Annotated in this window: 77 protein-coding genes and 1 pseudogene (1 of these 78 running past the window's edge); 39 read left to right on the top strand and 39 right to left on the bottom strand. The window is 60.5% G+C overall.

Going from position 1 to position 115343, the window contains the following annotated elements; translation table 11 throughout:
• Positions 1 to 3513 carry the 3' portion of a mechanosensitive ion channel family protein gene (locus HCK86_RS11545; protein WP_176084627.1) on the top strand. It extends 198 nt beyond the left edge of the window, so only the last 3513 of its 3711 coding nucleotides appear in the window; its start codon lies beyond the left edge, outside the window; it ends in the stop codon at positions 3511 to 3513.
• 190 nt (positions 3514 to 3703) lie between these two features.
• Here the strand turns inward: HCK86_RS11545 and HCK86_RS11540 are convergent, their stop codons facing one another.
• The gene (locus tag HCK86_RS11540; RefSeq protein WP_176084626.1) at positions 3704 to 4825 is read right to left on the bottom strand and encodes an ROK family transcriptional regulator; all 1122 of its coding nucleotides are present in this window, start codon (positions 4823 to 4825) and stop codon (positions 3704 to 3706) included.
• Between the two features lie 153 nt (positions 4826 to 4978).
• On the opposite strand from HCK86_RS11540, the gene HCK86_RS11535 reads away from it, so the two are divergent.
• The 8 genes from HCK86_RS11535 (at position 4979) to HCK86_RS11500 (ending at position 12428) form a co-directional block, all read left to right on the top strand.
• Positions 4979 to 6022 carry an ABC transporter ATP-binding protein gene (locus tag HCK86_RS11535; RefSeq protein ID WP_176084625.1) on the top strand — a complete coding sequence of 348 codons (1044 nt, stop codon included), beginning with the start codon at positions 4979 to 4981 and terminating at the stop codon, positions 6020 to 6022.
• Positions 6019 to 6873, top strand: a complete 855-nt coding sequence (locus HCK86_RS11530; protein ID WP_246739560.1) for an ABC transporter permease — start codon at positions 6019 to 6021, stop codon at positions 6871 to 6873. Before HCK86_RS11535 ends, HCK86_RS11530 begins: the two co-directional genes overlap by 4 nt.
• Complete coding sequence (locus HCK86_RS11525) at positions 6870 to 7697, top strand: ABC transporter permease (RefSeq protein WP_176084624.1); 828 nt, start codon at positions 6870 to 6872, stop codon at positions 7695 to 7697. Before HCK86_RS11530 ends, HCK86_RS11525 begins: the two co-directional genes overlap by 4 nt.
• Positions 7698 to 7735: 38 nt before the next feature.
• Complete coding sequence (locus HCK86_RS11520) at positions 7736 to 8839, top strand: extracellular solute-binding protein (protein WP_176084623.1); 1104 nt, start codon at positions 7736 to 7738, stop codon at positions 8837 to 8839.
• Positions 8840 to 9032: 193 nt separating this feature from the next.
• Complete coding sequence (locus HCK86_RS11515; RefSeq protein ID WP_176084622.1) at positions 9033 to 10673, top strand: Na/Pi symporter; 1641 nt, start codon at positions 9033 to 9035, stop codon at positions 10671 to 10673.
• A gap of 119 nt (positions 10674 to 10792) precedes the next feature.
• Positions 10793 to 11599, top strand: a complete 807-nt coding sequence (locus tag HCK86_RS11510; protein WP_176084621.1) for a DUF1868 domain-containing protein — start codon at positions 10793 to 10795, stop codon at positions 11597 to 11599.
• Positions 11600 to 11763: 164 nt separating this feature from the next.
• Positions 11764 to 12027 carry an AbrB/MazE/SpoVT family DNA-binding domain-containing protein gene (locus HCK86_RS11505; protein WP_176084620.1) on the top strand — a complete coding sequence of 88 codons (264 nt, stop codon included), beginning with the start codon at positions 11764 to 11766 and terminating at the stop codon, positions 12025 to 12027.
• Positions 12024 to 12428, top strand: coding sequence for a type II toxin-antitoxin system VapC family toxin (locus tag HCK86_RS11500; RefSeq protein WP_176084619.1), 405 nt, complete (start codon positions 12024 to 12026; stop codon positions 12426 to 12428). The genes HCK86_RS11505 and HCK86_RS11500 overlap by 4 nt, the downstream gene beginning before the upstream one ends.
• 121 nt (positions 12429 to 12549) lie before the next feature.
• Here HCK86_RS11500 and HCK86_RS11495 read toward each other — a convergent pair whose 3' ends face one another.
• Positions 12550 to 12774 carry a hypothetical protein gene (locus HCK86_RS11495; RefSeq protein WP_176084618.1) on the bottom strand — a complete coding sequence of 75 codons (225 nt, stop codon included), beginning with the start codon at positions 12772 to 12774 and terminating at the stop codon, positions 12550 to 12552.
• Here HCK86_RS11495 and HCK86_RS11490 point away from each other — a divergent pair.
• The 6 genes from HCK86_RS11490 (at position 12746) to HCK86_RS11465 (ending at position 19241) form a co-directional block, all read left to right on the top strand.
• Positions 12746 to 13645: a LysR substrate-binding domain-containing protein gene (locus HCK86_RS11490; protein WP_176084617.1), complete on the top strand. Its 900-nt coding sequence runs from the start codon at positions 12746 to 12748 to the stop codon at positions 13643 to 13645. The two genes, HCK86_RS11495 and HCK86_RS11490, sit on opposite strands and share 29 nt — an antisense overlap.
• Before the next feature lie 122 nt (positions 13646 to 13767).
• A complete protein-coding gene (locus HCK86_RS24215; protein ID WP_210259895.1) occupies positions 13768 to 14223 on the top strand; it encodes a DUF202 domain-containing protein in 456 nt (151 codons plus the stop codon).
• An 18-nt stretch (positions 14224 to 14241) separates the two neighbouring features.
• Positions 14242 to 14568, top strand: a complete 327-nt coding sequence (locus HCK86_RS11480) for a DUF202 domain-containing protein (RefSeq protein WP_176084616.1) — start codon at positions 14242 to 14244, stop codon at positions 14566 to 14568.
• A gap of 60 nt (positions 14569 to 14628) precedes the next feature.
• Entirely contained in the window at positions 14629 to 17568 is a 2940-nt protein-coding gene (locus tag HCK86_RS11475; RefSeq protein ID WP_176084615.1) for a molybdopterin oxidoreductase family protein, read from the top strand.
• Positions 17565 to 18299 (top strand): 4Fe-4S dicluster domain-containing protein, encoded by a 735-nt coding sequence (locus tag HCK86_RS11470; RefSeq protein WP_176084614.1) that lies wholly within the window; start codon positions 17565 to 17567, stop codon positions 18297 to 18299. The genes HCK86_RS11475 and HCK86_RS11470 overlap by 4 nt, the downstream gene beginning before the upstream one ends.
• Before the next feature lie 6 nt (positions 18300 to 18305).
• On the top strand, positions 18306 to 19241 hold the full coding sequence (locus HCK86_RS11465; RefSeq protein ID WP_176084613.1) for a DmsC/YnfH family molybdoenzyme membrane anchor subunit: 936 nt from the start codon (positions 18306 to 18308) through the stop codon (positions 19239 to 19241).
• A gap of 113 nt (positions 19242 to 19354) precedes the next feature.
• Here HCK86_RS11465 and HCK86_RS11460 read toward each other — a convergent pair whose 3' ends face one another.
• Both HCK86_RS11460 and HCK86_RS11455 read right to left on the bottom strand, forming a co-directional pair.
• Positions 19355 to 20416, bottom strand: coding sequence for a dienelactone hydrolase family protein (locus HCK86_RS11460; protein ID WP_176084824.1), 1062 nt, complete (start codon positions 20414 to 20416; stop codon positions 19355 to 19357).
• 346 nt (positions 20417 to 20762) lie between these two features.
• Complete coding sequence (locus HCK86_RS11455) at positions 20763 to 33209, bottom strand: autotransporter-associated beta strand repeat-containing protein (RefSeq protein ID WP_176084612.1); 12447 nt, start codon at positions 33207 to 33209, stop codon at positions 20763 to 20765.
• Positions 33210 to 33713: 504 nt separating this feature from the next.
• On the opposite strand from HCK86_RS11455, the gene HCK86_RS11450 reads away from it, so the two are divergent.
• Positions 33714 to 39698, top strand: a complete 5985-nt coding sequence (locus HCK86_RS11450; protein ID WP_176084611.1) for an autotransporter outer membrane beta-barrel domain-containing protein — start codon at positions 33714 to 33716, stop codon at positions 39696 to 39698.
• A gap of 518 nt (positions 39699 to 40216) precedes the next feature.
• Positions 40217 to 45310: an autotransporter domain-containing protein gene (locus tag HCK86_RS11445; protein ID WP_176084610.1), complete on the top strand. Its 5094-nt coding sequence runs from the start codon at positions 40217 to 40219 to the stop codon at positions 45308 to 45310.
• A 73-nt stretch (positions 45311 to 45383) separates the two neighbouring features.
• On the opposite strand, the gene HCK86_RS11440 is transcribed toward HCK86_RS11445, so the two are convergent.
• Positions 45384 to 45863: a hypothetical protein gene (locus tag HCK86_RS11440; RefSeq protein ID WP_176084609.1), complete on the bottom strand. Its 480-nt coding sequence runs from the start codon at positions 45861 to 45863 to the stop codon at positions 45384 to 45386.
• 53 nt (positions 45864 to 45916) lie between these two features.
• On the opposite strand from HCK86_RS11440, the gene HCK86_RS11435 reads away from it, so the two are divergent.
• The 5 genes from HCK86_RS11435 to HCK86_RS11415 all read left to right on the top strand — a co-directional run bounded on the left by HCK86_RS11435 (position 45917) and on the right by HCK86_RS11415 (position 51607).
• Entirely contained in the window at positions 45917 to 46243 is a 327-nt protein-coding gene (locus HCK86_RS11435) for a hypothetical protein (RefSeq protein WP_176084608.1), read from the top strand.
• A 110-nt stretch (positions 46244 to 46353) separates the two neighbouring features.
• The gene (locus HCK86_RS11430; RefSeq protein WP_176084607.1) at positions 46354 to 46704 is read left to right on the top strand and encodes a hypothetical protein; all 351 of its coding nucleotides are present in this window, start codon (positions 46354 to 46356) and stop codon (positions 46702 to 46704) included.
• A gap of 12 nt (positions 46705 to 46716) precedes the next feature.
• Positions 46717 to 47145 carry a hypothetical protein gene (locus HCK86_RS11425; protein WP_176084606.1) on the top strand — a complete coding sequence of 143 codons (429 nt, stop codon included), beginning with the start codon at positions 46717 to 46719 and terminating at the stop codon, positions 47143 to 47145.
• Positions 47146 to 47565: 420 nt separating this feature from the next.
• Complete coding sequence (locus HCK86_RS11420) at positions 47566 to 51054, top strand: S8 family serine peptidase (protein WP_348641069.1); 3489 nt, start codon at positions 47566 to 47568, stop codon at positions 51052 to 51054.
• 82 nt (positions 51055 to 51136) lie between these two features.
• Positions 51137 to 51607, top strand: a complete 471-nt coding sequence (locus HCK86_RS11415; protein ID WP_176084605.1) for a hypothetical protein — start codon at positions 51137 to 51139, stop codon at positions 51605 to 51607.
• Between the two features lie 77 nt (positions 51608 to 51684).
• On the opposite strand, the gene HCK86_RS11410 is transcribed toward HCK86_RS11415, so the two are convergent.
• The 8 genes from HCK86_RS11410 to HCK86_RS11375 all read right to left on the bottom strand — a co-directional run bounded on the left by HCK86_RS11410 (position 51685) and on the right by HCK86_RS11375 (position 60783).
• Positions 51685 to 53184, bottom strand: a complete 1500-nt coding sequence (locus HCK86_RS11410; RefSeq protein WP_176084604.1) for a helix-turn-helix domain-containing protein — start codon at positions 53182 to 53184, stop codon at positions 51685 to 51687.
• A gap of 277 nt (positions 53185 to 53461) precedes the next feature.
• The gene (locus HCK86_RS11405) at positions 53462 to 53935 is read right to left on the bottom strand and encodes a RidA family protein (RefSeq protein ID WP_176084603.1); all 474 of its coding nucleotides are present in this window, start codon (positions 53933 to 53935) and stop codon (positions 53462 to 53464) included.
• A 49-nt stretch (positions 53936 to 53984) separates the two neighbouring features.
• Complete coding sequence (locus tag HCK86_RS11400) at positions 53985 to 55160, bottom strand: amidase (protein WP_176084602.1); 1176 nt, start codon at positions 55158 to 55160, stop codon at positions 53985 to 53987.
• A 29-nt stretch (positions 55161 to 55189) separates the two neighbouring features.
• Complete coding sequence (locus HCK86_RS11395; protein ID WP_176084601.1) at positions 55190 to 56170, bottom strand: ABC transporter ATP-binding protein; 981 nt, start codon at positions 56168 to 56170, stop codon at positions 55190 to 55192.
• A complete protein-coding gene (locus tag HCK86_RS11390) occupies positions 56167 to 57213 on the bottom strand; it encodes an oligopeptide/dipeptide ABC transporter ATP-binding protein (protein WP_176084600.1) in 1047 nt (348 codons plus the stop codon). Before HCK86_RS11390 ends, HCK86_RS11395 begins: the two co-directional genes overlap by 4 nt.
• Positions 57200 to 58084, bottom strand: coding sequence for an ABC transporter permease (locus HCK86_RS11385; protein ID WP_176084599.1), 885 nt, complete (start codon positions 58082 to 58084; stop codon positions 57200 to 57202). Before HCK86_RS11385 ends, HCK86_RS11390 begins: the two co-directional genes overlap by 14 nt.
• 3 nt (positions 58085 to 58087) lie before the next feature.
• The gene (locus HCK86_RS11380) at positions 58088 to 59032 is read right to left on the bottom strand and encodes an ABC transporter permease (protein ID WP_176084598.1); all 945 of its coding nucleotides are present in this window, start codon (positions 59030 to 59032) and stop codon (positions 58088 to 58090) included.
• Positions 59033 to 59169: 137 nt separating this feature from the next.
• Positions 59170 to 60783 carry an ABC transporter substrate-binding protein gene (locus HCK86_RS11375; RefSeq protein WP_176084597.1) on the bottom strand — a complete coding sequence of 538 codons (1614 nt, stop codon included), beginning with the start codon at positions 60781 to 60783 and terminating at the stop codon, positions 59170 to 59172.
• 412 nt (positions 60784 to 61195) lie between these two features.
• Between HCK86_RS11375 and HCK86_RS11370 the strand changes: the two genes are divergently transcribed.
• Positions 61196 to 61903 (top strand): FadR/GntR family transcriptional regulator, encoded by a 708-nt coding sequence (locus tag HCK86_RS11370; protein WP_176084596.1) that lies wholly within the window; start codon positions 61196 to 61198, stop codon positions 61901 to 61903.
• Positions 61904 to 62017: 114 nt separating this feature from the next.
• On the opposite strand, the gene HCK86_RS11365 is transcribed toward HCK86_RS11370, so the two are convergent.
• Both HCK86_RS11365 and HCK86_RS11360 read right to left on the bottom strand, forming a co-directional pair.
• Positions 62018 to 62413, bottom strand: coding sequence for a cupin domain-containing protein (locus HCK86_RS11365; RefSeq protein ID WP_176084595.1), 396 nt, complete (start codon positions 62411 to 62413; stop codon positions 62018 to 62020).
• Between the two features lie 303 nt (positions 62414 to 62716).
• A complete protein-coding gene (locus HCK86_RS11360) occupies positions 62717 to 63634 on the bottom strand; it encodes a LysR family transcriptional regulator (protein WP_246739559.1) in 918 nt (305 codons plus the stop codon).
• A gap of 375 nt (positions 63635 to 64009) precedes the next feature.
• Between HCK86_RS11360 and HCK86_RS11355 the strand changes: the two genes are divergently transcribed.
• Positions 64010 to 64873 (top strand): aldo/keto reductase, encoded by an 864-nt coding sequence (locus HCK86_RS11355; protein ID WP_176084594.1) that lies wholly within the window; start codon positions 64010 to 64012, stop codon positions 64871 to 64873.
• 142 nt (positions 64874 to 65015) lie between these two features.
• Here the strand turns inward: HCK86_RS11355 and HCK86_RS11350 are convergent, their stop codons facing one another.
• Entirely contained in the window at positions 65016 to 67835 is a 2820-nt protein-coding gene (locus HCK86_RS11350) for a pitrilysin family protein (RefSeq protein WP_176084593.1), read from the bottom strand.
• Between the two features lie 592 nt (positions 67836 to 68427).
• On the opposite strand from HCK86_RS11350, the gene HCK86_RS11345 reads away from it, so the two are divergent.
• A complete protein-coding gene (locus HCK86_RS11345) occupies positions 68428 to 69186 on the top strand; it encodes a SapC family protein (RefSeq protein WP_176084592.1) in 759 nt (252 codons plus the stop codon).
• Between the two features lie 129 nt (positions 69187 to 69315).
• Positions 69316 to 69930, top strand: a complete 615-nt coding sequence (locus HCK86_RS11340; protein WP_176084591.1) for an invasion associated locus B family protein — start codon at positions 69316 to 69318, stop codon at positions 69928 to 69930.
• 102 nt (positions 69931 to 70032) lie between these two features.
• Here the strand turns inward: HCK86_RS11340 and HCK86_RS11335 are convergent, their stop codons facing one another.
• The 10 genes from HCK86_RS11335 to HCK86_RS11290 form a co-directional block, all read right to left on the bottom strand.
• Entirely contained in the window at positions 70033 to 70416 is a 384-nt protein-coding gene (locus HCK86_RS11335; RefSeq protein WP_176084590.1) for a hypothetical protein, read from the bottom strand.
• Positions 70417 to 70548: 132 nt separating this feature from the next.
• A complete protein-coding gene (locus tag HCK86_RS11330; RefSeq protein WP_176084589.1) occupies positions 70549 to 71157 on the bottom strand; it encodes a TetR/AcrR family transcriptional regulator in 609 nt (202 codons plus the stop codon).
• Positions 71158 to 71287: 130 nt separating this feature from the next.
• The gene (locus HCK86_RS11325) at positions 71288 to 72019 is read right to left on the bottom strand and encodes a sulfite exporter TauE/SafE family protein (RefSeq protein WP_176084588.1); all 732 of its coding nucleotides are present in this window, start codon (positions 72017 to 72019) and stop codon (positions 71288 to 71290) included.
• 13 nt (positions 72020 to 72032) lie between these two features.
• Complete coding sequence (locus tag HCK86_RS11320; protein WP_176084587.1) at positions 72033 to 73310, bottom strand: MFS transporter; 1278 nt, start codon at positions 73308 to 73310, stop codon at positions 72033 to 72035.
• A gap of 23 nt (positions 73311 to 73333) precedes the next feature.
• The gene (locus HCK86_RS11315) at positions 73334 to 75547 is read right to left on the bottom strand and encodes a glycoside hydrolase family 3 C-terminal domain-containing protein (protein WP_210259894.1); all 2214 of its coding nucleotides are present in this window, start codon (positions 75545 to 75547) and stop codon (positions 73334 to 73336) included.
• A gap of 637 nt (positions 75548 to 76184) precedes the next feature.
• Positions 76185 to 76955, bottom strand: coding sequence for a DUF1868 domain-containing protein (locus HCK86_RS11310; protein ID WP_176084586.1), 771 nt, complete (start codon positions 76953 to 76955; stop codon positions 76185 to 76187).
• A gap of 128 nt (positions 76956 to 77083) precedes the next feature.
• Entirely contained in the window at positions 77084 to 78190 is a 1107-nt protein-coding gene (locus tag HCK86_RS11305) for an extracellular solute-binding protein (RefSeq protein ID WP_176084585.1), read from the bottom strand.
• 42 nt (positions 78191 to 78232) lie between these two features.
• A complete protein-coding gene (locus tag HCK86_RS11300; protein WP_176084584.1) occupies positions 78233 to 79060 on the bottom strand; it encodes an ABC transporter permease subunit in 828 nt (275 codons plus the stop codon).
• Complete coding sequence (locus tag HCK86_RS11295) at positions 79057 to 79911, bottom strand: ABC transporter permease (protein ID WP_176084583.1); 855 nt, start codon at positions 79909 to 79911, stop codon at positions 79057 to 79059. Before HCK86_RS11295 ends, HCK86_RS11300 begins: the two co-directional genes overlap by 4 nt.
• Positions 79908 to 80960 (bottom strand): ABC transporter ATP-binding protein, encoded by a 1053-nt coding sequence (locus tag HCK86_RS11290; protein WP_176084582.1) that lies wholly within the window; start codon positions 80958 to 80960, stop codon positions 79908 to 79910. The genes HCK86_RS11295 and HCK86_RS11290 overlap by 4 nt, the downstream gene beginning before the upstream one ends.
• A gap of 95 nt (positions 80961 to 81055) precedes the next feature.
• Between HCK86_RS11290 and HCK86_RS11285 the strand changes: the two genes are divergently transcribed.
• From HCK86_RS11285 to HCK86_RS11255, 7 genes are all read left to right on the top strand, one after another.
• The gene (locus HCK86_RS11285) at positions 81056 to 82231 is read left to right on the top strand and encodes an ROK family transcriptional regulator (protein ID WP_176084581.1); all 1176 of its coding nucleotides are present in this window, start codon (positions 81056 to 81058) and stop codon (positions 82229 to 82231) included.
• A gap of 181 nt (positions 82232 to 82412) precedes the next feature.
• The gene (locus HCK86_RS11280) at positions 82413 to 83501 is read left to right on the top strand and encodes an ABC transporter ATP-binding protein (protein ID WP_176084580.1); all 1089 of its coding nucleotides are present in this window, start codon (positions 82413 to 82415) and stop codon (positions 83499 to 83501) included.
• A 24-nt stretch (positions 83502 to 83525) separates the two neighbouring features.
• Positions 83526 to 84500: an ABC transporter substrate-binding protein gene (locus tag HCK86_RS11275; RefSeq protein ID WP_246739558.1), complete on the top strand. Its 975-nt coding sequence runs from the start codon at positions 83526 to 83528 to the stop codon at positions 84498 to 84500.
• Between the two features lie 5 nt (positions 84501 to 84505).
• Positions 84506 to 86248 carry an iron ABC transporter permease gene (locus HCK86_RS24080; protein WP_176084579.1) on the top strand — a complete coding sequence of 581 codons (1743 nt, stop codon included), beginning with the start codon at positions 84506 to 84508 and terminating at the stop codon, positions 86246 to 86248.
• Entirely contained in the window at positions 86236 to 87261 is a 1026-nt protein-coding gene (locus HCK86_RS24075; protein WP_176084578.1) for an MBL fold metallo-hydrolase, read from the top strand. Before HCK86_RS24080 ends, HCK86_RS24075 begins: the two co-directional genes overlap by 13 nt.
• Before the next feature lie 3 nt (positions 87262 to 87264).
• Positions 87265 to 87882, top strand: a complete 618-nt coding sequence (locus tag HCK86_RS11260; RefSeq protein WP_176084577.1) for a dual specificity protein phosphatase — start codon at positions 87265 to 87267, stop codon at positions 87880 to 87882.
• Positions 87872 to 88879 carry a substrate-binding domain-containing protein gene (locus HCK86_RS11255; protein WP_176084576.1) on the top strand — a complete coding sequence of 336 codons (1008 nt, stop codon included), beginning with the start codon at positions 87872 to 87874 and terminating at the stop codon, positions 88877 to 88879. The genes HCK86_RS11260 and HCK86_RS11255 overlap by 11 nt, the downstream gene beginning before the upstream one ends.
• A 22-nt stretch (positions 88880 to 88901) precedes the next feature.
• Here HCK86_RS11255 and HCK86_RS11250 read toward each other — a convergent pair whose 3' ends face one another.
• The 13 genes from HCK86_RS11250 to HCK86_RS11190 form a co-directional block, all read right to left on the bottom strand.
• On the bottom strand, positions 88902 to 90980 hold the full coding sequence (locus HCK86_RS11250) for an FAD-binding protein (protein ID WP_176084575.1): 2079 nt from the start codon (positions 90978 to 90980) through the stop codon (positions 88902 to 88904).
• Between the two features lie 39 nt (positions 90981 to 91019).
• Positions 91020 to 92183, bottom strand: coding sequence for a Gfo/Idh/MocA family oxidoreductase (locus HCK86_RS11245; protein WP_176084574.1), 1164 nt, complete (start codon positions 92181 to 92183; stop codon positions 91020 to 91022).
• A 53-nt stretch (positions 92184 to 92236) separates the two neighbouring features.
• Positions 92237 to 93250, bottom strand: a complete 1014-nt coding sequence (locus HCK86_RS11240; RefSeq protein ID WP_176084573.1) for a LacI family DNA-binding transcriptional regulator — start codon at positions 93248 to 93250, stop codon at positions 92237 to 92239.
• A gap of 54 nt (positions 93251 to 93304) precedes the next feature.
• The gene (locus HCK86_RS11235) at positions 93305 to 94891 is read right to left on the bottom strand and encodes a GMC family oxidoreductase N-terminal domain-containing protein (protein ID WP_176084572.1); all 1587 of its coding nucleotides are present in this window, start codon (positions 94889 to 94891) and stop codon (positions 93305 to 93307) included.
• Between the two features lie 17 nt (positions 94892 to 94908).
• The gene (locus HCK86_RS11230) at positions 94909 to 96411 is read right to left on the bottom strand and encodes a GMC family oxidoreductase (protein WP_246739557.1); all 1503 of its coding nucleotides are present in this window, start codon (positions 96409 to 96411) and stop codon (positions 94909 to 94911) included.
• A complete protein-coding gene (gene ugpC / locus HCK86_RS11225) occupies positions 96408 to 97520 on the bottom strand; it encodes a sn-glycerol-3-phosphate ABC transporter ATP-binding protein UgpC (RefSeq protein WP_176084571.1) in 1113 nt (370 codons plus the stop codon). The genes HCK86_RS11230 and ugpC overlap by 4 nt, the downstream gene beginning before the upstream one ends.
• Positions 97521 to 97524: 4 nt before the next feature.
• A complete protein-coding gene (locus tag HCK86_RS11220) occupies positions 97525 to 98403 on the bottom strand; it encodes a carbohydrate ABC transporter permease (protein ID WP_176084570.1) in 879 nt (292 codons plus the stop codon).
• Positions 98403 to 99299, bottom strand: coding sequence for a sugar ABC transporter permease (locus HCK86_RS11215; protein WP_176084569.1), 897 nt, complete (start codon positions 99297 to 99299; stop codon positions 98403 to 98405). Before HCK86_RS11215 ends, HCK86_RS11220 begins: the two co-directional genes overlap by 1 nt.
• 111 nt (positions 99300 to 99410) lie before the next feature.
• Positions 99411 to 100667, bottom strand: coding sequence for an ABC transporter substrate-binding protein (locus HCK86_RS11210; RefSeq protein WP_176084568.1), 1257 nt, complete (start codon positions 100665 to 100667; stop codon positions 99411 to 99413).
• 149 nt (positions 100668 to 100816) lie between these two features.
• Positions 100817 to 102343, bottom strand: a complete 1527-nt coding sequence (locus HCK86_RS11205) for an aldehyde dehydrogenase family protein (protein WP_176084567.1) — start codon at positions 102341 to 102343, stop codon at positions 100817 to 100819.
• A 5-nt stretch (positions 102344 to 102348) separates the two neighbouring features.
• Entirely contained in the window at positions 102349 to 103116 is a 768-nt protein-coding gene (locus HCK86_RS11200; RefSeq protein WP_176084566.1) for an enoyl-CoA hydratase/isomerase family protein, read from the bottom strand.
• The gene (locus tag HCK86_RS11195) at positions 103113 to 104684 is read right to left on the bottom strand and encodes a CoA-transferase (RefSeq protein ID WP_176084565.1); all 1572 of its coding nucleotides are present in this window, start codon (positions 104682 to 104684) and stop codon (positions 103113 to 103115) included. The genes HCK86_RS11200 and HCK86_RS11195 overlap by 4 nt, the downstream gene beginning before the upstream one ends.
• Before the next feature lie 275 nt (positions 104685 to 104959).
• Complete coding sequence (locus HCK86_RS11190) at positions 104960 to 106081, bottom strand: alanine racemase (protein ID WP_176084564.1); 1122 nt, start codon at positions 106079 to 106081, stop codon at positions 104960 to 104962.
• Between the two features lie 597 nt (positions 106082 to 106678).
• Here HCK86_RS11190 and repA point away from each other — a divergent pair.
• The 6 genes and pseudogenes from repA to HCK86_RS11160 form a co-directional block, all read left to right on the top strand.
• A complete protein-coding gene (repA, locus tag HCK86_RS11185; RefSeq protein WP_176084563.1) occupies positions 106679 to 107884 on the top strand; it encodes a plasmid partitioning protein RepA in 1206 nt (401 codons plus the stop codon).
• A 72-nt stretch (positions 107885 to 107956) separates the two neighbouring features.
• Entirely contained in the window at positions 107957 to 108976 is a 1020-nt protein-coding gene (repB, locus tag HCK86_RS11180) for a plasmid partitioning protein RepB (protein WP_176084562.1), read from the top strand.
• A 155-nt stretch (positions 108977 to 109131) separates the two neighbouring features.
• On the top strand, positions 109132 to 110430 hold the full coding sequence (gene repC / locus HCK86_RS11175; protein ID WP_176084561.1) for a plasmid replication protein RepC: 1299 nt from the start codon (positions 109132 to 109134) through the stop codon (positions 110428 to 110430).
• Positions 110431 to 110943: 513 nt separating this feature from the next.
• Entirely contained in the window at positions 110944 to 112167 is a 1224-nt protein-coding gene (locus HCK86_RS11170; protein ID WP_176084560.1) for an efflux RND transporter periplasmic adaptor subunit, read from the top strand.
• A 4-nt stretch (positions 112168 to 112171) separates the two neighbouring features.
• On the top strand, positions 112172 to 114124 hold the full coding sequence (locus HCK86_RS11165; RefSeq protein WP_176084559.1) for a MacB family efflux pump subunit: 1953 nt from the start codon (positions 112172 to 112174) through the stop codon (positions 114122 to 114124).
• A gap of 448 nt (positions 114125 to 114572) precedes the next feature.
• Positions 114573 to 115245, top strand: a pseudogene (locus HCK86_RS11160) (IS6 family transposase); the annotation flags it as partial.
• Positions 115246 to 115343 lie beyond the last annotated feature (98 nt).

Below are 115343 nucleotides of genomic sequence, written 5' to 3'. Positions count from 1 at the left end.
ATCAGTGCGGATATGTTGCAGCACGACGATGCCGCAGCACTTTACAAGCGCCGGCTTGAGCGCCTGTCTGAGCGCCAACGCCTGATTGACATGACAACACTGCTGATTCATGCCGCCGACAAAGCGCAGGAGACCGCCCTTCTGCTTGAGCACGAAATCATGCTGCATGACTTCTGGGTCGAACGGAACATGGCGCTGTCCCGTCTTGTCGAAGACCGGCTGGGCGCCCGCGAACTGACAGCCGAAAACCTACCCCCGGCCTTTGCTTTCGGGCCACTCGATCCGCCTGAGCAAGGAAGCATCTGGGGCGCCAGGGCAGCGCGGGCAGCACTCGTGGCCGAGGCCGCGCGGAAAGAACGGGCTGCGCTCGAAGCCCATCTCGCCGATCATCAGAAGGCGCTCGAAGCCGCCGAATTTCAGCTTGCCGATGTCACGACCCGCGAACGGCTGAAAAATGCATTTGCAGGGCGGGCACCGGCGGATCTGCGCCTGACGCTGGACGAACTGACGGCGCGCATCGACGCGCAATCGGACCAGGAGCAGCACGCAGCCGCGGCGCTGGCCGCGACAGTGGCGTCAGAGCGGCAGGCGGCAGCCGCGCTCCAGGCGATGATGAAGAATGGCCCTTCCGATGCTGCCGACGGCGGCGAACGCAATGACGACGACACGGAGACGGCAAGCGCCAGCCTGCGCGAAGCTCAGATGACGGCCAGTCTGGCCCGGCGGCGGCTTGCCCTTGAGATAGCCCTTCACACGCGTCTGGACGATGTCGTGGCCGCTGCGGAGCAATCCGAAGAAAGTCTCGCGCTCTACCGCCCCCTGCTTGAGGAACTGGTCTCCAATCTTCAGCAGGGCGCCGTTCTTGTCGAACTGGCCGGTCTGGAGCAGAGCTCCGATCTGCGGCAAAGGCTCGCGGAAAAGCGGCAAGCCTTAGCCGATCTGAAGGCCGTTGATGCCGAAACCGCTGAGCTACTGTCGTCGAATGTGGATGCCCTCGATACCAGTCAGGCCGCTGTTGAAAAGGCCACGCGCGCGCTCGAGGAGGCCGAGACCAATCTGGAGCGCGAACGCTATTGGGCAGCCTTTTTCGACACCGCCGCCGGCAAAGATACGTCGGAGCTTGTCGCTGCACTGCAGCCATCGCGCGATGCGGCGGCGCTGGCGGCGGCTGCACAATCGCAAGCCGAGGCCGCGCTCGCTGCCGATGCGGCTCTTGGCGCACTTGACGCGCTGGCTCAGGCGCGTGACCGGCTCCGCAATCCGATCAGCCTGTCGGCCGCGTCGGATATGAACGCCTTCCTCAAATGGCGCGCCTCGATCGCTCTGGCGCCGGAAGGGCCGGCAAATATTGCCGCAGCGCCGGCAGGAAGACCTGTAACCGGCAACGCGGTCGACCCGAACAGTGCCGACAGCGCGGCACAGCCCTATATCAATGCGCTTTTTGATGTGCGCCAGCGACGGGATATCATTTCCGAACGGTTGAAATATTTCGAGGATCTGGCCGCAGCCGACGCCGCTTTCGACGCCGGGCTGGACAAGGCCATTCTGGCCCAAACGCAGCTGGTCGCTGAAATCGATGCCAATCTCGCAAGGACCAGAGAGCGGTGGGGCGCGGCTTCTGTCCTGCTGCAGCGTGCAGAAAGCGGGACGCTCAATCCGGATGACCTGCCGGGTGATATCGGCGCGCTGGCCGACCGCACGGCGGTCATTGAAAGCGAGCAACGCCGCAATGATGCCGCAGCCGTGCTGACAGAGCTTCAGGAGCGCAGTGCCACTGGCAAGGGCAGCTCTGTCGCACCGCAGATGAGCGAGACGCTGAACACGCTTTCAACGATTTATGGCCAGCAGATCGAAGCGCTTGTCAGCCTTATCCGTTTCACGGAGCAATTCGCCAGTCTCGAGAACATTGATAATCTCGACGACATCACCAAGCACCGGCTGCTCCGCGAGGTCCGTGAGCGTTTCGATGATGCCAAGGGCAATTACCGCTATCTCGACCTGATCTTCGGTGGCGACGAACTTGTCGACGTCGACAAGCTGATGAACCGGTATTTCGAAGTTCTGATCCTGCTCGAGCGGCGCAGATCGGTGCTGGACGATCAGGAGGCCCAGCTCAAGCTGGCTCAGGATGCCGCAGCCGCTTTGCGGCCCGCCATCGCAACCCTGTCGGATCTGACGGATGCCGAACAACGGCTGTCGCGGGCACGACTGGACCTGAAGGCAACGGCCGTGCGTGCAGCGCTCGATCCGCCGCAGGCGGCGGCGATGATCGCCGCTGCGGAAGAACGGACAGGTCTTAACCTCGAGATCGACGACCTGCCGGTCATCGATGTGCAGGACGGTGCGACCGACCGGGCAGAAGCGCTGCTGATTGCCCGCGAACAGCTTGCCAGCGGACTTTTGACGGACTGGGCCCTGGCGGAAGGATATGCGCAATGGTCGGCAGAGCTTGACGACATGCTCGCCCCCTTCGGCGGGCTTGACCGGCTCACCCGGGAACTCAACACATTGGAGCTTCAGATCGTCGATCAGCGGCGCGAGATCAATCAGCGGATCCAGCGGCTGACCGGATTCGCGTTCAGCGACGACCCCGAAGCCGAGGGCGAAGAGACACGCCGCTTCATTGCTGGTGAAATCGGCATGCTGAATGCCAATCGTGAATCGCTCATCCGGCAGAAGCTGTTAACCACGACATCGGCAATACTGGTCATTCCGGTGATTGCGCTGATCGTCTATCTGGCCGGCCGGCGGCTGGGCCATCACATCTTCTTCAGGCAGACGAAGGAGACGGAAAGCCAAAGGGAAAGTGCCGAGAGGATGCGACGCGGCGAAACACTCAACGACATATTCCAGCCGACATGGGGCGTGCTGGTCTGCACGCTGGCGGGCATCTATCTGCTGAAGGCCTTCGAGGTTGACATCACGCCGATTGTCGCATCGCTCGGCATATTCGGTCTTGCAGTCGCCTTCGGTGCCCAGGCGCTCATACGCGATATCTTCTCCGGCTTCTTCCTGCTGGTCGAGAACCAGTTCAGCAAGGGCGATGCGGTCAGGATCGGCGAAATTCACGGCCGTGTCGAAGAGGTCGGCCTGCGAATTACAACGGTCCGAGACTTCGACACCGACGAGCTTTACTACCTGCGTAATGGCATGATCTCCGGTGTCGCGAACGGACGTGGCTTCCGCAAAATCCCGGTGGATATTCATCTTGCCTATAACGCCGACCTCGAGCAGGCCACCGCCGTCATCAAGGCGCAAATGGAGGCCATTCGCAACGATCCGGTCTATGGGCCGCAGATCGACGACTGCAGGCTCGTTCCCGGCTTTGCCGGGCTCGACTATGATCATGCGATGATCGTTCTGCGGGTCTATTTCCTGATTGCTGGTCCCGACTGGCCGACAAGCAAGTTCCGCGAGAATGTGGCCCGGAAACTGCTCGAGGCAGGCATAGGTCCGGCCATTCCGACCTCGAAATCCTATGAAATTCACAGCAATGGGGTCGCCCCAACCTGAGGAAGACGCAAGCCATGGGACGGCCGCCGCCAGAGCCGGTTCGGCCATCGAACCGTTCTCCACGCCGCATGTGGCCCGCGGCGGAACCGCAGCGGAGAGGGCTGGCGCCATGGCATCAAATCATCTGTCGCGGCCGATGCGTCGATTCAATAAGACAGAGCGCCGTGCGTCCAAAAGGATGCACGGCGCTCTAGAATACCAGCTGGTGCAATGGCAGCAATCCGGCGCCGAGATGGGCAGGATCGCCATCGAGTTCGCTCATCACCAAGGTCGGGCGCGGCAGCCGGCGGTCCCGGAATGCACCTTTCGCCGCCGCGAGCAGCTTCGTTCGCAAGGCTGCGGGTGCCTCACCGCCAAAGACGATCATGGTCGGGTCGACGATTGCCTGAAGCGCGCGCAATGCCAGATGCAGCTGCGGGCGCACGGCGTCGAGCCAGGCAGTCATGCCGGGCCAGTCCGGATCGAAACGGGCGGTGAGTTCAGTGACCGAGCGCAGTTCGACGCCATGGCGCCCAAGCATCTCGATCAGACCGGAAAGCGCCGGCCGCAGATCGAGTTCGTCGGCCGTGAAAATGGCGCCGATTTCGCCGGCATTGCCGTGACCGCCGCGAAACGGGCTGTTGACCGAATAGATCCCGGCTCCGAAACCGTGGTTGAAAGACAGATAGACCAGACAATCCGTTGTCTCTGCATCTGTGCCGCCGCCGCCGAGATAGAACTCGGCCAGCGCACTTGCCGTCGCGTTGTTTTCCGCAAAGGACGGCAGGCCGGTCGCATCGTTCAGCAGCGCCTCAAGCGCCCGCCCCTGCCAGTCGGCCAGCCGGTCGGGCGGCTGAAAGCGATCGCCCGGACCGGTTCTGAAACCCTGCATGGAAATGCCTGCCCCGATGATGCCGCGCCCGGCCGCCACGTTCTTTCGCCATCCATCAAGACGGCCTTGCAGGATCGTCATCGCCTCTTCTGGCGTCGACGCCTCCAGCTCGCTGACGTCCTGAACAATTGGCTTTCCGGTGAGATCCAGCAGGCAGAAGCGGATGTTTTCCGTGCTGACAGAAAGACCGACCGTCGCATAATGCTCCGGATCGACCGAGACCATGGGACTGGGCTTGCCCCGCCCTGAAATCCGCACATCGCCGAAACGCAGATAGCCGCGCCGCTCGAGGTTGTCGATGATGCGGTGGACCGATTGCTGGGCAAGCGATGTCTTTCGCGCAATATCAGAGCGCGCGACAGATCCGGCATGAAGCACGATGCGGAGGATTTCCCGCTCGCTCGCCGCGAGATGGCAGTCTGTATCGATCTCTTTGTCCAAGCTTACATTCTCGCTTCGGGCCACCCCATTTCCAATTCCGGTTCATTGTCGCCGTGGCTGTGTCTCAATTCAAGTCAAAATATCACTTGACATGAGTAATAATAATATCACATTTTGTGAGTAATAAAAACATGTCGGCCTGGGAGGAGCGATATGATCGCGATCAGCATCCAGAACCTTTCGAAGAAATTCGGGACCTTCACCGCCCTGTCTGAACTCTCGCTCGAGGTCAGGACGGGTGAATTCGTAACCCTTCTTGGCCCGTCGGGATGTGGCAAGACAACCCTTCTGAAACTGATATCGGGATTTCTCGAACCGACATCCGGTACGATCAGCATTGACGGCAAGGATGTGACCCAGACACCGCCAGAGGCGCGTGACACGGCACTGTGTTTCCAGTCCTACGCCCTGTTCCCGCACCTCACGGTGAGAGACAACCTCGAATTCGGCCTGCGCCAGAAGCGGCTTCCGGCGGCCGATCGCCGCGCCCGTGTCGGCGATGTCGCTGCCAAGCTCGGCCTTGAGGCGCAGATGGACAAGTTGCCCAACCAGCTCTCGGGGGGCCAGCAGCAGCGCGTCTCGCTCGGCCGGGCGCTGGTGATGCGGCCAAGTGTCATTCTGTTCGACGAGCCGCTTTCCAACCTTGATGCCAAGCTGCGTGATCAGGTGCGGGTCGAGATCCGGCGGATCCAGAAGGAATACGGACTGACGGCAATCTACGTCACCCATGACCAGGCCGAAGCGCTGGCCATGTCGGATCGTGTCGTGGTGCTCAAATCGGGCCGGGTCGAGCAGATCGACACGCCCGAACATCTCTACGCCGCGCCGCGAACAGGCTTCGTCGCCGACTTCATCGGCAGTGCCAATGTCTTCTCCGGGCATGCGACCGGCCGCACCATCGATGGCAGGCTGCAGGTTTCGACCCCGGTCGGCACAGTCGAGGTCATCGCGCCGGCGACGGCACCCGGCGCGCAGGTTTCGCTGTGCTGGCGGCCGGAACGCGTTGTTCCCGGCAGCGGAGAGCTGACCGGAACAGTGCTCAATCGCGCCTTTCAGGGCCATTTCACCGACCTGACCATCGACAGCAATGGCTGCATTCACCGCATTCAGCTCGCCGAAAGCGATGCACGGGAAGGCGACGAAATCCGGTTTTCGATCGCGCCGGAACACATCATCTTGCTGGGGGCAGACCATTGACCGCGCGCCGCTGGCTTTTTGTCATCCTGCTGCTGCTGCCGGGGCTGGGACTGATCCTGGCGCTCATCGGCATGGTGATCTACATCGCGCTCGCCCAGTCCTTCGGGCTTTATGCGCTGAACGGCGACAGCCATTTCACCACCGGTTTCTGGAGTGAGTTGATCGGCAGAAAGATCTACAGCCGGTCTGTCCGCTATTCGATCTATATCGGCGTGTTGAGCGCGTTGTTTTCGGTTGCCCTCGCCTATCCGCTGGCCATCTGGCTCAGAAAGCCGTTCAGGGGTTCGATGACAATCGGCGCGATCCTCAAGGCACCGCTTCTCGTCAACGGTCTGGTCGCCGCCTTTCTATTCATCAATCTGATTGCCTATCACGGACTTCTCAACCAGTTGCTGATGTGGATCGGCATTTTCGACGAGCCGCACCGGATGCAGAACGACCGCCATGCGATCGGCGTGCTGATACTGCAGACATGGAAGCAGATGCCCTTTGCCTTGCTGCTGCTGACCGGCGCTGTTCAGGGCATTTCCGATGACATTCTTGATGCCGCCCGCGACATGGGGGCTGGTGCATGGGACCGATTCCGCAAGGTGATCGCGCCGCTCACCGTTTCGGGCATGCAGGCGGCGCTGGTGATCATCTTCATCGGAGCGCTTGCCGATTTCAGTTTCCAGACCATTGCCGGCCCGACCAATCGCCAGTCGCTGTCACAGCTCATGGTTTCCTACAAGGGGCGTGGCGACTGGAATTCCGCTGCTGTTGTCGGCGTGTCGATGATTGTCATTGCCATGGTCGGGTCCGCCATACTGGCGGCCGCCGCCCGGCTCATGATGAAGGGGCGCGCACGATGAGCTCTTCCCGCCTGAACAATATCCTGATGGGCCTTGTCGTGACGGTCGCCATCCTCTGGCTGGTCATTCCCTTCACCATGGCGGCGCTGTGGTCGCTCGTCGATCCATCCGAGCCGTGGACGGCAGGAACCATCCTGCCTCCCGCCATGTCTTTCTATCGCTGGGTCGACATGTGGCAGAACTCGTCGCTCAAATCAGCACTGGCGACCTCCTACACACTCGCACCGTCAACGGCGATCCTGGCTCTGCTGCTGTCCCTGCCGACGTCCTTCGCCCTGGGCCGGATTGCCTTTCCCGGCCGCGAACTGGCAAAGATGCTCTGCCTGCTGCCACTGATCGTGCCGCCCTTCATCACCGCCGTCTTCTTCTCGTCCATCCTGTTCCAGCTCGGCCTCGCCGGCTGGCGCATGGGCGCGATCATCTTTGCCCATTCGGTGGTGTTCCTGCCCTATGCGATCCGCATCATGACCATCAGTTTCGAACAGGTGCGTCAGGACCATATCGACGCTGCGCGCGATCTCGGCGCCAGTCACTGGGCCCGTTTTCGCGTCGCCTATCTGCCGGCGCTCAAGCCCGGCATTTTCGCGGCACTGCTGATTGTCTTCATTCAGTCGATCGAGGAATTCGCCATCGCCTTCATCGTCGGCTCGCCCGATGTCGTGACGATCCCGACGCTGCTCTACGCAGCGCTCGGACAGGACTTCGTCCGGCCGAACGCCGCCGTTCTCTCACTCATTCTGGTCGTTCCCAATGTGATCCTGATGCTGATCCTCGAACGGCTTCTCAAATCCGCCAATCCGACGCTTTCCTCCGGGAAAGGCTGAGCCGGTTAATGAGCATAATTCAACAGAGGAGATGATCCATGCTCAAGAAACTCATGATATCCGCCCTGGCGATGGCCGCCTCGGCGCATGTTGCCGCCGCTGCGGACCTGTCGACGATGTCCTGGGAGGAGATTGTCGCTCAGGCCAAGCAGGAGGGCGAAGTCACCTGGTATGTCTGGTATTTCCAGGACGATTTCCGCCGTGCCGTACAATCCTTCGAGGATGAATATGGCATCAAGGTCGATGTGCCGGTGACCACGCTTGATGGCAACACCCAGAAACTCATGGCCGAAAAGGCGCGCCCGACCGGCGATATCGACGTCTTTGCCTGGGACTGGAACCTGCTGCCGACCATCGACAAGGCTTCGACCTTCATGCCCCTGACCATGCTGCCCAAGGATGAAGGGCGGGTTTCGAACATGGTTGGCGTTGATGGCGGCGACTATGCCCTGGCGTTCTGGGGCAACCAGACCGGCATTGCCTACGACCCGACCAAGATCGACGCGGCCGACCTGCCGCAGACAACCGCGGACTTTGCCGCCTTCTGGCAGGCCCATCCCGGCAAGTTCGGCTTCAACTACGAGAATGGCGGCGCTGGCCCCTCGTTTTACGAGAATGTTCTGCGGGCCGTTTCCGGCGCCGACTTTTCCGATGGCTCGGACAGTCAGGAGCATCTCGACCAGCTGCAGCCGGGTATCGACTTCTTCAACAGCTATGCCGATGACTATGTGATTACCGCTTCGAATGCCGATTCCATCACGCGCGTCTCCGATGGCGAGTTGTGGCTCGCTCCGGCCTGGGAAGACCATCTGGCCGGGCTGCAGAAGCGCGGCGAGGTTCGCGACGATCTCAAATTCTACATCCCGGAAATGGGCATGAGCGGCGGCGGCAACGCCGTGGCTATTCCGTTGAACGCGCCGCACCCGGCGGCGGCGGCAGTCTTCATCAACTGGCTGACCTCGCCCGAGACGCAAACCATGCTCAACCGTGATTTCGGCAGCGCGCCCAAAAATGCCGCAGCCGATGATTCCAACGCTCTCGTGCCCAATGCCGAACGCAAGTTCAGCACGGCCTGGGGTGCCCAGCCCTTCCGCAGCGCGGTCGAAACCCTCTTCATCGAAGATGTGGTTCAGGAACGCTGAGCCTGACGAAAGCGTCCATCTACAGCATCGGCCCGCAAATCGGAATCGATTTTCGAAAAGCACGATGCGTAGTTTCAATACGTTAGAGCGTCCTTGGTGCATCCGAATGGATGCAGGGCGCTCTAGGAGCCGGGTCTGCGCCCGGCTCTCAAGATTGCCATCCCCTTCAATCCAACCCAGACGAGGCCCGGAATTGTCGATCCTGAACTTCCTTGTCCAGCTCATGAGCGGTGCCATGCTGCTGCTTTTTTCCGTTCGCTTCATGCGCATCGGCATCGAGCGGCTCTGGAGCGCCAGGATCAGGGAAAGCCTGAATGCGCAGTCGTCGACACTGGGTAATGTCCTCAAGGGGGCTGGCCTCGGCTTCGTGATGCAGGGGGCAACCGTCGTCATGCTGATTGCGGCGGGTCTCGCCGGAACCGGAGCCATCCCGGCAGTCAGTGCCGCAGTGGTCGCGCTCGGGGCCGATATGGGCTCGGCGCTGGCGGTCCAGTTTCTGCACCTGCCTGTCTCTGCCCTTGGTCCGCTTGCAATCCTGGCCGGTGCAACGCTCTATCTGCGCGCGGCGAGCCCGCGCTATCGCAATTTCGGCCGCACCATTCTCGGCCTCGGACTGATCTTCCTGTCGCTGTCGATTATCCGTGCAAGCGTCGCCCCGCTTGGCACCATGCCGGGTACGGCGGCGGCAGTCGGCTATCTCAATGGCGATCCCGTGACCGCCGCCCTTGCCGGCATGGTCCTGACCCTGATCATGCATTCCAGTGTGGCGGCGCTTTTGACGGCAGTGGCCTTTTCCAGCCATGCTGGCCTTGGCACACTCGCCGGTCTGGCCTTCATGCTGGGCTGCAATCTTGGCAGCGCCCTGCTGCCGCTCTGGCTCCTGAAACATGAAAACGAACTGACGAAAACCGTGGCGACGGCTGTCGCCGTGCTGCGCAGCCTGATGGCGGTGCTGCTGATCGTGATCGTGGCAGCGGCTGGCGGCGCGCTCGAAAATCTTGACGTCAACAACACCGGGCAGGTCATCCTGACCGGGCATATCGCCTTCAACTTCGTGCTGCTGCTGCTGGCACCCTTTGTTGGACGGCTGACCCTCTATCTGCAGAGAACAGGAAACAACAAGACGAAGACCCCCGACCTGGCGGTAGCGATCGAGAATGGCAGCGAGGACGATCTGCCGCTTGTTGTGCTGAAACGCAGGCTGAGCGGCATGCTCGATATCGCCGCAGCCCAGCTCGATGAAGCCGCCTGCGACGATCCGGACAAGACGGCCGCCCAGGCGCTGGAGAGCCGGATGAATGCCCATCTGGCCGATATCCGCGTCCTTTATGCCAGACTGCCGACCGATGCCGGACTGGATCTCGATATGGCGCAGCAGATCTTCGACTATGCCATCCGGGTCGAACGTGCCGGTGATCTGCTGTCGGGGCGCTATCTGCAGCTGCGACTGGAGCAATTGCAAGGTGCCTGCCGCTTCTCCGACGAGGGGCAGGCCGAAATCGATGGCCTGACGGCTGCCGTTCGCCGTGCCGTGCTTCTGTCGCAGGAGGCCGTTTGGACGGGCAATATCGCCATTGCCCGCAAGCTTGTCATGCACAAACAGCATGTGGCGGATCTGGAGCGCCAGAGCCGCGAGGCCCATCTTGCCCGGCTTAGACGCGGCAATCTGACCAGCCTCGCCTCGAGCAACCAGCATCTGGAAGCCATTGCCGACCTCAAGGAGGTCAACAGCAAGCTGGCCACCATCGGCTATGCCGTTCTCGAGCAGCACGGACAACTGAAGAAAACGCGGCTGAAGGCCGTTCCGCAAACCGCCTCGCCACGCCAGATCTGAACCAAAACGCGCCCGGCCGGAGTTGCGGGCAGGCCCGCCGCGCGTCGATCCACCACCGCTCGTCTGTCGCCGTGATCCCGACAGCACAGACCGGACCGCCCGAAAGCTGGAGTAATACAATGCAGCCCATGCGCTGGACATTCGACAAGGTCAAACGGCAATCCGTCATCAACCGGCTAACCCCGGGCCCCGATGCAGGCCCCCTGCCCCGGGAAATCGTTCAGACCGAAGGCAATGGCAAATTCACCGCCGAAGGCAAGGTCCTGCCCTTTCCCGGCAACACCTTCATCTGCCATATTGACCGCCAATCGGAATTCTTCGACCGGCTGTGCCGCTTCCAGGACGCTTTCAAGCGGCTTCCGCTTGCCGATCGCTTCTCCTTTCTCCCCCGGGAAAGCTTTCACATGACGATCTTCTGCGGTGTCAGCGGCAATCCTCTCGGCATTGACGGCTGGCCGGATGACCTGCCGCGTGACGCCGGTCTCGAGGCTGTCAACGCAGCTTTTGTGGACAAACTCGGCAAGGCCAGCGGCGAAGACGGGTTCAGCGTCAGGGCGAGCGGCCTCGAACTGCCGGCAACCATTGCCATGGAGCCGGACACGCGCCTCGACGAGCTGAAACTCAGATGCATACGCGCCAAGTTGCAGGAACTGACCGGGATCGTGCGCGGGGACATTTTTGATTATGCCTTCCATGTCAGCATGGCCTATCCGATCCGCTGGCTCACCCGCGCCGAGGCCGAACTGATCATGTCTGAAGCCGAAGCCCTGTTTGCCGAGCATCTGTCCGAACTCGGGCCGATCGCGCTCGGCCCGCCGGAATTCTGCGCCTTCAACACCATGTACCGCTTCGATACGATCGGGCAGCTTGCCGCCGGTGGCTATCGCCGCTTTTCCGGCGAGCCTGGGCGTTACGGCGACAGCTGACACCTGGCGCGGCATGATCTCGAGCCATTGCGCCGGTCCGGGGGTCATCCATCCATGTCCGGTTCTGGCACGGTCAAGCGTGCGTCGCCGCGCATGACACTTGAAATGTCCGGGCGGGTTTAGTATATGCATTTGCATATGCACTTATACCGCAGGAGGTTATCATGGCCCAGCCCCGCGAATCTGAAGCGCCACGCGAAGCCAAGTTGTTTCGCAACAATAAAAGTCAGGCGGTTCGCATCCCGGCTGACTTCGAATTGCCGGGTGACCGGGTGATGATCCATCGCGAGGGCAACCGCCTCGTCATTGAACCGGCGCCGAACAAGAATCTTCTCGATATTCTGGCACGCCTGAAGCCGCTTGGCCCGCAGGACCAGTTTCCCGACGTGGATGAAACCCTGTTGCCCGCAAAGGCCATCGACCTTTGAGCGGCCTCTACATGCTCGACACGAATATCGTATCCGATCTCGCGCGCAATCCTTCCGGTGCTGTTGTCGGCCATATTGTTGATGTCGGCGCCGATGCAATCTGTGTGAGCATCATCACTGCGGCCGAATTGCGGTATGGGTGCGCCCGCAAGGGGTCGGCGAAACTGACGGCTCAGATCGAGGCCATCCTTGGCGGGCTGCAGATACTTCCATTCGATACGCCAGCCGATGTCCGCTATGGCCGCATAAGGGCGGATCTTGAAGCTGAGGGCACACCGATCGGGCCGAATGATCTTCTGATCGCCGCCCATGCCCAGGCCGTTGGTGCCGTTCTGGTGACGGCCAATACCCGCGAATTCATTCGGGTGTCCGGTCTTGCGGTCGAAAACTGGCTGGACTGACGGCGCTTTTGCTGGCGCCGTCCGCCGTCGAGGTGACAGGGCCGGTGCATTTTCCCTTGATGATACCGATCTGATCATCGATCTGCCATCTTAACGGTTATTGTGCATCCCTCATGTCTGTCTATCGCGACACGCTGCTTTTGCTCGGATCGGTCATGACGGAGAGGAAACGACCGCAGAAATCGGGGTATGCAACCGCACCGCTGATGGCGCTGCGGAAAGCCGGTGCGCCATCCATCAAGCGGTTCAGCATCTCTTTGGCGCCGGTCAGGACTGTCCACGGGGGATGACGCTTTTTGACCGGACGGGAGCCAGCCATGACCTTGGAGCAATTGCGGATTTTCATTGAAGTCGCCGAGCGCCAGCACGTCACGCAGGCCGCCCAGGCGCTCAATATCGCACAGTCTGCCGCCAGTCACGCCATTGCAGCGCTTGAGGCCAGCTATGACACGCAGCTCTTTCACCGGGTCGGGCGGCGGATCGAACTGTCCGAAGCGGGACAGGCCCTGCTGCTCGAGGCGCGTGCGATACTCGGTCAGGTCGAGCATGCCGCGCTGGCGATGAGCGAATTCAACACGCTTCTGCGCGGCACGCTGCGCGTCGCGGCGAGCCAGACAATCGCGAGCTACTGGCTGCCGGCGCGGCTTGTCACATTTCGCCGGGCCCATCCCGGCATTGCGTTGCGCATGACGATCGAAAACACACAGCAGGTGGCCGAGGCCGTGCTGACGGGCGCCGCAGAGCTGGGCTTTGTCGAAGACGAGATCGCTCATCCGCAGCTTGTCTGCCACCCCGTTGCCGCTGACAGGCTGATCGTCGTGGTCGCGCCCGATCATCCCTGGTGCGGGCTGACCCGGCTCGATCCCGCCCGGCTGTCCGAAAGCGACTGGGTGCGACGCGAGCCGGGATCGGGCACGCGTTCGGCATTCGAACATGCCGTCCTGTCGCTGGGCGTCGATGTGGAAAGTCTCCCGGTCGCCATGGAACTCCCGTCGAACGAGGCTGTTCGCGCGGCGGTTGAAGCAGGGCTCGGGGCGGCGGCGATGTCGGCTTCGGTTGCTGCACCCAGCCTTGAAGCGGGATTGCTGCACCATGTCCCGTTCGAACTGCCCGAGCGGCCGTTCCTCGCCTTGCGTCTCGCCGACGCCCGTCCCAGCCGTGCCGTTGACGCCTTTCTGAGCCAGCTCGGGATCGGCAAGGCCGGCCACGGCGGCTAGCCGCCATCGGCCGCGGCCCGGCGATCAATCGCGACCGAAGATTGGTTGCATCTATATCGCGTATTGGATTTTAATACGACCTATGCGATAGTTTGGGCATGTATCGGACAAGGAGTATGACGATGCATGAACCAAGCCATGAGAGCATGACGGCCACCATCGAGCAGCTGACGGCCAGCCAGATACCGCTCACCACTGCCAACACGTCGAAACGGCCGGATCTGCCCGAAAGCGCAGATGAACACGAGCCCGATTACCGCTTCACGCTCGCCAATGAACGGACGTTCCTGGCCTGGATGCGCACGGCGCTGGCGCTGCTGGCAGGCGCGGTCGGGCTGATGCATTTTGCCAAACCGTTGACGGGGATCGACCCAGACAAGCTTTTCGGCATCGTGCTGGCCGGCGCCGCTCTGGTGGCGATCCTCTACGCGACCTGGCGGTGGCACAGCATTCAGCGGGCCATGTGCAAGGATGCGCCGCTGCCGAATGGCACGGTGATCTGGTTCCTTTCCGGCCTGCTTATCCTCACCGGCAGCCTTGCCGGGCTCACCGCACTTCTGAGCGGGGGCTCGCTTTGATCTGGAAAGGACCGGCCCATGCCCGAACGTCTCATTCCAGGGCGTCCCGGATTACAGCCCGAACGGACGGATCTGTCATGGGTGCGCACCGCCCTGGTCGTGGCGATCAACGGAGGCCTCCTGCTTCTGCGCGAAGGTGGAAAGCTGGACCTGCTTTCGATCCTTGGCAGCAGTTTCGCTATGGCTCTTGCCATCATGATGGTGCTGATCGGCATGAGACGCACCCGGCTTCTGGCCCGGCGGCCATTGCCGGAGCACCTGGCACCCCGGCAGGAGGTGCTGGTCTCCGGCATCTGCATCACGGCGCTGGCGGTGCTGATGCTGCTGATCATCGCCACGCTCTGAGCCCGACGATGCGAAATCCGGTTTCCGTTCCGTTCGATTTCCTGCCCAAAGGACACACTGATGGCCAGACATGATCGCGGCGCAAATTCTGCGCCCTCGCAACAAGCCCTGTTTGACAGCCCGGCGCCGAACGAAGGCGACGGTGTCGAAACCTCACCAAGGATCGGGGATCATGTCGCGAAGACCACCTGCTATATGTGCGCCTGCCGCTGCGGCATCGATGTGCATATCCGCGACGGCAAGGTTCGCTATATCAACGGCAACAAGGACCATCCGGTCAATCGCGGTGTCCTGTGCGGCAAGGGCAGTGCCGGCATCATGCAGCATTACAGCCCGGCGCGGCTGCGCAAGCCGCTCTTGCGCACCGGCCCGCGCGGCAAGGGCGAATATCGCGAGATCGAGTGGGACGAAGCGCTTGATATCGCCGCCACCCGCATGGCCCATATTCGGGCGACCGATCCGAAAAAACTCGCCTTCTTCACCGGCCGCGATCAGGCGCAATCGCTGACCGGCTGGTGGGCGACGCAGTTCGGCACGCCGAACTATGCGGCCCATGGCGGTTTCTGTTCGGTCAACATGGCCGCAGCGGGCCTTTATTCCATCGGCGGCGCGTTCTGGGAATTCGGCGAGCCCGACTGGGAGCGGTCGAAATATTTCATGCTGTTCGGTGTCGCCGAGGATCACGATTCCAATCCGATCAAGATCGGCCTCGGCAAGCTGAAGGCGCATGGGGCCAAGGTGGTGGGGGTCAATCCCTGCCGCACGGGCTACAACGCAATCGCCGACGAATGGGTCGGCATCCGTCCGGGCACGGACGGGCTTTTCGTGCTGGCGCTGGTGCATGAACTGCTGCGCGCGGGCAAGGTCGATCTCGATTACCTGATCCGCTACACCAATCTGCACCAGCTGGTCATCCGCGAAGACGGTGCGGCCGATAATGGCCTGTTCCTGCGCGACGGCGACGGCAACATCCTGAGCTTTGACCGGGAAAAACGTAACGCCGTCCGCTCGAGCGACCCAGAAATCGCCCCGGCGATGAGCGGCACGTTCGAGGCGCTTGGCCGCACGGTCAGCCCGGCCTTCCATATTCTCGCCGAACGTTACCTGTCGAAAGACTACGCGCCGGAAACGGTGGCGGAAGCCTGCGGGGTGCCCGCTGAAACCATCCGCCGGATTGCAGCCGAGCTGGCGCATGTGGCTTTCGAGGAGGAAATCGAACTACCGATCGCCTGGACCGACTGGGCGGGACGCAAACACGAGACGATGAAGGGCCGGCCCGTCTCCATGCATGCGATGCGCGGCATTTCGGCCCATTCCAACGGTTTTCACACCTGTCGCGCCATTCACCTGCTTCAGGTTCTGCTCGGAACCGTCGATGTGCCCGGCGGATTTCGCTACAAGCCGCCCTATCCCAAGCCCGTTCCGCCGCCAAACAAGCCAGCGGGCAAGGATGGCGGCAGGCCGGACACGCCGCTTTCCGGCGGGCCGCTGGGCTTTGTCACCGATCCGTCGGATCTCCTTGTCGACACGGACGGCACGCCGATCCGCATCGACAAGGCCTATTCCTGGCAGGCGCCGTTCGCCGCCCATGGCCTGATGCACATGATCATCCGCAATGCCCATGACGGCGATCCCTATCCGATCGACACACTGTTTCTCTTCATGTCGAATCTGGCATGGAACTCGTCGATGAACACGTCCGAGACGACGCGGATGCTGACTGCCAAGGACGAGAACGGCGATTACAGGATACCGTTCATCATCTATGCGGATGCCTATCATTCCGAGACGGTGTCCTATGCCGATCTGATCCTGCCGGACACGACCTATCTGGAACGCCACGACTGCATCAGCCTGCTCGACCGGCCGATCAGCCATGCCGATGGTCCGGGCGATGCGATCCGCCATCCCGTCGTCGAACCCGACCGCGATGTGCGCGGCTTCCAGTCGGTGCTGATCGATCTCGGGGCACGGCTTGGCCTGCCCGGCTTCGTCAACGAGGACGGAAGCGCTAGATACCGCGATTTCGCGGACTACATCGTCCACCATGAACGCAGCCCCGGCATTGGTCCGCTTGCCGGCTGGCGCGGCGAGAATGGCGATCTGGAAGGCCGTGGCGCCCCGAACGAAAACCAGCTCGAGCGCTATATCGAACATGGCGGCTTCTGGCATCACGAATTCAAACCGGAAGAGCGCTTCTACAAGATGGCCAACAGAACCTATCTGGAGACCGCCGTTCATTTCGGCTTCCTGGCGAAAGCCGAGCCGATCATCTTCCAGATCTATTGCGAACCGCTGCAGCGCTTCCGCCTTGCAGCTCAGGGTCACGGACCCGTCCAGCCGCCCGAGGACGAACGCGAACGGGTCGCCACCCATTTCGATCCGCTGCCATTCTGGTCCGAGCCGCTGGAAGAGACGGTGATCGCGAAGGATGACTATCCCATTCACGCGCTGACGCAGCGGCCGATGTTCATGTACCATTCCTGGGGCTCGCAGAATGCCTGGCTCAGGCAGGTCATGAACCAGAACAAGCTGTTCGTGCATCGCGATCTCGCCGCCAGCCTGAACCTTGTCGATGATGACTGGGTCTGGATCGAAAGCCCGCATGGGCAGGTGCGTGGCCAGATCACGCTGGTCGACGGGGTGAACCCGCAGACGGTCTGGACCTGGAATGCCATCGGCAAGCGCCGCCGGACCTGGGGTCTGCATGCCGATGCGGGGGAATCGAACCGCGGCTTTCTGCTCAACCATGCCATCACCGAATTGCTGCCGCCGGATGCAAGGGGCCGCCGCTTCTCCAATTCCGACCCGGTGACCGGACAGGCCGCCTGGTTCGATCTCAGGGTGCGGCTGCGCAAATGCACGCCCGAGGAAGCTGGCACGACCGCGCCGATGGAACCGCCGGTCGGATTGCCGCCCGGCCTTGCCGATGGTCCCGACAAGCTCACCTACGGCGCGGAGTTCAAGCCGGGCCACAAAACAAGGGGGCGCAAAACATGACCTGTCTTCCCGAAAAGACCGAGCGTCAGCTTGGGCTTGCCATCGACCTTGATACCTGTGTCGGCTGCAATGCCTGCGTCACCTCCTGCAAGGAGTGGAACACGGGCGGGCATATGGCGCCGCTCACCGATCTGAAACCCTATACCGACAAGGTGGACGGGGTTTTCTTCAACCGGGTCCACACCTATGAGCAGGACACGCCGACGGGCGGCGCAACGATCCATTTTCCCCGCTCATGCCTGCATTGCGAAACGCCAGCCTGCGTGACCGTCTGTCCGACCGGGGCCTCATACAAGCGGGCCTCGGATGGTATCGTGCTGGTCAATGAGGACAAGTGCATCGGCTGCAAGCTCTGTTCCTGGGCCTGTCCCTATGGCGCGCGGGAGTTCGATGTCGATGTCGGCGTGATGAAGAAGTGCACGCTCTGCGTCGACCGGATCTACAACGAAAATCTCGCCGAGGAAGACCGCGTTCCCGCCTGTGTCGCCGCCTGTCCCACCGGGGCGCGCCATTTCGGCGATTTCAGCGATCCGGAATCGCCGATCTCGAAGCTTTTGGAAGAACGCGGCGGCGTCGCCCTGATGCCGGAGCTTGGCTACAAGCCCTCCAACCGCTACCTGCCGCCGCGCCCGCGCCGCGATGGAACAACGGCCAACGATGTTGCCCCGCTTGAAGATGCCGCGCCCGAAGGCGGCTTTCTCGGCTGGGTCGACCGCATGCTTTCGAGGTAGACGCCAATGCATCCCGCCTTTTCCGTCATCTTCTTCACCACCGCATCGGGTGCGGGCTACGGCCTGCTGTTCGCGCTTGGCCTTGCTGCGGCCTTCGGCCTGTTGCCGCCGGACCCCTGGCTCGGCTTTTTCGGTTTCGGCCTCTCGCTCGGCCTGATTTCCGCGGGGCTCTTGTCCTCAAGCGCCCATCTTGGCCATCCCGAACGGGCCTGGCGTGCCTTCAGCCAGTGGCGATCCTCCTGGCTCTCGCGCGAAGGGGTTTCCTCGGTTGTCACCTATGTCCCGGCTCTTGCACTGGCCTTCTGCTGGGTCATTTTACAACAAGACGGCGGGTTGACCGCGCTTGCAGGCGGGCTGGCGGCCCTTGGCGCCGTCGTCACGGTATGCATGACGGCCATGATCTATGGCTCGCTCAAGCCGATCGCCGAATGGCATGGCCCCTGGACCATGCCCTCCTATCTCGTCTTTGCGGCGATGACCGGGGTGACGCTCCTGAATGCGCTGCTTTATGTCTTCGGCCCGCAAAGCCGGCTGGTCACCGTGCTGGCGGTGATCCTGGCGCTTGCGGGATGGGGGATCAAGCGCGGCTTCTGGGCTTACCGCGACAGCGGCAGGGGGCGCCCCACCGCCAGCCAGGCGCTCGGCCTTGGCGCGGGAAATATCCGTCAGGTGCAGGCGCCGCACAGCGAAGAGAACTATCTGCTGAAGGAAATGGGCTACCGCGTCGCCCGCAAGCATTCCGTCAGGCTGCGTTGGATCGCCCAGCTTCTGGCTTTCGCCGTGCCTGCGGTTCTGCTTCTCCTGTCACTGTTGCTGCCCGGACTGCCGGCGATGACTTTTGCAGTCGCTGCCGTTCCCCTTCAGCTTGCCGGCATGCTGGTTGAACGCTGGCTGTTCTTCGCCGAGGCAAGGCACACAGTGACGCTCTATTACGGCTTCTGACGCTCCTGCCGCGGCTTGAGAGGCGGCGGCCTGGTACCGGCCGCCCCGCGCGGCCGGCCGGCCATTGCCCGATGACCTTGCGCGCGACTGCCTCCGTTCTTCCTGCCAGTCCATCACGGCCCGGGCTTCAGCGCCCGATCAAATGCCGTGCGGGCCATTGCTGTGAGCTGGCGATGGATGTCGACGCGCGACAGCGCCCCGCCGTCCGAGCAGATGGGCTCGTCGATTTCTTCGGCAGCCGCGCGTTCTGCCGCATCCGGTTTGCACACACCAAACATGCTGTAGTGGGTCGCATCCTCTATCGTTGCATAGGTGGCGTCCGGTATGGCTTTGGCGATGCCGGAGGCCAGCGCGGTCCGGGGAATTGTCGCTGGTTTGCCGAGGTTCACGATGTCGACGGGGATTGTGATCGTTGAAAAGCTGTCCATCTGAAACACATCCACCGGCACTGGATCAATCGCCATCGCGAATTTGATCCGCCCGTCGCGGTTGCTGCGGCCCGCCAGATGCATGTCCATGGCGTGAAGATCAAGGCCGCTCAGCCTGACCCATTCACAAAGGGAAGGATTGCGTGCGTCGGTGTCACAATAACCAGCCAGTCGGGCTGGATCGATGCGCGCGCCGGCCAGTTCCAGAACTGTGCTGCCGCCCATCGACAGGCCGAGAGCGCCGACCTTCCCGGGGTCGAGGTGGCGGGCGAAAAGCGCCGATTGCTTCAGGGCATCCAGCGTGGCACTGATATCTGCAGGCCGCAGCCAGAGTTTCATCGTTTCTGCTGCTGATCTGTTCGCTCCGGTGTTTCCGGGATGAGTGGGGGCAGCCACGATAAAGCCGTGCTGCGCCAATGGCGTGGCAATCCAGCTCATGGCTTGCGGGGTTCCGCCCAGCCCGGCACCATGCGATAGCAGGATCAGTGGATATTTTCCGGGGGAGACCGGAGCATCGAGCATGGCATCTGTGCCCATGAAAAATGCATTTTCACCCGGTGTGACGGGCGTGCCGCCCGGATCCGCCGGATACCAGACGGTCACGGCGAGATCGCTGTCGCGTTCTTTCGAAAAGGCCGTGATCTGCCGCATGCCGGCCAAATCGCTGGCGGAGGCAGCGTGAAGCCCGGTCAGAATCAAACTGATCGCGGCGAGAAGGATCGCTGCGGTTTTCGTTCTCGGTGTCATGGCAGTTCCTCTTGGCTGTGGAGTGACCAAGAAGTTGCCCGACGCTGACCGGCGCGCGCCCCGGAACGCGATCCTGAACGTCTCAAATCGCGATTCAGGTCGTATTACATGATAAGGAGGACGAGGGATTTCGCGGCCTTTGGATAGCTGAAGGGCGCAGCCGATCTGTCGTGACGCCCCCGTGGCCCGGCGGCGGCGCGCCATCGCAAACCCGCCGGGACCCGCGATCATGCCGATATCCGCCATGAGCCTGCCGCAGAAACGGCGTCAACCCAAAGCCATTGGCGGCATGGCTGACCGAAATGCCGGTCAGCCGCCGCGATTTGCAACCCGGCCCCGCATCAACTCAGAAGCGCAGATTGAGCTTCGCCCCGACATTCTGACTCTGATAGCCCCCGCCGAACAGGCCGGTATAATTCAGCCCGATGCTGAGATTATCTTTTAGTTCGGAGGCAATGCCGAGGCTGACAACGGCTTGGTCCTTTGCCAGTGGCGTGCCGTAGATGCTGAACACATCGCCGCCCGAGAAATAGACCTCCTTGGCTGCATTGATGTCACCATAGGCATGCCGCCATCCCAGTTCGCCAGTCAGTTCAACCGCCTTTGCCCCCAACGCGACGGCATGGGCCGTGCGGATGCCGAGCGTCGTGAAACCGGTCTGATCATCCGTGCCACGATGCGACAGCGCGGCAATGCCGCCGGTCTCGGTGAAGCCATCCGTCTGCTGATAGACATAGGCCGCATTGACGAAGGGCTCGATCCGATAGGCATCACTGATCGCGATTGAATAGCCGACATCGCCGTAAATCTGGAACGTGCCAGCACGATAGCTGCCCGCCAGATCCTCCGACAGGCCGGTGAAACTGACATGCCGCTTGGCGGAGACATCGTGCCATGTATAGGCCATGCCGAAGTCGACTCCGATCGCACCCCACTCACCACCGCCATAGGCACCGAGGGTGAAGTCATCGCTGCCGCCGGAGGCATTGCGGTCATCGACACTGAAATTCGCACTGCCATAACCAGCCAGCGCGCCGAAGCGCATCCTGTCGAAGGCGGCGAAATCAGAACCGATGAAGAAACCGCCAACAGAGCTTGTCATGCTTGCTGCACCGTTGCTGCCCTTCATATCCGACCAGGAGCCATAGCCGTCAAGCCAGACGGCAATGCCGCTGTTTTCCTCGCCAAACTGGCTGAAGGGGGCGGCGACTTCGGGCGCTGCAGCATAATTGCTCACGGTGGTGGCGTCCTCGCCGGTGGTAATGCCGCCGAAAGCGTTGCGAACCCGCTTGCTGATCGCATCGCGCACATAATAGCTGTTGGCGATCATGGCATTGCCGATCGACGTGTAGGTATCGCCCGAAAGCTGTGCCAGTGCGTCATCGACCTCGTCCGCCGGGAGCGACTGGACGATCTGATAGAGCGGATTATCCTCTCCCAGGCTGTAGATCCCCCTGGCGGTTGCGCGATTATTGGGCGACATGCCGGGAAGGTCGAAGCCCGTGTCTTCCTGCAGGTTCAGCGTCAGGATGACGCTGGTCGCGGTGTAGTCGAGCGTTGCCTGAAGATAGGCAAGATCTGACGTGACCGCGTCGAAACCGGCATTGCCGTCATTATTGCCGTCTTCTGTTGTCACTGCATCCGTGGTGCTGATGATGGTAAACTGCTGGCCGTTGGTAAATGTGCTTCCGGTTGCGCTCATGACGACGCTACCGCCCGAAATCGTCACGGCGCCGCTGGCCGACAGCAGATCGGAACTGCCGGAGCTGTCGAGGTTGACGACGTAGCTCGCCCCGTCGGAGAAGCTCAGACTGGCCATCGACAGAGTCGCCATATCCGATGTCGTGCCGGCCGTGATCGAGCCGCCGGACAGAACGCCGACATTGCCGAGTATGCCATAGCCCTGCAGCAGGCCACCGACGGCGTAGATATTGCCGCCAAGTGCAGCGTTCGCGGCGATTTCAAGACTGCCGGCCAGAACCCGGCTGGTGCCGGAAAAGCCGGTATTATCAGCCGTCATCCGGGTCGTGCCGCTGCCGGCCTGGGCCAGACGGCCAGTGCCGGAAAGCCCGTTGTCAAAATCGAAGCTGTCGGAACGCATCAGCGAAAGCGTGCCGTCGCTTTCAAGGACGATCGCACCGGAAACGGAGCCAGCTGTGCTGCCATCGCCGATCTGCAGCGTGCCGCTCGAAACCGTTGTGCCACCGCTATAGCTGTTGTCGGCCGTCACCACCAGCGTGCCGAGGCCGGTTTTGGTGAGCGCCCCGCTGCCGGCGATCTGTCCTTTCATCGTCACCGTGTCGGTATCGCCGACCACGGCGATCGTACCGCCAAGCGTGCCGAGCGTCACGCCGCGTGTGGTTGCAAACGTCCCGGAAATCTGAAGCGTAGCGCTCGAGATGCTGATGCCGCCAGCCGATGCGCCGAGATTGGAATCGCTGGAAATGGAAAGCGTGCCGGCCGAGATCTGCGTTCCGCCGCTATAGGAATTGGCGGCGGACAGAACCAGCGTTCCCGCCCCGGATTTGGCAAGGCCCGATGTACCCGAAAGGGTGATATCGAGCGTTGCCGTGTCGGTTGCCTGGGTCACTTCCACGGTCACGAAGGAAGACCCCGCCGGAGCGGAAAGTGTCAGTTTGTCACTGCTCGTATTGCCCGTCACGGCATAGCCGTCAACGGCGAATTTGAAGCCGCCGACAAGGATGGCATAGGTGCTGTCGACCGTGATCACCGGTGATGGTGTGGTGGACGGCATTGTCGAGAAGATTGCCGTCGCGCCATCGCTCCAGGCGAGATTGGACGCACCGGCACTGTCGGTCCAGTTGGTGCGGGCGTCACCGGTCCAGACGCCGTCGCCGCCGACAATGCCCGTGCCAGCCGTCTGCGTGCCGTTCCAGTAGAGCATGTCGGTGCTGGTGACCACCTGCAGCACAAGGTCGGAGCCGACAAGACTGAGTTGGGCGACCGTGCCGGAGGCCAGCGGTGCCAGGGAAGCGAGCAGAACATCGCTGAGCGCGCCAGCAGTGAGGTTCGTATAGGCGATCAGCTTATAGTTTCCGGCGTCGAGCGTCTGCATGCTCGTCGGCTCGATTGTGCCGTATAGCGAGAGATCCGTGGTGGTCACCGGCGCAGGATCGCTGGTGGTGTTCAGCTCTGCGATATAGGTCGATCCCGGCGTTGATCCAGTCCTGGCGCTCAAGACCAGATTGCCGAATGTCATCGGCGCGGCGTAGCTGGCGGAAAGCGTGCCGCCATCTGCCACCGAGACCGTGCCGCCGGCACTGCCACCCGTCGTTCCGTTTTGCAATGTGGCGCCGGAACGCACGCTGATGTCGCCGGCGAGCGTGCCGCTCAGCTTCAGCATGCCGGCTGCAATGGTGGTTGCACCGGAGAATGTGTTTGAGGAGCCGGAAATCAGCAATGTGCCGTCGCCGCTCTTTGTCAGCACGCCGGCTGTCGCCGTGCTATCGGTAAGAAGGCCAGCCAACGCCAAGGTCGTGCCGGTATTTACAGAGATGCTGCCGCCCGTGCTGTCGATGTCGACATCGCGACTGCTGCTGAAGCTTGCCGTTGTCTGCAGCACGCCGCCGGACAGGCTGACCTTGCCGGAGGGTGCGCCGAGACTGGCGTCCGCTCCGACGGCGAGAATACCGCCCTCGATCCTGGTGCCGCCGGCATAGCTGTTCGATGCCGAAGACAGGGTCAGCGTGCCATCGCCAGTCTTGTGCAGCAGGGACGAGCCGCTGATGGTTCCGCCCAACAGGACGCTGGTCGACGCCGCGACGCTGATCGTCGCATCCGTGCCACCAAGGATGATGGCGCGCGTCGCATTGAACGATCCGGTGGTGACAAGCGTCGCCTGATCATAAAGAGACAATGCGCCGCTCGCATTGCCGAGATTTTCATCTTGCGCGATCGAAACGACGGTACCGGCATTGACGATGGTGCCGCCGGTATATGTGTTGGTATTGGTCAGCATGAAGGTCAGGCCGGTGCTTTCGAGCGTCAGTGCGCCTGAACCGTGGATCGCCCCGTTAAGGGTAATCGTACCGCCGGATAGCGCGGTTTCAATCTTGCCATTGCCGGCGCCCAGCGTTGTGTCGCGGCTGATCGCGCCCGCCGAATTCACCTCCAGCGTCGCATTGTCGAGGGTCAGGTGCGCGGTTGCACCCAGCACGGCGTCATCGGCGATCGCGAGCACGGCGCCGCCGCTGACGATCGTGTCGCCGGTATAGCTATTGGCGTTGTTCGTCAGCACCAGCCTGCCGGCGCCGGTCAGGTTGAGATCGCCGGAACCGGAGAAGACCCCGTTTGCCGTCAGTGTGTCGGAGCTATTGGCAATGCTGATCGTGGCGCTGGCATCGGCAAGTTTGATATTGCGTGCCGACATGAAGCTGGATGTGATATCTAGCGTTGCCGCGCCGAGATTGATCGCGTTGGCGAGATTGCCGAAATTGTCGTCGGCGCTCACCGAAAGCGTGCCGGCGGCGATGGAAACCGTACCGGTGAACAGGTTCGAGCCGCTGAGAACCAGCCTTCCCGGCCCGGTTTTCTTGAAGTTGGATGTACCGTCGAGCACAACATCAAGGGTTGCGGTAAAGGATGTGTCCGTGACTTCGGCAACAAAGCCGCTTGCCCCGACAAGCGTCAGCGTGTCGGACGGGGTGCTGCCCTTGAGCGTGTAGCCGCCGATTGCAAATTGCAGGCCGGCCGCGGTGACGGCGCCGGACGAATTGTCGATCGAGACCGTCGGCGCCGGATCCCCCCCCGGCGTTGCCGAGAACACCGCCGTTTCGCCGTTCGACCATGCGACAGCCGTATTGGTCGGGCTGGTCGCCATCCAGTTGGTCTTCGCTGCGTCATTCGACCATGTGCCCGTGCCGCCATCGATCGCAGTGCCGGTGACGGTCGAGCCGTTCCAGGTCAGGAGCGTAGTCGAAACCGCCAGCTCCAGCACAAGCGTGCTGGTGGAGCCCGACGTGGTAACCGCCAAAGTCGGCGTCAGGGCGGCGGAATGATTGATGGTACCATAGGTCATCATGTCGTACGACCCAGCGGCAAGCGTGGTATAGGTCAGGAGATTATAGCTGCCCGCGCCGAGGGTGCCGGTGCCCGTTGGCCCGGTCTTCACCACAACCTCACCTTCGAGCGTGACGGTGCTGGCCACGACCACGGCGGCGGCCGCCGGGCCGGAGACATTGGCCGAAAACACCGAACCGGTCGTACCCGGTGTCAGGACCAGCGTATCGACGGTCAGCACGGCCGAGTGATCGGCGGCAAGCGTCGCGCCATCGGCGATCGTTATCGTCCCCGATGCTATGCCGCCGCTTGTCTTGCTGATGAAACTGGCACCGTTATTGACATTGACGTCGCCGGCCCAGTTGCCGCTCAGCTGGAAATCGCCGGCATTGATCGAAAGCGTGCCGGAATAGCTATTGGCCGCAGACAGGATCAGGGTGCCGGTATTGGACTTGGTCAGCTGACCGTCGCCTGAGATTGTCTGAGCGAAGGTCAGGGCGGCCTTGTTGTTGAAATTGACGGTCGCGCTGCCGCTCACATCGATCGCTCCGCCGACATCGCCGTCATTGGTGCCGTCTCCGAATCGCAGCAGGCCAGCCGCGACGCTGATCTTGCCGGTATAGCTTGCCGAATTGTCCGCTGTGATCTGAAGCGTACCCGCACCGGTCAGGTCCAGATCATTGCTGCCGGTGATAGTGCCGGAAAGGGTGAGCTTGTCTGACGCTGAGACAAGCGCAATCTGGCTGCCCGTAGCGTTGACGGCAAAGCTGCGCGCGCTCGACACTGTACCGGTCACGGCAAGCGCGCCACCGGCAAGGGTGACAGAGCCATTGTTTGCACCCAGCACCCCGTCGCTCGCGATCGAAAGCTGCCCGTCCTCTATCGTGGTGCCGCCGCTATAGCTGTTGCCTGTATTCGACAGAACGAAAATGCCACCGCCGGTCTTTGTCAGACTGCCCGTGGCCGAGATTTCCGAAACCATCCCGCTGAGCGCAAATGTCTGGTTCGCATCCACCTCGATGATCGCATCCGCTCCTGCCAGCGTCACGCCGCGCGCACTGGTGACCGCGCCGGTGATATGCAACACGGTATTGCCACTCTGATAGATCGTGATGCCGCCGGAGGGATCACCGAGGTTCGTGTCATCCGAGATGGCGAGCGTGCCTTCCTTGAGCAGCGTTCCGCCGCCATAGCTGTTGTCGCCGCTGAGCGCGATGGCGCCGCCGGCGCTGTCGACTGTCAGGCTGCCGCTTCCGGTAATCATGCTGCTGACCGTGACATCGGCTGTGGCAATTTCAGTGCCGAGCTCGCCTCCGCTGGCCGTCAGACGGATATCGTGGGTGAAAGATGTCAGCCCGTCGAACAGCAATCCCGTGCCGTCAAGCGTCACGCTGTTTCCGGTAGCACCCAGATTGCCGTCTGCACTGATATGCAATGTCACCAGTCCGCTGACAGTTACATCGCCGACAAAACTGTTGCCGGCATTGCCGAGCACAAAATCGCTGGATCCGGTGAAGGCGATGTCTGAATTGCCATCCAGCTGCACGTCGATCGTCGTCGCATTGGCGCTGAGGAAATTGTTGTTGAACTGAACCGAACCTGTGGTGCCCAGCGACAGCAGTGTCAGCTTGTCGCCTGACATGCCGGTCAGCGTATAGCCGTCGACATCGAATTCGAGACCACTGACCACGACCGTGCCGGAGACGCTGACAGTCGCCATGGCTGTCGGAGAAACGGAGAAGATCGCAACATCGCCATCGACCCATGCGGCCGGCGTGTTGGCGGCTGAATCCATCCAGTTGCTGCCCCCACCCGTTTCCCACGTGCCGGAACCGCCATTGATGATCGTTCCGGTCTCGGTTGTGCCATTCCAGTAGAGCGTGGTGGCAACCCTGATGACATCGAGATAGATCTGGTTACCGGACTGCCCCAGGCTTGCCGAGAGACCCGAGTCGAGGGTGGGTATCGCGAGCAGATTCAGGCTCAAATAGCTGCCGTTATCAAGCGTCGTATAGGAGATCAGGTTGTACTGGCCAGCTGCGAGCGATGACGCGGGGCTGACTTTGACTGTGCCGTAAAGCGTGAGGTTGTTGACCGTCAGCAGCGAAGCGGCGTTGGCGGTGGCGACATCGAGGTTCAGGGTCGAGCCGGGCGCACCTGCGGTCAGGACCAGTGTGTCGATATCAAGCACGGCGGTGGAATCGGCGTTCAGCTGGCCGCCGTCAGCGATCGTGACAGTTGAATTGATCGTTGCATTGGTGCCGGAGCTTGCCAAGATCGCGCCATTGGCGACGGTGATGTCGCTTGCCGTGACTGTGCCGGCAAGCTGCAATATGCCGGCACTGACCGTGGTCGCGCCGCCATAGGAAAAGCCCGTGCCGGAAAGATAGAGCACACCAGAGCCTGTCTTTGTCAGCGGGCCGGCGCCGCTCCAGTTGCCGGTGGCCGTCAGCGTGGAGATAGCTGCAGTCACCTCGATCGTCGCACCGCCGGCGCCGAAGGTGAAATCGCGCCCCGTCGAAAAACTCGCCGATGCGGCAAGCGCGCCGCCGTCGAGGGTGATGCCGCCGCTGGTCTCGCCGAGGCTCGTGTCGGCGCCGACCGAAACCGTGCCCCCGCTGACGGTCGTGCCGCCGCTATAGCTGTTGGATGCATTGGCAAGCACAAGCGTGCCGCCATCGACCTTCACCAGAGCACCCGCAGTATGGGCAACAGCGTCATCGACAAGGTCTGAAAGCGTCAGGGTAAAGGTCGGATCGACGTCGATCGTCCCCGAACCGGCACCCAGATGCAGCGGTCGGGCAATGGTGATGGTGTTGGTGGCTTCAAGCGTTCCGCCGTCCAGCGTGACCGCGGTTGCCGCAGCGCCAAGATTGCCATCGCCCGATACCGAGACGATGCCGGCCGTAACAAACGTGCCGCCGGTATAATCATTGGCGGTGCTGCCGAGCACCAGTTTTCCTGCGCCGATCTTGCTCAAGCCCGTCGCGCCGGAAAGCTGCACATCAATTGTCGCCGTCTGACCGGCATTGACGACCTCGATCTGAGAGGAACCGCCGCCAGTCGGCTCAAGTGTCAGGACATTGCCCGCATTGCCATTGTCGGCAATGATATAGCCGTCGACCCTGAAATGCATGCCGGCAACCTCGACGTCGCCCGCAGTGGAATCGACCGAGACGGTACCTGCCGTGCCGTCAAAAATCGCAATGTCATTGCTCGACCAGGCATAGGGTGTTGCTGCGGAATCCGCCCAGTCCTGCGTCGTGGCGCTGGCCGTCCAGAGATCCGAACCGCCACCGCCGGTCCCGCCACTGACGGTTCCGTTGGCGTTCCAGTACAGCGTTGCCACGGTCGGGGATGCGGCGACAACCAGATCGATATAGCCGGCATTGACGACGATCGAGGGCGTCAGGCCATTGGCGACGTGAATTTGAGAGGTGGAGATATCGGATGATCCGCCTGTCAGCTTGCCGTCCGTGTAGCTGATCAGGTGGTAAGTCCCGGCGGCCAAACCGTTGGGGTTTACATAAAGCGTGCTACCTTGCAGCACGAGCGTATCGGTGGCGATTTGTGCGGGATCGTTGGCAGCGGGGATGTTGACGTTGATGTACGAGCCGGCTTGCAGAGTCAGCGTATCGGCGACATTGATCGTCGCCGGGTTGCTCGAGCTGATTTCGCCGCCGCTCTGAATTGTCACGCTTCCCGTCAGATAGGCCACCCCGGATGCAGGCCCCGCCAGATCACCGGCGACAGTCACCGAACCGCCAAGCTTGGCGCCGGGATTGAGGAGCAGCAAATGGCCTGAAACGGTCGTGGTACCTGTGAAACTGCTGTAATCCTGGCTGATATAGGTGCGGCCCCCCTCTATGGAAAGATTCGCGTCCGCACCGCCGGTGAGTGCGAATGTCATGGTGAAGCCCGTGGCGAGCTGGTCGATCGCCAGGGTGCCCGTATTGATCGTGATGCTGCCTGGCAGGCTGGCATTGCTGCCGGAAGCGGCAAGACGCAGCGTGCCACCGCCATCGATCGTGGTCGTGCCGGTATAGCTGCTTGTGTTACTCGTCACCTTGACCACGCCGGCGCCGGTTACCGTCAGTGAACCAGGCGTAGCCGTGACTGCGTCAGAAATGGTGCCGTCAATTTCCAGCGTCGCGCCGCTATCTGCATTGAGTGTGCCGTTCGATGCCGTGAGCTTGATGTCGCGCGCAGTGACCACTGTCTGAGAGGCAACGACCGAAAGCGTGCCACCATCGAGTGTCACGCTGCCGCTCGTATCGCCAAGATTGTCGTCGCTCGAAATCGCAAGTGTGCCGGCGGAAATCGTCACGCCCTTGAAGGTGTTGGTACCACCGAGCTGAAGCTTGCCGTCGCCGGTCTTGGAAATACTGGCGGTCGCTCCCTTCAAGGGCACATCGACCACGGCAGTCAGACCGGCGGCGACATCGAAGACGACCGTGCTGCCCGCAAGGCTGAGCGCGTCGTTCGCGCCGCTGGCAACGATTGCATAATCATGATCACGGAAGGTCATGCCGGCGAAGCTGACCGGGCCGCTGGTGCTGTCGACCGTTACCGTACCGGCATTCTGACTGAAGATCGCCACTGTTCCCGCATTCGCCCAGGGCTCAAGCGTGTTGCCGGACGAATCCGGAGACCAGTCGCTTGTCGTTCTGTCCCAGATGCCGGAGCCGCCAACAATCGCACCCGTTCCGCCAGCGGCGCCATTCCAGTATTGCTGCGCCACCGCCGTGAGGACATTGAGGTATATCTCACCGGTCGCGGCGTTCTCTGCGATTGTCGCATGCAGACCGGCGCCGAGAACAATACTCGAATCGATAGAAAGACTGCTGGCATCACCGGTCAGCGCGCCGCTATACTGGATCAACGTATATTGGCCTGCCGTAAGTGCATTGCCGCCGCTGGCGACCTTGATCACACCGCCATTCAGCGTCAGCGCGCCAGTCGCGAAGATCGCAGCAGCGTTGGCACTCGTGTTGAGTGTCACGTAAAGCGTCGCGCCGCTGTTGAACGTCATATCGGCGCCGACTGACACTGTACCGTAAGCTACACTGCCTTCCAGCGTACCCTGACTGTCGACCAGCACCGAGCCTGCGAGGCTGCCGCCCGAGACATTGAGCGTTCCACCGCTATGGATTTTGGTCTGGCCTGTGAAGGTGCTGCCATCGGCCTGATAGATGATCGGGTTTGAGGTGACTTCAAAGGTTGCCGTTGAATCCGTGCTGACCAGCTTGCCGTTCAGTTCGGTGGCATGGTTGCTGTTCGTTGCGTTGACCGAAAGAAGTCTGGCGCCAGACTGAACCGTATAGTCAGCGCCGTAGATTGTGGTTGCGTAATTTCCATCACCCAGTTGCAAGGTGCCGGAAACGACCGTGAAATCGAACGGCGTGAAATTGAGCGTTTGTGGTGCTGCCAATATGACATAGCCGCTGGTCGACAGCATCGCCGTGGCGGTTGTGCCACTGTTTAGCGCCGCTTTAACGGTCAACCCGCCAGTGAGGTCGTCACCAGCCAGCATGCCATCGGTAATGAACAGTTCAAAATCGGTAGATTCGAGCGTGAGCTGCGTCGTGGCTTCCAGTGTGCCCCCAATCAGGTTGATATGACGTTCCGCGTATCCGACAATCGATCCGAGGTTTGCCTCGGCCGCGATGGACAGCGTGCCCTCGACAATGTTGATCGATCCTGAGAACGTGTTGGTTGCCGAAAGCGCCAGCGTGCCCTGGCCGGTTTTCGAGATCGATGTCGATGTCGTCCCGTTCGCCAGGATCGCGCCGATTGTCGCGGTCGTTCCGGCCGCCACGTCAAAGGGCGTGGTTCCCTGGATTGCCGCCGGACCATTCGGCGCGGTCTCGAGGGAAAGCGTGCTGTTTCCCGTGCCGTCGTCGGCAATCGTGTAGCCGAGCGAGAAACTGGCGCCGGTGAGCGCGACCGCTGCGGCGCTGTCGAGTGTCACCGTGCCGGCGGTTGTGCCCTCAAAATAGGCGTAACCATTCGAATTGCTCCAGCTGGCGAGCGCGCCAACGCCGGTCTCATCTGCCGACCAGGCAGAAATGCCGGTCGACCAGGTGCCATCACCGCCCGCAAGCGCGCCGCTGCCCGTTGCATTCCAGTATTGCTTGTCGAGCACGGAATAGGTAACGGCCTCGACCACCTGGGCCGCATTGTCGATCTGCGCCCTGGCGGTGACGCCATAAACGGCATTGGTCAGGGTGAAGACCGTGAAGTCGTTCTCGTCACCGGTCAGTGCTCCGGTATAGTGGAGAAGCTTGTAGGTGAGGCCCTCGTCAAGCGTGGTCGCGCCGCTGTCAAGGGTGATGGCGGCGCCGGATTCGATCGTCAGACCGACGGAGCGCAACGGCGCCGTTGCATTGCCTGTGGCGCCAGCCTTGATGCCGAGTGAACCGCCCGCCTGCAGATGAAGCTCGGATCCTGCCGCCGTCCCGAGATCGGCGACACTATTGCCCGGATCGCCCATGACCGTGCCGGACGAGGCAATGGTCACCGAGCCCGCAAATGCACTTGACGACCCCATTGCCAGCATACCCTGGACTGACGCCGTACCGCCGAGCAAGGTCGAAGCGCCCATGGTCAGCGTTATGCTGGGATTGACATGCGTGTCGCCGGAAAAGCCGCTGCCTGTTCCCAGAAAACTGACGTCGCTCCAGATCTCGAAGCTGTTGCTGCTGCCGTCATCCGTCAATACGCCCTTGAATGACGTGACTGTGTTGCCGGTCTGGTTGATCACCAGCACGGAATTGTTTTTGAGAATGACATTGTTGGACATGCCGCCGCCAAGCTCGTTCAGACGGACGACACTGCCGTAGCCCGTAGACGTATTTTTGTCGAGCGTGAGATCGCCCGTGAGCGTGAACGGACCAATGTCGACCCAGCCCGCATTTGGGCCAGACCCGTTGCCGCCCACCGTCACCAGCAGATTGCCTGAACCGGAAAGGCCACTGCTGAGTTTGATCGACGAAGCGGCCGGCGTCTTTCCTTCCAAGGTGACATCGCCGCTGTCGATGACAAGCTCTGCCGCAAGTGCATTGGCATTGCCAAATTTGATGATCGTGCCGTCCATCATCGTCAGCTTGGTCGAAGCGCTCAAGGCATCGTCGCTGTCAAGCTGCAATGTTCCGCTGCTGACGGTGCTGTCGCCCGACAGCGTGTTATGGCCGCCGAGCACCAGTTCTCCGCCACCGGTCAGATTGAAGCCCAGCCCCGCACCGCCATCACCGAGATTGGCGGAAATATTCAGCACCGCGCCATTGGCGACGTCGATCCCGACCGGACCGCCACCGCCGCTGACAAATGTCAGCGTCGTCGCGGCATTGGTCGCGGCGCCCGGATCCGCAATGATGTCATACGTCACCGTACCGTCGACAGACAGGCCGCCGACAGTGATTGCCGCGGCCGAACTGTCGACCGTCACCGTCCCCCCGCTGCCGGAAAAATACGCGGTATCGCCATTGGTCCAGCCGATATTGGGCAGGAGATAGGAGGGCGCGGTTGTCCACTCCGCCCCGGTTGTCGTCCAGGTGCCGTCACCGCCCGCGAGGACACCGGACGTCGTCGCGCCGGCATTCCAGTAGAGATCCTGGGCACGGGCCGGGCCGTTTCCAAGGCCATTCATGCCCAGCAACAGCGCGCTTGCACAGGCCGTGCCTGAGAGCAATCGCGACAGGGTTCGTCGCGCGTTGGGGTGATTGCGAAGATCAGTCTCGGCGCCGCCACGGCGCTTGATATCTATAGAAATCATCCTGCCACCAATGATGAATCTCGAATATAATTTCATTATTCATTATAACTATACACGCCTAATCTCAAGTTCTATTTCATGTCTGTAATATTTACACGTATTGTCACGGCTTTTTAAGTTTACCAGTGGAAAAATAGACAGTAAACATCTCGATATCCTGACGTGTTATTGTCGCGCCGTCCGGCCTCCGTCCGCTTTTCGCCGCCGGCTCGCGGTACGCTGCCGCCGGGTTCGCCCAGTCGTGGCAACGTTCTTTGAAGAAAGAATAGCCTCTGCAACTCAGTACAACTTCAGTAATACGATGCATATTTGCCACTAAATTCTATAAAATAAAATTAAATATTCTTAATTCCAATATTATTTTGTATAGATGTCGTCATCATGCACAGGTGTATTACATCTAGTACAAATGATACAATAATATACTTGTGATTTCGCCATCGTGTCTATTTGCTTTGTCTTAGCGCCTCGCTCAGCCGGCGCCATTTCGCAGGGGGAATTGAAATGTCGGGAATAGATCGAAAACTGAACCGCCAACAGTCGAAAACAACGCGCAGTGCAATAGAATATGCAGCGCCGTCACTGAGAAGTGGCCGCTCCTCCCGACGGAGAGGATTACCGGGCCTGCTCACCAGCACCGCGTTGACCAGCATGCTTCTGGCGGGCATCGCAGCGTCCGAGGCCCGCGCCGATGACCTGACAGACTATTGGTGGTGGGGGGTTGGCGATGCAAATTCCGACGGGATCTGGACAACCGATACCGATTATACATCAGGCCAGGCGTGGCTAGGAGAAAAGCCCACAAGCGCGACAACGCAGGCCGACTTATTTTGGAAAAATCAGCCGGGCATGGTTGCGAACTTCTCGGTCGAAACGAGCACTTTAAATGGAGGATCGTTTAGTGGTGTCGTTACTGTATATGTTTCCGGCGCAGTTACATTTGACACCATAAACTTCGATCTCGGCGACCTAAATTATCAATCCCAGCCCTTCGTTATCAAATACTATGTTTCAGACGATACCAGTACAAAGCTGGTCATTTCTCCGGCAGATGCTAAGACATTTTCAACAATATATTATGGCAATACCCAAAAGGTAACGGCCGCACTTGGTGTTCCGATTTATGTCCCCATTATAGACGGAGAAAATGGAGACGGGGTCAAAGCAACGGATATCGCGATCACCGGCACTTCCGGAATCTTCTATGAAACAAAAATGCCCTACACAGGAACGACATCCATTGCTGCCGGAGCGCTGTTATATCTTGGCGAAGGCACCAGTAACGCTGGCAAATTCAACGGATCGGTTACCGGCGCGATCGCAATCGCATCCGGGGGCACATTAACCATCAAAAACTACGGGGAAACGACCCTCAGCACGGCCAATCAAATCTCGGATCTAGTCACTGGCGCGGGCGGTGGCATTTTGATGATTCAAGGCGGAGATGCCGAAAGAGAGATCGTCACTCTTAACTCAGACTCGAGCGGCTTCACCGGAACGACCACGGTTGCAAGCGGTGCGCAGCTCACGGGTAGCGGCAAAATCTATGGCACCGTCAATTTTAACCGTGGCAGCATACTTTCCGGAACGGGCGGCACGACGCTGACGCTTGGCAATAGCGCTCTGAACTTCAATACCGGAACTTCAACCGATCTCCCAGCCGTAGACATCAATGCCAAGCTCGACGCGAGCTACAAGGCGCAACCGCTCTTCATCACAAAAGATCTTTCTCTCTATGGTGTTGATCTCGACATCACGTTCAGCTCGAATGCCGATGCCGGAATTTACGCTATTATTAGTTACAGTGGAACTTTATCGAACGGCTCAATCATTTCAACTCTGCCTTCAAATGTGAAGGGTTATGTCCTGACGAACCAGAACCTGGTACGCCTTGTCGTTCTGGGCGAAAGCGATTTGGCAGGGCAGTACTGGGATGGCGATCCCGTCAGCACCCACGAGGATAACGGCGTTATCGATGGCGGCAGTGGCAGCTGGACAAGCAGTGCCCAAAACTGGACGGACTCGACTGGCAGCACGAACACCGTATGGTCGAATTCGCTGGCGATCTTTGAAGGTAAAGAGGGCGGAACTGTCACCGTTGTCGGCACACAATCCTTTGCCGGGTTGCAGTTCAGTGCGACGGATAACGGCACATTCTATACGCTTGCGGCTGCGTCCTCCGGCACCAATGAACTTTCGCTTGCGCCATATTCCGACGTCGCGGGCACAATAGAGGTCGATTCCGGTGTAACCGCAACCATCAGTGTCGGCATTGTCAATGGCACAGCAGTCAGCACCGGCAACACGGCAAGCGCCCTCACCAAGACCGGGTCAGGAACTCTGATCTTCAATTCGAAAAACAGCACCTATAGCGGCACCACGACAGTGTCCGAGGGGATCCTGCAGCTCGGAGACGGGAGCACGGCCGGCGCGCTGAACGCTTCATCCACGGTCTCCATCAACAACGGCGCAACCTTTACCATTAACCCGTCAGCGACAACGCAGACATTCAGCAATGTCCTATCAGGGACCGGCAGCTTCAAAGTCACCGGATCGTCGTCAACGAGTTACATGGTCACTCTGACAAGTAGCAGCGGTTCCTTCACCGGCGCGACGACCGTATCCGGCGCCACGCTTGCCCTCCAGTCTGCGAAGCTGGGCGGCAATGTCTCGGTCGAAAGTTCCGGCTCACTTTCAGGTTCCGGAACAATTGGCGGCAACGTCACGATTGATGCAAGCTCGAAGATTGCCGGAAGCACAGCGACTGCGCCGCTTTACATCACCGGCACGATAACCCTGGCCAGCAACTCGACCTTCGATGCCACTCTCGGTTCAACGCCGAATGCTAGCGCATCCGCAGCGCTTATCATCGTCACCGGGTTGGCCACCATTGCCGACACGACCGTTATTGATCTCGGCAGCGCAACGCTAGGTGATGGCACCTATTATCTCATGACATTCGCCAGCGGCAGTTCGGTTAACGCCTCCGCGCTTTACGCCAATAAGAAATACACTGGCTCCAGCACGTTTAGCTTTTATACAAATTCGACCTCTCTGTATCTGACCGTCACCTCGTCCGGACAAGACTACTACTGGAACCCAGATCAGGGTAACTCGGCCGCCACGCTGGGCGGTACATCCACCTGGTACGGAACTTCTTATACCACAAAGAAGGACTGGTCGGATTCGGACGGCAGCGATCAGAAATATTGGGTTAATGACAATACCGCGATATTTGCCGGCACTGCGGGTACCGTCACGGTCGACAGCTCGACCTATGGCAGCATAACCGTTGCGGGCATGGAATTCTCCACGGCCGGATATGTGCTGACGAGCGCGAATGCGAGCTCGACGATCATGCTGAAGAAAGAAGGCGGCAACGACGTTGAAATCTCGGTCGTGACCGGTACTGCAACCATCAATACTGTACTTTCCGGTACGGACGGTTTCACCAAGTCAGGCGACGGCGATCTGGCGCTAGGCGCTGCCAATACGGTAACAGGAACGGTAAAAATTAGTGACGGTACTCTGCGCCTGGTGAAGAGCAGCACGACGAGTGGCTCGCTGAGCGGCGCGATTTCGGTTGGTTCGGGTACCTTCGCCACCTATAACACCTCAGGCACCACAGCGACAGGTAGTGCCATCACCCTTGGTTCATCAAATATACTGAGCGGCGCGGGCCAGTTTAACGTTGAAACCGGTCTGACCGCACTTAACTCAGATAGCTCGGGCTATACGGGCAAGACAAACGTCGAAGATAACGGCATCCTGACCGGGACAGGAAAACTCGGTGGTCAGATTACGATCGAGGACGGCGGCACGCTCTACGGCGAAGCCGGTTCGCAACTGACCATGACGGACAGCCTCACCTTCAAAGACAATTCGATTCTGGAAGTCAAATTGGGCAGTGCAAGTTCGAGCAGCCTTATTGTAACAAAGACGCTGGCCCTGGACACAAACGAAACGCTGACGATCGACACAAGTACCCAGCTGGCAGACGGCGAATACAAGCTCATTCAATATACGTCTCTCACCGGAGACGCGACGGGCTTCGACACCTCAACCTACAACAAAAAATATGCCGTTTTCAGCCGGACCGAAGCAAGGAGCGATGGCATCGGAAGCTATATCGTCCTGCTGACGGGAGCCGAATATGCCGGCCTGTATTGGGACGCAGACGGCCAAGGTCCGAGTTCTCCACAAGGCAATGGTGGCACCGGAACCTGGACTGCCACCTCCAAGACCTGGACAGACAAGAACGGCGAACAGCAGACGGTTGACAATAGCTGGTATGACGGTGGCTATGGCTATTTCTCTGGTAACGCAGGTACCGTCACCGTCGACTTCAAGGACGGCGAAATCTCTGCCGCCCGCCTTTACTTTCTGCAGGATTACACCCTCGAATCAGCGGATGACAAAAGCACACTCAACCTTAACGGCGCGAAATCAAGCGACAGTAAAGCCTATATTAGCGTTGCAAGCGACAAAACCGTCACATTTGACGCGCAACTGGATATCAAATCAAATCTGGTCGTCACGGGTGGTGGCACTTTGACCCTCGATCCGCAGTATGCACAAAACACCGGAACGTTTGATCTTCAAATTACTGGCAGTTCGACCCTTAAACTGGCGGGCACTAGCGCTAATACGCCGTTGCCTGGATCGACGAACATTCAGATCGACAGCGGTTCCACGTTGCAAACGGCGATGTCCAACCGTTCGACGTTTGAATTCTCTGGCATACTTTCCGGCGAAGGCACCATGTTGCTCGGCGGTAACAACACGACGATCACGATTAGTGGAAGTTCCAACACCTTCACCGGTAAAACAACTTTCTCGGGCGGCAATCTGACGATGAAGGCCGGTTCGAAGCTTCTTGGAGACCTCACCGTCACTACAAACAAGGGTGACATCTCAACCATGTATCTTTCCGATAATGTGACGGCGGGAAATGTAACTATTTCAGGCAGCGCCAAGCTCGATTTTCAAAAAAACGCGAGCGCTACTGCCAGGGCTACGTTCACGTCGCTATCTCTCGAATCAACAGAGGCCGTTTTTAGAGCCGATTCCTCAACAGGGGATTCAGCGCTTATTAACGTGACGGACGCGACTTTCGATAACGCAACCATTCGAGTCCAATTCGACGGTGTCCCAGAAGCAGGTGGCATCTTTACCTTCATAAGCTCGGCAAATGTTATCGATTATAAAAACGATTTATCCTTCCAACCGCAGCAATTCGGCAACCAATTAAGTTTGGTTTGGGTAAAAACAGATGTAGAACATGAAGTTCAAGCACAGGTTGTCGCAAATACGGATTATCTGGCAACGGAGGCCTATTCATACAAAGGCAATGCCAGGCGCGTGGCTAGCTCCCTGCTTTCCCTCGACCCAACGCACGAACTCTTGTTTTCCTTCGCTCTAACCGATTCTCTTGAAAAAGAAAGGGCGGCGGAATTAATCTCTGGCGACATCTACGCATCGACGGCTTCGGCGATGGTCGCAAACAGCCGTTATGTGCGGGATGTGACCGGCCAGCATATCCGGGATATCTCAGGCGGGATTTCGACTGGCCAGGCGATCTCGACGGTCTCAAATTATGCTGCCCAGCCGACCGCAACAAGCCCGGCCTTCGACGGCTTCATGGAAGCCAATAGCGGCATCGACCTCTGGGCCACCGGCTATGGCGCGTGGTCAAGCTTTGACGGCGACAGCGATGCCGGAATTGCCGGCGCATCCAACAATGTCGGCGGTTTCATATTCGGCGCTGATGCTGCAGCCTTCGGCAATCTCCGCCTCGGCGCCCTCGGCGCCTATGGCCAGTCGGCCTTCAAGGCCGACGACCATTATAGCAGTGGCAACAGCAATGATGTCACGTTCGGCATGTATGGTGGTGGCAACTGGGGTGCCATCGGAGCCAATTTCGGCGCGGCCTATACCTGGCACGATATCACCACAAGCCGTACCATCAACCTCAGCTACTTCGATGATGATCTCGAAGGTGATTACAGCGCCGGAACCTTCCAGGTTTTTGGCGGTTTGGGTTATACCTTCGATTTCGGCAGTGGCCTTCAGCTCGAGCCCTATGCCGACGCCGCCTATGTGCATTATCAGTCTGATGACATGGGAGAGGCGGGCGGACTTCTGGCTCTGAACATGCTGGGGAGCGATATGAATACCGGCTATTCGACCATCGGCCTTCGGGGTGGCTGGGATGTCAATATCGGCGCCACGCAGAACAAGCTGAGCGGTGCCATCGGCTGGCGCCATGCCTATGGCGATATCGAACCCTTTGCCAATATCGGCTTTGTCGCCGGAGGCGACATGCAGATGATAGAGGGAACGCCGCTGGCACAAGACCAGGCCGTGCTGAACCTTGGCTGGGAGACCCAGTTCAGCAGCACAGTGTCTTTCGGGGTGAATTATACCGGTCTGTTCGGCGGCGGATCTGACAGCCAGACCGTATCGGGCAAGCTCAGCATCCGCTTCTGAGCGGGCGACGAGAACAACAGGCCGGGGCGTGGACAGCGTCCCGGCCTGACAGGTTCATAGCTGCAGCCGATGCAGCCAGCCCTCTCTTTCTGGGCCCGACGGCCATGACAACGAATGCCGACCAGACGGCCTCACTTGCCGTCTGGAGCCGGCGATTCGCTTTAGCGCGCCGTGCGTCCTTTTGCATGCACGGCGCGCTATCTTTTTGAATCTACGCATCCTTCTCTTCGAAAAGAACGATGCGCTAGCGAAAGCAGCGCAACCGAGTCTGCTCGGCGAAACGGTCCAGGCGGCATGGGGCAGCATTCCGGCTATCGCAAAGCAATGAAACCGCACCGCAATCCTCTATTTTCTGGCTGCGATCGAGGGCGACGCCCCGACAAATTACTTGCAATACTTCAAGTAAAAAAGACATAATTAATTTAATTGACAATAAAACGACATGTTTATAAATATTAAACAGTCTTTTTGGCAATAATGGCGAGAATCAGTCTATTATTGTAACGCAGGGGGTGAAATTGAGCGTTTTATCAAATAGGAATACTGTTTCTAGGTCTGTCATTACTTGTGGTAAGGCACGTCAACAGCTGCGAACTGGAAAACGCCTGTCAGGGAGGCTGGTCTCCGGGACATTGCTGTCGTTGATTTCTCTGATCGAAATCTATTCAGCCAAGCCATCTTTTGCCGATACACTCTATTGGTTTGGCTCACTTAACGACAGCATTTCGGACGGTGGCTGGAGCGTGAGCGCGACCGATAACAACTGGACAAAAACTCCATACACCGGCACGCCCCCAAATGACTTTTACTATTGGTCAAACACGACTGGAATGACGGCCGTTTTTTCAAATAAAAATACCTCCGGAATTAATGTCACGGTCCTCGACGTGATCCAATTCGAAAAGATCCATATCGATCAGGATCTCAGCAATCAAACGAGTGATCACGCATACAATTTTTTGGGCGGGCATCTTTCCATTTCCCCTGACACCGGAACGACCGCTGTTATTGAAGGTGATGCGGTCCCGGATCCAGTAAACTTTTTCAGCGGGCTTGAAACCACCGTAATCAAAGACGGGCAAAACTCAGCTGGAGAGCTGGCAAATAACTTAAGCATAGCTGGCGGCATTGCCTTCTTTATGCACGCCGATCAGGAATATACCGGCACGACATACATCCTTGATGGAAGTCGTCTTATCATTGGTTCGACAAATGGTCCCGCCAAGCTTGTCGGCGGGACTGTTCTGGATTCAGGAAGTACGTTCAGTGTCGATCTTAGGGGCGGCGGCAGCAACTTTAGCGCCGGCAACATCATTTCGAGCAAGGATTCAACCGATACCGACGCACTTGTGGAAATCTACGCACTCAGCGGCGGGGTGACACAAACATTCACGATGGACTCGATCAGCGACGACTATGTTGGCCAGACCGAAGTCAATAATAGTGTGAATCTAACAGGAACAGGCAGCATCGGTGGCGATGTCTCCTTCTACCAGGGAACCAAGATCACCGGCATTTCGGGGTCAACCCTGGGGCTCGGCACATCGCTGACGCTGAACAAGACGGGCAACGGCTCGACAAACTTTCAGCTCATCGCGCCTCTGGATCAGACAAATTCCTACATTCCTTTGATCAGCACCGGCAGCCTCACCATCGGCGGCGCGATAACCATAACTGCCACGGGTGCACCAGGCATATACAATATCATTCAATATGAAAGCGGCAGTCTCAGTGGGTCATTCGATGAGACGGATACGGCGATCACGATTAATGGATCAACATCAGAGCCGTATCGTCTTCTGACCGATGGCGGCATGGTGCGGCTCGTGGTCCTTGACCCCGCGACCGGACAGCTCGCGCAATACTGGAATGGCAGCACGGATCCCATCGACGGCGGCGTGCTGCTCGGTGGCAGCGGCACCTGGGACAGCCATACCGCCAACTGGACGGATAGTTCGGCCAGCACCGACTCCAACCGTGTCTGGTCTCAGTCCGTCGGTATCTTCGGTGGATCAGGCGCCGGTACTGTGACGGTCAGCGATGACCTGAATTTCGACGCGCTGCAGTTTCTCGAAACACCGGCGACGCCAGAAGGCTATAAGCTGACGGGCAGCGGCAGTCTCGCCTTTCAGCCTTATTCGGCCAGCGTTGCGACCATCGATGTTGCCGATGGGGCGAATGCCACCATCGGGGTGGATCTCGTCGATGGCAGTCTGGTCAATATTCTGGAGAAGACGGGCACCGGCACGCTCGTGCTAACCGGCCTGAAGTCCTTTACCGGCGAAACGAAACTCACATCGGGCACGCTTTATCTCGGTGACAGCAGCGAAGGCGGCGGACTCGTTTCGAACGTGGTCATGGCAACAGGCACCACCTTCGGCGGCTGGGGTAGCGTCGGCGGCAATGTCACGGTCGTTGATGGGGCCACCCTCGTGAGCTCGTCAAACCAGGAGACACTGACAATTTCCGGCACATTGACGCTAGAGGAAGGGGCGGAGATTATCGCGACACTCGATGCTTCCGCTCCCAGCTCCAATGCCCTGTTTGCGGTTCAGGATCTCGTCCTTGGCGGCAACGGTTCCTCCGGCTTGACTTTGACCGTTGACAGCGACGGGCTGCCACTGGCGCAAGGCAACTATCTGCTGATAACCTATTCCGGCGATCTCACGGGCGCGCTCGAAAACATCGTTCCATTTGTCACTGTCGCCAGCGTCAGCGAGGTCTCCATTATCGATGTGCCGACGGGGCATGTCTACCTCAGTGTTTCCGGACCGGGCATGCTCTATTGGAATGCCGATAATCGTGGCTCGACGCTGGTCGGCGGCGACGGCACCTGGAATCTATCGAACGACAACTGGACCGAAGACCCTCCGGGAAACTACTCGTCATGGGCATCGGGTGCGGTCGCTGTCTTTGCCGGCACAACCGCGGGAACCGTGCAGATTGACACAGATGACGGCGCCAGCCCGGTTTCAGTCAGCGGCCTTCACTTTGCGACCGATGGCTATGTCATAACGGGCGATAGCCTCGCCCTGACGGCTCAGTCCGGGGCCAGCTATGTTGAAATTGCGGTTGATCAGCCCAATGCGACGGCTGGCTCGATTTCAGCAACAATCAGCAGCGTTCTCACCGGCACGGCCGGTCTCTACAAGACGGGTTCCGGAACACTCACGCTGACGGCGCAGAACGAGTATAGCGGCGGAACCGTCGTTTCTGCCGGCATCCTCGCCGTTGCGCAGGACGCCAATCTCGGCAAGGCGGACGGCGACGTGACCCTGAACGGCGGCACACTGCAGGTTTCAACGGGCTTTTCAACCGAACGCGATGTTTTGCTTGGCGGAGCCGGCGGCACCATCGACGTTCTCAGCGGAACCCTGGTTCTGACCGGTTCCGTCGACGATGCTTCGACGGCAGCGGGCGCCTTGGTGAAGGCGGGGGACGGTGCGCTGCAGCTCACCCAGGACAATGGCTATTCAGGAGGAACGTCTGTTCTTGGTGGCCGCCTGCTGGTTTCCAGTGATGCCAATCTCGGCGCGTCCAATGGCGAGGTGACCTTGAACGGGGGAACGCTGGCGATTGCTGAGGGTTTCAGCTCGTCACGTCCATTTGCACTTGGCGATGATGGCGGCACCATCGAAGTGGGGGCTGGTGAACAGGTTCTGTCCGGCGTTCTGTCCGATGTCACATCTGAAAGCGGCAGCCTGACGAAGACCGGGTCCGGCGCGCTGGTGCTGGCGGCAGCCAACAGCTATTCGGGCGGAACAACGATTGCCGCGGGCACGCTTCAGCTCGGAGATGGCGTTCAGGACGGCACAATTTCTGGTGATGTCGACATCAAGTCCGGCGCGGCGTTCAAGATTCTGGATCTGGAAGCCTTCGATTATGCAGGCCAGCTTTCCGGGAAGGGTGCTTTCAATCTGAATGGCTCTGGAACCACAACACTGACCGGCAACAGTTCTGCTTTCGCCGGTGTGACCACGGTGACCGCTGGACAGTTGAATGTGTCCGGCAGTCTTGGGGGATCGATCTTTGTATCTTCCGGCATTCTTGGAGGCTCCGGCGCGCTCGGTGATGTGAGCGTCGGCAGTGACGGCTCAATCATTGTCGGCACCACGAGCGATGCGACCACGATGTCGACTGGCGCACTCGATTTCGCCTCCGGGTCTGCTCTTTACGTCAACTGGAATACCGATGGTACCCATGATGAGATTCTGGCGAGTGACGCCGTTTCGATTGCCGGTGGCACGGTATATCTGACAATCGACGGCAAAGGATTTAGCGATGGCGAGCAGATCACGATCATTTCTTCGTCCGCCTCGGTCACCACAACGGATGGGGATGGCGATGGGACTGCTGGTTTTGACAGTCAGGCGAAGCTGGATTCAGCCTATCTGACCGCAAGTGTGACCTATACAGGCTCGACGGTGCAGCTCTATATTTCTGAGGTCGATTCCAGCACATTCTGCCTTGATGGCATGACGGAAAACCAGTGCAATACCGGCGATGGCGTTCACGGCCTTGGATCCGGAAACCCGCTCTATGGCACTATTCAGGGACTGCCGAGTGACGAGGCCGGACCGGCGCTCGACCAGCTTTCCGGTGAAGTCTACGCGTCCATTGATGCCGCCATAATCAATAATTCACGCTATGTGCGTGAAGCGACCTCAAAACGCATTTACCAGGCGCAGCGCGATGCCGCGGTTTCGAGCCGCTCGAACGTCAGCAATTATGCCGATGAACCGGACTATCCGGCCGCCTTCGGACAGCCGGCCTACGATTCTGACCCCGGCAACATGTTCTGGGCGACGGGTTATGGTTCATGGAACAGACTTAAATCGGATGGCAATTCGGCGACGATGGTCAATCCGGTCGGTGGCATCTTTGTGGGCGGCGACATTCCGATGTTCGATTCAATGCGGTTCGGCGTTGTCGCGGGCTATGGCCGTTCGAGCTATAAGGTCGATGGCCGGAATTCGTCGGCCTCAAGCAATGACTATACCATCGGTCTTTATGGCGGCGGAAAATGGGATGCGATCGGCGCCTCCTTTGGCACCGCCTATAGCTGGTCGAATGTGTCGGCCGAACGGCAGATAAGCTTTTCGGGATTGGACGAACAGGATGGGGCGGACTATACCGTCGGCCTCCTCCAGATCTATGGTGATGTCGGATATCGGGTTGATGTCGCACAGGATCTGTTTGTCGAGCCCTATCTCGGGGCTGCCTATATCTACCAGAACAGCGGTGCCTTTACCGAGAGTGGCGGAATTGCCGCGCTGTCGCGGGGGAGCTCTGACATCAGCGTCGGGCTGACCAATATCGGTGTCCGAACGGCATATGAACTGGGCAGCAATCTCGGGAATAGCCAGGTCTCCGCTTCGGTCGGCTGGCGTCACGCTTATGGTAATCTCGATCAGGCGTCGCATATGCAGTTCGTCGGAGGAAGTCCGTTCGGTGTTGTCGGTCTTCCGCTTGCATCCGATCAGGCGACATTCACGCTGGGTCTTATCTCCAAGCTGAATGCGAATACAGACGTCGAAATCGGCTATTCCGGGCTGTTTGGCGATGGATTTTCCAGTCAGAACATCACGGGGAGGTTGAGCCTCCGGTTCTAGCGCATCGGCTCGAAAATCGGAATCGGTTTTCGAAAAGAACGATGCGTAGAGTCAATAAGGTAGAGCGCCGCTCTCATCTTCCGAAAGGACGTTCCACCGGCGGCGTGACAGCGAAAAGTGAAACCGCTGTCGCGCCGCCGGGTTGTCGACCGGGCTGTGCCTGCCGGTGGGCGGGCCTGATGATTGCGGGCAATACGAGGTCCTGCTGAACAGACACCGGGCAAGCGCGACGTGTCTTGCCTGTCCTGGCTACGACACCGAAACGATCCGTCAAGCCGCCGCCAGAAATTCGTGCCGATTGCTGTGACTGCGCCCGGCCTTTCTTGAAGACCTGTCCGGAAACTTGCGCGCGCGGCACACGGGGACCGAGCAGCTGATAGATGTTTCGCCGCCGCATTGCTTTCAGTCGCGGCACGATCATGCTTCGAACCTCTTCACTAAAAAGTGTTGTTTGGGCAAACCCGCTGGAAACAAGGGCATTTGCCGGGTCACGAATGCGCGGTGCTTCGAGACGATGATCCTGGTCAATTCCTCCGCGCTGCAGAGGAGCCATGATCAGATCACGACGATCATACGGATCGAAGGCTGTTTTCGAACGACGAAATCATGTTGGAACGACTGCGCATCATCACTGTCGCCTTCATTTTCCTGCTCGGGCTTTTCGCCTCTGCCGGTACGGCATTCAGTGGACAGGCGGGGGCCCTTTCGTCCTGTACCATTGAACGGACGTCGCTCCACGGCTCCGCCGATTGCGGCAAGGCAATGGTTCACGAGTCATGCCTTTATCACGCCGCGTGTGGCCTGTTCCTGCTGTCCGACTTCGCCCCGCATGCGTCCAGCGCAGACGCCTCCGCAAAGGGCACGGTGTCACGCCATGTTCTGGTCGGCCTGCAATCCGCTCCCGAAATCCGTCCCCCCATCTTGGCACTCTGAAATCACCGCAATCCTTACCGGCGCCTGATCTTTTCCGCCGTGCAGCGACAGCTGTGCGCTGCCGATGCTCAGGACCGATTTTCAGACAATGCTCACAACGGAGATGTTCCATGAGCAAGATTTCTTCTGCTTTCACCCTCACCCTTGCGATTGCGCTTGGCAGCGGCATCGCCAACGCCAACCCGGCCCACCATCCCGCCGCTGATGCGGCCACGGACAGCGTCGCCGCGATGCAGTCCGGCATGATGAACGGATCGATGATGGCGAGCATGATGAGCCCCGACATGATGGTCATCATGCTCGACAGCGACGGCGATGGTAGCCTCTCGTCGTCCGAATTCGTCGCCGTGCATCAGCGCATGTTCGCCCACCTGGACCAAAATGGCGACGGACAGCTCGATTCCGCCGAGCTGGAGCCCCATCACGCCGGCATGATGCCGGGCGATGCGGACAGCGAATAGGAGGACACGCAGATGCTGAAACAGCGCCCTCCACATGCCGCAACGGCAATTGCCACGCTTGGCCTGATCGCCACCCTCGCCGCTGCGCCGGCAGCGATGAGCGCCGAACAACCGGACATTCCGGCAGGCCAGCCGATCACATCCTGGGTGGAAAACGGCCAGAACGGCCGCTACCTGCTGCAACGGGAAGATGGCGAATTGCCTGAAGGCACGGCAGAGATGACCGGCGTCGTCCTGTCTGATTCCAACTGTGCCCCCGATTCTGACAATATCAACCATTGCCGCAACGAGATCCGGCTTGAGAATGGCCGTGTCATCACCGGGATCGATAATCACCGCATGAGCGTGAACCGTTGCCTCAGGCAGGGCGAAACCGTCACGGTATCGGCTCTGAATGATGCCTGGTTTGTCGTTCTGACCAAAGCGGCCATGGCAAACTGATCGCCAGAACGTTGAGGCTGTGGGGCTGCATCATCATGCAGCCCCACACTATATTGCCCTTGCCGGTGTCGGACGCTGCTTTTCTGCAAAGCCAGATACGGGCGGCATATCCCCAACTGCGCCCGTCGATCGCCGAAATAATCCGGCACGTGCAAGATCACCTTATGCTCTTGTAACAACAATCATATTTGCAACTGCATGAAATTCCGGCGCCGGATATTCGGCATTATTTGCGCGGCTTCTCCGCGAAGATTAGCGGAATCAAATATTCAGCCAATAATCATGTGACATTCTGGGCAGCACTACATGTCTTGCTCGGCGCGAGGTCCGTTTCCGCGGCGCCTTCCATCTGGTCGCGGCAGCGCGATCTGTCGAAGACATATCCGGATTTCTGCCTGCTGCCTATGATTGGGAATATTTGTGAACAGCATCAAGCCAAACCCGAAAACGCCGCAAGAACAGCCTGCCTGCCGTTGGATCTTCTACACGCTTCTGGCCGCAACACTCCTGACCCTGCCGGGACAGTCTCTGGCGCGCGACACTGGTGCTGACGCCGAGGATGCTGGCCTGAAGGCTTTGCCGCCAGCCCAGGATGCCGTTGGCCGGGCATTGCGGAAGGCGCTTTCCTATGGCGAGATGTCGTTTCTCGCCAGTCTCGTCGAAAATACCCGGCTGACGCCGGATCGCGCCGATCTGATTTCGTCCGAGGCGGTGGCGTTGCGTCCCGACATGGCGGCAGCGATCGCGCGCGCCGTTGGGTCTGGCGCCCATCTGGCAGCCCTCTATCCGTCATCATCCATCACCCATGTCCTTTCCTCACCCACCGTCTCCGGCAGCACGCAGCTGCCCTATCCCGGTGGCGTTGCAAACGCCGATGAAAGCGCGCTCACCGAGTTTGAACGCAATTATTCCCTTTCGGCCATGGGCGCCGCAACCGCACGCGAGATGGGCTATACCGGCGCGGGCGTTGTCGTAGGCGTGATCGACAGCGGCATTGATATGAGCCCTGACGGGACCGTCCATCCTGAGTTCACCGGACGGATCGACTCCCGCTCGACCAGTTTCCTCAACTGGGTTGATATCGGGATGCAGGGCGAGACCCTCAGCGCGGCCGAGGTTGCTGCCGGCCTCCAGCAGGGACCGACGGACACGCAGGCTGTCGACGACCATGGCACCCATGTCTCCGGCATCATAGCCGCCGGAGACAATGGTTTCGGCATGGAGGGCGTGGCGCCGGATGCGACGATCCTGTCTGTTCAGGCCGTTCCCGGTGCGGAGGGCTGGCTATACCTCGACAGCGACCCCGATGAAGAGATTGATCTTGCCGATCTGCAGACATGCGGCCTTGAAGCTCTGGACGGTACTGGCTGCGCGATCGCGCAATATTTCGCGCCGATCATCAGCGCCGAACGCTATCTCGCCCAGTTTTCCGATGTCAGCGTGATTAATATGAGCTACGGGGCGAATGTCGATGACGATGCAACGAGCTGGGATATCCCAACCACGGTCCAGCCCTATTATCAGGCGGACGCGGAAGCCCTGAGAGCCAATCTGGATGCTGGCCAGATCCTCGTAACATCCGCCAGCAATGACGGCGTGGATGCGCCTGTCGTTGCTGAAAATCCGCTGGGTATCGGACTTTATCCCTTTATCAGCCCGGCGAACGAAGATGCGACCAATTCAAGCGGAAACCTGATCTATAACGATTATGGCACCGGGCTCGATTTCAGCTTTCTCTCCGCCGATGCCCTGGCGGAGGCAGAAGCGGCCGATGGCATTGCCCGCGGGCGGATCATCGTTGTCGTGGCGCTGGATGCCTATAATGTGATTGCCGATTATTCCAATCATTGCGGCGTCGCCAAATACTGGTGCGTGGCAGCGTCCGGAACGAATGTCTATTCGTCCATTCCGGTCAGCATGGGCTCTTACGCGCAGGAAAGCGGCACCTCCATGGCCGCGCCGAATGTCTCCGGCGCCATTGCTGTCCTCACCGAAGCCTATCCGACCTTCACCCCGGCCGAGATCGTCAAGATCCTGTTCATGACGGCGGAAGATCTGGGCGCGGCCGGTGTCGATGATGTCTATGGCTGGGGCATGATCCGGCTTGACCGCGCGCTTTCCGTCGGTCCCGTCGGCATGCCGGAAGACGGCGTCTATACGGTTGGCACCGACGGTTCGGACACGACCTGGATCATCGCCTTCGACAGCGATGCCAGTCTGGTAAAGGCCGGCGACGGGACGCTGGCCATTTCCAGCACGGCAAGCTTCGATGCCGGAACCACCGTTTCGGGCGGTCTTCTGGCCATCGATGGCGCCCTGATAACACCGACACTGCTGGTCGAGCAGGACGGAACCCTGGGCGGCAGCGGGCTCATCACCGGCAATGTCGATGTCGCCGGAACGCTGTCGCCCGGCGATTCGCCCGGCACGCTGACGGTTGCCGGCAATGTCACCCTGTCATCTTCAGCGACGATGGTGGTGGATATTGACGGCACGGGCACGCAGAACGGTGCGGGCAATTATGACCGCCTCGTTCTGACCGGAACCGGGGCGACATTCACCGCAAACGGCACGCTGAGCCCGTCACTGCGCGGTATTTCAGGGGCGGCCAGCAATGATTTCTCGCCAAAGCCGGGGGAATTGTTCACCTTTGTCGAGGCGGCGGATGGTGCGGTTACGGGCAGCTTCACCGGGCTGACCCAGCCCGTGACCGGGCTCGTCGACGGGACGAGGCTCGATGTTCTCTACTGGCCGGACGCGCTGTCGCTGGCGGCAACGCCTGAAACCTATGCCGATCTCTCGGCCTTCGGCCTGTCGCTTTCCGGCAACGAGACAGCCCTCGGAACGGCCATTGATGCGGCCCGGCCGGCCGCCGGTGTGCGGCCTGTATCGGCGGAAAATGATGCCTTCAACGTGCTTTATTCGGCGAGCACCGATCAGCTGGGCGCCGGATTGCCGAGCCTGACCGGACAGATCCATGCCGAGATGGGCACGACCGCCGTCAGGGCGGTCGGCCGGTTTGCCGATACGATCGGACAACGGCAGTTCGGCCTCTCCGACGGCTGGCTTTCGGTCGGCGGCACGCCCTATGGCACGGGCCTTGCCTGGGCCAGCGGCACAGCCGCCTCCACCCAGGTCGGCATGGCTGGCGGCGTGGAAGGCTATGACGCCAGAACCAATGACGGCACTTTCGGCATCGACTGGCGTTTCGGGCGCAATGCCTTCGGCCTGGCCGCATCCTATGAATATGCCGATGTCTCCTCGGATACCAACGGCTCGGGCAGCATCAACAGCTATCAGGGGGCAGTCTACGGCACATTCGACATGAATGTTCTGGCGCTCGCTCTGCGCGGCGGGCTCAGCTATGGCGAACTGACCAGCAGCCGGCTGACGGCACTGGGTGATTATGCAGCACGGGCAACGGCCAGCGGCCATGGCATGGGCGGCTTCATCGAGGCCAGTGCCTTCAAGGCATTCGCGGCTGACAGCATCACGCTGACACCGTCTGCCACGTTCGGCTATCGCGGTTTTCGCCGGGACGCTATGAGCGAAGACGGCAGCGTTTTCGCGCTCTCTCTGCCTGCCGATACGTTTGAGGAAACCCAGACAACGCTGGCGATTGCCGTTTCGAAGCGCTTCACCTTCGACAATGATCTTCAGTTCGAACCGGTGCTGAGTGCCGGGTGGCGCCATGATTTCGGCGATATCAGCCGGTCGACAACGCTTGGGATTTTCGGGGAAAATTTCACCGTTTCCGGCGCCGATGTCGGCGCCAACGCCTTCGTCGGCAAGCTGTCGCTGACGGCGATCGCATCGAAACGCTTCACCTTCGGCGCGTCCTATCAGGCGGAAATCCGCGACAATCTCACCAGCAATATCTTCTCCGCCGAAGCCAGCCTCAGATTCTGAGGCGGATTTGGGCCAACGACAGATGACCTGCCGGATCTCATCCGGCTGGGTCGCAACCATGCCATATCAGGAGACAAGATTCATGAGGCTTGAACGACGTCTGGCGAAAGCCACTTTCGCACTGGCAGCGACCTGCCTGCTTCTGCTTGGCCTTGCCGGCTGTACCGAGACGAGCGGTTCGGTGCCATCAACCAGCAGCTACAAGCCGCCGCCGGTAAAGAAGGAGCTGCCCGATTCCATTGTCGCCAAATGGGAGGTCTTTCCTGTTGTCGGAACCAGCACCCGCGGCTGCAGCATGACCTTCATTGCAAGCGCATTTGATCCGCATAAGGGGCGTGTCAGCCTGTTCTATTGCCATCGGATCGAAGGACTGGGCGGAATCAGAGGTTTGAGCCGCGTTTTCAACTGGAAGCGGAGAGGCACCACGATCATCCTGCTCGACATCATGGGCAAAAATATCGGCTCGATCGAAATGCCCGTGAACGCCTTCCCCACCCGCGCCTTCGGCTTTGTCGAGGATGACATCAACTTTGTCATGACCCGCAAGTCGTGAATGGCGCGCGCAACCGGCCTGATGCCGTGATCGGGCCGGTTGCTTCTCCCGCCGCGGCTTGATGGCGCCAGCTGGCATTACGCGCTTTTGGCAGACGGTCTTCGGTCCAGTTCGGGGAACAGTCTTTGCAGCATGTCCGGAACGGCCTCACCGCCCAGCCGACGCGTAAGATGTGTTACAGGTCCGCGAAGGATATGGAGCTGATGACTGCGTGCGCTGAATTGCCGGACACTGACATTATAGAGCAGCCGCAGCAGCATGTTGGACTGATGAACCGTGATGACATCCAGCACAGGCAGCAGATCCGGCGTGACGGTTTTCGCGCCGGGTGAGAGAAACATCAGGCCAAGTTTGAGCCTTGCCCGCGGATCAAGCAAATAGAGCTCGGCGGTCAGCTCTTCCACGGCGCGCCGCTGATTGCCTGCCATCAGCGCAACGGCCTTGTTGATCAGCAGGTAGATGTGGAACTGGGAACCGCGGTCGGCCAGCTCGATCGCCTGATCGTAAAGCATAATGCCGTCCTGGAGATTGCCTTCGGTTGCCAGAAATTGGCCGCGGATGGCAAAGGCGGCCGCAAAGGCGGTGGTCTGCATGAAGGCCTGTTCTGCCAGTTTTGTGGCGAGATCGCGATGGCCGCGATCGATGAAATGCAGAAGTTTTGCCAGGCCCAGCAGAATGGAAGGATCATTCTCGATCCGCGGCAAGGCTTCAAAGATAAGGGTCTCAATCTCGTCTTCAAGCTCACCCCATAGGGGCGCGGAGATATCATTGTCCTGAAGCATCCGTGCATAGACGTTGAATGCGAGCAGAACAGCGATTGTCGGATCGTCCGGCTTGCGCAGCCGTGCCTTCTCAAGTCGCTGTGCGTTCTCGGACCAGCTCTCGATATTGCCCGAGATCAGCGCACCGGCATCATGAAGTCTGAGATAGGCCGGTGGCGCGCTCGGTTCTGAAAGCGCCTCGCGCGGCAAGGCAATATATTCCCATATCCGGTCGGTCAGCCGCACGGCAAAATCATCGAGTTCGCGCAGGAAACCGCGCCGGGCCGGCAGCGTCAGGCGAAAGGCTTCAACGGTCTTCTGGCTGGCCAGTTCACTCAGCACAAGCGCCAGATGCAGCGTTCCCTTCTCTTCGTGAACACTGACGGCAAGGCCGAAATCGACCTGGTGGTGTTCTGCCGCCGGGTCGAAATCCGGCCGGTAAACAACCCCGCGCTGATGCCCGAGACAGCGTCGGAACGCGCGGCTCAGCCCGGCCAGCGTCTCGGCGGCTGCATCGCCGGCCTGGGCAAGACCGGTGACCGGCCCGACGACAAGGAAGCCGACAACCGGCGCCGCGCTTTGCCGGTCAGCGATCCAGACATAGCCTTCGCCATACTGCGTTGCGATAAATCGCGGCGCGCGCGGATCGTCACCAAGACGCTTTCGTAAGCGGTTAATGATGTAGTCGACGTTTCGTTCACTCAGTTCGCCGACGGTATCGCCGAGGCTTTCGAGCAATTGCGCACGATTGACGAGCTTGTGCGGTTCGCGTGAAAGCCGCAGGATCACCGAACGTTCCTGCCGGCTCAGCCGCAAGCGCTCTCCGTTATCGCGTTGTGCCGTCAGCATATCAGGTTGAAAGACCAGATCCTGGTATCGCAAGAACTCGCCGCTCCCTTCTCTGTGTCAATGCGGTGCAAGTTTCCCGTCGGAGCGGTGCAACGCCTGTAAGGGGCGATCATAAATGCATATTGTCAACTTACGGAAGCCCCGGCATGGCGAATATTGCGCCAGCGCCAGGCGCTGCGTCATGCCCGACCGGAACCGCGCATCATGGGCTCCGGAAATCAGGCATCATGTGCGCGCAGAAACCTCAGCCTGGTGCAAGTTCAACAATGGCATCGACCTCGACAAGGCCGTTTGCCGGCAGGCTCGATACGCAGACGGCCGTTCTGGCATGGCGTCCCGCATCCCCGAACAGCGCGATGAACAGTTCCGAAGCGCCGTCGGCGATTTTCGGACCATCCGGGAACCCGGCAGGTGCCGAGACAAAGGCCCCCAGCCGCAGCACGCTTGCAACCTTGTCGAGAGAGCCGGCCGCTGACCTGATGTTGAACAGCAGGTTGAGCGCGCACATCTCCGCCGCCTTCTTCGCCATCGCAAGGTCGTAGCCGTCCTCGACCGGGCCGAAATATTGCGGCACGCCATTCCATTCGCAGATCTGGCCCGCAAGGAACAGCAGGTTGCCGGAGCGTTTATACGGAAGAAAATTGGCTCTCGATGGCGAACTGTCCGGCAGGGCCAGTCCCATCTCAGAAAGCCTTGCTTCAATTGATGTGCCGTTCATATCCTGCTCCGCAACCGTTATGGTCTGTCTCTGTCATCGAACCTGCCGCCTATTGCCGCGCCGTGAGTTTCGCCGCCAGTGCGATCAGCGAGCGGTCCGAACCGCGCGGACCGATCAGCGACATGCCGAGCGGCACACCGCCGATCCGGCCTGCCGGAAAGACGACCTGCGGCAATCCCGACATGCCGGCAACGCAGAGCAGCCGCATCGCCAGATGGCGGAAATCGACGAAAATTTCAGGCGCCGGCTCCCGTTCGAACGGAATGTCATGCACGACAGGCGCAAGCAGAACCCCATCCGTGCCCAGCAGGCGGTCAAGGGATTGGCGGAAGGTCTGCCGGATGGCGTTGGCGGCCTCCTCTTCTTGCAGCGTCACGGATTTCGCATGGTCGTAGCGGCTGTCAATGCCGGCGGCGAGCGGCATTGCCGACGTCTCGATGAAGGGCACGACCGACTGCCGCGCATCAACCCCTTGCAGCGCGCGATAGGCATCATAAAGCGCGGACGCCCCGCCCTGCGGGTAGATAGTGACGGGTTCGCCATCCAGCGCGGCAAACATGCGGTCGTAAACGGCGTGCTGGGCGGTTCCGAGCTGTTCGACCATATCCGCCGGCATCAGCAGGCGCGGGGTCTCCGGCAGGTCGATTGCATCTTCCGCCATCAGCACGGCCGCGACCCGCGCCAGGATCTGCCCGTCCCGGGCGAAGAAGCCGCAGGTATCGAAACTGGCGGCAAGGGTCATGCAGTTGAGAAGTGAAACCCGGCCGTGGGTCGGCCTCAGCCCCCAGATCCCGCAGAAACTCGAAGGCGCCCGCACCGAACCACCGGTATCCGTGCCAAGGGCGAAATCGGCAAGCCCCGCCGCAACGGCTGCCGCAGAGCCGGAAGAGGAGCCGCCAGGGATCCGGTCAGGTGCAGCCGGATTGACCGGCGTGCCGAAATGAACGTTCATGCCATAAAGCGACCAGGCAAGCTCGTCGGTGTGGGTTTTCCCGACGAACCGCGCTCCGGCGTCGAGCAGGCGCTGGACCGAAGGCGCGCTTTCGGATTTTACCGGGCTCATCGCCAGTTTCATCGGGCAGCCGCAGCCTGTGCGGTAACCCGCAACGTCGAATATGTCCTTGACCCCGAATGTCAGTCCGGCCAGCGGCCCGTCGCCAGCCCGGTCCACCTCCACCGCCGGATAGGGCATGAAGGCGTGCACGGGGTCCTGTTTCAGCAACATCTCATTTCCTCGCAGTTGAACATGGTACCTCAGACCGGCTGGCTTTGGTCTTCCAGCAGACAGGCGACCCGGCGGCCAGGACCTGGGGTGAAGAAGGGCGGCAGCGCCTGCGTGCAGGCCGGCATGACCCGGCTGCAGCGCGGCGCGAACTGGCAGGCATCGGGCTTGCTCTCAAGCGAAGGCGGTGCACCCGGTATGGCCTCAAGCCGGGTGCCCTTGGCGACATCGTGCAGATTGGCCGACAGCAGGCCGCGGGTATAGGGGTGGCGGGGATCACGGATAATGTCGTGGATCGAGCCCTCCTCGACAATATTGCCCGCATACATGATCGCCACGCGGTCCGATATTTCCACCGCAACGCCGATATCATGGGTCACGAAGATGATGCTCATGCCGAATTCCTGCTGAAGCTCGCGCAAGAGAAGCAGGATCTGGATCTGAACGGTTGCATCAAGTGCGGTTGTCGGCTCGTCGGCCAGCAGCAGTTTCGGCCGGCAGGCAAGTGCCAGAGCGATCATCGCCCGCTGGCGCATGCCGCCCGACATTTCATGCGGATAGTTCTTCAGCCGCCTCTCCGGCGAGGGAATTCGCACTCGGGTCAGCATGTCCAGCGCGACATCCATGGCCGCCGCGCGGCTGATGCCCTTGTGGCGCATGACGGTTTCGGCGATCTGGTCGCCGATCGTATAGACCGGATCAAGCGCCAGGGCCGGCTCCTGAAACACCATCGACACGTCGCCGCCGCGATAGCGTGACAGCCTGCGCCCCGAAAGCGTCATGATATCCGTACCGTTGACGTGGATCGACCCGTCGATCTCGCTGCGTTTTGGCGGCAGCAGGCGCAGAAGCGTCTTGAGCGTGACGCTCTTGCCGGAGCCGGATTCGCCCAGCAGACCGAGCATCTCGCCCTGCCGCAGCTGAAGATTGAGGCCGTTGATGGCATGGACCGTGCGGTCGCCGCGAAACCGGACATTGAGATCGCGAATGTCGAGCAAAGGTGTTTCCGTCACGATATCGCGTCCTCTTTTGCCAGAGAATGCCCGGACGCCTGATCATGGATATGGCAGGCGGCGAGATGATCCGCATCCGCGCCAAAGGGCGCGAGCACCGGCTTTTGCTGCGAACAGACGGGTTCGGCGAAACGGCAGCGCGTGTGAAACCGGCAACCCGATGGTGGATCAACCGGATTGGGCGGGTCCCCCGAAAGCGGCGGCTCGACCGTACGGTGATCCGGGTCCATTGACGGCATCGCCGAGAACAGCGACGCCGTATAGGGATGCGCCTGGCTGGCATAAATCGCCTCGGCCGGACCGATCTCGATCACTTCGCCGAGATACATCACCAGAACCCGGTCCGAAATGAAGCGGACGACGTTCAGATCATGGGAAATGAACACATAGGTCAGGCCGAATTCCTGCTTGAGGTCGGCAAGCAGGTTGAGAACCTGCGCCTCCACCGATTTGTCCAGCGCTGAAACGGCTTCATCGAGAATGACGATGCGGGGTGCCATGGCGAGCGCACGCGCAATATTGACGCGCTGACGCTGCCCGCCGGAAAGCTCATGCGGAAAACGCCGGGCAAAGCGCGCCGGATCAAGTCCGACGCGCGCCAGAAGATCACGTGCCCGGCCGGCGGGATCGGAGAGCCCCTGCACCTTGGCGCCAAAGGCAACGGAATCCTCGATGGTCAGGCGCGGATTGAGCGAGGCATAGCTGTCCTGAAACACCATCTGCATCGATTTGCGCATGTCCTTGAGCGAGATGTCATCCCCCAGCGCTTCGCCGTCAAAGACAATCCTGCCTTCATCGTGCTCGATCAGCCCGATCAGCAGCCGCGCCGTGGTTGACTTGCCGCAGCCGCTCTCGCCGACGATACCGAGTGTTTCGCCTTTGCGGACAGAAAAGGAAACCCCGTCTACGGCGCGCACGGTCGCCGTCTGCCGCCCGAGCAGTCCGGAGCGGATCGGAAAATGCTTCTTCAGATCCTTGACGATGACCAGCGGCTGCGCCGGTCCGCCGCGATCTGGCTGCTGCTTCGGTTCAGTCTTTGACATTCATGGCGCTCCTCAGACCGTCGCTCAGAAGGTTGAGACAGAGTGACGTAATGAAAATCATGATGCCTGGCAGGGCCGCCACCATCGGGTTGACGTAGATCGCCGTCCTCAGCGTATTGAGCATCAGGCCCCATTCCGGTTCCGGCGGCCGCACGCCAATCCCGAGAAAGGACAGGCCCGCGGCGAGGATCATGCAGACGCTTGTCAGGCTGGTCGCATAGACAAACACCGGGCCCAGCACATTGCCGAGAACATGGACCCGGATGATCGTCGCCGCGCTCGCGCCGGAGGCCTTGGCCGCATCGACATAATCCAGCGAGCGCACGCCCGAGGTCACGCTTTCGGCAATCCGGGTGATCGACGGGATGAAGACGATCGTCAGGGATACGAGGCTGTTGACGATACCGGCGCCAAGTGCACCTGAAATCGCCACGGCCAGCAGCACCGAGGGGAAGGCAAAGAAGATATCGACCGTGCGCATGATCACGGTATTGACGAGGCCACCGACATAGCCCGCCGTCACACCCAGCGTCGTGCCGATGAAGAAGGCAAACACAACCGGCATCAGCCCGGTCAGAAGCGTCAGCCGTCCGCCATAGATCAGCCGTGCGAGCATGTCGCGGCCCTGTTCATCGGTTCCCAGCGGGAAACCGGGTGTGCCTATGGGTTTCAGCCGCTTGATCATGCTGCCCTTATAGGGGTCGGCGAGATCGAGATAGGGCGCAAAGATCGCAGCCAGGATCAGGAGCAGCAGGATCACCGCGCAGACGAGTGCGATCGGGTCGCGCCGGAAACGCTTGAAGACGCCGGACCAGTAGCCCGATCTGCGGGCTTCATCGCCGGCAAAGACGGTATCGCTTGTCGAAGCCATCGGTCAGCTCCTCTTGATGCGAGGGTCAATGAAGGCCTGGGCCACATCGACACAGAGGTTCACGAGGACGAAAAACAGGGCCAGAACGAGAATGGTGCCCTGCAGGATCGGCAGGTCGCGTTTGAAGATCGCATCCGACAGCAGGAAACCCGTGCCCGGCCAGTTGAATACGGTCTCGATCAGAATGGATCCGCCAAGCAGGTAGCCGAGCTGGATGCCCATGGCAGACAGTCCTGTCGGTGCGGCATTACGCATGACATGGCGCAGGACATCGCCGCCGGTCAGCCCCTTGGCAAAGAGCGCCTGAACGAAATCCATGGTGTAGATCTCGCCGACAAGCGCGCGCATCGTGCGGGCAATAATGCCGATCGGCACAACAGCAAGCGTAATCGCAGGCAGGATAAGATGCTGGATATGTTCATAATTCCATGACCACCCAGGGCTCCCCGCCCCCATCGCCGGCAGCCAGCCGAGCTTGACGGAGAAGATGATGACAAAGACGATGCCAAGCCAGTAATTGGGCACGGACACCCCGGCAATGGCGACCGTCGTCACCGCCTTGTCGATCCAGCTGTCACGAAAATATCCGGCCAGAAAGCCAAGAAAGGCACCGAGCGGAAAGGCGATGATGCTGGCGGAGAACGCCAGAAGCAGGGAATTCTTGACCGCCCTCATGACCTCGCCCGCCACCGGCCGCCCGGTGGCAATCGACTTGCCGAGATCGCCATGCAGCGCCTTTGACAGCCAGATGACATATTGCTCGGGCAGCGGTTTATCGAGGCCGTAGGCAGCGCGCATTTCCGCCTGCTCCTCGGCCGTCGCATCGATGGACATGATCGCGGTCAGCGGGTCGCCGGGCGCGATGTGGACCAGCGCGAAACAGATAATGCTGACGCCAATGGCGACAGGAATTACATAGAGCAAACGTCGAAAGAAATAGACCAGCATCGGCACGCCTGGTTGTCATGAAAGAAACAGTCCTGAAAGCCGGTTGCCCCTTGCCGGGACAACCATATGTCAGGCCGTGACAGGCATCATCCTGTACGGCGCACTGAGAGGCGGGACTGGAACCCGCCCTTCAGGCATTATTCCATGGTGATCCCGGAGAAGTTCTGGAACCAGTTCTGCGCCTGGACGAAGCCCTTGACATGCTCGCTCATGGCGCGCGGGGCAACATCATGGGCAACCATCAGGAAGAGTGCGTCATTGACGAACTTTTCATGGGTCTTCTGCAGCACCTTGACCTGTTCATCGGGATCGAAGGTGTTGCGGATCTCGCTGAACAGCTCATCCATTTCCGGATCGCAATAATGCCCCCAATTGGTGCCGTTCGGGGCAATGAGATCGCAGGAAAGGTGACGGATCAGGCCGGTGAAGGGATCCTGGATGAAGTAGGAGAAATTGATCGATTCCGATCCCTGGACGCTGGCATCGGCAGCGCCGGCACGCCAGAGATTGATCATCTGGTTCCACTCGACGACCATGAAGTCCACGTCGATATAGGCTTCGGCAAGGCTCTGCTGGATATATTCATTCATCGGCAGGGGCAGCATCTGGCCCGAACCCGACGGCGAGATCAGTGCCTTGACCTTGAGATGATTGTCCGGACCGTAGCCGGCTTCCTTCATCAGTGCCTGGGCCTGATCGAGGTCATAGGTCACCTGGAAATCGGGCTTGCCGAACCATGGGCTCGAAGGCGGCAGGAACCCTTCTGCCGGGATCATCAGCCCGCCCAGAAGCTCGGTCATGCCGTGACGGTCAATGGCAAGGTTTGCAGCCTTGCGAACCCGGATATCATTCCAGGGCGAGCCCGGAAGGCGCGACAGATGCCATGTCCAGTTATGCGGATAGGCATTGGAAACGATCTGATAGCCGGCGCCCTTGATCGCCGGGATGGTGTCCGGGGCCGGCGCCTCGATCCAGTCGACCTGACCGGACATCAGGGCCGCGGAACGCGCGTTCGGCTCCGGCAGCGGGATCAGCACCATTTCGTCGAGCTGGGGAATGCGGCTCTTGTCCCAGTAATCCGTATTCGGCACGAGTTCGGCGCTTTCGCGCGGAACGAAGCTTGCCAGCTTCCACGGGCCCGTGCCCGAGGGTTCCTTTGCAACTTCGTCCCAGCTCTTGCCATGCGCTTCCCAATTGGCCTTGGAGGACATCAGGATCCAGGACAGCTGATAGGGCAGCGTTGCATCGGGCTCCTTGGTGGTGATTTCGAGCGTGTAGTCGTCAATCGCCTTGTAGCTGGCAACGGCGGGAATACGTGACTTGCCCTGGGCGGACTGGCGCGGGTCGTACTGCTCGCTGTCGGGAACGAGAAGCTTGTCGAAATTCCAGACGACATCACTGGCGGTGAAAGGGCTGCCATCATGGAAGGTCACGCCTTCACGCAGCTTCAGCGTCCATTTTGTGTGGTCGTTGGGGTCGACCTGCCACGAGGTCGCAAGCCCAGGGATCAGGGTCGACGCCTTGTCGGCGCTCGTCAGGTCCCACTCGATCAGCGAGTCATAGACCGTGTAGCCCATGAAACGCATGCCCTCGCCACCCTGGTCGGTCTGACCGGTTGTCAGCGGAATATCTGCTGCCGTCATGCCGATGCGCAATGTACCACCGGCATAGGCGCCGGAGCCGGAAGCGGCCGCAAGCGCAAGCGGGATGACGGTCGACACAAATGCCGCCCGGATCAGTTTTCTAAACATTAAACATTCCCCTTTTTTCAATTTTTTGTCGCCAAGAACAAAGAGAAAGCCGCATTTCGTGTCTTCACCGCTTGAGACGGAAAAGGGCCAAGTCACGCTGGCTCGGTACGGAGATTTCAAATCATCATTGACGTGCCGGTCTTTCCATTCCATCAACTGGTCTGACCGGTCAGACCGAACGATAACATCTGTTCAAAATATCGGCAATAATTTAATGTGATTAACAAATGTGCATGAGAACGCGTTTTCCGGCAAGTGGTCTTGACGATCTGCGGCTTTCGATGCAGGTCAGAACGCAGGGAGCAGGAGACGCGGGGCACAGGCAGTTGATCAAAACGGCGATCGGTTCCGCCGCGCCTGATACCGCGATTGTGCAGTCGCCAGATAAGAACAGGGCGATGGAGTAATTTCGATGGATGTGGAGTTGAGCGACAATCCGCCAGGTTCGGCCAAATCTGTTCCCGCGCGTGTTGGAGAGGCCATCCAGGACATCATACGCAAGAGCGGGCTCGAAAATGGCGACAAGATCCCCTCGGAACGGACGCTGTCGGCCATGCTTGCGGTTTCCAGAACCTCCGTACGTGAGGCGATCTCGATGCTCGAGGCGCTCGGGCTGGTGCGGGTCGAGGTTGGCCGCGGCATATTCGTCGCCACGCCGCGCCGCTTTGCGCCCGTCGATCAGTGGCGTTACTCGCAGACCTATTCGCTGAAGGAGATCTATCAGTTCCGCCTTGCCGTGGAACCGATCGCCCTTCGCCATGCCGCAAGGCATCTCACCGCCGCCGATGTCAGAAATCTGAGAACCCTCTCGCAAGCCTATGCCGCGGCGGCCGCCTGCCAGGACCCGATTGCCGCGGCGGAACAGGACCGCATGTTTCACGACCTGATCTATCAGCGTTGCGAAAACCGTCTGATCCGGGAAACGCTGGAAGGTATGGCGGCGATGATCCAGAGCAGCCAATGGGCGCCGCTGATCAATCTGGATACGCTGCATGAAGCTGGCGAAGAGCATATGAAGGTCGTGATCGCGCTCGAAGCGGGGGATCTTGAGAGCGCCGTCGAGGCACTGGCAGATCATATCCGCCGCGTCGGCCTGCGCTGCGGTATCGCAACGCTTTAGCCATTCCATCAGACCATGATGCGATCGATGACGGCATCGGTCGCGGACATGTTTGCCGGCAACAACGCGGTGCAGCGGCGTGCGACCGGAAAACCGGCCGCCCGCACCGCCATTTCAACCCTCGTAATCTGCGTCGGAAACCTTCTCCATCCAGGTCACGGGACTGCCATTGATGCTTTCCTGAATGGCAATATGGCTCATCGCCGTTTCCGCTGAAGCGCCATGCCAGTGTTTTTCCTCCGCCGGGAACCAGACAACATCGCCCTGCGAAACCACCTCGACGGGTCCGCCTTCGCGCTGGACCCGGCCTTTGCCAAACGTGATGATGATCGTCTGGCCGGCGGGATGTGTGTGCCAGGCCGTGCGGGCACCCGGCTCGAAGGTGACGTGAGCGCCGCTGACGCGACCGGGTTCTTCGGCAGCAAACATCGGATCGACACGCACAGTGCCGGTAAACCAGTCTGCGGGACCTTTCATCGACGGGGCCGAACCGGAACGGATGATCTTCATTTTAGTCTCCTTGTCCTGGCGCCTTCAGCGCCAATTTTTGAAAATTGATGGGGCAATTCGGGGCCGTCGGTGCGGCCTGTGCCTGAAACAGCATTCCGCATGCGGATCTCCTTTGATGTGAAATTAGAACGATCGGTATGTGAGAAAAGTACGGTTTCCTGCTAGCTACAATGAATGTCATTCATGCAAGCTGCGGGGCCTCCCTCGGCTGCTCGTGGGGATCGTCGCTGGCAACCCGGCAACGGAAATGCGGACGGCACAACAGGGCGATCTGCGAGCAGCTGCCGAATGCCAAAGGTCGCGTCAGGCCGGACGGTGTTCAGACGGCCGGTAGCGCAGCCTGTCGATCAGCAGTCTTTGCGCGGTACTCATCTGGCGGCGGGACGGGTAGCAGAGCTGGAACCCGTCAAAAGGTGCGCACCAGTCGGCAAGCACGCGCTGCAGCCTGCCACGGTCAATGTCGTCACAGACCTCGGGCAGCGTCACATAGGCGATACCGAACCCCTCGCGTGCCGCATCGACGCAGAGCCCGGATTCGTTGAACAGAAAGGGCCCGGTCACCCGGCGGGTGATTGCCTCGCCGTCACGCTCGAACTCCCAGTCATAGGGAGCGCTGATCGCGCCAAAGCGCAGCACCAGACAGTCATGGGCATCGAGATCGGCAGGATGTAGCGGCACCCCGCGACGGGCGAAGTAGTCTGGGGTCGCAACGGCGGCCATCTCCACCGGCGGTCCAACCGGGACGGCGATCAGATCCGGCCCGACCATCTCGGCAAGCCGCACCGCCAGATCAAAACGCCCTTCGGCAAGATCGGCCAGCCGGCTGTTGGTATTGAGCTCGATCCTGATTTCCGGATAGTCGCGCACCAGCTGCTTGACGACAGGCCAGAGGATCGTCCGCACCGCCGTGACCGAAGCGGTGATCCTGATCAGCCCGCTTGGCGTATCGCCGATGGCGCGAAGCTCCTCGATACGGCTCTCGATCTGCTGCAGTCCCGGGCGCAGCGACAGGATCAGCTTCTCGCCCATTTCCGTGGTCGAGACATTGCGCGATGAGCGGTTCAGCAATCGGAACCCCAGCATGGCTTCGAGCCGCCTGATGGTATGGCTGACAGCTGATTGCGACACGCCGAGCCGCACGGCGGCGCGGGTGAAATTGCCCTCGTCAACGACCGCCAGAAACACTGTAAGATCAGCCAGCTCATCCCGCTTCATCGGCATTTGTCCCTTCGAGAAAACCTGTGAACCACCATGATAGCGTAACAGAGACGCCCGACAGCATGAAGCCCGCTCATGTCCTGCATGAATGAGGCTCAATGCTGGCACCCGCCGGACCGGCCCGGCAGGCTGACGGATCCCAGTCCGGAAAGCCTGAGACAATTCCGCTGCATTTCATGAACATCACTCATGGATACTATGCACGACTCGCCGGTACAGCCTGACCGGCATAGACCCTATTTTCCCGTTCAGAAACTTGACGTCCGTCGTCGCTGACGATCCCGTCGCCTGCCCGAGCGGATGCAGGGTCTGGCGCCGGGCACGTTGCCGGACACTGGACGTCACCCGGTAAATCGACTGACAAAAAAGGTGAAGGGCATGATCCTGAACGAGACATACACACTGCCGAATGGCGTAAAGATCCCCAAGCTCGGTCTTGGCACATGGATGATTGACGACAACACGGTTGCCGCTGCCGTAAAGGCTGCCATCGCTATCGGCTACCGTCATATCGACACGGCCCAGGCCTATGCCAATGAGCGCGGCGTCGGCGAAGCGATCCGTTCGAGCGGCCTTGCCCGCGACGATCTTTTCGTCACCACCAAGCTCGATGCCGCCTTCAAGACCCATGCCGAATCCAGGGCGGCGATCGACGGCTCCCTCGACAGCCTCGGGCTGGACCATATCGATCTGATGATCATACACAGCCCCCAGCCCTGGGGCGAATTCGCCGGTGAGGAACGCTTCTTCGACGGCAATCTGCAAGCCTGGCGCGCGCTTGAGGAAGCCTATAATGCCGGCAAGATCCGCGCCATCGGCGTTTCGAATTTCGAGGAGGCCGATCTGGCCAATCTGCTGAACAATGCCAGCATCAAGCCGATGCTGAACCAGGTTCTGGCCCATATCAGCAACACGCCGTTTGACCTGATCGAATATTGCGAAAGCAAGGGCATTCTGGTCGAGGCCTATTCACCGGTTGCCCATGGCAAGATCCTTGATCACAGGGAAATTGCCGAAATGGCAGCGAAATACGGCGTCAGCGTCCCGCAGCTGAGCATTCGCTATTGCCTTGAACTGGGCCTGCTGCCGCTGCCGAAAACCGCAAATCCTGATCACATGCGCACCAACGCCGCCGTCGATTTCGAGATTTCCGCGGCCGATATGGACGTGCTGAAGTCCATGGACCGGATCAAGGACTATGGCGATGCCAACATGTTCCCGGTCTATGGCGCGAAGCTGTAAGCGCGCTGTTTGCATATGCCGAAACGGCTGCAGGGTGCTGTCACCGCCTGCAGCCGTTCTGGATGACGGCCCGGACGGGCGCGTCACCGGCAATGCCGGCCAGCCCCGTCCACAAGGACAGGCTGGCCGGCACGCTTGGGCTTTACTCGACGGGATTGCCGTCGGCATCGACCACATGAAGCGTACCGAGGCCAAGCGCCCTGATGTCATCCTCGATCTTTGCCCGATCGCCAACGATCACCCAGGTCAGTGGCTTTCCGCCAAGAATTACCTGCGCTGCCTGGTTCACGGCATCAACGTCGATGCTTTCGAGTTTGTCGGCATAATCGTCATAATAGCCCTGCGGCAGACCGTTCTGAACCTCGGAGACGAGATAGCCGATAATCCCCTGATTGGTTGACCAGGCATCCGGCAGGCCCAGAATGGCCTGATCCTTCGCGGCCTCGACCTCTTCGGCGGCAACTGCCTGATCCGACACCACGCCCCTGAGGATCGTCGCGATTTCCGCCATGGCTGGCGCCGTCTTGTCGGACTGTACCGGCGCGGTGACCGAAAACAGCCGGCCGCCATCAGGGCCACCGAAATTGCTGCGCGCGCCATAGGACCAGCCCTTTTCCTCACGCAACGTCATATTGATGCGTGAAACGAAGTCACCGCCCATGACCTGGTTGAAAATCCGGCGATTTTCCTGATCGGCCTGCGATCGGGCCGGCCCCGTGACCGCCGCTTTGATGACACTCTGGATCGCACCGGGCTTGTCAACGAGATAGATATTTGCCGCGTCGATGACAGGTTCTTGCGGGACGATCACCGCTGGCAAAGTCTGGCTGTCCCAGCCGCTGAAAGCCGCTTCCACCAGCGGCTGGACCTCTGAAAGGCGCGTATCGCCGGAGACGATCAGCGTCGCATTATTGGGGTGGAACCAGGTGCTGTAGAAGCGCTCGAGGGCCGCCCGGTCGATGGCGGCAAGCGATTGCCCGGTTGCCAGACGACCATAGGGGCTGTCCGCGCCGAACATGACCTCAGACATGACACGGTCGGCCACATCAACGGGACTGTCCTTGCTCAGTTCGAGATCATCCAGTGCCAGCGCCTTGACCCGGTCAACCTCCTGCTGCGGGAAGGAAGGATGCATGATGATGTCTGAATAGATGGCAAGGCTTTCCCTCAGCCCGCTTTTCATCGCCGAAAGCCAGATCCGGCTGCCGTTGCTGTCGATTGCTGCGGAGAAATCCGCGCCGAGCAGCCCGAGCTCGGTTTTGATCTCGTCGCGGCTCAACGTGTCGGTGCCATGCGCAAGCAGTGTCACGGCCAATGCACCGGTTCCCTCAGCGCTTTCTTTCCAGGCCACATCCGGGCCGGTTTTCAGCAGCATCGAGAAGTCGACAATCGGAGCGCCGTCACGGTGGACGACCATCAGCTGCATGCCATTGGCAAGACGCGCGGTTTCAACCTCCGGAAACACAGCCTTTGCCATGCCCTCGGGCCTCGGCAAGCCAGAACGATCAGCCTCCTGGCCCGATACGGAAAAGTCGGGGAAAGGGATCGCCCACGAGGTATAGCCAGGCTCGGTGAGCCAGTCCTTTGCGACCCGCATGAGGTCGTCGGCGTCAGCAGACTTGATGGTGTCGATCTCGCTTGTCCAACCGGCAGGATCGCCGAAAAACGTCGTGCTGGCGCTGAGCAGGTCAGCCTTGAAGGAAAGGCTTTCGAGATTGCGGGCGAATTCCGAGAGCATCGAAGCGCGAGCATAGGCCAGCTCGGCATCGCTCGGGCCAGCCGTGGCCAGCTTGGCGATTTCCGCCTGCAGGATCTGTTCGATCCGATCGAGGTCGGCATCCTTCTTTGCCGTGACGCTGATGATGAACTGACCGCCAAGTTCGCGCTCGTAGACGAAGGCATCGACATCCGTGGCCAGTCCGTCATCCACGACAAGCCGCTTGTAGAGCCGGCTGTTATCGTCGCCAGCGAGGATAAACGCCAGAACCTTCAGAAAGGCTGTGTCCTGGTTAACGAGCATCGGGCCATTGAGGACCTTGAAAAGGCGGGGATGCGAGACCTTGTCTTCGATGACCTCCCGCACCGGTTCGTTCATCTTGACCGGCCAGCTGGTGGGAGCGACAATCGGTCTGCCGCCGGGGATATTGCCGAAATATTTCTCAACGCTGGCGCGGGCCTCATCCATGGTGATGTCGCCCGAAAGGGTAATGACCGCATTGGACGGGCCGTAATAATCGCGGAACCAGTTTTTGACATCGTCCAGCGTGGCGGCATCAAGATCTTCGATGGAGCCGATGACGGGGTGATGATAGGGATGTCCGTAGGGAACGCCAGCCGTCATGGCCCTCTCGAAGGCCTTGCCATAAGGCTGGTTCTCATGCTGCCGCATCTCGTTCTTCACAACGGCCAGCTGTTCATCCAGCTTCGCCTGATCAACGGCCTCAAGCAGGTGTCCCATCCGGTCGCTTTCCAGCCACAGGATTGAATCCAGCGCATTCCTGGGAACGGTTTCATAATAATTCGTCCGGTCCGTCGATGTCGAGCCGTTCAGGTCGGTCGCCCCGAGTGTTCTGGTTGCCTTGAAGAAATCGTCATTGAAGTTGGCTGAACCGTTGAACATCAGATGCTCGAACAGATGGGCAAATCCTGTTCTGCCGGCAGGCTCGTCCTTGGAGCCGACGTGATACCAGATATTGACAGCGATCAGCGGCTGGGAATGATCCTCATTCACGACCAGTGTCAGGCCGTTGTCGAGAACAGTCATTTCTGCCGGAATGTCGAGCGCAAGCGCGTCAATGACCCTGGCTGAAACGGCCAGCTCTAGGGCCTTTGTGTCTGCCTGCTTCTGGGTGCCTTCAAAGACCGGTGCTCTCTTTTCTGCATTGGCGGCCAAAGGCGGTACCAGCAGACATGTGAGCAGTGTGATCGCAGGCAAGGCAATGCGTGAATTGGCGCGCCCCATTTCATCTCCTTCGGTTGCGTCATCCGCTATCGGACAGACCTTTGCAGCTGAAGGTTGAGAAGAGAATTGGGCGCATTTGAGGGAAAATTGTTGCGGCAGGATGGCGCCAGCCCGGCGCCGGAAATCCGGACATGTCACCTACCGTCAACGTAGCATAACGGCACAAACCGGTAACCGAGGCGTGGGCTGATTTTCCCCAGCGATAACAGCTGAAATGCGTGCAGCGACCGCGTTTCCGGGGCGGGATGCAGCGCCCGAAACGACACAGCGCCGTAAGCCTCGCCAGACATTCATGCGATTATAAAGTGCATATAAAGCACCGGGAAAGAACGCCGGCCCTCAAGCGCGCGGCGCATCGAACGGCAGGGGACGGCTTCGCCGCTATCAATACATGGGACGGCAGCGTCGCGGCCCGTCTCAGGATCAAGCGGAATCACCAGGCTTGACAGGCACCAAACCGCCAAAAAGTTTCTGACGGAAATTTAAAACAAGTAATATTGGAAGTTTCATCAACTCGGTATAGGGTACTTACAGTTGTATATGAAATTGCATACAATCCAGCCCATTCACGAGAGAACTGCGAAACAAGCCAATGACAGACAATGCGCTACCCTTGTTCTACCGCACCCCTGAGGCACTGCGTTTTGAAGATCATCGCGACCTCTGCCTCGAACGCCGTGATGACTTTAGCTTTGCCCGACACACAAACGCGATACCGCTGCCGCCGTCCGAGTTTCTGCCTGCATCGAGAGACTACCCGATCGTGTTTGCCCGCGGCAGCGACATGCCCTCGCCAGTGGCCGTCACCGGGTTCCGGGCAAGGCAGAATCTGTTTGTCACGGAACAGGGCCACTGGAAATCCGGTACCTATATCCCGGCCTATGTACGCCGCTATCCCTTCATCATCATCCAGTCGCAGGATCAGTCGCATTCGGTTCTCGGTTTTGACTCGTCATGCAACCGGATCAAGGCGACTGCCCAGGCTGACGATCCCATACCCCTGTTCGAGAAGGACGGCGCGGCCAGTCCGGGCGCAAAGCAGGCGATCGATTTCTGCCACAATTTCCACCGCAGCTCGCTGTTGGGGAATGAACTGGTCAAGGAACTGACGGCACATGATCTCCTGGTCGAAAAAAGCGCTGAAATGACGTTGGTGGACAAGCAGCGCTTTCGTCTGGACGGATTTCTGGTTGTTGACGCAGACCGTTTCCGGGCCTTGCCGGAAGATGTCGTCGCCGCCTGGCACAAGAAAGGCTTTACGGACGCCGTCGTGCTTCATCTCGCCTCCGCGCAGAACTGGCAGCGCCTTGTCGAGCTCGACATCCTCGAAAATGGCTCCGCTGCGGCCTGACAGCCAAATGGCCATCTTGCCGGTCTTCATCATGTCAGCCGAACGGGACATGGACCAGTCACGACAGCGCTGACTGGCCAGTCATGAGAATGCGGCCCGTTCACTATTCCAAAAAGGGGGAAGCCCAACATGCGAAAAAGTTTTCAGTTTCTGGCCGTCATGGCCTTTGGTTCGATCATTGCGTCGACAACGGCATTCGCCGACGACGACGTCGTATCGCCCTCCGATATCACCGTTGCCTACGGCGACTGGCAGCAGCATTGCATGCTCGTGCAGATCCAGAAACAGGGTGAAGCGGATCCAGCTGCGCCGCAACGCGTCTGCGAGGTGACTCAGACCCTCAACATGCAGCAGAAAGACGGCCAGACCCAGCGCCTTCTGACCATCGCTGTCGGCAAGCTACCCATGGCGGAATTGCCGCGTGTGGTCGTGCAGACGCCGAGTGGCGTTGATCTTCGCAAGGGCGTCACCCTAACGCTTGGTGAAGCAGATCCCGAAGCCGCGAAAACACCGAAAAAGGGCGGCGCCGTCACCGCCGAGGCCGACCAAATCGAACTCACCTTTGTCACCTGCGGACAGGTTTGCACGGCTGACCGGGAACTCACTGCTGAGGAATTTGCCGAGCTGAAGTCGACGGATGCTGCCTCGATCACTTTCCAGTCCATGAATGGGCAGGCCATCAAGGCGCCCTTGTCTCTCAAGGGGTTCGCCGCCGCCATCGCGGCAAAACCACCTGTGGAATAGTCGGATACGATTGCCAAGTTTTGGGAGGGGCAAGCCGCCCCTCCCGAGAGGCCGATAGTGCATGACGCTGGCGGCAGCCAGTGCGGCCTAAATCATCGCTTTTCAGCGTCCCTGCGATCCGTGAGGCTGCTGTGCGTTGTTCCGGTTCCTGTCCGGTTCGCTGCGGGCAGATGCGGCGTTCGACGAGCCTTCGCTGTACGGGTTGCCGGTTGCTGATCCGGATGTGCTTGCACCGAGACCGCTTTTGTTCCGGTCTTCAAGGATTTTCGCGTCGCTGTCGGTCGCGCCGTTCTGCCTGTGTAACCGGACATAATCAGCGTCGGACTTTTGCTGAAGATTACGGCGAAAGTCTTCTACGCCGCGGCGCGTTTCGTGCCGAGCATAGTTAACCGACAACTGGTTCAGGAATTGCTGTCTATCTTCATTCCGCCTGACATTATCGCCGGACGTCCCTGTTCCCTGCATTCTTGATATATCTGATCCCATTGTGAAGTCTCCCTCATTTCGACAATGTGGTCACGCTAGTTTACTGAAAACATATAAAAAATTCATTTCTTTAAATATTTCTCAGGCGGCCGCGAATGCGCCTTTGCACAAGGCGGTGCGGCCCTGAGCGGATCAATCCCGGCCCAGAAGGACGCCGGCGGCCGTGTTCCACTCGGCAATCAGATCGATATTTTCAGGATCGCGCAGCCAGCGCAGCTGCACCCCATCCATAAGTGATAGAAGCAGGCGGCCGCGGGCGATCGGATCCATCTTCAGATGACAGCGCGCAGCAGCAAAGGTCTTGATGACGCGCTGTTCTCGGGCGACGAAGTAGCTGTGAACCGGATGGTTCGGTTGCAGCGCCTCGGCGCTGAGCAGCGTGTAGAGCCGGACGATCTCCGGCTGGGACGCATTGCGATGCACAAGCGCCTGACAAATGGTTTCCACCGCAAAGCTCTGGATCTGCTCATAAAGCGTGTCGCGCCTGACCCCGAGATAGGCGGCAAAGGCCTGCCGGTCATCCTCATCCCGCTTCTCGATGATGGCGAGCAGCAGGTTTTCCTTATTGCCGAAATGATGGAGAATGGCGGTGTCGGTGATCCCGCAACGCAGCGCGATATCCCGGATCGATATGCCCCAATAGCCGCGTCCGGAAATCAGCACAGATGCTTCGTCGATGATCTGGTTGCGCCGGTCTTCCGCTTTGAGACGCCGGCCCGTGCCCTTGCCCAATGCACCCATGTCAGTTTTTCCAGACAGGCCGCCAGGGCCCTTTCTTCCGTGAATCACGTGATTGACAGTAAAGCGGGTCAGCGCGAAACGGAAGCCGCGCTGTTGTACATCGGCCGGAAAACCGGAGCGGCATCGTTTCCTAAAGTTTGCTGATACCATCGGCAAGCGCTGCAAGGGCACCGATCAGCGACAGGGCGAGGGTCAGCTGTGCGGCATGGCGCGCCTTCATCCAGCGTGTCAGCTGTGCACCGAACAGCATGCCGACCACCATGACGGCAACAATGCCGCCCCAGACCCAGGCCGCCAGCGCCGGCCACGCATCCGGCGCGGCGGCAAGACGGGCAATCACGGTTCCGGTCGACAATGTGATCAGATAGGGTTGCAGCGTGGCGACGAAGGAGCGCTGGTCCCAGCGGGTCGCCTCTTTCAGCGAGGTGAGTGCGACACCGCCGACACCGGCCAGAACCGTCATCGCCCCGGCCAGGCCGCCAGCCGCCGTCAATGTTCCGGCATTGCGCGGATATTCCCTGAGATAGCCGGCGGTTACCGAGGCCGCCAGCATCAGAAGCATGACGATGGCGCTGATGATTTCCGCCTCTGCGCCGGGGAAACGGGAGACGAAAACCGTGCCGATGACGATACCGGCGGCACTGGCGGGCAGGAGAACGAGATAGGTTTTCCAGTTCACATCGCGAAACACCTGCGTCAGTACGATGATGGCGGAGGCAACGCCGCACATCTGCACGAGAACGACCCCCTGGGCCGGGCCGATTGCAATGATCGTGAACGGCGCCACGACCATTGCAAAGCCGATACCCGACACACGCTGCAGGACCGCGCCGATGAAAACGGATGTCAGGAGAAGCGGCATTTCATTGTATCCTTCAGTGAACCCGGCGGATCGCCAGGAAAAGCAGCGCCCCGATCACGGCGGTGACGGCCGAGACGATGAACAGTGCGTGATAGCCGACATTGGTGATGGCAGCGGCGGCGACCAGCGGCCCGGCGATCTGGCCACCGGTGCTGGCGAAGTTGAGAATGCCGAGATCCTTTGCCGAGGTCTCCGGATCAGGCAGAACCGCAATGTTCAGCGCCTGATCGACCGCATTGAAAATGCCAAGACCGAGCCCGCCAAAGACCGAATAGAGAATGATCATATGCGGGGTTGGCGACAGATAGGGCAGGAAAACACCGATGGCGATCAAAAGCGAGGCCAGAACCACCGGAAGCTTGATCCGGCCGAGCTTGTCGGCGACGGGCCCGGCGACAAACGCCATGGCGATACCGGCAATCATGATGATCGTTGCGGTCAGCGAGATATAACGGCCGGCATCCGCACGGTCGAGCAGCATGTAATCGGTCAGGATGTAGAGAATGTAACCCTGCACCGAGAACTTTGCGACCATGATGAAGAACTTGCCGAACAGCGCCAGATAGTAGTCACGGGCATCATGCCGGGCGAAGACGAAGTGATCGAGAACCATCTCGCGGCTGAAGGTCTTCTTCGGCATCGGCAGGCTTGATAGCTCGCGGAAGAAGAAGGAGGCTGCCGGTGCGGCAATGGCTGTCAGCACGCCGAGGATCAGGAAGCCCTGCGAAATATCGCCGAGGAACTGGGCGCCAATCACCTGGCCGAGACCGCTGCCAAGGCCGATGCCAAGTGCATAGGAAGACGCGGCACTGCCGCGGAACCGTGGTGCGATGCGGTCGGCAATCGTGGCGATCAACGGTGCGATGATGGCATTCAGAAAGATCTGGTAGATCGCCCAGGTGACGATCAGCCCGGTCGCCGTCTTCACATGGCCGAGATAGAGCAGGCTGACGAGCGAGCCGATGGCGCCGATCCAGATCCACGGCGTGCGGCGTCCGAGCTTGCTGCGGGTAAGATCGGAAAAGGCGCCGATCAGCAGGTTGGCAAGCGTTGCAACCACCATGGCGATGGTCGAGTTGAGTGCGATGATGGTGGCCTTGTTGCCGGGATCGATCTCGGCAACGCGGGCTGGCAGCAGCACGGCAACGGCGCCGAGATAGGCAACGATCCAGCAAAAGGCACCGATGGCAAGGCCGATGGCGATGCGCTTCGGGAAATGTGGTTGCTGAAGATTGGTGGTTTTTCCGGTCCATCCCGATGATGTTCCGGCCTCCCCGATCGGTTCTGACATGGTTTTCCTCCCATTCGTCAGTATCAGATTGATGTTTCCGCAGCCTCCGGGTCACCCCAGAAACGAGCTGCTTCAATGCGGATTTCACCCGCCGGCAAATGGAAGCAGCTTTTCGCTGCATCAAAGCGCATGAGCGGTTGAAGGGTTGTGATGACTGTGGTCCGTGCTGTCTGACCGGCGGCGAGATCAAGGACGGCAAAGCCGATCAGCTCGCGCTCCCCTGCCCGTTCGCCGTCAAGCCGGGTGCCGTAGATCTGGATATTGGCCTGTCCGGCGCGATCACCGGTGTTTGCGACCGTCACGGAAACGGTCGCGGCCGTCTCATCTCCCGCCGTCACGCTGACGCTCTCAATGGCGAAGGATGTGTAGGAAAGGCCGAAACCCAGCGGATAGAGCGCGGTCTTGCCCTCATGGGCAATGCGGCGCTGGCCATACCAGCGGTCATAGGTGATTTCGGTGGCCGCAGCGTCGAAATAGGGCAGATCCGCCTCGCTTCTGGCGATGGCATAGGGCAGACGGCCGGCGAAATTCTCGCGGCCGAGCAGAAGGTCCGCGATCGCGTGGCCGCCTTCCATGCCAGCATACCAGCCAAGCACCAGCGCCGGTGCATCCTCGTGCCAGTCCGCCATCATCACCGCACCTGCCGTCTGGACGACGACGACGGTGCGGGGATTGGCAGCCCTGACCTTGCGGATCAGCGCAACGGCCTCGGGCAGAAGACCGAGTTTCTTGCGGTCTCCGCCGATCTCCGGCTTGCCTTCGGCCGCCTTCAGCCGGTCCATCATCGTGTCGAGCACCGCGTGATCGGCATCGCTTTCCGGAGCGGGATAGAGCTTCATCAGATCATCGCGGCCATAGATGCGGCCATTGACCCATTCGCCTTCTTCTGCCGCCGTATAGCCGACGACGACGACGGCAACGGATGCCTTTGCCGCGAGCGCGGCGGCCTGAGCGGCATCGGAACCGTCCGCGTGATAGATCTTGGCCCCGGGCAAGGCCGCCCGGATGCCTTCCAGCGGCGTGACGACATGGGCGGCGTGGACGTTGGACGAGCCCTTGTCGCCGGTGTTCTGCAGATCCGAAAGCCGGCCGACCACGGCGATGCTGGCAAGGCTTGCGGCGTCGAATGGCAGGACCGGCCGGCCCTCGACAGTCTCGTTGCGCAGCAGCACCATGGATTTCACCGCCGCCCGGCGCGATAAGGCGCGGTGGGCGGGACTGGCGATGATGTCCGTGCCGGGCTCGTCTGTATCCCGTCCGGCGAAATGGCGCAATTGCGTTGCAATCAGACGCCGGGCTGCGGTTTCGACCATGTCCCAGTCCGCAGCGCCGTTTTCAAGTGCCGCCGGCAGCCGGTCGGCCCTGAGCTGGGCAAAGGGGGCTTCGAGATCAAGCCCGGCCTTCAGCGATTTTGCCGCGTCGCGGATCGCCCAGACAAAATCGCTGATGACGAAACCGTCGAAACCCCATTGATCCCGCAGGATCTCGGTCAGCAGGTTTTCACTGTCACTCGCCCAGTCACCATTGACGCGGTTATAGGCGCACATGACAGAGGCAGCACCCGCTTCCATCGCCCGCTTGAAATGCGGCAGATAGTCCTCCTGCATGGTGTCCTGATCGCATTTCACGTCGACATCGAACCGTGCATTTTCCATGGAATTCAGGGCATAATGCTTGATGCAGGGCATGGCATTCGGCTTTGTCCCGCGGACCAGCGCTGCCCCCATCGCGCCAATCAGAACCGACTGGTCCGAATAGGTTTCCTGAATCCGGCCCCAGGCCGGATGGCGCGGCAGGTTGATACAGACGCCGCCGAAAAAATTCCCGCCCGATGCGCGGACCTCAAGGCCGATGGCACGGCCGATTTCCTGTTCAAGCGCGACATTCCACGATGCGCCACGCGCCATCGAAACCGGGAACGCCGTTGCCTTGCCGACGACAACGCCACGCGGCCCGTCAATGAAGCGGATGCCGGGAATGCCGAGACGGGCGTTGGAACCCATGACATAGGGGCGATGGTTGTAACCGTGATCCATGATCTCGCCACGCCCCTCCCAGAAGGGCGTATCGCCATGCAGCAACGCCAGTCTTTCATCAGCGTCAAGCTGGGCATAGATCCGGGATGCCAATGCGTCTGCCTCTCCGCCATTGCGGAGAGCATCGACCGCCTCAAAAAAAGACATGGCTTCGCTCTCGGCAGTTGCGGTTGCCCGCACTGCCTGTTCGTCTCTACGCATTGGTATGCCTCCCGTATCATTTACTTAGCGATCACTAAGTTAACTGGAACCTGATCCTGATTTGAGCGGACGTCAAGCGCTTTTTTTTAGAAATCCCGGCAGAGCCTGTTGGCTGGAATATCGATGCCGGCGCGGCGGTCCCGTCAGCGTTTCCGTCACCCTCCGCCGCTCCCAACCATCGCCGAAATGGCATAATTAATATTTATATTCTGATAGATAGACAGGCCTTGACCGACGCGGAAGGGATCAGCCACGCCCGTGAGAGACGGGCTCAGGTGACGGCGAATGGACGGTGGCACCAGGGCGCTTGGTCGCAGTTTGGGTGCCGCTCGGTCGTTGAATTTCGACGCCATCAGCCGAATCTGATTGGGCGCGAACCGCCATCTATTCTGCCGGGACGTGATGATTCCGGAGAGATGTGACGCCATTATCTGAGTGGGTGAAATGCATGAACAAGAATGCATTGTGGTGACTGCGATACCGTTTTCCGCCGTTGGCGCGGCGGCCTGCGGATCCGGCCGGATCCAACAGTTGCAATCATGGCTTTAGGCGATCTCCCCCACCGCGCGGGAGATCGCTTGCGCCCGCCTCAGCCACCAGCCAACGAAGCCCGGCCCGGGGCTGTTCTGGCCGATCGTCAGCGCCTGGGCAGCAGATGGGCCACCGGTTCGAAATGATGCATGTTTTCGAAGGTGCAGAATTCGACCGGACCGAGACGGATCGCCTGAAGTCTCGGCGCCGCTGCCGCAAACAGCGCGGTCACGGCGGTGATATGCTCTTCGGCCATGGACTTCGGCATATGCCGGATGCGGTAGCCAAAGGAAATGTGGAACTGGTAGCCGTCATGGTCATCGCGGGAAAGGCCGGTGACCGCTCGCAGCGCATCGCGCATCCGCCACAGCGCATCGAAGCTTTCCTGATCTGCCGGTTCGGCATGGATCGAATAGCCGGCCTTGAGATGATCAGCGCGCACGGTAACGCCGGCAAAACCGTTCAGCGTCATGGCGGCCTTGTAGAAATAGTCGGTGATATCGGCAAGCGAGACATCGTCCGCGACATTTTCAGGCCAGCCATCGGTGGTCAGCGGATTGCCCGAAACACCACAAAACACCGTCATATGCAGGCTTTCCGGCGGCAGGAAGCTGAAACAGGAAGCGGCGGGAAGCTTGCGGATCTCGCCCTGTAACTGGCGAAGAATATCGAATTCCGGCGACGCCTTGTCGATATGGCAGATGAAGGTATTGCCGGGATAGGGCAGAACCGTGCCATCGGTGGCGAATTTGCCGCCCTTTCCGGCAGCGGTGATACTGGGGGGAAGGGATTGGGACGTGCCCCCGGCGACGAGGCTGTTCAGCCAGAGATCGGCGGGCGGTTCGGTTCTTTTTGGATGAAACTGTCTGGAGGTCATGGCGAAATCTTTTGTTGTTATTTTCGAGGTGGCCGGGATGAGACCGCAATTTCCGGCGGCAGGTGCGTTGCCGCCGGAAGTGCTACACGGTGAAGGCATCATGCCTTGTCGACAATCGCGCCGATGCGCTAGCGCTTGAGAATGACGTTGTCGACGAAGCCGTCTTCAACCGCCTTGCGGAAGGGCTGGGCGCCATCGGCAACCCGGTACTGGCGCTGGCTGTTGGGAATCAGCGCGTGGCTGTCATCGGCATTGGCGTTCATCGGCGCCGTGCCGAATGTGGTGTTGAACATGGTCTGGGTTTCCGGTGAGGTCAGCCAGGCGATAAACAGGGCGGCCGCGGCCGGATGCGGCGCATTGAGCGGAACTGCCACGCCATTGCCACCGCCATTCATGCCCATGGACGGGATGTAGAGCTTCAGATCCTTGCGCACTTCGCCGGAATTCTGCAGGCTGGAAAGATGGTCTTCCCAGGCCGGCGCCATCGCCAGCTCACCATCGGAAATGCGGATGATGCTGTCGGCATTCGAGGTGGTGATCACATAGTCCTTGGCGTAGGTGTTGAACAGATCATAGCCCGGTTCGAGCGCCGAAAGCCTGGCATCGGTGACGGTGCCATCGGAGAAGTCATCGCCGGAGACGACGCGCAGCACATTCTTGAAGAAGGACGGACCGGAGCCGCCATTTTCGTAATTGAAGCCGAACTGGCCGGGATGATCCTTCCAGAAGGCGGCGAAATCATCCGGCGTCTGCGGCAGGTCTGCGGCATCGACCTTGGCCGGATCATAGGCGATCCCGGTCTGGTTGCCCCAATAGGCCAGAACATAGCCATCGCCATCCACGGCATTGACCTTGCCGACACGGCCGGCGTCTTCGGGGAGCATGGAAAGCTTCTGGAACATTTTCGCATAATCCAGCGTCGCCATGTCATCGAATCCCCAGGCGAAAACGTCGATGTCGCCCTTGTCGGCATTGCTGGCAGCAAGCAGCTTGTCGGCATTGCCAGAGGCGGTGCCACCGGCCGGAATATTGACCTTGATGCCGTATTTTTCCTCGAAGGGCGCGACGGCCTTGCGGAAATCGTCCTGGAAATACCAGACATACCAGTTCAGTTCGCCTTCCTGCTTGGCCTGGGCGACGATGTCATCCCAGTTTTTGGCGGAAAGATCGTCGGCAAGAGCGGCGGTGGTGCCGATCGCAAGAGCGGCGGTGGCGAGAAGAAGGGATTTGAGCATTTCGGATGATCTCCGTTTCGGTGGTGCGGCGGGTACCCCGCATCATCCCTTGCCCGAGGCAAGCGTCGGATTGGCTGATTTCAGCAGTTTTTCCAGGATCAGCATCAACAAGACATTGGGGACGACGAGGATGAGGGACAGCACGGCGGCATTGGGACGGACAAAGTCCTGGCCAAGGGCTGCATAAAGCAGGGTCGGGATCGTCACGATTTCGGGCGAGCCGACGATATAGGCGATGGCGAATTCTTCGATGGACTGGATGAAGACGATCAGGAGCGTGGCGTAAATGCCGGGCTTCAGCGCCGGCAGATAGGCGACGGATAGCCGTGCCCAGGGGCTGGCGCCAAGATCGCGCGCGGCATCGATATGATCCTGGCGCACCTGTTCGAAGCTCACCGTCATGATCCGGATCGCATAGGGCATGAACAGCACCGCATGGGCAAAGACGATTGCCGCGAAACGGAAGTTCTGTAAGCCCAGCGCAAACAGCAGCGCGGTAAAGAAGATCGAGGTGACGAAGCCCGGAACCACCAGCGGCAGCAGGCACAAGATCTTGGCGACCTCCCGGCCGGGGAAGCGAAAGCGGCCCAGCGCAAGCGCCGTCGGCAAGGCGAAAAGCAGGCAGGTCGCCGCCGCTGACGGCGCCAGCATATAGGATGTCAGGAGCGCCTGTTTGAGGCCGGAATGCGCCCACATGTCGCTCCAGCGGACGAGTGACATGGCGGGAGGCAAGAGCGTATCGGCAGTCCAGGGCTTCGACGGATCAACCAGCGACCACAGGACGGCCATGCCGAAGGGAAGAACCAGCCAGACGGTAAAGCCGATCGACAGCAGAATGATCAGCACGGTATTGAGCGTTCTGCCGGTCATTTGAGCCGTCCCTTGAGGATGAGACGCGTGAGGGCAGCCAGAAGCGTCGAGCCGATCAGGGCCAGGAGCATCATCGAAACCCCGACCACGGCGGCCGAATGCCAGTCACCGCGCCCCTTGAAGAACACCATCAGCTGCGCCAGCGACTGAACATTGGTCGGGCCGACCACGGTCTGGAACGAGAAATCGGCCAGTGCGCCGATGAAGATGATCACCAGGGCCGCCTGCATCGCCGACACGGAAAGCGGCGCGATCACCTTGCGGAAGCGATCCCACGCGCCGGCCCCCATGTCGCGGGCGGCATCGAGCACATCATCGGAGATCCCCTGAACGGCGCCGGTCAAGAGCAGCAGCGCGAAGGGCAGGTTCTTCCACACTTCCAGCACCAGAACCGCAATGCCGTGGCGGTCATTTTGCAGCCGGTGCGGACCGCTCCAGAGCCCCAGCCCCTGCATGAACTGGTTGAGAAGACCGTGATAGGAAATGATGTTGAGCAGCAGAAAGGCGGCGACCAGCCCATGCACCAGCATCGGTGCTTTCAGCATGGCACCGATGGTCATCGATCCGGGAAAGGGCTTTCTCAACCAGATGGCCAGCGGATAGGCGAGCGCGACGGACAATATGGCGCTGACCGTGCCGATATAGAGCGAGTAGCGCACCGAACGGGCAAACAGATTGCGGCCATAGACTTCGCTCCAGAAGGCGGTGGAGAACCGGCTGCCGCCGGAGAAGCTGAAATAGCCGAAAGACTGGGCGATCGCGATATAGACCACCGTACCGATCAGCGCCAGGATCAGCCCGAGACCGGGCATCAGCAGGGCGATGATGACGAGCCAGCGTCGCGCCGTCATTGTTCTGTTCCCAGCGGGATCACAGCTTCCGGCGCCAGGTCGAAGTGGATCATATCGCCTTCGCCGATCCTGCTCTCGCGGGTCTGGATGCGATAGAAAATGCCGGCGGTCTCGACCATGAGATCGGTAAACTGTCCCTGGAAGGCACGGTTGACGACGCGGCCGGACAGCGCGCCCTCGCAGGCATGCGGCAGGATGCGGGCAGCTTCCGGGCGCCAGCAGATCGCATAGGCCTTGTCGCCTTCGGCCGGGCTGAGCGGCATTGGCAGTGACCCGATCGGCGTGTGGATGACAGCGCGCCCGGCACTCTTCCATTCGATCTGACCGTCAAGAATATTCGCCCCGCCGATGAAATCGGCGACAAAACGGGTGCGGGGCGCATGGTAGAGACCTTCCGGCGTGTCGGCCTGTTCCACCCGGCCCGCATTCATCACGAAAATCCGGTCGGACATGGCCAGCGCCTCGGCCTGATCATGGGTGACATAGATCGCCGTCAGCTGCGATTCCTGCTGGATCCGCCGGATTTCGATGCGCACCTGATCGCGCAGCTTGGCATCAAGATTGGAAAGCGGCTCGTCAAACAGGATCACGCCGGGGCGCATGACCAGAGCCCGACCCAGCGACACGCGCTGCTGCTGGCCGCCGGAAAGCTGGTTGGGCAACTTGGCAAGCTGTGCCGTCAGCCCCAGTTTCTCGGCCATGTCACCAATCCTGGCCTTACGCTCGCGCAGCGGAACCTTCTTCTGCTTCAGCCCAAACGCCAGATTTTCGGCAACGCTGAGATGCGGAAACAGGGCGTAAGACTGGAAGCAGAGCGCAGTATCGCGCTGTTCTGGCGGTATCCGGGTGACATCTTCGCCACCAAGGAAGATCCGGCCGGCGCTCGGCGTCAAAAATCCCGATATGATCTTCAAAAGCGTGGTCTTGCCGCAGCCCGAAGGACCGAGCAGGGTGACGAATTCACCGGATTTCACGGAAAAGCTGACGTCATCGACAGCGGTGAACCGGTCGAAGCGCATAGCGAGATTTTCGGCGGAAATGCCAGTCATAAGCCTTGCCTCTGTTGAACGAGGCTTTATTACTCAGTTTAAGTATAATTAATGTGACAATGGATTTTGATTTCGCTTCATGCTCAAAAATAAGCGTGACGAATGCAGGACGGGCAGATTCGGGCATGGTCTTCGGCGACGGCAACAGTGAGCAGAATGCAGCCTCGATCTTTGCGATCGGGCGCAGCGGTGCCCTTGTGCTCGATGCTGTGCGGCGCCAGGGCTGCGTGGCCCGGTCGGAGCTGACCGAAACCACGCCCTTGTCGCAGCAAAGCGTCCACCGTCTGGCCGAGGATCTGATCACGCGCGGGCTGCTGCGGCTCGAGGCGCCACAGATCACCGGTCGCGGCAAGCCGAGCCCGATGCTGGCGCTCGAACCGAATGGCGCCTTTGGCATCGGCCTTGCCATTGATACCGAAGACGTGCGCATCGCCGTCACCAATCTGCTCGGCGATATCCTGCATCTGAGCGTGCTGGAAGCGGATCCCGGTGCGCCCGAGGCTGTGCGCGATGCCGCCCGCGCCACGGTCCCGGCGATGATCCGCGCGCTCGGCCTGCCGCCGGAGCGGATTGCGGGTATCGGCGTCTCGATGCAGGGCTATCGGCGCAAGCCAGGGCTTGCCTTCGTCACGCCGCGCCGGCTGGATGCCTGGCACGGGCGTGATGTTTCGACCTTTTTCGGTGACATATTTCCCTTTCCGCTGATGGCGGAAAACAATGCGACGCTGGGCGCAGAGGCTGAAAACTGGGTCGGCGCCGGGCGCCGCTTCGATAATTTTGCCTATCTGTCAATCAATCTCGGTTTTGGCGGCGGCCTCGTCCTGAATGGCGCTCCCTTTACCGGCCACCATATGAATGCGGCGGAAGTGTCTTCAATCTATACCGATGAGGAAAGCCAGCGACGTCCGGCGCTCAAGACGCTGATCGCGATGCTGCAGGATGAGGGCTACGACATTGCAACCGTCGGGGCGCTCAAGGCGCGATATGACCCGTCCTGGCCGGTGATCGAGCGCTGGGTCACCCGTGTCACACCGGCGCTCGATCAGATCCTCAGGGCGCTGTCTGGTATTGTCGATCCGGCCGCCGTCGTCTTTGGCGGCGAGGCGCCGCTGGATCTGCGCCAGCGGCTGGCGGCGGCTGCAAGTCCGCGCGGACTGGATGATTATGGCATCCCACTGCCGGAACCGGAATTGCTGATCAGCGCGATCGGAACCGATCCAAACGTTCTGGGCGCCGCTTTGCTGCCGATCCGCACCCGGCTGTTTCGATGATCCGGTGAAGGCTCCGGCCGGTGCAGCCCGGCTGATGGCAATTTTCACAGAACCGCAAAATCTCTGAAATCGAACTGTCACATCGCTGGCGCATTGATGGCGCCGACGCATTGCACAGCTGTGCAAAACGGCTCCGGCATCTGTCATGGCGACGGTGCAGGCCCACAGTTCAGGTTGAGAAATGAGCACGATCGAAATCGAAAATGTCGAAAAGTCATTTGGTGTGACGACCGTCCTGCGCGGTATCTCGCTTTCGATCCCCGCGGGCTCTTTCGTTGCCGTGCTCGGTCCGTCAGGCTGCGGCAAGACCACGCTTCTGCGCGCCCTTGCCGGTTTCGAGCCGATTGATCATGGCGCGATCCGGCTTGGTGACCGGCTGGTTTCTGGCAAGGGACAGCATGTCGCTCCGGAAGATCGCGGCATTGGTGTCGTCTTTCAGAATTACGCGCTCTGGCCGCATATGAGCGTTGCCGGCAATGTTTCCTACGGCCTCAGGATCAAGGGCTTTTCCCGGGCGGACCGTGATCGGCGCACCGCGCGGGTGCTGGAGACCGTCGGGCTTTCCGATCTCGCCGACCGCCGGCCGGCGGCGCTTTCCGGCGGCCAGCGGCAAAGGGTGGCGCTGGCGCGCTGCCTCGCCATGGAGGCAGGCATCGTGCTTCTGGATGAGCCGCTCGCCAATCTCGATGTGCATCTGCGCGGTGAAATGGAAGCGGAGTTTTCGCGCTTTCACCGCGAGAGCGGCGCCACCATGTTCTATATCACCCATGATCAGGCTGAAGCCCTGGCGCTCGCCGATCGCGTTGCCGTGATGGACAGAGGGCAGATCGCCCAGTTCGCCACACCGTCACAGCTCTATCGCGAGCCGGCCAATGAGATGGTCGCCGGGTTTATCGGTGACGGTCAGATTGCCACGATCGAAGAGGTCTGGCCCGATGGCAATGGCCATGCCCGCGCGCGGTTTTTCGGGCAAGATGTTCTATTGCGCTGCCGCGCCAGCCGGGCCCACGCAGCGAAGGCGCGCGTTGCCTTTCATCCGGCCGATCTCAGGCTTTGCCTGGAGACCGGGGGCATCGACGCCGTGATCCGTCGCCTGACCTATCGCGGCGAGATGCTGCGCGTCGAGCTTGGCGCCGGTCCCGATCTTGATACCACACTTTTCATGAACGTCCCTGCCCCGGCCTCGCTTTCGCCCGGGCAGCGCGTAGCCGTCACGCTGACCGACGGCTGGGTCCTTGAGGACCCCCAATCCGCCAAAGTCCTGCTCTAGTTCATTTCACTCGAGGATTTTCCCATGCAGATCCGCATGCTTGCCCTTGCCGCCGTCTCCACGCTCGCCTTTTCGGCGGCCCATGCCGAAGAGACAATCACACTCTACACCAGCCAGCCGCCGGAAGTGGCGCAGCAGACCGTTGATGCCTTTGAAGCGCTGAACCCCGATATCAAGGTCAACTGGACCCGCAATGGCACATCGGCGCTGATGAATGTCATGCGTGCGGAACAGGAAGCCGGCAAGGTTCAGGCTGATGTGCTGCTCGTCGCCGATCCGATCAACCTTGGCACGTTGAAGGCCGAAGGCATGCTGATGGCCTATCCGGATGCACCGGTCGCGGATTATGATCCGGCCACCTATGACAAGGACATGACCTATTTCGGCACCAAGGCCATCACCACCGGCATTGCCTATAACACCGAAAATGCCGAACCGGTGGAAAGCTGGAATGATCTGCTGAAGGAAGAGAACCGCGGTCAGATTGCCGTTCCAAGTCCGCTCTACTCGGGTGCGGCGCTCAATCACCTTCATGCGCTGATCAATGACCCGGCCATCGGCTGGGCCTTTTATGAAGGCCTGAACAAGCTCGATATCGTGCCTGAGGGCGGCAATGGTCCGGGCACCAAGGCTGTTGCCTCGGGCATGGCGAAATATGCCATCATCGTCGATGCCAATGCGCTGAAGGCCAAGGCCGACGGATCACCGGTCGACTATATCGCGCCGAAGGACGGTGTCTCCTTCATCGGTGAGCCGGTCGCGATCATGAAGACCACCGAACATGCCGAGGCTGCCAAGAAATTTGTCGATTTCCTGCTGTCGGAAAAGGGCCAGGAACTGGTTGCCGAACAGGGCTACATTCCGCTGATGCCCGGCGTTGCCGGTCCGGACGGCTATCCCGATCTCTCATCGATGAAGCTGCTTGGCTATGATGTCGATGCGGCGGTGAAGAACAATGATGCGGTCACGGCCAAATTCTCCGAGATCTTCGGGCTCTGATTGAGATGGACCTGTCCACATCCATCAACGGCGAGCGTCCTTTCGGGACGCTTGCCAGCGTCACGGGCCTGTTGAGGCATGAACGCACGCTGATACTGGCACTGGTCACCTTTGTCGGCGTGCTGTCGATCCTGCCGCTTGGCCGCCTGGTCTACGCTGCGCTTTTCACCGATACCGGCCTTGATCCTGCCCGCATAGCGGATGTGCTCGGCGGTCGCCGCGTGATGACGGCAATCCTCAATACGATCACCATCGCCATTGCCGCAACGGCGCTTTCGACTTTTGCCGGTACACTTGCCGCACTGGTCGTCGGGCTCAGTGACATGCGGGGACGGGTGGCCTGGGTATTCGGCTTTGTCCTGCCGCTGATGATCCCGCCGCAGGTGATCGCACTGGCCTGGATCCAGGCCTTCTCGCCGTCAAGCCCGGTTTTGGGAGCGCTGGGTCTGTCACTGTCGTCCGGCATGCGCCATCCGCTCTATTCCGAAGGCGGCATCATCCTGCTGCTTGGCCTTTACAATGCTCCGCTGGTGTTCCTGTCGGTCCGCGCCAATCTCAGACGCGTGCCCGGCGATCTGATCGAAGCTGCCCGTGCCGTTGGCGCCCGGCCGTCGGTCGCTACGATGACGGTGGTTCTGCCGTTGATCCGCGGCGGCATCTTTGCCGGCGCCGCCCTCGCCTTCGTCTCGTCGATCGGCAATTTCGGCATTCAGGCCATGCTTGGCATTCCTGCCCGCGTTTCAACGCTGATCACGCTGATCTACCAGCGACTGAATTCCTACGGCCCATCAGCGCTCAACGATATGGCGCTGCTTGCCCTGCTTCTGGCCGGGCTTACCATTGCAGGCATGGCGGCAGCTGCCTTTCTCGGCCGCGCCGGCGATCAGCGCGTCGATGGTGCGGCACGCAGCGTCCGCTTTCCGCTCGGGCGCTGGCGCCTGCCTGTCACGGCGCTGGCATGGGCCTATCTGCTTTTCACGCTGGCGCTGCCGCTTTCAGCGCTTGCAGGCTCCGCGCTGGTGCGCGGCTATGGCCAGCCGCTCAATATCGACACGCTGACCTTCGAGAATTTCGCCAACGCGCTGTTTCACCACCCAGCTATCCGCAAGGCCTTCTTCACCAGCCTGTGGCTGACCACCATCTCCGTTGCGATCCTGATCCCGGTATCCGTGGCGCTCGGCTATTTCCTCTCCTGGCGCAAGGGGGTGGCGCCGCGGTTGCTCCATCTTGCCGCACAGCTTGCCTATGCGCTGCCGGGCATCATCATCGGCGTGGCGATGATCCTGTTTTTCCTGAAGCCGCTGCCACTGATCGGAATCAGCTTCTACGGCACGGTCTGGGTCATCCTTGCTGCCTATCTGTCAAACTATCTGGCGCTGTCGCTGCAGCCCATTCTCGGCGGCTTTGCCCAGGTCGAACGCGCATTGGACGAAGCCGCCCAGGTGGTCGGGGCCAGTCTTCTTGCCCGGCTGAAGGATATCATCCTGCCCGTTCTGGCCCCGGCCGCTGCCGCCTCGGCCATCCTGGTCTTCATGACGGCGATCAACGAAATCCAGACCTCGGTACTGCTGGTCTCCTCACGGGCGCAGACAATCGGACCGATGATCATCTTTCTGGAAGAGGCCGGGTCCTCGACGCTTGCCGCCGCCGTCGGCTGCCTGATGGTGCTTGTTATCCTGACGCTGATGCTCGTCAGCCTCACCTTTGCGCGGCGTTTGCCGCAGGGTGTTCTGCCGTGGCACGACTGACAGTGATCAGCGGTCTGAACCGCAAGAGTGCCGCCGTCTTTCTGGTGGAAAGCGCAGGCCGGCGCATTCTCCTTGATTGCGGCGATGGGCTGGAACCTGGCGAACATCCCGATCTTGCCGGTCTCGGGCGGATCGATGCGGTGCTTCTCAGCCATGCCCATGTCGATCATGCCGGCGCGCTTTCAAGGCTCGGCGAGATCGGCAATCCACCGGTCCTTGCCACCGCCAGGACATTCGGCTTTCTGCCGGCGGCAGAGCGGCCGGTCAGGACGATCGAGATCCCCGAGGCCGGAGCCTTTCGCCTCGGCGACCTCCAGTTCACCACAGGGCGTTGCGGCCATGCACCCGGCGGTGTCTGGCTTCACCTGCGAACGGCACGCGGCGGGTTCATCTATAGCGGCGATATCAGCCTGGAATCCCCCGGCATGCCGTTCGACATGATGCCGGCAGCGGCAACCCTGCTGATCGACGCCTCCTATGGCGACCGCGATACCTCGCTTGCCGCGCAGATGGATGACATGGCCGCCGCGGCACGATCTGGTGCGGTCCTGTGCTGCCCCGCCGCCGGGCGCGGCGCCGATATGGCGCTGGCCATGGAGAAATGCGGGCTTGACGTGGTGCTGGACGACGTCGTTGCCGCCGAATTTGCCGCCGCAACCGGCCGCAGCCTGCCCGCGACGGATGCGAAGCGGGCGCGGCCTGATCAGGTGATTATCGCCACCGCCTCCAATGCCGAGAGCGGCCTTTCCCGGCAATTGCTTGCGCGCGGCGGCTTTCGTTTCATATTCTCGAGCCATGTTCCCAAAGCCTCGCCGGCCTGTGCGCTGATTGACGGCGGAAACGCGCAATGGATGGCCTGGAATGTTCATCCGCGCCGACGCGACATCCTGGCGCTTGCCGATCATTGCGGCGCCAAAACGGTGCTGCCGGCCTTTGTCGACATGAAAGAGGCACCGGTGTTGAGCGCTGCCCTCGGCTCCCGCCTCAGACTCGAACGCGAAACGGAGATCTGAATCATGATGCAACAGCGGCTCGGAATGCCGGATCAGGTGCCGGAAAGCGAAGCCCGCGAGGATGACCGCCCGCTTCTTTTCCCGGTTGTCCAACAGGTCGGCCCGCATGGCAAAACGCTCTATCTCGGCAATCTCGCCGCCGCCGAGAATGCCGATTGCCTGTTTGATGCCGGAATCACCGAGACGCTGAATGTCTCGATCAACATGTTTGTGCTGCCGCTCATGCTGAAGGACGGCGTCCATATCCGCCGACACCAGATCGGCATGATCGATGGCGCGGGCAACAATGCCTATCTGATGGCGGCGGCGGTCTATCTGATCGAGGCGCTGATGCGCGGCTATGTTCCGGCAAAGCCGCATTATCCGAAGCACAGGCCGGGCCATATTCTGGTTCATTGCCGTGGCGGGCGGTCTCGCTCTGTCGCGCTGATCGCGCTCTGGCTGTCACGGTTCATGACGGCGGATTTCGCCGATTTCGAGATCGCCCTTGGCTATCTGCGCCGCCTGCGCGGGCTTGATGACAGCTATCCGCTTGCGCCGATGCTGGCGCTCGCCGATGAGGTGCAGCGCCTCCGCCTGATTGGCAATGATCCGCACGAGACACCCGACCATGGCCGGTAAGTTTGTCTCGGCCCTGGATGTGGCCCAGAGGGCCGGCGTCTCACGTTCGGCCGTTTCGCGCGCCTTCACCGATGGCGCCAGTGTTTCTGCCAAGACCCGCGCGCGGGTAATGCAGGCGGCCGAAGAACTCGGCTACCGCGTCAATCAGCTGGCGCGCACGCTTCACAAGGACCGCTCGGATCTGGTTGGCCTTGTCGGTGCCAACCTGTCCAACCCCTATATTTCAGCGCAGGTTGACGCGCTGACGGCTGCGCTCAATGCCAACGGGCTTCAATGCATGCTGCTCAACCTGGCCGGAACGGGCGACGATGTCGAAACGGCGCTGTCGGGCCTTCTGGAATATCGGGTTCGCACGGTTGTGCTGCTCTCCGGCGCCGTGCCGGACGGGCTGATGCGCCTTGCCGCCGCCAATGGCACAAGGCTGGTGCTGATCAACCGCCCGGCGCCGGACAATATCGGTCTGGTCGACCAGATCGAGGCGGATTCGGCCTCAGGCGGGGCACTTGCGGCAAAGCGGCTGATTGCGGCCGGATGCCGGCAGGTGGCGGTGGTGCTGTCGGCTTCGCGCACCTCTGCCAAACTTGCCCGCGCCCGTGCCTTTGTCGAGACGATGGAAGCGGAAAATATTCCGGTCACGGCCTGGAGCAAGGGTGGCAACACCTATGAAACGGGCGTTTCCGCCGCGCATGGCCTGTTATCCAGGCCGGGCATTGACGGCGTTTTCGGTGTAACCGACGAGATTGCGCTCGGCGTGATGAATACAGCACGCCACGCACTTGGCCTGTCGGTCCCCGGCGATCTGTCGGTGATCGGCTTCGACGACGCGCCGATTTCGGCCTGGTCGTCACACCGGCTGACGACCATCAGCCAGTCGCTTGCGGCGCTAACCACAGCGACGTTGGACGCCATTGCCGGTCCTGCCAATGCGGCCGCGACACATCGCTTCATTCCAGTCAGCCTCGTCGAGCGTGGCTCGGTGGCGTCACCGCCTCCTTGAGGCACGGCAAATCCTGCGCCTTTCAGCCCTGCTGGAAAACACGGCCTGTCAGCCAGTCCTGCCAGTCACGCTCGAAGAAGGATGGCGTCTTGTCGGTGTTCATGCGGTTCGGCCGGGTGGCGACAATCAAGCGGTCCCGGTCGCGCCGGACGGTGATCTGAACGGACCGGTCCTCGGAGCGCTCGGCAACGAAGCGGAAGGCCTCAAGGTTTTCGCGGGCGGCTTCGGGCGTTTCAATACCGTCTACCGCGCAGATCGCGCGGGCGCCACGGCTGCCGCCGCCATGGGTGATGTAGAAATCAAGCGAAGCCAGCACCGCTTCCGCGGCCAGCGCCATCTGTTGCCATTGCAGCGCGCGCGCCGCCTCGCCCGGCCGGTCAAGGGCGATGCCGTGACGCGCCAGCCCTTCATTCAGGGCTCTGGCCTGCTCAAGCGCTGCGGTCACGTCCTCGCCGGTCACGATCATGCCGGCATGATCGCTCATGCGCGCCTGAACCTCCGCCCGCACGGCCTTGATTGAAAACGGGCTTTCGGGACGCAGCGTCGCCATGATCGCCATGACAGCCGCGTTGAGTGCTGCGGTGATGTCGCCGGATGCGGGTTCTCTGGCACGGCCGGATGCCGCGATATGTTCGCCCGCGCGGGTGCCGAAGACCTGACCGGCATTGAGTGCCGCGCCGCCTGGCCGGGTGACGCCATGGGTACCGGCAGCCTCACCCACGGCATAGCAGCCGGCAAGGCTGGTGCGCCCCCAGATATCGACGGCGATCCCGCCATTCATGTGCTGATTGTTGACGGCAAAGGCGAGCGGGTCGCGCGCCACATCAATCTTGTAGCGCCGGTAGAGTTCGATCGCCAGTGGGTTCATGTGGGCAAGCCTGTCGATCGGCAGCGCCTGGCCGGCGCCCGCAGCGGCAAGATAGGCGGTCACATCGGCATCAAGGCGGGAGAGCGAAAAGGGCAGGTCGCCGGCGATGGTCTCGGGATTGCGATTGAAATCCATGAACACCCGCCGCCCGGCGCGGGTCTCGCGCCAGATCGCCAGGTCGACAAGGCTGGAGCCGTGATCAAGCATGCGGGTCGCGTGAAAGGGCCATTGATAGCCCTTGCGGAACACATTGGAGGCAAGTTCCTGCGTCGTGCGATAATAGGACGAGAGAAAGGCGTGTTCACGGCCCTCCTGATCCAGCGAATAGATATGCGGCATGGCCTGCATATAGGTGCCGGAGAGGTTCCAGGGAAAGCGATCGCGGGCCGTGCCGATGCCGAACTGGCTTTCGGTCAGATTGGTGAGCGTCAGCCCGGCCTCGAGTGCCAGGCCAAGCGAGCCGAAGCAGCCATTGGGGTAGACACTGTCGCGGTATAGTTCGCCCGGGCCACCGGCCGCCAGCACCACGGCGGATGCCTGAAACAGCGCGAGCCCGAGTGGATTGCCGTCAGTGCGGTCGCGGCTGCGCATGCCAAGTGCAGCGGTGATCCGCCGTTCATCGCCGGCGCCCTCCCCAAGCAGCCGGACGATGGCAGTCTGGTTGTAGAAGGGAATGCCAAGGCGGAGGGCCTCTTCAGCCAGCACCTTGACCATCAGCCGCGAGGTGCGCGGGCCGCAGCTTGTCGCCCGGCCGGTCTCGTCATGGTCCGTCTGATAGCGAAGATTGCCGCCGAAACGGTCCTGCGGCAGCGGCAGGCCGAGATATTGCAGCGAGGCCATCATCCGGGTCGAGCCGACGGCTTCGACATAAGCGGTATCCTCATCCATGGCGCCGCCAGCGGAAATGGCCCTTGCCATGTCAAAATAATCGTCACCATGATCGGAGATATTGGCGGCGTGCAGCGTCTGCTTGTCGGAGCCGGAACAGGCAGATGTGCCGCCCCAGGCACTCTGGCTGACAATCACCACATCGCAGTCGCGCCGTTTCATTTCCACGGCGGCGCGAAGCCCGGCTGCGCCGCTGCCGACCACCAGCGCGCCTGAGCGATAGACCGGAATATGCCAACCATTCTCGATTGCAATATGCGCATCGGGCGCACGTTCCGGCGCCGTCTTCGGCATGTCGACATCCGTCAGGGCGTCGAGGATCTCTTGCGGGACGGAGCTTGTCATCCGGTCGGTCTCCATTCTGGGCTCTGCTGCGGGGTGCGATCAGGCGAGATCGATCTCGACCCAGCGCTTCAGCGCCGAGGAGCGCATGCAGGCATCGACAATCTGGGAAATGTGATAGCCGTCGTCGAAGGTCGGCCACATCGGCGTACCGGTCGCAACCGAACGGATCACCTCCGCCGCCTCGATGATCTTCATTTCGTTGTAGCCAAGCGCGAAATTGGCGAGCGGCAGAAAGGCGCGATAGGCGGAATGCTCCGGCCCGACATCGATCTCACGATAACCGCACCGTCCGGCCGGGTCGGCGCCGGAATAGAAGCGCAGCCGGTTGGTCTCGTCATAATCATAGGCGATGCTGCCTTTTGTGCCGTAGATCTCGTAGGCCTGACGGAATTTGCGTCCCGTCGCCACGCGGCTGAAATCGACGATCCCCGAAGCACCGTTCTCGAACCGGCATAACATGTTGGTCGCATCGGGATTGGTGACATCCGCATAGGCCGTCACGGAGCCGTCGCCCTGCCCGAGGCTTGCCCCCTCCACAACCGGCCGGCGCGGCGTGACGATGATGTTGTCCGCCATTACAGCGCTGACCCGGCCAACGAGAAACGCCATGAACGAGAACACATGTGATCCGGTGTCGCCGACAATGCCGGTCGGGGCCAGTTTGCCATCGGCCCGCCACATGAAGGGGGCGGCCGGATCGCCGAACATGTCGACATGCTGGCAGCCCTTGAACAAGGTGATCTCGCCAATCTCGCCCGAACGGATGATATCGCGGGCGAGATCATGAACCGGATTGCGCGGAAAGGCGTGGCCGACGCGGGTGACGAGCCCCTTGTCGCGGGCAAGATCGGCCAGTTCGCGTGCTTCTGCCGCCGTCTCGGCCAGCGGCTTTTCGCAAAAGACATGCTTGCCCGACAGAAGGGCGGCCTTGGCAACATCATAATGCAGATTGTCAGGCAGGCAGATATCGATCAGGTCGATGGCCGGATCGGCGACAGCCTCGCGCCAGTCCTGGTAAATCCGGGCTTCCGGCGACAGGGCCTGAAGGCCTGCGGCGGCATCCGGGTTACGCTCCACCAGAGCGGCGACCCGTGCCGTCCCGCCATCCGTGCCGAAAAAATGCGGAAAGCTCTGATAGGCCATGGTGTGAACCCTGCCCATCCAGCCCGATGCGCCGAGAACGGCAACGTTGATCTTCCTCATGACGTTTCCTCCCCGAAACGTGGCCTAAAGGCCGGTATGTGCTGAATGTCTCGTCATCGGCCGCGCCGGGCGCTGCTGTCGCGCAGCGCCAGCGTCACCGGCGTGATGGTTTCCGGCGCTGGTGGCTGGTTGTCTTCCAGCCATGACAGCACGGTCTCGGCGATCGCCTTGCCGAAACCGGCAATGTCACAGCGCACCGAGGTGAGCGATGGCCAGGCAAGGGCTGCCTCCTCGATATCGTCAAAGCCGACAATCTTCAGCGCCTCCGCCACCGGCCGGCCGCGTTCTGCGCAGCCGGAAATCATGCCCAGCGCCACCAGATCGTTGAAACAGAGTGCGGCATCGATATCCGGATGCTCCCGTTCAAGCCTTCTGACCGCTTCACGGCCAAAGGCCTGGGTCGGGCGGCCATCAATGAAAACCGGTTCAATACCCGCCTGCCGCAGCACCGCAAGATAACCGGTCATGCGTTCGCGCGTGACTGTGCGTCCCTTGATCCCGCCGACAAAGGCAATCCGGCGGGCGCCTTCGGCAAGCAGATGCGCCGTCGCCATTTCGCCGCCCTTTCGATAATCGGGTGCGGCAAAGGGAAAACGCGCGGTGTCGGGATCGACCTTGCGCAGCACCTGCATGGCGGGAATGCCCGCCCGGGCAATCGCCTCGAAGGCCGTCTCAACTTCACCATAGGCCGGCGAAATGATGAAGGCGGAAACGCCATGCTCGATCATCGCCGCAATCATCTGCGCCTGCAGCGCCGGATCTTCATCGGTATTGGCGACCACGGCGGCATAGCCGCGTGCTGACAATGCCATCTGCAGCGAAATCGCGAATTCGGTGAAGAAGGGATTGCGCAGATCATTGATCACAAGACCGATCAGCCCGGCATTGGCGCTTCTGAGATTGGCCGCCGCGCGGTTATAGACATAGCCGAGTTCAGCCATGGCTTCACGCACGAGGGCACGGGTCTCATCGCGCACCACCGGGCTGTTTTGCAGCACCAGGCTGACCGTGGATTTGGAAACACCGGCTTTGCGCGCCACGTCGATGATCGTCGGTCTTGAGGTCATGCGGAACGTTAAAACTCCCATTGCCGGTGTCGGAGGAAAATGCACGCGCTCATGTCAGACACCGTGAGCGCTGCGGATCATATCCGCCGCCTTCTCGCCAATCATGATCGCCGCCGCATTCGTATTGGAGGAAATCACCCTTGGCATGATCGAATTGTCGACGATCCGCAATCCCTCAATGCCGTTGAAACGCAATTGCGTATCAACAACCGCATCGGCATCGGCACCCATGCGGCAGGTTCCGGCGCAATGATGCGAGGTCTTGGAATGAACCGAAATGAAGTTAAGATAGTCCGCCTGTGTTTTCACCGCCGGCCCCGGCAGCCGCTCGGCGAGGATGTATTTCTGCAACGGTGACTGGGCGAGGATCTCCTGCGCCAGCTGCAGTCCGCGGATCGAGTTTTCCCGGTCAGCCGGATCGGCGAGATAGTTGGGATCGATCAGCGGAGCAGCCTTCGGATCGGCGCTCTGAAGCCTGACGGAGCCGCGCGACCGCGGTCTGAGATAGCAGGCATTGAGTGTGATGCCGCCATTGGGCATGGCTTCGACGCCATGTTCAATGCCGGTGCCAAGGCCGAGATGCAGCTGGATATCGGGTGAGCGGGCCGCAGGATCTGCATACCAGAAGCCGCCGGTTTCAAACAGTGAAGAGGCAACCGGCCCACGCCGGGTCAGAAGATAGTTGAGACCGGCAAGGGCGGCCCATAGCGGCTTGGCGTAGCGGTCATAGCTGTGTGGACCGGACAATTCGCAGATCGCGTAAAGGTCAAGATGATCCTGCAGATTTTCACCGATCGCCTTTTGATCATAGACCGGGGTGATGCCGAGTGCCTTGAGCTGATCGGCCGGGCCGATGCCGGAAAGCTGGAGCAGGCGCGGCGAGCCGATCGCGCCGGAGGAGAGCAGCACTTCGCGTCCCGCCTCCAGCCGGGTTCCGTCGGCAAGTTCGACACCGCGCGCTTTCCCGCCCGCAATGACGAGGCGGCGGACTTCGGCACCAAGCATGACGTGGAGATTGCGGCGATGCCGGTTCGGCGTCACATAGGCCATGGCAGCGGAGGAGCGGCGGACATGACGCTGGGTCAGCTGATAATAGCAGACGCCATCCTGCGTTTCTCCGTTGATATCGTGGTTGCGCGGAATGCCAAGCGCCGCCGCCGCTTCGAAATAGGCCTCGCAGATAGCGAGCGGCGCGCGCGGTTCGCTGACGCCGAGCGGCCCGCCCTTGCCGTGATATTTGTTGTCATAGGTCTCGTTGTCTTCGGCCTTGCGGAAATAGGGCAGGACATCATCATAGGCCCAACCCTCGCAACCCATCTGCCGCCATTCGTCGTAATCGGCGGCATTGCCGCGGGTATAGATCTGCGCATTGATGGCCGAACCGCCACCGATCACCTTGGCCTGGGTGTAGCGGAACACCTTGTTTTTCAGGTGCCTCTGCGGCACGGTCTGCCAGCCCCAGCTGCCGATCCCCTTGGTCATTTTGGCAAAGCCGGCTGGCAGGTGGTAATAGGGATGCCGATCGCTGCCGCCGGCTTCGAGCAACAGCACCTCGACATCGGGGTTCTCGGAAAGCCGGCCGGCCAGAACCGACCCGGCCGAACCACCGCCGATGATGATGAAATCATATCCCCTGGACATGGATAGCTCCTGACGTTTCATGCGCACAGGCGCATGGCAATATGATCGGCGCTGCGGATCGCCAGCGCCGCGATGGTAAGTGCCGGATTGACGGCGGCAGAGGTCGGCAGGACCGCTGCGCCGGCGAGATAGAGATTGTCGTGGTCGTGGCTCTGGCCGAAACTGTTGACCACGCTTGTCTGCGGGGCATCGCCCATGCGCGCCGTGCCGCATTGATGCGACGGGGTGCGGCGATCGAAAGGTTTCGACAGCACGATCGGATAGCCCGACTTGCGCAGCACCTGTTTCAGCGTCCTGACAAGCGCCTCATGGGCAGACAAGTTGGAGCGTTTCCAGTCCAACACGATCCGGCCATTTTTCAGCGTCACCCGACTTTCGGGGTTGGGCAGGTCTTCCGACATGGCATAGAGATCGATGGCGCGTGCCGCGATCATCCGTGCGACAAAGCCCGGCAGGCCGGAGGAAGCCTGGAGGATTGTGCCGGACACCTTGCCGAGCAGCTGGATATTGCCGAGCGGCTCGCCCTTCGGCCCGCCGGAAAGATAGAAATCATTGATCATCAGGGTCTTCTGATAGACTGAAGGATTGCGCCTGAACGGATGCAGCGCCAGCACGGCCGAGCAGTTATGGTTCATGAAATTGCGCCCGACCTGATCGGAACTGTTGGCAAGGCCAGCCGGATTGGCGGCATTGGCAGAGCCGAGCAGCAGGGCTGCCGATTGCACCGCACCGGCGGCCAGAACAACGGTTTTTGCCGTCAGCATTGCGCCGGATTGCAGCCTGACGCCGCTGATGCGGTTGGCGCTGTCCGTTTCAAGGCCCGTGACGCGCGCGCCGGTCATCAGTTTCACATTGTTATGAGACAATGCGCTTTTGAGGCCAGCGCTTTCGGCATCCCTCTTGCCGTCGCCGGTATTGGGAAAGGCGTCCCAGGGCGTTTTTGCCCGTTCCAGCCAAGCCTCGATATCGACACCGAGCGGCAGGGAGGCGGGATGAAGACCCGCGGCCCTCATCCGGCGGCGAAAATCGGCAATCACCGGCTCGTCCGGCACGGGCGCAAACGGGTATGGCGTCGAATGGGCAGGTTCGCTCGGATCGTCGCCAAGCGCCCCGCGCACCGCGTAAAGCTGCTCGGCCCGTCCGTAATAGGCTTCGAGGTCCTCGTAGGCGATCGGCCAGCCGGGCGTCGTCCCGCCCATATGGGCAAGCGGCGAGAAATCCGCGCGACGATAGCGGATCAGCACCGCGCCATAGAATTTCGAATTGCCGCCGACATAATAGTAATTGCCCGGGTTGAAAGCCTCGCCCGTCCCATCCAGCCATGTCTCATCCGGACGGTAATGGCCATCGGCGAAGATCGCCTTTTCGTCGCGATCTTCGGCCGAGGGGAGAAGATGTTCGCCGCGCTCCAGAATCAGGATGCGCCGTCCGGTCGCAGCAAGGCCCGCTGCAAGCGTGGCGCCGCCCATCCCCGAACCGATGATGATGACATCGGCATCGTTCATGGCGGCATCGCTCATGGCACGATCCGCTCTTCGGTTTCGGGGTCGAAGGCGACGGCCTTTTCCATGTTGATGGCAAAGGTGAAGTCCTTGCCGGAGGCGACATTGGCATCGCCGCGCATGCGGGCAATCACGTCCACGCCGCCGATTTCCATGGTGACAAAGGTATCGGCGCCGGCCGGCTCGGTCACGCCGATGCGGTTATCGAGCGTGACGATGTTTTTCGAATTGCGGTCGGCACCCTCGGGATCGGTGATCACTTCCGGGCGGATTCCGAGCAGGATCTCGCGGTCCGCCCAGCCGGCCATGTTGTCCTGCGAGAAACGCAAATGCTGCTCGCGACCATCCGCCGTGGTGACGATCGCATGCGGCGCGCCGTCTTCCATGACAACGCGGGCCGGCATGACATTCATCGCCGGGCTGCCCATGAAGGTTGCCACATAGACATTGGCGGGCGTGTCGTAGATTTCCTTCGGCGTGCCGAGCTGCTGGACATAGCCCTTGTACATCACCGCGATCCGGGTCGACAGCGTCATCGCCTCGATCTGGTCATGGGTTACATAGACGATGGTGGTCTTCAGCTTCTCATGCAGTTTCTTGATCTCGGTGCGCATGTCGACGCGCAGCTTGGCATCGAGGTTCGACAGCGGCTCATCGAACAGGAACACATCCGGGTTGCGCACCAGCGCGCGCCCCATGGCGACGCGCTGACGCTGACCGCCGGAAAGCTGGCCCGGCTTGCGGCTGAGAAGGTTCTCGATCTGCAGAAGCTTTGCCACATGGGCGAGTGCCTTTTCACGCTCGGGCTTCGGCACACCGTGCATTTCCAGCCCGAAGGTCATGTTCTGCGCCACGGTCATATTGGGATAGAGCGCGTAGCTCTGGAATACCATGGCGATATTGCGGTTGGAGGGGTGCACGCCATTCATCACCCGATCCCTGATCGAGATATCGCCAGAGGTGATGCTTTCCAGCCCGGCAATCATGTTGAGAAGCGTGGACTTGCCGCAGCCCGACGGGCCGACCAGCACCAGAAATTCGCCCTCCTCGACCGAGATGTCGACGCGGTGCAGGACCTCGATGGCGCCATAGGCCTTGGTGACGTTTTGAATATTCAGAAAACCCATCGGATTATCCTTTGACCGAACCCGCCATCAGACCACGCACGAAGAAGCGGCCGGCGACGATATAGACAAGAAGCGTGGGAAGGGCGGCGAGGATCGCGCCGGCGAAGTGAACATTGTATTCCTTCACCCCCGTTGATGACTGAACGAGATTGTTGAGCGCCACCGTCATTGGCTGGCTGGTGCCGCCAAACGAGGTACCGAACAGGAAGTCGTTCCAGATATTGGTGAATTGCCAGATCACCGAAACCACGGTGATCGGGGCTGAGACCGGCAGCATGATGCGGAAGAAGATGCGGAAGAAACCGGCGCCATCGATCATCGCCGCACGCACCAGTTCGGTCGGAAAGGCGGCGTAATAGTTGCGGTAATAGAGCGTGGTAAAGCCGATGCCATAGACGACATGGACGAGGATCAGCCCGGGGATCGATCCGGCAAGGCCGAGCTTGCCCAGCACGGTCGCCATCGGGATCAGCACGATCTGGAACGGGATGAAGCAGGAGAACAACAGCATGCCGAACACGATCCGATGGCCGCGAAAGGTCCATTTGGTCAGCACATAGCCATTCAGCGCCCCGAAAATGGTCGAGATTGCGACCGCCGGGACCACGATCAGGATCGAGTTGATGAAATAGGGTCTGAGACCCGTCGGTTCGACACCGATCTGAGCTTTCGACCAGGCCTGCAACCAGGGTTCGAGCGTATAATGCTGCGGCAGCGCCATCATATTGCCGCCGGTGATCTCGGCGAGCGGCTTCAGCGAATTCGACACCATCACATAGAGTGGCATCAGATAGAAACCGGCAAAGGCCAGCAGGATGCCGTAGATGAAGATCCGGGTGAAACGGCCGGTTCTGACGGCCGTGTTCTGTTCGGCAGCGGCCATTATTTCTTCTCCTTCAGTTCGGCATAGAGATAGGGCACCATGATCGCGGCAATCGTCATCAGCATGATCACCGCCGAGGCCGCACCAATGCCCATGGAATTGCGGGTAAAGGTGTAGGAGTACATGAAGGTCGCCGGCAGTTCGGTTGCCCGTCCCGGCCCGCCGCCGGTCAGCGCGATGATCAGGTCATAGGATTTGACCGCCAGATGCGCGAGAATGACGAAGGACGACAGGAATGCGGGGCGCAGCAGCGGAATGACGATGCGACGGTAGAGGGCGAAATTGGATGCGCCATCGATCTGGGCGGCCTTGAGGATCTCATTGTCGATGCCGCGCAGGCCCGCCAGGAACATTGCCATGACGAAACCCGATGTCTGCCACACGGCGGCAATCACCACCGTATAGATCGCCATGTCGCGGTTCTTGATCCAGTCAAAGCGGAAATTCACGAAACCCCAGAGATGCATGGTGTGCTCGATGCCGATGCCAGGATCGAGGATCCATTTCCACGCCGTGCCGGTGACGATGAAGCTGAGCGCCATCGGATAGAGATAGATCGGCCGCAACACACCCTCGCCGCGGATGCGCTGATCCAGAAGAATGGCGAGCACAAGTCCGATCACCGTACAGATGATGATGTAGAGGCTGGCGAAAATGGCGAGATTGGTCACCGCCGTCCACCAGGCGCTGAGCCGGAACAGCTTGGCATAATTGGTGAGACCGATCAGGTCATAGCTCGGCAGCATTTTCGAGTTGGAAAAGCTCAAATAGACCGTGAGCGCGATGAAGCCGTAAACGAATACCAGCATTGCCGCGATCGAGGGCGACAGCACGATCTTCGGTATCCATTCCTGCAGGCGGGTGCGCAGATCCACCGTGGACGCTTGGCTCGCCATGGTTCCTCCTCGGCCGCAGAGGCTGCGGTCATGTCATGTTGATATCGTGCGACGTCATTTTGGGGATTGGAGCCGGCGGCGGTTCAGCCAGTCCGCCGGCCCCGGTTCACATCACTGGGCGTCCTGAACGGCGGTTACCAGTTCCTGAACGGCCGTGGCGGAATCATACTCGCCGTTGAACTGGGCGGTGATGACGTCATACATGGCGTTCTTCACCGCTGCGCGGTTGGCGTGGCCATGGGCCATGGAACCGACCAGCGTGCCATTGGCAGAGGCTTCCGCCAGATCCGCCATCCCTTTCTTGCCGCAGGCATCGAAGGCATCATTGGGCACATCGGTGCGGGCCGGGACCGACCCCTTGACCACGTTGAAGGCCGACTGGAATTTCGGCGACATGATCGCGCTGGCCATGGCCTTCTGCGCGTCCTGGGCCGCCGGATCCTTCACCTTGAACATGGCAAACTGGTCGGAATTGAAGCTGACCATGCCGGCGGTTCCGGGAACGCGAAAGCACAGGAAGTCCTGATCCGGTACGTCACCGGCTTTCAGGAATTCGCCCTTGGCCCAGTCGCCCATGATCTGGAAGGCGGCATCGCCATTGATCACCATGGCCGAGGCCAGGTTCCAGTCACGGCCGGAGAAATTGTCATCGACAAAACCGCGCAGCACGGTCATGCGGTCGAAGACTTCCTTCATCTGGTCGGAACCAAGCGCTTCCGGGTCGAGATCGATCAGCGCCTTCTTGTAGAAATCGACGCCGCCGACGGAAAGCACGACGCCGTCAAACAGGGTCGCGTCCTGCCAGGCCTGTCCGCCATGCGCCAGCGCGGTCTTGCCGCTGTCCTTGACCTTCTGCATGGCGGCAACAAACTCGTCCCAGCTCTGCGGCTGGGCAATGCCGAGTTCATCCAGCACCTTCTTGTTGGCCCAGACCCAGTTGGTCGAATGGACATTGACCGGGGCGGCAATCCAGTGGCCGTCATATTTCGAGAAGCGCTGCAGCGCCTCCGGCACGACCCCATCCCAGCCTTCGGCATTGGCAACCTCGTCGAGATTGGCAAGGGCGCCAAGCTCGGCCCAGTCCTGAATGTCGAAACCGAGCATCTGCACGGCCGTCGGCGGGTCGCCAGCCGTCACGCGGGCGCGAAGCGTCGTCATGGCCGCCTCGCCGCCGCCGCCGGCAACCGGCATATCGACCCAGCCGATACCCTGAGCGGCCAGATCATCCTTCAGCACGTTGAGTGCCGCAGCCTCGCCGCCGGAGGTCCACCAGTGCAGGACCTCCACATCTTCGGCATGCGCCATCGACGCTCCTGCCAGAAGCGCAACCGTCAAAGCCGATGTCTTCACAAAATTGAACCTACGCATAAATTCCTCCTCCTTGAATGTGCGTGGTCTCTCTCCCGGCCCCTCCGGCAACGACATGTCATCGCCGGATGGTCCGGACCTCCTCCTGAACGCATCATATGCCGGATTAAGGGCCTCCACCCATTCCGCCCGATGCGCCGCAAGGTCTCTCAGTCGTCACGCACCCAGGGCGTACGTGTCCGCCCGATCCGCATGACAAGTGATTTCACCTCCAGGAATTCCTCGAAGCCGTAGCTTCCGATCTCCCTCCCCTGCCCGGATTCCTTCATGCCACCGAAGGTTACTTCGGGGAAGCCGTCCATCCAGCTATTGGTCCAGACGGTTCCCGCCTGAACGCGGCGGCCAAATTCGAGGCAGGTGTGGACATTCTCGCTCCAGACCCCTGCCGAAAGGCCGAAACTGGCATCATTGGCAAGGGTGATGGCTTCGTCAAGGGTACGGAAGGTCAGCACCGAAAGCACCGGACCGAACACTTCCTCGCGGGCGATCGCCATATCAGGCGTGACACCGCGCACAACCGTAGGCAGGTAGAACTGGTCGCCAAGGCCTGGAACGGCCAGACCTTCACCGCCAATGCAGATCTCGGCGCCCTCTTCAATCGCACCGGCGACATAGGCGGCAATCTTCTGCTGATGCGCGCGCGAGACGATTGCGCCGACCTGGGTATCGTCATGCATCGGATTGCCGAAGGCGACCTTGCGCGACAGTTCGACCACGCGGGCGACAAAGGCATCGGCGATATCTTCATGAACGATCAGACGGCTTGATGAATTGCAGCACTGGCCGACGTTGAAATAGATGCCGAAGGTCACCGCATCGGCGGCACTTTCGAGATCCGCATCGGCGAACACGGCCTGCGGGTTCTTGCCGCCGAGTTCCAGCGCCACCTTTTTCAGCGTATCGCCCGCCGTCTTGGTGATCCGCTTGCCGACCGCCGTTGAACCGGTGAAGCTCACCATATCGACATGATTGTGGCTCGAAAGCACGGCCCCCACGGGATCACCGAAACCGAGCACGATATTGCAAACCCCTTCCGGCAGTCCGGCCTCGGCCAGCATCTCAGCCAGCATCGCCGTTGTCGTCGGGGTGATTTCCGAAGGCTTGACCACGCAGGTACAGCCCGCCGCCAGCGCGAAAGGCAGTTTCTGGCTCAGGATCCAGAAGGGGAAATTCCATGGCGTGATGATGGAAACGACGCCGATCGGTTCCTTCAGCACCACATTCAGAATATCAGCGCCGAGCCCGTTGTGACTGTCGCCATGGGTGGTGCGGGCGAGTGCCGCCGCATAGCGCCACAGATCGGCTGCACCGCCGCATTCATTGCGCGACTGGGTGATCGGCTTGCCGCTTTCAAGCGTTTCGAACACGGCCAGCGTCTCGGCATTCTGCTCGATCAGATCCGCAACCCTGAGCAGCACGGCCGCCCGCTCCTTGCCGGAAAGCCGGCTCCAGCGACCGTCATCAAAAGCGCTGCGTGCCGCTGCAATGGCGCGCTCGGCATCCGCTCTGGAACCCTTTGCCGCGCGGCTTACCAGAACGCCATGGGAGGGGGACAGGCGATCGGAGGTCGCGCCGTCGACGCTGTCTTCATGGCTGCCATTGATAAAGTGCCGCGCGGCATAGGGAAGCTGCGGCATGGCGACGGTTTGGTCGGAAATGATGTTGAAATCTTTCATCGCACTCACTCACCTGAAAATTGCGGTTTGCGTTTTTCGCGGAAGGCGGCAACGCCTTCGGCCCGGTCACTGGAGGCGGCGATTGCCGCACTGCCAAGCGCCTCGACCATGGCGCCGCGATCCTCGTTCGCCGCCGCATGGATCATCGATTTGGCGATCTCCTGGGCGCGCGGCGAAAGGGCGACGGCGCGCTCGAGGAGCTTTTGTGCCGCCGCGCGAGGATCATCGGCAACGGCGGCGACATAGCCGGATGCAAGTGCGCGATCGGCCTTGATGCGGTTGCCGAACAGCGCCATTTCCTTGACCATCGGTTCCGGCATCAGCCGCAACAGACGCTGGGTACCGCCCCAGCCGGGCACGATGCCGACACCGGCTTCCGGCAATGCCAGCGCGGCGCCCGTCGCCATGACGCGGATATCGCAGGCCGAGGCCAGTTCCAGCCCGCCGCCAAAGGCATAGCCGTTGATGACCGCCACACTCGGCTTGGAAAGCCGCGCCAGCCGGTCGAAAATCCGGTGGCCGTCACGCACCCAGAAACGGGCAAATTCCGCCGGTTGCAGCCCGCCCCAGCCCTCGATATCGGCGCCGGTGCAAAAGGCACGCTCCCCTGCCCCGGTCAGCATCACTGCGCGGATCGTCGCGTCACGCTCGATCACCTCCAGATGCGCGGCAAGCGCGCCGAGCATCTCTACGGTGAAGGCATTCATCTTGGCCTGATTGTCGAGCCGGAGCTCGGCGACCTGACCGTCGCGGATCAAATGGACCTGGCTCATGCGCCCCATCCCATCTTGTCTCTGGCCAGGAGCGAAAGCGGCATGGTCACGGCATCGGCTGCGATCCTCACCCGGCCGTGGGAGGCGGCGGCGATATCACGTTCGGGGTCGATCCCCGGCATGATTTCGGTTGCCACGAGGCCGTCATCGCCAAGCCGCATGACGCAGCGCTCGGTGACATAGATGACCTCCTGGCCAAGTTCGCGCGCCCTGGCGCCGGAAAAGGTCACATGCTCGACGGCTTCGACCATCTTGGTGAATTTTCCGGGCGCCGCCACATGAATACCGTCATCATCAAGCGCGATCGTCGCACCCGCCTCGAACCAGCCGGAAAAGACCAGCTTCCGCGCGCCGCTGACAATATCGACAAATCCGCCGCAACCCGCCGTCAGATAGGGCTTCTTGCCGAGTTTCGAGACATTGACATTGCCTTCGACATCCACTTCGAGGAAGGACAGGAACGAAACATCGAAGCCACCGCCCTGGAAGAAGATGAACTGCTGCGGCGACGGGACAAAGGCATCGGCATTGGCCGCACAGCCGAAGGCAAAGCCGGTGAGCGGCATGCCGCCGACGGCGCCCTGCTCGATCGCCCAGGTGACCGCCTCGGCATGGCCCTCCTCAAGCAGGATGCGCGGCACCAGAGCGGAAATGCCAAAACCGAGATTGGCGGTCATGCCGGGTTTCAGCTCCATTGCCGCCCGGCGCGCTATGATCTTTTCGACGCCGTGTTCGGCCAGATCGAAATGCGACCATGGCTGCATCACCTGTCCGGAGATCGCCGGATCATAGGGCGTTTCACAGGTCTGTTTCTGATCGGGATCAACAATGATGAGATCGACGAGATGACCGGGCACCCGCACATCATGCGGGCGCAGCGAACCGCGCTTCGTCACCCGTTCCACCTGGGCGATTACCAGTCCGCCGTGATTGCGGACACAGATGGCCTGTTCCAGCCCGCCAAGATAGGCGCCCTCATGCTCATAGGTGAGATTGCCGTGCTCATCAGCGGTTGTTGCCCGCAGGATCGCGACATCCGGGGTCACATTGGGAAAATGCAGCCAGGTATCACCTTCGAAGGTCACCCTTTTGACCACCGGGCTCTCAGCCGCCAGCGCATTCATGGCACAGCCCTGGCGAAGCGGATCGACAAAGGTGCCGAGCCCGACCTTCGTCAGCACACCAGGCCGGCTGGCCGCTGCCTCGCGGTTCATGTCAAAGAGAATGCCGGAAGGGACGTTATAGGCGGCAACACGGTTCTCGACGATCATCTTCCAGATCTCCGGCATCGGCTTGGATGATGGGCCGGACGGATAGGAACCGCCGAGAATACGGCGGAGCAGACCATCTTTGGCGATATGATCGACACCCCTGACACCATACATGTCGCCTGCGGCGATCGGATGGATCGTGGTCAGATCGCGGGGATGGCTCTCGGCATCGAAACGGGCGCCGATCGCAGCAAGCACGGCATCGGGGCAGCCAAGCGCCGAAGACGACGACACCGTCACAATGGCACCGTCATGAATTCGCGCGGCCGCCTTGGCGGCCGTGACAATCTTGTCCATCTGGCTCCTCCCGGTCATGCTGGCATGGTTTGCAGCATCAGTTTTTTTCAAGCCCGAACAGCATCTTCCTCTCTGCTGTTGGAACGTTCCAACCACATAATGGAACGTTCCATTTATTGTCAATAGCCAATTTCACCTTATGGCTGTGATGCGACCGCCTGACACACCACACATGCAGGTCAAGATGATGATTTCACGATCAAAAACCGATCAAGCAGCCATCTGAAATCTGTTTCTTGGGTGCAGGCCAGGCCTTGAAACGCACGTTGCCCCGCTCACCAGCCATTGATCCTGCTCCAGGTCATTCCCGCCTTCGCACCAGTGAGATGGTAGCGGTCATAGGCGGCGCAGGTCATGCAGGCGTGATTGGGCAGGATGCGGACCCTCTTGCCGATCGGCAGCTGCGAGAACAGTGCCGGGTCAGAAACCGGAACCGTTCCGTGTTCCTGATGAACGTTGGCAACGCGGAGATCACCGATCGGCTGAAGCGTTGCACAATCGCAGACGATGCCGTAACCGACATCTGGCATGAAACGATTGGCGCCAATATCCTTGGAAAGCGCCAGTGCTCCGGCATCGATGACCATCGACCCGGCTTGCGGGTTATGGCCGATCACCGTCGCCAGCACGGAAACGGCAATATCGTCCAGCCCGCACATGCCGCGCGAATATTGCGCCAGATCCCAGAACATATAGATGCCGCAGCGCGCTTCGGTGATCCCCTCAAGGCTGCGCGCATGCAGGATGGTCGGCGTTGAGCCGATACTGACAACCGGGCAGGCAAGTCCGGCTGCGCGGATCATCGCGGCACTGTCGACTGCGGCACGGCGCTCGATCTCGGCAATATCGGCAATGGCCTCGATACTGTCGGTGCCATAGGAATGGCCGGCATGGGTCATCACACCGCCAAGCAGCCCCTCACGCGCAGCAAGAGTTGCCGCGATTTCGGCAAGGGCGGGACTGGCTGGCGCAACGCCGCTCCTGTGTTCGCCGCAATCGATCTCGATCAGGCATTGCAGCGCCTCCCTCCCCTCCCCCGCTGCCGCGACAAGCGCTTCGGCCGCCGCCACGCTGTCGGTGGTCAGCAGCAGCCGGGCGCCGGTCTCGCGCTGGATCCGCTTCACATGATCAAGCTTGGCCGGCACGATCGCGACGGCATAGAGAATGTCGTCAAACCCGGCCCGGGCAAAATATTCGGCTTCTTTCAACGTGGACACCGTGATCGGCCCCTTATCGGCGCCAAGCACGGCGCGGGCGACATCGATCGACTTGGCGGTTTTCATATGCGGGCGCAGGCCGACATCGCATGACGCAATGCGCGCCGCCATCCGGGCGGCGTTTTTATTCAGGCGCTGTATATCCAGAACCAGTGCCGGTGTTTCCGTTGCCTCGATCATTAAGCCCTCTCCGATCTGTCGCCACCCATTCCACGGGCGGCCTTGATAGCAGAGCCGACAGAAAAATGCGCGGCAAATGATTTCGCTCAGGCACCGGGGGACGCTCGAACGCCCCGCCTGATCGGTGCCCCCGCGCCATCGAGCGATCGATGCCGAGCTCGCCAAAGCAGCCGTGTCATCGCCATGTCCGGTCCGGCTGTCGGCCCGCCGTCTTCACCGTGGCGATACGATCGCGTCCGGCGCCGGACCGGGCCGATAGATGAAACGCGCCGCCCGATTTCGCCCGCATCACGCCACCCCGATGATTGCCAGCCGTACAAAACGGGTTTATCCGTCGTATTATCAAGCATTTAAGGAAAACGCCGCGACAATGGAACGGGGCATTTCGGGCGCGGGGCAATCGCCAGCGGATCCGCACACACGACCGCCTTGGGACGCGCGAAATATCTGGAGACAGGCGCGAAACGGCGTTAAGGTTTCGTTAACTAAAAATATCTTGTCTACGTCGCGAATCGGTCCATACTAATAACGCTTTTTCGGGGAAGTATTCGGAAAAAGCGTTCTTGGAAAATTAATCGAAGCGACGGCGGCGTTAACGTGACGACACAGTCCATCCTATCCGGCAGCGAGACTGACTTCGCTGATGAAATTCTTGATCAGGGTAAGCTTATTTCCGATAAGCTCAACCTGCTGCGCATTGAGCAGTTTCCGCCGAATGCGCAAAAGGGCCTGCGCCTGTTCGGCATTGCCGAGGTGGCTGATTTCCTTGGCGTCACCCAGAATCATATCAAGAAGCTGCATCTTGAAGGCAAGGGGCCTTCGCCAAGCGTTTCGAACTCGGGACGCCGCTCCTATACGGCGGAACAGATATTGGAGCTGCGTCAGTTTCTCGACAAGAACGGCCGTTCCGAGAAGTTTTATGTGCCGCACCGCCGACCGGGCGATGCCTTGCAGATTGTCTCCGTTGTCAACTTCAAGGGCGGCAGCGGCAAGACCACGACGACCGCGCATCTGGCGCAGTATCTGGCCCTGACCGGCCACCGTGTTCTTGCCATCGATCTCGACCCGCAGGCGTCGCTCACAGCGCTGCACGGCATCCAGCCTGAGCTGGACAATTCGCCATCACTGTTTGAAGCCCTGCGCTATGACGACGAGATCAAGCCGATCAGCGCCGTTATCCGGCCGACCAATTTTCCGGGCCTCGATATCGTTCCGGCCAATCTCGAACTGCAGGAATATGAGTATGAGACGCCGTTGGCCGCGACCGACCGCTCGTCGCAGGAGGGGCGGCTTTTCTTCACCCGGCTGACGCGGGCTCTGAAAGAGGTGGAGGCCGATTACGATGTGGTCGTGATCGATTGCCCGCCGCAACTTGGCTATCTGACGCTGACCGCACTCACGGCTTCGACGTCTGTGCTGATCACCGTACACCCGCAGATGCTCGACATTCTGTCGATGAGCCAGTTCCTGTTGATGCTGGGCGGCATTCTCGATTCGATCCGCAGTGTCGGCGCCAGCGTCAAGCTGAACTGGTTCCGCTATCTGGTGACCCGCTACGAGCCAACCGATGGTCCGCAGGCGCAGATGGTCGGTTTCATGCAGGCGATGTTCGGCAGCCGGATCCTGCAAAATCATATGGTGAAATCGACCGCTGTTTCCGATGCCGGCATCACCAAGCAGACGCTATATGAAGTCGAACGGACGCAGTTTACCCGGACCACGTATGACCGGGCGATGAGCTGCCTGAATGACGTCAATGGCGAGATCGCCGATCTCATTCACAAGGCGTGGGGGCGCAAATGACGTTGTCAGCCGTACAGATGCGTATTTTTTCAAGCCTGTTCAAACGTTTAAGCGCGAAAGGGAAGGGCTGACATGGCACGCAAACATCTCTTGAGCCAGATTGGCAAGCCAGCACAGCCGGCCGCGCCTTCCGCAAGCCCCGCCCCCGAGGTCAAATCCGGTTCTGATGCCGGGCGCGACAGCCGGACGGCCTATGCACTGCGCGGCGCCTCGCGCTCGATGCTGCAGTCGCTTGAAGACATGGCGGAGAATTCGCTGCGCGTTCAGGATGGCGAAGTCATCGTCATGCTTGATCCGAAGGACATTGATCCTTCGCCCTTTATCGACCGCATCGATGAAGATGACGAGGCCTTTTCCGTGCTTGTCGAGGCGATCCGCGAGGCCGGGCAAATTTCGCCGGTCCTCGTGCGCCCCGATCCGAACCATAAGGGCCGTTTCATCCTGGTCTATGGTCACCGCCGCACCCGGGCTGCCAAGGCACTTGGTATCAAGGTTCGGGCGATCATCCGTGATCTCGAAGATCTCGCCCATGTGGTGGCCCAGGGGCAGGAAAACACGGCACGCGCGGATCTGTCCTTTATCGAGAAGGCGCTGTTTGCCGAGCGCCTGCTGCAATCCGGGATCGACAGACAGGCGATCCGACAGGCGCTGAGCATTGATAATGCCATGCTGTCGCGGATGCTTTCCATTGCCGAAGGCATCCCGATCGATATCGTCGAACAGATTGGTGCGGCCAAGGGCATTGGCCGAGACCGCTGGGACGAGCTGAAGCGCCTGCTGCTGCCGCCGGCCAAGCTCGAACAGGCGCGGAGCTTCATCGCTCAAAGCACCTTTCGGGCGCTGGCCTCACCAGATCGCTGTCTTGCCCTTCTTGAAGATCTGAAGCGCAAGGGTCGTAAATCGACGGCCAGAGCCAAGGCCGAGAAAAGCTGGATCCTGGACAACAGCAAGATGAACGTGACGACACGTCAGGCTGGGAATGGGTTCTCATTGTCTCTGAAAGCCGCCGATGCGGAAGCATTCGGCTCCTATCTTTCAGAACAACTCGCCACGCTTTATGCGGATTTTCAACGCCAGCAGGAAAAGGAATAAAGCGCAAAAGAAAAAGGCCCCCGAAACGACGAGCGCCCGGAAGCCGATTTGTAACTAGCACCTACTGATTCGCATTTCCGGACAAAACAGTCAAGAGGCTGAAACGAAGCTTTTCGTTTCAGGACGGATTTCTTTTGCCTAGCGATAGGTGAACCATGGAACATGCGATAGGAACGACGCCCTTTGGGCGGCGAGCGATGACGCTTGGCCAGATGGCAGGGCAGGCGCGGCTGCGAACCGTGCCGAAGGGCGCATCGGTCGATAAATGGAAGGTCTTTCATCTGATCCGGGAGGCGCGGCGACCGCTTGGCGCGACCGACCGTGCGCTTTCGATCCTGAACGCGCTCTTGTCCTTTCACCCGGAAACCAGGCTTGCAGCCGGGGAGGGACTGATTGTCTGGCCCTCGAATGAGCAGCTTTCAGCCCGTGCCAATGGCATGCCGGCAACGACCCTGCGCCGGCATCTTGCCGTGCTGGTCGATTGCGGCCTGATCATCCGTCGCGACAGCCCGAACGGCAAGCGCTATGCCCGCAAGGGCAGGGCAGGGGCGGTGGAGCAGGCTTTCGGCTTTGATCTGACGCCGCTGGTCGCACGGGCCGGGGAGTTTGAAGCCCTGGTCGAGACCGTGCGAGCGGAGAAGAAGGCACTGAAGCTCGCCCGGGAACGGCTGACACTTATCCGCCGCGACATCGTCAAGATGATCGAGACGGGGCTTGCCGAAGACGTTCCCGGTAACTGGCAGCAGATCATGGAGACCTATCAGGCGATCATGTCCCGGCTGCCACGTTCGACAACACTCGACATCATCAAGGCACTCAGCGACACGCTGGAGGATCTCTGGGTCGATATCCATGACCATCTGAATTTATTCATGAAAGACGAGAATATGGTTGCCAATGATCACCATAATGGTGGTCACATACAGAATTCAGAAACAGACTCTCTTTCTGAATCTGAAAATAGCTTTGGAGAAAATCAGGAAGCAGATGCCAGCGCAGAACAACGACCGCCAACACCGGACGGCGCGAAACGGCAGCTGACGCTTGGGCTGTTGCTGAGAGCCTGCCCGGATCTGCTCGATCATGCTGCCGGGGGAGATATCACCACCTGGCGTGACTTTCTTCACGCCGCCGAGATCGTCCGCCCGATGCTCGACATCTCGCCGAGCGCCTGGCAGAAGGCCTGTGTGGTGATGGGCGATATATCAGCAGCGGCAACGCTGGCGGCGATCCTGCAGCGTTCCGATCAGATCAGCAGTCCCGGGGGCTATCTGCGCAATCTCACCCAGCGCGCCGAAGACGGCAAATTCTCGACCTTCCCGATGATCATGGCGCTTATCAACAGCGACGGGGCAGGGGGGGCGGCACGGCCGGACCCGAAGGCACAGATGGCCGCGCTCAGCGTCTCTTCAGCGCTGGCGCGTCGTGTGCAAGACGCATGGCGCAATGGTTGAGATCAACACCAAGCGGCAGCGCCGGCGGGCCGCCGACATGTTCGGCAGCGCGATATCGGGACCGAAAGCCGACGGCACATGGTCATGAGAGACTGTGCGCCAGCAAAATGGCGTCGAGGCCGATCATGCCAGCGCGGGTTCAAGACCCTGAAAGCAGTCCACGCGACAATCAAGATTTCGTCGTCATGCATGCTGAAGACCGAAAGGACTGGCACGTCTCTGCAGACGCAAGTCCTTGCAACTGAGCCAGGAAAAAGGGGGGCTGCTCGGCGTTGTCACTCGAGCGGGGCGATGCGACGCTGGCCTGCCTTTTGTTATCCAGAGCCATGCCAGATCTGGATCCTGGTATCTCTATGCATGGGAATGCAACTATATATTGCAATTATCATGGCCACTATCGTTCTTCACCGTTAGCAAAGGGATCGGCAGTAGGGCGCGCATCGACCGGCGTGTGAAGCCTTCCCAAGAGCGACCCTTTCAGCCGCGTCGCATAACCTGGAAGACGATCAGAATATGACACCCAAACGTCTCGCCTTTCTGGCTTCGGCCATCGTGATCATCGGTGGTGGTGGCTACGGGCTCTGGACGCTGGCGCTTCAGCCGGACCCGCAGCCGCTGGCCACGGCGATAGCCAGCCGCGGCGATATCGAACAGACGGTTCTTGCCACCGGCCAGCTCAAGCCGGCGCATCTTGTTGCCGTCGGCGCCCAGGTTTCCGGCCGTATCACGGCGGTTCATGTCAAGCCTGGCGACACCGTTTCCAAGGGCGACCTCATCGCCGAGATTGATTCCGTCACACAGCAGAACGAGCTGAGGACTGCAGAAGCGACGCTGGCCGACGCCAAAGCTCAGCTTGCCGAAAAGCAGGCGAAGCTGGTGGTCAACCGGCAATCGCTTGACCGCTACCGCGAACTTCTGATGAACAATACCGGCAGGCGTTCCGATGTCGAACAGGCCGAGGCCGACCTCAACGTGACCACGGCCCAGATCGAGGCTGCAGAAGCAGCGATTATCCGGGCCGAAGTCGGCGTTGACACCGCCCGGGCAAATCTCGGCTACACCGAGATCACCGCCCCATCGGACGGTACTGTTCTCGCCATCGTCAGCCAGGAGGGACAGACGGTGAACGCGGCCCAGTCGGCACCAACCATCGTGGTGCTCGGTCAGCTTGGCCAGATGGTGGTGCGCACCGAAATCTCGGAAGCCGACATCACCCGTGTGTCGGCAGGCCTTCCGGTCTATTTCAATGTCATCGGCGATCCCGACCGGATCTACAGGACCACGCTTGATACAATCGAGCCCGCTCCGGAATCGATCCGCCGCGATTCCAGCTTCAGCGGATCGGACGGATCCGACAGCAGTTCGTCGTCGAATACGTCCAATGCGGTATATTACAACGGAATCTTCACCGTTCCCAATCCCGACGGCAGGCTGCGGACCTACATGACGGCCGAGGTTCATATCGTGCTCGGCGCGGCGGAGGACGTGCTGACCATACCGGCTGTCGCACTCGGTGCGGCAGATGACGACGGCTCCTATACCGTACGGGTCATCGACGATGACGGCACGATCCGGCCGGTCAGGGTCACGATCGGCCTGAATGACAAGGTCACGGCCGAGGTCCTGTCGGGCCTGAAGGAAGGCGAACGCGTTGTCACCGAGCTGCCCGTACCGGATGACGGCGACGGACAGCCGGATGGCTGGGTTTCTGCCGGCCCACTCCCGCCGGGAGCCTGAACCTATGAATACGCCTCTGATCAGCCTTTCCGGCATCAGCCGCATCTATGCAGCCGGTGATGAGACGGTTGCAGCGCTGCAGGCCGTCAGCCTCGACATTCATGCGGGAGAGATGGTTGCCATCATCGGCACCTCCGGATCGGGAAAGTCGACGCTGATGAACATTCTCGGCTGCCTCGACAAACCGAGCACCGGCAGCTACCGGGTCGCAGGTCGCGAGGTCTCAAGCCTTGATGGCGGTGAACTCGCCGAACTGCGGCGCGAGCATTTCGGCTTCATCTTCCAGCGATACCATCTCCTGCCCGAGCTCTCGGCCATCGCAAACGTGGAAATGCCCGCCATCTATGCCGGAATGTCAAAGTCATCGCGTCGCGCGCGCGCCGAGGCCCTGCTCGGACGGCTTGGCATGCGCGAACGCGCCAGCCACCGGCCGGGGCAGCTTTCCGGCGGCCAGCAGCAGCGGGTGTCGATCGCGCGTGCGCTGATGAACGGCGCCGAGGTGATCCTGGCCGATGAACCCACTGGCGCGCTCGATACGCGCAGCGGTGAGGACGTGCTCGCCATTCTCGACGAGCTTAACGCCGATGGTCACACCGTCATCATCGTCACGCATGATGCCGGTGTCGCCAGTCGCGCCAGCCGCGTGATCGAGATCGCCGACGGCAGGGTCGTCGCCGACAGGAGCACCCGCGCCGGATCCGCCCGGACCGGAGCATCCGCCGCGCCAAAGGCCCGGACTCAGCACGGCTATAGCCTCATCAGCGCCGCCAATGAAGCCCTGCACATGGCACTCGTTGCCATGTGGTCGCACAAGATGCGCAGCGCCCTGACCATGCTCGGAATCATCATCGGCATCATGTCGGTCGTCAGCGTCGTGGCCATTGGCCGCGGCTCCCAGCAATCCATCCTGTCCGATATTTCGCAACTGGGGACAAATACGCTTGAGGTCTTTGCCGGACACGGCTTCGGTGATGTCAACGCCGACGCGATCACAACGCTGACGGTCGGCGATGCCGAAGCGCTGGCCCGTCAGCCCTACGCTGCCGCCGTCACCCCGACGGATACGCTTCAGCAGACGGTGCGCTACGGTGCCACGGAATCGAGTGCCTTTATCAATGGCGTCGGTGCAAGCTATTTCGCCGCCACCGCGCGGCAGCTCGAGGAAGGCCGGTTCTTCGACCGCGACAGTGTCAGCCGCCGCAGCCAGGATGTTGTCATCGACAGCATCGCCCGTGAAGCACTGTTTCCCGACCGCCGAGAAAGCCCGCTGGGCAAGGTGATCTTTGTCGGCGATGTTCCGCTCCGGGTGATCGGCGTCTTGAAAAAAGGCTCGTCCATCATGGCGCCGAGCGGCATGCTCGAACTCTACATTCCCTTCACCTCGGTTCAGACCCGTTTCACCGGCTCGCAATCCCTGCGCAGCATAATGGTTCAGGTGGATGATGCCTATCCGATGGCCGAGGCCGAGGCGGCATTGAAGCGCTTCCTGATCCAGCGCCACGGCAGCGAGGATTTCAACATCTTCAACACCGACGATATCCGCCAGGCTATTACCTCGACCACCAACATCATGACGCTGCTCGTCGCCGTGATCGCCGTCATTTCGCTTGTGGTGGGGGGCATTGGCGTGATGAACATCATGCTGGTCTCGGTGTCCGAACGGGTTTCGGAAATCGGCGTGCGCATGGCCGTCGGTGCGCGCAACAACGACATCCTCAGGCAATTCCTGATCGAAGCCGCGATTGTCTGCCTTGTCGGCGGACTGCTCGGTATTGGCGGGGCTCTGCTGCTCGGGCTGATCTTTGGCGTTTTCGTGCAGGGTGTCTCGCTGATCTATTCGCCGGCCTCGATTGTTGCCGCGATCGCCTGCTCCAGCCTGATCGGCATCGTGTTCGGCTTCCTGCCGGCCAGAAACGCCTCGAAGCTCGATCCCGTCGCGGCGCTTTCCGGGGCTTAGCGCATCGGCTCGAAAATCGGAATCGATTTTCGAAAAGAACGATGCGTCGATTCGATAAGCTAGAGTGTCCTGGTGCGTCCAAAAGGACGCGCGGCGCTCTAGCCGCGGCCGCATGAAGCGTTCAGTCTGCAGGCTGACGCCGAACTGCGGCAGAGATCAAGTGACCTGACAATGCCTGAGGGCGTGTTCCGGATCCGGCAGCGCGCATCTGTTGGTTCATGACGTAGGTGATTGCTGTGACTGGATGGGCTTTGCGCGCATGACTGGCAAGATCGGGCCTGATATCTCTCGCTTGGTGATTATGTCCGATAATGCAACATTATCGGATGTAAATGAGGATAGATGTGGTGTGCGTTTAAGACCGATTTTTATGGAATTAACCGCTCTTGTCCGTTAACCTCACCGGCAAACGATCCAGTTTTCAGGGGGCGGAGCACTTCTGAGGGAGCTGTCACGTTGTCCGTGGCTTAGCTGTTGCTGGATAAGCAGACGTGATGAGCGCACCGACCATCAGCTATAAGAATCACCGTTTCCCACCGCAGATCATCGCCCGTACCGTGTGGCTGTATTTCCGGTTTCCATTGAGTCTACGGCTGGTGGAAGAAATGCTGCTGGAGCGCGGCATTGTCGTGTCCCACGAAACGATCCGACGCTGGGGCCGCAAATTCGGCGCGGCCTACGCAAAGCAACTGCGCAAAAAGACGCCGTTGCGAACGGATATCTGGCATCTGGACGAGGTGGTAGTGACAATCGGCGGTCGTAAGCACTGGCTTTGGCGAGCCGTCGACCAGGACGGATATGTTCTCGACGAGATCGTGCAGGTGCGTTGCGACACCAAGGCTGCCAAGCGATTGTTGATCAGCCTGCTGAAGAAGCAAGGCCTCGCGCCAAAGAGAATTGTAACCGATAAACTGCGTTCATACGCGGCAGCAAAGCGAGATGTGATGCCGGCCATCGAACATAGATCACACAAGGGCCTGAACAGCCGTGCGGAAAATTCCCATCTGCCGCTGCGAAAACGAGAACGAGTGATGCAGCGCTTTCGATCGGCCGGCGGCCTGCAACGATTTATCTCGGTGTTTTCTGCAGTCAGAAATCATTTCGTCCCGTCGCACCAGAAGCGCTCTGAATAGCCCCGGGTTTTGTAGACACCCTCGGTTTAGATTTTCTGCTGTCGTTCGAAGTCGACGGGCGACAGCATGCCGTTGCGGGCGTGTTT

It is taken from the genome of Martelella sp. HB161492, assembly GCF_013184775.1.
In the GTDB taxonomy this organism is placed as follows: domain Bacteria; phylum Pseudomonadota; class Alphaproteobacteria; order Rhizobiales; family Rhizobiaceae; genus Martelella.
This window is presented reverse-complemented; position numbering and strand designations above follow the sequence as displayed.

Excerpts from the sequence above, each read along its gene's own strand:
- HCK86_RS11510 (WP_176084621.1), top strand. The coding sequence starts at position 10,793 with ATGCAGCCCATGCGCTGGACATTCGACAAGGTCAAACGGCAATCCGTC.
- HCK86_RS11460 (WP_176084824.1), bottom strand. The coding sequence starts at position 20,416 with ATGACACCGAGAACGAAAACCGCAGCGATCCTTCTCGCCGCGATCAGT.
- HCK86_RS11315 (WP_210259894.1), bottom strand. The coding sequence starts at position 75,547 with ATGCGTAGAGACGAACAGGCAGTGCGGGCAACCGCAACTGCCGAGAGC.
- HCK86_RS11340 (WP_176084591.1), top strand. The coding sequence starts at position 69,316 with ATGCGAAAAAGTTTTCAGTTTCTGGCCGTCATGGCCTTTGGTTCGATC.
- HCK86_RS11195 (WP_176084565.1), bottom strand. The coding sequence starts at position 104,684 with ATGGACAAGATTGTCACGGCCGCCAAGGCGGCCGCGCGAATTCATGAC.
- HCK86_RS11440 (WP_176084609.1), bottom strand. The coding sequence starts at position 45,863 with ATGGCTCCTCTGCAGCGCGGAGGAATTGACCAGGATCATCGTCTCGAA.
- HCK86_RS11295 (WP_176084583.1), bottom strand. The coding sequence starts at position 79,911 with ATGACGGCGCGACGCTGGCTCGTCATCATCGCCCTGCTGATGCCCGGT.
- HCK86_RS24215 (WP_210259895.1), top strand. The coding sequence starts at position 13,768 with ATGCATGAACCAAGCCATGAGAGCATGACGGCCACCATCGAGCAGCTG.
- HCK86_RS11455 (WP_176084612.1), bottom strand. The coding sequence starts at position 33,209 with ATGATTTCTATAGATATCAAGCGCCGTGGCGGCGCCGAGACTGATCTT.
- HCK86_RS11425 (WP_176084606.1), top strand. The coding sequence starts at position 46,717 with ATGCTGAAACAGCGCCCTCCACATGCCGCAACGGCAATTGCCACGCTT.
- HCK86_RS11380 (WP_176084598.1), bottom strand. The coding sequence starts at position 59,032 with ATGCTGGTCTATTTCTTTCGACGTTTGCTCTATGTAATTCCTGTCGCC.
- HCK86_RS11495 (WP_176084618.1), bottom strand. The coding sequence starts at position 12,774 with ATGAAAATCCGCAATTGCTCCAAGGTCATGGCTGGCTCCCGTCCGGTC.
- HCK86_RS11245 (WP_176084574.1), bottom strand. The coding sequence starts at position 92,183 with ATGAGGAAGATCAACGTTGCCGTTCTCGGCGCATCGGGCTGGATGGGC.
- HCK86_RS11215 (WP_176084569.1), bottom strand. The coding sequence starts at position 99,299 with ATGGCGAGCCAAGCGTCCACGGTGGATCTGCGCACCCGCCTGCAGGAA.
- HCK86_RS11345 (WP_176084592.1), top strand. The coding sequence starts at position 68,428 with ATGACAGACAATGCGCTACCCTTGTTCTACCGCACCCCTGAGGCACTG.
- HCK86_RS11385 (WP_176084599.1), bottom strand. The coding sequence starts at position 58,084 with ATGGCTTCGACAAGCGATACCGTCTTTGCCGGCGATGAAGCCCGCAGA.
- HCK86_RS11250 (WP_176084575.1), bottom strand. The coding sequence starts at position 90,980 with ATGACAAGCTCCGTCCCGCAAGAGATCCTCGACGCCCTGACGGATGTC.
- HCK86_RS11165 (WP_176084559.1), top strand. The coding sequence starts at position 112,172 with ATGAATACGCCTCTGATCAGCCTTTCCGGCATCAGCCGCATCTATGCA.
- repB (WP_176084562.1), top strand. The coding sequence starts at position 107,957 with ATGGCACGCAAACATCTCTTGAGCCAGATTGGCAAGCCAGCACAGCCG.
- HCK86_RS11435 (WP_176084608.1), top strand. The coding sequence starts at position 45,917 with ATGTTGGAACGACTGCGCATCATCACTGTCGCCTTCATTTTCCTGCTC.
- HCK86_RS11415 (WP_176084605.1), top strand. The coding sequence starts at position 51,137 with ATGAGGCTTGAACGACGTCTGGCGAAAGCCACTTTCGCACTGGCAGCG.
- HCK86_RS11255 (WP_176084576.1), top strand. The coding sequence starts at position 87,872 with ATGGCCGGTAAGTTTGTCTCGGCCCTGGATGTGGCCCAGAGGGCCGGC.
- HCK86_RS11470 (WP_176084614.1), top strand. The coding sequence starts at position 17,565 with ATGACCTGTCTTCCCGAAAAGACCGAGCGTCAGCTTGGGCTTGCCATC.
- HCK86_RS11305 (WP_176084585.1), bottom strand. The coding sequence starts at position 78,190 with ATGCTCAAATCCCTTCTTCTCGCCACCGCCGCTCTTGCGATCGGCACC.
- HCK86_RS11390 (WP_176084600.1), bottom strand. The coding sequence starts at position 57,213 with ATGTCAAAGACTGAACCGAAGCAGCAGCCAGATCGCGGCGGACCGGCG.
- HCK86_RS11480 (WP_176084616.1), top strand. The coding sequence starts at position 14,242 with ATGCCCGAACGTCTCATTCCAGGGCGTCCCGGATTACAGCCCGAACGG.
- HCK86_RS24080 (WP_176084579.1), top strand. The coding sequence starts at position 84,506 with ATGGACCTGTCCACATCCATCAACGGCGAGCGTCCTTTCGGGACGCTT.
- HCK86_RS11490 (WP_176084617.1), top strand. The coding sequence starts at position 12,746 with ATGACCTTGGAGCAATTGCGGATTTTCATTGAAGTCGCCGAGCGCCAG.
- HCK86_RS11190 (WP_176084564.1), bottom strand. The coding sequence starts at position 106,081 with ATGATCGAGGCAACGGAAACACCGGCACTGGTTCTGGATATACAGCGC.
- HCK86_RS11325 (WP_176084588.1), bottom strand. The coding sequence starts at position 72,019 with ATGCCGCTTCTCCTGACATCCGTTTTCATCGGCGCGGTCCTGCAGCGT.
- HCK86_RS11170 (WP_176084560.1), top strand. The coding sequence starts at position 110,944 with ATGACACCCAAACGTCTCGCCTTTCTGGCTTCGGCCATCGTGATCATC.
- HCK86_RS11200 (WP_176084566.1), bottom strand. The coding sequence starts at position 103,116 with ATGAGCCAGGTCCATTTGATCCGCGACGGTCAGGTCGCCGAGCTCCGG.
- HCK86_RS11350 (WP_176084593.1), bottom strand. The coding sequence starts at position 67,835 with ATGGGGCGCGCCAATTCACGCATTGCCTTGCCTGCGATCACACTGCTC.
- HCK86_RS11400 (WP_176084602.1), bottom strand. The coding sequence starts at position 55,160 with ATGTTGCTGAAACAGGACCCCGTGCACGCCTTCATGCCCTATCCGGCG.
- HCK86_RS11290 (WP_176084582.1), bottom strand. The coding sequence starts at position 80,960 with ATGACTGGCATTTCCGCCGAAAATCTCGCTATGCGCTTCGACCGGTTC.
- HCK86_RS11430 (WP_176084607.1), top strand. The coding sequence starts at position 46,354 with ATGAGCAAGATTTCTTCTGCTTTCACCCTCACCCTTGCGATTGCGCTT.
- HCK86_RS11365 (WP_176084595.1), bottom strand. The coding sequence starts at position 62,413 with ATGAAGATCATCCGTTCCGGTTCGGCCCCGTCGATGAAAGGTCCCGCA.
- HCK86_RS11235 (WP_176084572.1), bottom strand. The coding sequence starts at position 94,891 with ATGTCCAGGGGATATGATTTCATCATCATCGGCGGTGGTTCGGCCGGG.
- repC (WP_176084561.1), top strand. The coding sequence starts at position 109,132 with ATGGAACATGCGATAGGAACGACGCCCTTTGGGCGGCGAGCGATGACG.
- HCK86_RS11205 (WP_176084567.1), bottom strand. The coding sequence starts at position 102,343 with ATGAAAGATTTCAACATCATTTCCGACCAAACCGTCGCCATGCCGCAG.
- HCK86_RS11360 (WP_246739559.1), bottom strand. The coding sequence starts at position 63,634 with ATGCCGATGAAGCGGGATGAGCTGGCTGATCTTACAGTGTTTCTGGCG.
- HCK86_RS11405 (WP_176084603.1), bottom strand. The coding sequence starts at position 53,935 with ATGAACGGCACATCAATTGAAGCAAGGCTTTCTGAGATGGGACTGGCC.
- HCK86_RS11275 (WP_246739558.1), top strand. The coding sequence starts at position 83,526 with ATGCAGATCCGCATGCTTGCCCTTGCCGCCGTCTCCACGCTCGCCTTT.
- HCK86_RS11240 (WP_176084573.1), bottom strand. The coding sequence starts at position 93,250 with ATGACCTCAAGACCGACGATCATCGACGTGGCGCGCAAAGCCGGTGTT.
- HCK86_RS11450 (WP_176084611.1), top strand. The coding sequence starts at position 33,714 with ATGTCGGGAATAGATCGAAAACTGAACCGCCAACAGTCGAAAACAACG.
- HCK86_RS11210 (WP_176084568.1), bottom strand. The coding sequence starts at position 100,667 with ATGCGTAGGTTCAATTTTGTGAAGACATCGGCTTTGACGGTTGCGCTT.
- HCK86_RS11300 (WP_176084584.1), bottom strand. The coding sequence starts at position 79,060 with ATGACCGGCAGAACGCTCAATACCGTGCTGATCATTCTGCTGTCGATC.
- HCK86_RS11230 (WP_246739557.1), bottom strand. The coding sequence starts at position 96,411 with ATGAGCGATGCCGCCATGAACGATGCCGATGTCATCATCATCGGTTCG.
- ugpC (WP_176084571.1), bottom strand. The coding sequence starts at position 97,520 with ATGGGTTTTCTGAATATTCAAAACGTCACCAAGGCCTATGGCGCCATC.
- HCK86_RS11310 (WP_176084586.1), bottom strand. The coding sequence starts at position 76,955 with ATGACCTCCAGACAGTTTCATCCAAAAAGAACCGAACCGCCCGCCGAT.
- HCK86_RS11535 (WP_176084625.1), top strand. The coding sequence starts at position 4,979 with ATGATCGCGATCAGCATCCAGAACCTTTCGAAGAAATTCGGGACCTTC.
- HCK86_RS11465 (WP_176084613.1), top strand. The coding sequence starts at position 18,306 with ATGCATCCCGCCTTTTCCGTCATCTTCTTCACCACCGCATCGGGTGCG.
- HCK86_RS11505 (WP_176084620.1), top strand. The coding sequence starts at position 11,764 with ATGGCCCAGCCCCGCGAATCTGAAGCGCCACGCGAAGCCAAGTTGTTT.
- HCK86_RS11330 (WP_176084589.1), bottom strand. The coding sequence starts at position 71,157 with ATGGGTGCATTGGGCAAGGGCACGGGCCGGCGTCTCAAAGCGGAAGAC.
- HCK86_RS11335 (WP_176084590.1), bottom strand. The coding sequence starts at position 70,416 with ATGGGATCAGATATATCAAGAATGCAGGGAACAGGGACGTCCGGCGAT.
- HCK86_RS11520 (WP_176084623.1), top strand. The coding sequence starts at position 7,736 with ATGCTCAAGAAACTCATGATATCCGCCCTGGCGATGGCCGCCTCGGCG.
- HCK86_RS11475 (WP_176084615.1), top strand. The coding sequence starts at position 14,629 with ATGGCCAGACATGATCGCGGCGCAAATTCTGCGCCCTCGCAACAAGCC.
- HCK86_RS11525 (WP_176084624.1), top strand. The coding sequence starts at position 6,870 with ATGAGCTCTTCCCGCCTGAACAATATCCTGATGGGCCTTGTCGTGACG.
- HCK86_RS11260 (WP_176084577.1), top strand. The coding sequence starts at position 87,265 with ATGATGCAACAGCGGCTCGGAATGCCGGATCAGGTGCCGGAAAGCGAA.
- HCK86_RS11370 (WP_176084596.1), top strand. The coding sequence starts at position 61,196 with ATGGATGTGGAGTTGAGCGACAATCCGCCAGGTTCGGCCAAATCTGTT.
- HCK86_RS11220 (WP_176084570.1), bottom strand. The coding sequence starts at position 98,403 with ATGGCCGCTGCCGAACAGAACACGGCCGTCAGAACCGGCCGTTTCACC.
- HCK86_RS11355 (WP_176084594.1), top strand. The coding sequence starts at position 64,010 with ATGATCCTGAACGAGACATACACACTGCCGAATGGCGTAAAGATCCCC.
- HCK86_RS11280 (WP_176084580.1), top strand. The coding sequence starts at position 82,413 with ATGAGCACGATCGAAATCGAAAATGTCGAAAAGTCATTTGGTGTGACG.
- HCK86_RS11375 (WP_176084597.1), bottom strand. The coding sequence starts at position 60,783 with ATGTTTAGAAAACTGATCCGGGCGGCATTTGTGTCGACCGTCATCCCG.
- HCK86_RS11320 (WP_176084587.1), bottom strand. The coding sequence starts at position 73,310 with ATGTCAGAACCGATCGGGGAGGCCGGAACATCATCGGGATGGACCGGA.